At 36.1% G+C, this 115,343-nt stretch carries 140 protein-coding genes, 1 other RNA gene and 1 other annotated feature (1 of these 142 running past the window's edge); of the genes, 12 read left to right on the top strand and 129 right to left on the bottom strand.

Annotated features, from left to right (window positions below; translation table 11 throughout):
• Positions 1–106: 106 nt before the first annotated feature.
• The 16 genes from H3U49_RS08410 to H3U49_RS08485 form a co-directional block, all read right to left on the bottom strand.
• On the bottom strand, positions 107–625 hold the full coding sequence (locus H3U49_RS08410) for a TetR-like C-terminal domain-containing protein (RefSeq protein ID WP_198180973.1): 519 nt from the start codon (positions 623–625) through the stop codon (positions 107–109).
• 213 nt (positions 626–838) lie between these two features.
• Positions 839–2,200 (bottom strand): DEAD/DEAH box helicase, encoded by a 1,362-nt coding sequence (locus tag H3U49_RS08415; protein WP_198180974.1) that lies wholly within the window; start codon positions 2,198–2,200, stop codon positions 839–841.
• Positions 2,193–3,149 (bottom strand): bifunctional oligoribonuclease/PAP phosphatase NrnA, encoded by a 957-nt coding sequence (locus H3U49_RS08420; protein ID WP_198180975.1) that lies wholly within the window; start codon positions 3,147–3,149, stop codon positions 2,193–2,195. The genes H3U49_RS08415 and H3U49_RS08420 overlap by 8 nt, the downstream gene beginning before the upstream one ends.
• A 49-nt stretch (positions 3,150–3,198) precedes the next feature.
• Complete coding sequence (gene dinB / locus H3U49_RS08425; protein WP_198180976.1) at positions 3,199–4,335, bottom strand: DNA polymerase IV; 1,137 nt, start codon at positions 4,333–4,335, stop codon at positions 3,199–3,201.
• Complete coding sequence (gene zwf / locus H3U49_RS08430) at positions 4,328–5,776, bottom strand: glucose-6-phosphate dehydrogenase (RefSeq protein ID WP_198180977.1); 1,449 nt, start codon at positions 5,774–5,776, stop codon at positions 4,328–4,330. The genes dinB and zwf overlap by 8 nt, the downstream gene beginning before the upstream one ends.
• Positions 5,777–5,920: 144 nt before the next feature.
• A complete protein-coding gene (gene yajC, locus H3U49_RS08435) occupies positions 5,921–6,385 on the bottom strand; it encodes a preprotein translocase subunit YajC (RefSeq protein ID WP_198180978.1) in 465 nt (154 codons plus the stop codon).
• Between the two features lie 71 nt (positions 6,386–6,456).
• Entirely contained in the window at positions 6,457–7,470 is a 1,014-nt protein-coding gene (gene ruvB, locus H3U49_RS08440) for a Holliday junction branch migration DNA helicase RuvB (RefSeq protein WP_198180979.1), read from the bottom strand.
• 45 nt (positions 7,471–7,515) lie between these two features.
• Positions 7,516–8,100: a Holliday junction branch migration protein RuvA gene (gene ruvA, locus H3U49_RS08445; RefSeq protein WP_198180980.1), complete on the bottom strand. Its 585-nt coding sequence runs from the start codon at positions 8,098–8,100 to the stop codon at positions 7,516–7,518.
• Positions 8,101–8,106: 6 nt separating this feature from the next.
• Positions 8,107–9,987 (bottom strand): DNA mismatch repair endonuclease MutL, encoded by a 1,881-nt coding sequence (gene mutL / locus H3U49_RS08450; protein WP_198180981.1) that lies wholly within the window; start codon positions 9,985–9,987, stop codon positions 8,107–8,109.
• Positions 9,988–9,989: 2 nt separating this feature from the next.
• Positions 9,990–12,569, bottom strand: a complete 2,580-nt coding sequence (gene mutS, locus H3U49_RS08455) for a DNA mismatch repair protein MutS (RefSeq protein ID WP_198181075.1) — start codon at positions 12,567–12,569, stop codon at positions 9,990–9,992.
• Positions 12,570–12,729: 160 nt separating this feature from the next.
• The gene (pcp, locus tag H3U49_RS08460; RefSeq protein ID WP_198180982.1) at positions 12,730–13,377 is read right to left on the bottom strand and encodes a pyroglutamyl-peptidase I; all 648 of its coding nucleotides are present in this window, start codon (positions 13,375–13,377) and stop codon (positions 12,730–12,732) included.
• Between the two features lie 20 nt (positions 13,378–13,397).
• Positions 13,398–14,321 (bottom strand): DUF979 domain-containing protein, encoded by a 924-nt coding sequence (locus H3U49_RS08465; protein ID WP_198180983.1) that lies wholly within the window; start codon positions 14,319–14,321, stop codon positions 13,398–13,400.
• 8 nt (positions 14,322–14,329) lie between these two features.
• On the bottom strand, positions 14,330–14,998 hold the full coding sequence (locus tag H3U49_RS08470) for a DUF969 domain-containing protein (RefSeq protein ID WP_198180984.1): 669 nt from the start codon (positions 14,996–14,998) through the stop codon (positions 14,330–14,332).
• 127 nt (positions 14,999–15,125) lie between these two features.
• A complete protein-coding gene (groL, locus tag H3U49_RS08475) occupies positions 15,126–16,757 on the bottom strand; it encodes a chaperonin GroEL (RefSeq protein ID WP_198180985.1) in 1,632 nt (543 codons plus the stop codon).
• Between the two features lie 19 nt (positions 16,758–16,776).
• Positions 16,777–17,061 (bottom strand): co-chaperone GroES, encoded by a 285-nt coding sequence (groES, locus tag H3U49_RS08480; RefSeq protein ID WP_034980276.1) that lies wholly within the window; start codon positions 17,059–17,061, stop codon positions 16,777–16,779.
• A 161-nt stretch (positions 17,062–17,222) separates the two neighbouring features.
• Positions 17,223–17,858: a redox-sensing transcriptional repressor Rex gene (locus H3U49_RS08485; protein ID WP_046332386.1), complete on the bottom strand. Its 636-nt coding sequence runs from the start codon at positions 17,856–17,858 to the stop codon at positions 17,223–17,225.
• Positions 17,859–18,137: 279 nt separating this feature from the next.
• Between H3U49_RS08485 and H3U49_RS08490 the strand changes: the two genes are divergently transcribed.
• Both H3U49_RS08490 and H3U49_RS08495 read left to right on the top strand, forming a co-directional pair.
• Positions 18,138–20,060 (top strand): ABC-F family ATP-binding cassette domain-containing protein, encoded by a 1,923-nt coding sequence (locus tag H3U49_RS08490; RefSeq protein WP_198180986.1) that lies wholly within the window; start codon positions 18,138–18,140, stop codon positions 20,058–20,060.
• A 300-nt stretch (positions 20,061–20,360) separates the two neighbouring features.
• Positions 20,361–20,765 carry a GNAT family N-acetyltransferase gene (locus H3U49_RS08495; protein WP_198180987.1) on the top strand — a complete coding sequence of 135 codons (405 nt, stop codon included), beginning with the start codon at positions 20,361–20,363 and terminating at the stop codon, positions 20,763–20,765.
• A gap of 405 nt (positions 20,766–21,170) precedes the next feature.
• On the opposite strand, the gene H3U49_RS08500 is transcribed toward H3U49_RS08495, so the two are convergent.
• The 28 genes from H3U49_RS08500 to H3U49_RS08635 form a co-directional block, all read right to left on the bottom strand.
• Complete coding sequence (locus H3U49_RS08500) at positions 21,171–22,340, bottom strand: hypothetical protein (protein WP_198180988.1); 1,170 nt, start codon at positions 22,338–22,340, stop codon at positions 21,171–21,173.
• Positions 22,340–23,509 (bottom strand): hypothetical protein, encoded by a 1,170-nt coding sequence (locus tag H3U49_RS08505; protein ID WP_198180989.1) that lies wholly within the window; start codon positions 23,507–23,509, stop codon positions 22,340–22,342. The genes H3U49_RS08500 and H3U49_RS08505 overlap by 1 nt, the downstream gene beginning before the upstream one ends.
• The gene (locus tag H3U49_RS08510) at positions 23,509–24,126 is read right to left on the bottom strand and encodes an ABC transporter ATP-binding protein (RefSeq protein ID WP_198180990.1); all 618 of its coding nucleotides are present in this window, start codon (positions 24,124–24,126) and stop codon (positions 23,509–23,511) included. The genes H3U49_RS08505 and H3U49_RS08510 overlap by 1 nt, the downstream gene beginning before the upstream one ends.
• Before the next feature lie 625 nt (positions 24,127–24,751).
• Positions 24,752–25,801 carry a tRNA (adenosine(37)-N6)-threonylcarbamoyltransferase complex transferase subunit TsaD gene (gene tsaD, locus H3U49_RS08515; RefSeq protein WP_305067092.1) on the bottom strand — a complete coding sequence of 350 codons (1,050 nt, stop codon included), beginning with the start codon at positions 25,799–25,801 and terminating at the stop codon, positions 24,752–24,754.
• 16 nt (positions 25,802–25,817) lie between these two features.
• Complete coding sequence (gene rimI / locus H3U49_RS08520; protein WP_198180992.1) at positions 25,818–26,369, bottom strand: ribosomal protein S18-alanine N-acetyltransferase; 552 nt, start codon at positions 26,367–26,369, stop codon at positions 25,818–25,820.
• Positions 26,353–27,099 (bottom strand): tRNA (adenosine(37)-N6)-threonylcarbamoyltransferase complex dimerization subunit type 1 TsaB, encoded by a 747-nt coding sequence (gene tsaB, locus H3U49_RS08525; protein WP_198180993.1) that lies wholly within the window; start codon positions 27,097–27,099, stop codon positions 26,353–26,355. Before tsaB ends, rimI begins: the two co-directional genes overlap by 17 nt.
• Positions 27,100–27,126: 27 nt before the next feature.
• Positions 27,127–27,645 carry a folate family ECF transporter S component gene (locus H3U49_RS08530; protein ID WP_034980295.1) on the bottom strand — a complete coding sequence of 173 codons (519 nt, stop codon included), beginning with the start codon at positions 27,643–27,645 and terminating at the stop codon, positions 27,127–27,129.
• A gap of 55 nt (positions 27,646–27,700) precedes the next feature.
• Complete coding sequence (locus H3U49_RS08535) at positions 27,701–28,438, bottom strand: acyl-[acyl-carrier-protein] thioesterase (protein ID WP_198180994.1); 738 nt, start codon at positions 28,436–28,438, stop codon at positions 27,701–27,703.
• Between the two features lie 8 nt (positions 28,439–28,446).
• Positions 28,447–29,301 carry a 16S rRNA (cytidine(1402)-2'-O)-methyltransferase gene (gene rsmI, locus H3U49_RS08540; RefSeq protein WP_198180995.1) on the bottom strand — a complete coding sequence of 285 codons (855 nt, stop codon included), beginning with the start codon at positions 29,299–29,301 and terminating at the stop codon, positions 28,447–28,449.
• 12 nt (positions 29,302–29,313) lie between these two features.
• Positions 29,314–29,649: a DNA replication initiation control protein YabA gene (yabA, locus tag H3U49_RS08545; protein ID WP_034980509.1), complete on the bottom strand. Its 336-nt coding sequence runs from the start codon at positions 29,647–29,649 to the stop codon at positions 29,314–29,316.
• Between the two features lie 9 nt (positions 29,650–29,658).
• A complete protein-coding gene (locus tag H3U49_RS08550; RefSeq protein WP_198180996.1) occupies positions 29,659–30,519 on the bottom strand; it encodes a DNA polymerase III subunit in 861 nt (286 codons plus the stop codon).
• A complete protein-coding gene (locus H3U49_RS08555) occupies positions 30,519–30,842 on the bottom strand; it encodes a cyclic-di-AMP receptor (protein ID WP_198180997.1) in 324 nt (107 codons plus the stop codon). The genes H3U49_RS08550 and H3U49_RS08555 overlap by 1 nt, the downstream gene beginning before the upstream one ends.
• A 5-nt stretch (positions 30,843–30,847) precedes the next feature.
• Positions 30,848–31,495, bottom strand: coding sequence for a dTMP kinase (tmk, locus tag H3U49_RS08560; RefSeq protein WP_198180998.1), 648 nt, complete (start codon positions 31,493–31,495; stop codon positions 30,848–30,850).
• Positions 31,496–31,597: 102 nt separating this feature from the next.
• Positions 31,598–31,828 carry a YaaL family protein gene (locus H3U49_RS08565; protein ID WP_034980307.1) on the bottom strand — a complete coding sequence of 77 codons (231 nt, stop codon included), beginning with the start codon at positions 31,826–31,828 and terminating at the stop codon, positions 31,598–31,600.
• The gene (gene recR / locus H3U49_RS08570; RefSeq protein ID WP_198180999.1) at positions 31,828–32,427 is read right to left on the bottom strand and encodes a recombination mediator RecR; all 600 of its coding nucleotides are present in this window, start codon (positions 32,425–32,427) and stop codon (positions 31,828–31,830) included. Before recR ends, H3U49_RS08565 begins: the two co-directional genes overlap by 1 nt.
• On the bottom strand, positions 32,428–32,757 hold the full coding sequence (locus tag H3U49_RS08575; RefSeq protein WP_198181000.1) for a YbaB/EbfC family nucleoid-associated protein: 330 nt from the start codon (positions 32,755–32,757) through the stop codon (positions 32,428–32,430). It lies immediately after the preceding gene.
• Between the two features lie 20 nt (positions 32,758–32,777).
• Entirely contained in the window at positions 32,778–34,583 is a 1,806-nt protein-coding gene (dnaX, locus tag H3U49_RS08580) for a DNA polymerase III subunit gamma/tau (protein ID WP_198181001.1), read from the bottom strand.
• Between the two features lie 57 nt (positions 34,584–34,640).
• Positions 34,641–34,734, bottom strand: an RNA gene (ffs, locus tag H3U49_RS08585) — signal recognition particle sRNA small type.
• A 28-nt stretch (positions 34,735–34,762) separates the two neighbouring features.
• Complete coding sequence (gene tadA, locus H3U49_RS08590) at positions 34,763–35,272, bottom strand: tRNA adenosine(34) deaminase TadA (protein WP_232347684.1); 510 nt, start codon at positions 35,270–35,272, stop codon at positions 34,763–34,765.
• A complete protein-coding gene (locus H3U49_RS08595) occupies positions 35,272–35,892 on the bottom strand; it encodes a class I SAM-dependent methyltransferase (RefSeq protein ID WP_198181002.1) in 621 nt (206 codons plus the stop codon). The genes tadA and H3U49_RS08595 overlap by 1 nt, the downstream gene beginning before the upstream one ends.
• A gap of 120 nt (positions 35,893–36,012) precedes the next feature.
• Positions 36,013–36,783 (bottom strand): hypothetical protein, encoded by a 771-nt coding sequence (locus H3U49_RS08600; RefSeq protein ID WP_198181003.1) that lies wholly within the window; start codon positions 36,781–36,783, stop codon positions 36,013–36,015.
• Positions 36,784–36,785: 2 nt separating this feature from the next.
• Positions 36,786–37,424: a hypothetical protein gene (locus H3U49_RS08605; RefSeq protein WP_198181004.1), complete on the bottom strand. Its 639-nt coding sequence runs from the start codon at positions 37,422–37,424 to the stop codon at positions 36,786–36,788.
• Positions 37,425–37,454: 30 nt separating this feature from the next.
• Positions 37,455–38,414 carry an SLAP domain-containing protein gene (locus H3U49_RS08610; protein WP_198181005.1) on the bottom strand — a complete coding sequence of 320 codons (960 nt, stop codon included), beginning with the start codon at positions 38,412–38,414 and terminating at the stop codon, positions 37,455–37,457.
• A gap of 282 nt (positions 38,415–38,696) precedes the next feature.
• Positions 38,697–39,794 carry a C40 family peptidase gene (locus H3U49_RS08615; protein WP_198181006.1) on the bottom strand — a complete coding sequence of 366 codons (1,098 nt, stop codon included), beginning with the start codon at positions 39,792–39,794 and terminating at the stop codon, positions 38,697–38,699.
• 75 nt (positions 39,795–39,869) lie between these two features.
• A complete protein-coding gene (locus H3U49_RS08620; RefSeq protein ID WP_198181007.1) occupies positions 39,870–40,889 on the bottom strand; it encodes a C39 family peptidase in 1,020 nt (339 codons plus the stop codon).
• Between the two features lie 132 nt (positions 40,890–41,021).
• Positions 41,022–41,969 carry an SLAP domain-containing protein gene (locus H3U49_RS08625; RefSeq protein ID WP_198181008.1) on the bottom strand — a complete coding sequence of 316 codons (948 nt, stop codon included), beginning with the start codon at positions 41,967–41,969 and terminating at the stop codon, positions 41,022–41,024.
• 11 nt (positions 41,970–41,980) lie between these two features.
• Positions 41,981–42,550, bottom strand: a complete 570-nt coding sequence (locus tag H3U49_RS08630; protein WP_198181009.1) for a L,D-transpeptidase — start codon at positions 42,548–42,550, stop codon at positions 41,981–41,983.
• A gap of 31 nt (positions 42,551–42,581) precedes the next feature.
• Positions 42,582–43,604, bottom strand: coding sequence for a serine hydrolase (locus H3U49_RS08635; RefSeq protein ID WP_198181010.1), 1,023 nt, complete (start codon positions 43,602–43,604; stop codon positions 42,582–42,584).
• A 127-nt stretch (positions 43,605–43,731) separates the two neighbouring features.
• On the opposite strand from H3U49_RS08635, the gene H3U49_RS08640 reads away from it, so the two are divergent.
• Positions 43,732–44,871, top strand: a complete 1,140-nt coding sequence (locus H3U49_RS08640; RefSeq protein WP_198181011.1) for a C40 family peptidase — start codon at positions 43,732–43,734, stop codon at positions 44,869–44,871.
• Between the two features lie 117 nt (positions 44,872–44,988).
• Here H3U49_RS08640 and rplL read toward each other — a convergent pair whose 3' ends face one another.
• The 21 genes from rplL to H3U49_RS08745 form a co-directional block, all read right to left on the bottom strand.
• The gene (gene rplL, locus H3U49_RS08645; RefSeq protein WP_045928398.1) at positions 44,989–45,354 is read right to left on the bottom strand and encodes a 50S ribosomal protein L7/L12; all 366 of its coding nucleotides are present in this window, start codon (positions 45,352–45,354) and stop codon (positions 44,989–44,991) included.
• 42 nt (positions 45,355–45,396) lie between these two features.
• On the bottom strand, positions 45,397–45,906 hold the full coding sequence (rplJ, locus tag H3U49_RS08650; RefSeq protein WP_198181012.1) for a 50S ribosomal protein L10: 510 nt from the start codon (positions 45,904–45,906) through the stop codon (positions 45,397–45,399).
• A gap of 37 nt (positions 45,907–45,943) precedes the next feature.
• Positions 45,944–46,068: a sequence feature (ribosomal protein L10 leader region), on the bottom strand.
• 33 nt (positions 46,069–46,101) lie between these two features.
• Positions 46,102–46,770: a phosphate signaling complex protein PhoU gene (phoU, locus tag H3U49_RS08655; RefSeq protein ID WP_198181013.1), complete on the bottom strand. Its 669-nt coding sequence runs from the start codon at positions 46,768–46,770 to the stop codon at positions 46,102–46,104.
• Positions 46,771–46,784: 14 nt separating this feature from the next.
• Positions 46,785–47,540 carry a phosphate ABC transporter ATP-binding protein PstB gene (gene pstB / locus H3U49_RS08660; protein WP_198181014.1) on the bottom strand — a complete coding sequence of 252 codons (756 nt, stop codon included), beginning with the start codon at positions 47,538–47,540 and terminating at the stop codon, positions 46,785–46,787.
• A gap of 15 nt (positions 47,541–47,555) precedes the next feature.
• Positions 47,556–48,356, bottom strand: coding sequence for a phosphate ABC transporter ATP-binding protein PstB (gene pstB, locus H3U49_RS08665; protein WP_198181015.1), 801 nt, complete (start codon positions 48,354–48,356; stop codon positions 47,556–47,558).
• Between the two features lie 11 nt (positions 48,357–48,367).
• A complete protein-coding gene (pstA, locus tag H3U49_RS08670) occupies positions 48,368–49,261 on the bottom strand; it encodes a phosphate ABC transporter permease PstA (protein WP_198181016.1) in 894 nt (297 codons plus the stop codon).
• A 7-nt stretch (positions 49,262–49,268) separates the two neighbouring features.
• A complete protein-coding gene (pstC, locus tag H3U49_RS08675) occupies positions 49,269–50,261 on the bottom strand; it encodes a phosphate ABC transporter permease subunit PstC (protein WP_198181017.1) in 993 nt (330 codons plus the stop codon).
• Position 50,262: 1 nt separating this feature from the next.
• Positions 50,263–51,129, bottom strand: coding sequence for a phosphate ABC transporter substrate-binding protein (locus H3U49_RS08680; RefSeq protein ID WP_198181018.1), 867 nt, complete (start codon positions 51,127–51,129; stop codon positions 50,263–50,265).
• A gap of 139 nt (positions 51,130–51,268) precedes the next feature.
• Positions 51,269–51,961 (bottom strand): 50S ribosomal protein L1, encoded by a 693-nt coding sequence (gene rplA, locus H3U49_RS08685; RefSeq protein WP_198181019.1) that lies wholly within the window; start codon positions 51,959–51,961, stop codon positions 51,269–51,271.
• Positions 51,962–52,031: 70 nt separating this feature from the next.
• On the bottom strand, positions 52,032–52,457 hold the full coding sequence (gene rplK, locus H3U49_RS08690; protein WP_034980336.1) for a 50S ribosomal protein L11: 426 nt from the start codon (positions 52,455–52,457) through the stop codon (positions 52,032–52,034).
• Positions 52,458–52,583: 126 nt separating this feature from the next.
• Complete coding sequence (gene nusG, locus H3U49_RS08695; protein ID WP_109586561.1) at positions 52,584–53,132, bottom strand: transcription termination/antitermination protein NusG; 549 nt, start codon at positions 53,130–53,132, stop codon at positions 52,584–52,586.
• Between the two features lie 102 nt (positions 53,133–53,234).
• Positions 53,235–53,405, bottom strand: coding sequence for a preprotein translocase subunit SecE (secE, locus tag H3U49_RS08700; RefSeq protein WP_198181020.1), 171 nt, complete (start codon positions 53,403–53,405; stop codon positions 53,235–53,237).
• A 3-nt stretch (positions 53,406–53,408) separates the two neighbouring features.
• Positions 53,409–53,558, bottom strand: a complete 150-nt coding sequence (gene rpmG, locus H3U49_RS08705; protein ID WP_081945356.1) for a 50S ribosomal protein L33 — start codon at positions 53,556–53,558, stop codon at positions 53,409–53,411.
• 178 nt (positions 53,559–53,736) lie between these two features.
• On the bottom strand, positions 53,737–53,955 hold the full coding sequence (locus H3U49_RS08710; RefSeq protein ID WP_034980340.1) for a hypothetical protein: 219 nt from the start codon (positions 53,953–53,955) through the stop codon (positions 53,737–53,739).
• A gap of 71 nt (positions 53,956–54,026) precedes the next feature.
• Positions 54,027–54,602: a sigma-70 family RNA polymerase sigma factor gene (locus H3U49_RS08715; RefSeq protein ID WP_198181021.1), complete on the bottom strand. Its 576-nt coding sequence runs from the start codon at positions 54,600–54,602 to the stop codon at positions 54,027–54,029.
• Between the two features lie 210 nt (positions 54,603–54,812).
• Positions 54,813–55,568 (bottom strand): 23S rRNA (guanosine(2251)-2'-O)-methyltransferase RlmB, encoded by a 756-nt coding sequence (gene rlmB, locus H3U49_RS08720; protein WP_198181022.1) that lies wholly within the window; start codon positions 55,566–55,568, stop codon positions 54,813–54,815.
• The gene (locus tag H3U49_RS08725; RefSeq protein WP_232347689.1) at positions 55,555–55,980 is read right to left on the bottom strand and encodes a Mini-ribonuclease 3; all 426 of its coding nucleotides are present in this window, start codon (positions 55,978–55,980) and stop codon (positions 55,555–55,557) included. The genes rlmB and H3U49_RS08725 overlap by 14 nt, the downstream gene beginning before the upstream one ends.
• A gap of 10 nt (positions 55,981–55,990) precedes the next feature.
• A complete protein-coding gene (cysS, locus tag H3U49_RS08730; protein WP_198181024.1) occupies positions 55,991–57,415 on the bottom strand; it encodes a cysteine--tRNA ligase in 1,425 nt (474 codons plus the stop codon).
• A gap of 176 nt (positions 57,416–57,591) precedes the next feature.
• Positions 57,592–59,091 (bottom strand): glutamate--tRNA ligase, encoded by a 1,500-nt coding sequence (gltX, locus tag H3U49_RS08735; protein ID WP_198181025.1) that lies wholly within the window; start codon positions 59,089–59,091, stop codon positions 57,592–57,594.
• A 73-nt stretch (positions 59,092–59,164) separates the two neighbouring features.
• A complete protein-coding gene (gene radA / locus H3U49_RS08740) occupies positions 59,165–60,541 on the bottom strand; it encodes a DNA repair protein RadA (protein ID WP_198181026.1) in 1,377 nt (458 codons plus the stop codon).
• Complete coding sequence (locus H3U49_RS08745) at positions 60,542–61,093, bottom strand: dUTP diphosphatase (RefSeq protein ID WP_109586566.1); 552 nt, start codon at positions 61,091–61,093, stop codon at positions 60,542–60,544.
• 108 nt (positions 61,094–61,201) lie between these two features.
• Between H3U49_RS08745 and H3U49_RS08750 the strand changes: the two genes are divergently transcribed.
• Both H3U49_RS08750 and pepC read left to right on the top strand, forming a co-directional pair.
• On the top strand, positions 61,202–61,516 hold the full coding sequence (locus H3U49_RS08750; protein WP_198181027.1) for a hypothetical protein: 315 nt from the start codon (positions 61,202–61,204) through the stop codon (positions 61,514–61,516).
• Between the two features lie 128 nt (positions 61,517–61,644).
• Complete coding sequence (gene pepC / locus H3U49_RS08755; RefSeq protein WP_198181028.1) at positions 61,645–62,991, top strand: aminopeptidase C; 1,347 nt, start codon at positions 61,645–61,647, stop codon at positions 62,989–62,991.
• 98 nt (positions 62,992–63,089) lie between these two features.
• On the opposite strand, the gene H3U49_RS08760 is transcribed toward pepC, so the two are convergent.
• From H3U49_RS08760 to H3U49_RS08825, 14 genes are all read right to left on the bottom strand, one after another.
• The gene (locus H3U49_RS08760; protein WP_198181029.1) at positions 63,090–63,689 is read right to left on the bottom strand and encodes an ATP-binding cassette domain-containing protein; all 600 of its coding nucleotides are present in this window, start codon (positions 63,687–63,689) and stop codon (positions 63,090–63,092) included.
• Positions 63,690–63,698: 9 nt separating this feature from the next.
• Positions 63,699–64,283, bottom strand: a complete 585-nt coding sequence (locus H3U49_RS08765) for a hypothetical protein (protein ID WP_198181030.1) — start codon at positions 64,281–64,283, stop codon at positions 63,699–63,701.
• Between the two features lie 2 nt (positions 64,284–64,285).
• Complete coding sequence (locus tag H3U49_RS08770) at positions 64,286–65,113, bottom strand: hypothetical protein (RefSeq protein ID WP_198181031.1); 828 nt, start codon at positions 65,111–65,113, stop codon at positions 64,286–64,288.
• Between the two features lie 168 nt (positions 65,114–65,281).
• The gene (locus H3U49_RS08775) at positions 65,282–66,760 is read right to left on the bottom strand and encodes a UDP-glucose--hexose-1-phosphate uridylyltransferase (RefSeq protein ID WP_198181032.1); all 1,479 of its coding nucleotides are present in this window, start codon (positions 66,758–66,760) and stop codon (positions 65,282–65,284) included.
• Between the two features lie 15 nt (positions 66,761–66,775).
• Entirely contained in the window at positions 66,776–67,939 is a 1,164-nt protein-coding gene (locus H3U49_RS08780) for a galactokinase (RefSeq protein WP_198181033.1), read from the bottom strand.
• Positions 67,940–68,080: 141 nt separating this feature from the next.
• Positions 68,081–69,016: an AAA family ATPase gene (locus tag H3U49_RS08785; protein ID WP_198181034.1), complete on the bottom strand. Its 936-nt coding sequence runs from the start codon at positions 69,014–69,016 to the stop codon at positions 68,081–68,083.
• An 84-nt stretch (positions 69,017–69,100) separates the two neighbouring features.
• A complete protein-coding gene (locus H3U49_RS08790) occupies positions 69,101–69,781 on the bottom strand; it encodes a 2,3-diphosphoglycerate-dependent phosphoglycerate mutase (protein ID WP_198181035.1) in 681 nt (226 codons plus the stop codon).
• A 1-nt stretch (position 69,782) separates the two neighbouring features.
• Positions 69,783–69,959, bottom strand: a complete 177-nt coding sequence (locus H3U49_RS08795; protein ID WP_198181036.1) for a hypothetical protein — start codon at positions 69,957–69,959, stop codon at positions 69,783–69,785.
• A gap of 17 nt (positions 69,960–69,976) precedes the next feature.
• The gene (locus H3U49_RS08800) at positions 69,977–70,864 is read right to left on the bottom strand and encodes a cation diffusion facilitator family transporter (RefSeq protein WP_198181037.1); all 888 of its coding nucleotides are present in this window, start codon (positions 70,862–70,864) and stop codon (positions 69,977–69,979) included.
• A gap of 54 nt (positions 70,865–70,918) precedes the next feature.
• Positions 70,919–71,599 carry a histidine phosphatase family protein gene (locus tag H3U49_RS08805; RefSeq protein WP_198181038.1) on the bottom strand — a complete coding sequence of 227 codons (681 nt, stop codon included), beginning with the start codon at positions 71,597–71,599 and terminating at the stop codon, positions 70,919–70,921.
• A gap of 33 nt (positions 71,600–71,632) precedes the next feature.
• Positions 71,633–72,394: a sulfite exporter TauE/SafE family protein gene (locus H3U49_RS08810; RefSeq protein ID WP_198181039.1), complete on the bottom strand. Its 762-nt coding sequence runs from the start codon at positions 72,392–72,394 to the stop codon at positions 71,633–71,635.
• Positions 72,395–72,647: 253 nt separating this feature from the next.
• Positions 72,648–72,929 (bottom strand): SdpI family protein, encoded by a 282-nt coding sequence (locus H3U49_RS08815; protein ID WP_198181040.1) that lies wholly within the window; start codon positions 72,927–72,929, stop codon positions 72,648–72,650.
• A gap of 95 nt (positions 72,930–73,024) precedes the next feature.
• Positions 73,025–73,282 carry a DUF1648 domain-containing protein gene (locus H3U49_RS08820; protein WP_198181041.1) on the bottom strand — a complete coding sequence of 86 codons (258 nt, stop codon included), beginning with the start codon at positions 73,280–73,282 and terminating at the stop codon, positions 73,025–73,027.
• Positions 73,269–73,547 (bottom strand): autorepressor SdpR family transcription factor, encoded by a 279-nt coding sequence (locus H3U49_RS08825; protein ID WP_198181042.1) that lies wholly within the window; start codon positions 73,545–73,547, stop codon positions 73,269–73,271. Before H3U49_RS08825 ends, H3U49_RS08820 begins: the two co-directional genes overlap by 14 nt.
• A 263-nt stretch (positions 73,548–73,810) precedes the next feature.
• On the opposite strand from H3U49_RS08825, the gene H3U49_RS08830 reads away from it, so the two are divergent.
• From H3U49_RS08830 to H3U49_RS08840, 3 genes are all read left to right on the top strand, one after another.
• Positions 73,811–74,467 carry an HAD family hydrolase gene (locus H3U49_RS08830; RefSeq protein WP_198181077.1) on the top strand — a complete coding sequence of 219 codons (657 nt, stop codon included), beginning with the start codon at positions 73,811–73,813 and terminating at the stop codon, positions 74,465–74,467.
• A gap of 36 nt (positions 74,468–74,503) precedes the next feature.
• A complete protein-coding gene (locus H3U49_RS08835; RefSeq protein WP_198181043.1) occupies positions 74,504–75,088 on the top strand; it encodes a DJ-1 family glyoxalase III in 585 nt (194 codons plus the stop codon).
• Between the two features lie 441 nt (positions 75,089–75,529).
• Complete coding sequence (locus H3U49_RS08840; RefSeq protein WP_198181044.1) at positions 75,530–76,564, top strand: linear amide C-N hydrolase; 1,035 nt, start codon at positions 75,530–75,532, stop codon at positions 76,562–76,564.
• A gap of 105 nt (positions 76,565–76,669) precedes the next feature.
• Here H3U49_RS08840 and H3U49_RS08845 read toward each other — a convergent pair whose 3' ends face one another.
• The 5 genes from H3U49_RS08845 to H3U49_RS08865 all read right to left on the bottom strand — a co-directional run bounded on the left by H3U49_RS08845 (position 76,670) and on the right by H3U49_RS08865 (position 82,794).
• Entirely contained in the window at positions 76,670–77,317 is a 648-nt protein-coding gene (locus tag H3U49_RS08845; protein ID WP_198181045.1) for a hypothetical protein, read from the bottom strand.
• Between the two features lie 176 nt (positions 77,318–77,493).
• Positions 77,494–80,097: a cation-translocating P-type ATPase gene (locus H3U49_RS08850; RefSeq protein WP_198181046.1), complete on the bottom strand. Its 2,604-nt coding sequence runs from the start codon at positions 80,095–80,097 to the stop codon at positions 77,494–77,496.
• A 504-nt stretch (positions 80,098–80,601) separates the two neighbouring features.
• Positions 80,602–81,951: a hypothetical protein gene (locus H3U49_RS08855; RefSeq protein ID WP_198181047.1), complete on the bottom strand. Its 1,350-nt coding sequence runs from the start codon at positions 81,949–81,951 to the stop codon at positions 80,602–80,604.
• Positions 81,952–81,978: 27 nt separating this feature from the next.
• Positions 81,979–82,239 (bottom strand): SemiSWEET family transporter, encoded by a 261-nt coding sequence (locus tag H3U49_RS08860; RefSeq protein WP_198181048.1) that lies wholly within the window; start codon positions 82,237–82,239, stop codon positions 81,979–81,981.
• A gap of 237 nt (positions 82,240–82,476) precedes the next feature.
• Entirely contained in the window at positions 82,477–82,794 is a 318-nt protein-coding gene (locus H3U49_RS08865; RefSeq protein WP_198181049.1) for a hypothetical protein, read from the bottom strand.
• Positions 82,795–83,020: 226 nt separating this feature from the next.
• Between H3U49_RS08865 and H3U49_RS08870 the strand changes: the two genes are divergently transcribed.
• The 3 genes from H3U49_RS08870 to H3U49_RS08880 all read left to right on the top strand — a co-directional run bounded on the left by H3U49_RS08870 (position 83,021) and on the right by H3U49_RS08880 (position 86,129).
• A complete protein-coding gene (locus tag H3U49_RS08870; RefSeq protein ID WP_198181050.1) occupies positions 83,021–84,094 on the top strand; it encodes a S66 peptidase family protein in 1,074 nt (357 codons plus the stop codon).
• Positions 84,095–84,183: 89 nt separating this feature from the next.
• A complete protein-coding gene (locus H3U49_RS08875) occupies positions 84,184–84,867 on the top strand; it encodes an ABC transporter ATP-binding protein (protein ID WP_198181051.1) in 684 nt (227 codons plus the stop codon).
• Positions 84,864–86,129: an ABC transporter permease gene (locus tag H3U49_RS08880; RefSeq protein WP_198181052.1), complete on the top strand. Its 1,266-nt coding sequence runs from the start codon at positions 84,864–84,866 to the stop codon at positions 86,127–86,129. The genes H3U49_RS08875 and H3U49_RS08880 overlap by 4 nt, the downstream gene beginning before the upstream one ends.
• 88 nt (positions 86,130–86,217) lie before the next feature.
• Here H3U49_RS08880 and H3U49_RS08885 read toward each other — a convergent pair whose 3' ends face one another.
• The 43 genes from H3U49_RS08885 to rpsL form a co-directional block, all read right to left on the bottom strand.
• The gene (locus H3U49_RS08885) at positions 86,218–86,574 is read right to left on the bottom strand and encodes a DUF6176 family protein (protein ID WP_198181053.1); all 357 of its coding nucleotides are present in this window, start codon (positions 86,572–86,574) and stop codon (positions 86,218–86,220) included.
• A gap of 385 nt (positions 86,575–86,959) precedes the next feature.
• The gene (locus H3U49_RS08890; RefSeq protein ID WP_198181054.1) at positions 86,960–87,124 is read right to left on the bottom strand and encodes a hypothetical protein; all 165 of its coding nucleotides are present in this window, start codon (positions 87,122–87,124) and stop codon (positions 86,960–86,962) included.
• Between the two features lie 18 nt (positions 87,125–87,142).
• Complete coding sequence (locus H3U49_RS08895) at positions 87,143–87,793, bottom strand: ABC-2 transporter permease (RefSeq protein WP_198181055.1); 651 nt, start codon at positions 87,791–87,793, stop codon at positions 87,143–87,145.
• Positions 87,774–88,073: a hypothetical protein gene (locus tag H3U49_RS09905; protein ID WP_232347683.1), complete on the bottom strand. Its 300-nt coding sequence runs from the start codon at positions 88,071–88,073 to the stop codon at positions 87,774–87,776. The genes H3U49_RS08895 and H3U49_RS09905 overlap by 20 nt, the downstream gene beginning before the upstream one ends.
• Positions 88,055–88,630: an ATP-binding cassette domain-containing protein gene (locus tag H3U49_RS08900; RefSeq protein ID WP_232347682.1), complete on the bottom strand. Its 576-nt coding sequence runs from the start codon at positions 88,628–88,630 to the stop codon at positions 88,055–88,057. The genes H3U49_RS09905 and H3U49_RS08900 overlap by 19 nt, the downstream gene beginning before the upstream one ends.
• Positions 88,631–88,832: 202 nt before the next feature.
• Positions 88,833–89,228: a 30S ribosomal protein S9 gene (gene rpsI / locus H3U49_RS08905; RefSeq protein WP_034980394.1), complete on the bottom strand. Its 396-nt coding sequence runs from the start codon at positions 89,226–89,228 to the stop codon at positions 88,833–88,835.
• 11 nt (positions 89,229–89,239) lie between these two features.
• On the bottom strand, positions 89,240–89,683 hold the full coding sequence (gene rplM, locus H3U49_RS08910; protein WP_034980395.1) for a 50S ribosomal protein L13: 444 nt from the start codon (positions 89,681–89,683) through the stop codon (positions 89,240–89,242).
• Between the two features lie 106 nt (positions 89,684–89,789).
• Positions 89,790–90,575: a tRNA pseudouridine(38-40) synthase TruA gene (gene truA / locus H3U49_RS08915; protein WP_198181056.1), complete on the bottom strand. Its 786-nt coding sequence runs from the start codon at positions 90,573–90,575 to the stop codon at positions 89,790–89,792.
• A complete protein-coding gene (locus H3U49_RS08920; RefSeq protein WP_198181057.1) occupies positions 90,575–91,372 on the bottom strand; it encodes an energy-coupling factor transporter transmembrane protein EcfT in 798 nt (265 codons plus the stop codon). Before H3U49_RS08920 ends, truA begins: the two co-directional genes overlap by 1 nt.
• A 4-nt stretch (positions 91,373–91,376) precedes the next feature.
• A complete protein-coding gene (locus H3U49_RS08925; protein WP_198181058.1) occupies positions 91,377–92,222 on the bottom strand; it encodes an energy-coupling factor transporter ATPase in 846 nt (281 codons plus the stop codon).
• Positions 92,198–93,049 (bottom strand): energy-coupling factor ABC transporter ATP-binding protein, encoded by an 852-nt coding sequence (locus H3U49_RS08930; RefSeq protein WP_198181059.1) that lies wholly within the window; start codon positions 93,047–93,049, stop codon positions 92,198–92,200. Before H3U49_RS08930 ends, H3U49_RS08925 begins: the two co-directional genes overlap by 25 nt.
• Before the next feature lie 306 nt (positions 93,050–93,355).
• A complete protein-coding gene (rplQ, locus tag H3U49_RS08935) occupies positions 93,356–93,739 on the bottom strand; it encodes a 50S ribosomal protein L17 (RefSeq protein ID WP_034980401.1) in 384 nt (127 codons plus the stop codon).
• Between the two features lie 25 nt (positions 93,740–93,764).
• Entirely contained in the window at positions 93,765–94,703 is a 939-nt protein-coding gene (locus H3U49_RS08940; protein ID WP_034980402.1) for a DNA-directed RNA polymerase subunit alpha, read from the bottom strand.
• Positions 94,704–94,748: 45 nt separating this feature from the next.
• A complete protein-coding gene (gene rpsK / locus H3U49_RS08945) occupies positions 94,749–95,132 on the bottom strand; it encodes a 30S ribosomal protein S11 (RefSeq protein ID WP_034980403.1) in 384 nt (127 codons plus the stop codon).
• Positions 95,133–95,153: 21 nt separating this feature from the next.
• Positions 95,154–95,504 carry a 30S ribosomal protein S13 gene (gene rpsM, locus H3U49_RS08950; protein ID WP_034980405.1) on the bottom strand — a complete coding sequence of 117 codons (351 nt, stop codon included), beginning with the start codon at positions 95,502–95,504 and terminating at the stop codon, positions 95,154–95,156.
• A 20-nt stretch (positions 95,505–95,524) separates the two neighbouring features.
• The gene (rpmJ, locus tag H3U49_RS08955) at positions 95,525–95,641 is read right to left on the bottom strand and encodes a 50S ribosomal protein L36 (protein WP_006729432.1); all 117 of its coding nucleotides are present in this window, start codon (positions 95,639–95,641) and stop codon (positions 95,525–95,527) included.
• Between the two features lie 14 nt (positions 95,642–95,655).
• A complete protein-coding gene (gene infA, locus H3U49_RS08960; RefSeq protein ID WP_034980408.1) occupies positions 95,656–95,877 on the bottom strand; it encodes a translation initiation factor IF-1 in 222 nt (73 codons plus the stop codon).
• A gap of 65 nt (positions 95,878–95,942) precedes the next feature.
• Positions 95,943–96,599 (bottom strand): adenylate kinase, encoded by a 657-nt coding sequence (locus H3U49_RS08965; RefSeq protein WP_198181060.1) that lies wholly within the window; start codon positions 96,597–96,599, stop codon positions 95,943–95,945.
• Between the two features lie 10 nt (positions 96,600–96,609).
• A complete protein-coding gene (gene secY, locus H3U49_RS08970) occupies positions 96,610–97,905 on the bottom strand; it encodes a preprotein translocase subunit SecY (RefSeq protein ID WP_198181061.1) in 1,296 nt (431 codons plus the stop codon).
• Positions 97,905–98,345: a 50S ribosomal protein L15 gene (gene rplO / locus H3U49_RS08975; protein WP_198181062.1), complete on the bottom strand. Its 441-nt coding sequence runs from the start codon at positions 98,343–98,345 to the stop codon at positions 97,905–97,907. Before rplO ends, secY begins: the two co-directional genes overlap by 1 nt.
• A gap of 22 nt (positions 98,346–98,367) precedes the next feature.
• Positions 98,368–98,553 carry a 50S ribosomal protein L30 gene (rpmD, locus tag H3U49_RS08980; RefSeq protein ID WP_046332451.1) on the bottom strand — a complete coding sequence of 62 codons (186 nt, stop codon included), beginning with the start codon at positions 98,551–98,553 and terminating at the stop codon, positions 98,368–98,370.
• Positions 98,554–98,566: 13 nt separating this feature from the next.
• Positions 98,567–99,073, bottom strand: coding sequence for a 30S ribosomal protein S5 (rpsE, locus tag H3U49_RS08985; RefSeq protein ID WP_034980420.1), 507 nt, complete (start codon positions 99,071–99,073; stop codon positions 98,567–98,569).
• A 16-nt stretch (positions 99,074–99,089) separates the two neighbouring features.
• Complete coding sequence (gene rplR, locus H3U49_RS08990; protein ID WP_198181063.1) at positions 99,090–99,449, bottom strand: 50S ribosomal protein L18; 360 nt, start codon at positions 99,447–99,449, stop codon at positions 99,090–99,092.
• Between the two features lie 22 nt (positions 99,450–99,471).
• Positions 99,472–100,002, bottom strand: a complete 531-nt coding sequence (rplF, locus tag H3U49_RS08995) for a 50S ribosomal protein L6 (protein WP_198181064.1) — start codon at positions 100,000–100,002, stop codon at positions 99,472–99,474.
• Between the two features lie 24 nt (positions 100,003–100,026).
• Positions 100,027–100,425 carry a 30S ribosomal protein S8 gene (gene rpsH, locus H3U49_RS09000; RefSeq protein ID WP_038523731.1) on the bottom strand — a complete coding sequence of 133 codons (399 nt, stop codon included), beginning with the start codon at positions 100,423–100,425 and terminating at the stop codon, positions 100,027–100,029.
• Between the two features lie 22 nt (positions 100,426–100,447).
• Positions 100,448–100,633, bottom strand: a complete 186-nt coding sequence (locus H3U49_RS09005) for a type Z 30S ribosomal protein S14 (RefSeq protein ID WP_034980430.1) — start codon at positions 100,631–100,633, stop codon at positions 100,448–100,450.
• 12 nt (positions 100,634–100,645) lie between these two features.
• Positions 100,646–101,188: a 50S ribosomal protein L5 gene (gene rplE / locus H3U49_RS09010; RefSeq protein WP_046325350.1), complete on the bottom strand. Its 543-nt coding sequence runs from the start codon at positions 101,186–101,188 to the stop codon at positions 100,646–100,648.
• Positions 101,189–101,202: 14 nt separating this feature from the next.
• Complete coding sequence (rplX, locus tag H3U49_RS09015) at positions 101,203–101,466, bottom strand: 50S ribosomal protein L24 (RefSeq protein ID WP_198181065.1); 264 nt, start codon at positions 101,464–101,466, stop codon at positions 101,203–101,205.
• Between the two features lie 16 nt (positions 101,467–101,482).
• Complete coding sequence (rplN, locus tag H3U49_RS09020; RefSeq protein WP_034980437.1) at positions 101,483–101,851, bottom strand: 50S ribosomal protein L14; 369 nt, start codon at positions 101,849–101,851, stop codon at positions 101,483–101,485.
• A gap of 32 nt (positions 101,852–101,883) precedes the next feature.
• Positions 101,884–102,150 (bottom strand): 30S ribosomal protein S17, encoded by a 267-nt coding sequence (gene rpsQ / locus H3U49_RS09025; protein ID WP_198181066.1) that lies wholly within the window; start codon positions 102,148–102,150, stop codon positions 101,884–101,886.
• Positions 102,151–102,168: 18 nt separating this feature from the next.
• A complete protein-coding gene (rpmC, locus tag H3U49_RS09030; RefSeq protein ID WP_198181067.1) occupies positions 102,169–102,366 on the bottom strand; it encodes a 50S ribosomal protein L29 in 198 nt (65 codons plus the stop codon).
• Positions 102,356–102,796, bottom strand: coding sequence for a 50S ribosomal protein L16 (gene rplP / locus H3U49_RS09035; protein ID WP_198181068.1), 441 nt, complete (start codon positions 102,794–102,796; stop codon positions 102,356–102,358). Before rplP ends, rpmC begins: the two co-directional genes overlap by 11 nt.
• Complete coding sequence (gene rpsC / locus H3U49_RS09040) at positions 102,796–103,467, bottom strand: 30S ribosomal protein S3 (protein ID WP_046332454.1); 672 nt, start codon at positions 103,465–103,467, stop codon at positions 102,796–102,798. The genes rplP and rpsC overlap by 1 nt, the downstream gene beginning before the upstream one ends.
• A 13-nt stretch (positions 103,468–103,480) precedes the next feature.
• The gene (gene rplV, locus H3U49_RS09045; protein ID WP_034980453.1) at positions 103,481–103,834 is read right to left on the bottom strand and encodes a 50S ribosomal protein L22; all 354 of its coding nucleotides are present in this window, start codon (positions 103,832–103,834) and stop codon (positions 103,481–103,483) included.
• 19 nt (positions 103,835–103,853) lie between these two features.
• Positions 103,854–104,135, bottom strand: a complete 282-nt coding sequence (rpsS, locus tag H3U49_RS09050; RefSeq protein WP_034980456.1) for a 30S ribosomal protein S19 — start codon at positions 104,133–104,135, stop codon at positions 103,854–103,856.
• A gap of 18 nt (positions 104,136–104,153) precedes the next feature.
• Positions 104,154–104,990, bottom strand: coding sequence for a 50S ribosomal protein L2 (gene rplB, locus H3U49_RS09055; RefSeq protein ID WP_045928454.1), 837 nt, complete (start codon positions 104,988–104,990; stop codon positions 104,154–104,156).
• 15 nt (positions 104,991–105,005) lie between these two features.
• The gene (rplW, locus tag H3U49_RS09060) at positions 105,006–105,317 is read right to left on the bottom strand and encodes a 50S ribosomal protein L23 (RefSeq protein ID WP_034980462.1); all 312 of its coding nucleotides are present in this window, start codon (positions 105,315–105,317) and stop codon (positions 105,006–105,008) included.
• Positions 105,314–105,946, bottom strand: a complete 633-nt coding sequence (gene rplD / locus H3U49_RS09065) for a 50S ribosomal protein L4 (RefSeq protein WP_198181069.1) — start codon at positions 105,944–105,946, stop codon at positions 105,314–105,316. Before rplD ends, rplW begins: the two co-directional genes overlap by 4 nt.
• A gap of 14 nt (positions 105,947–105,960) precedes the next feature.
• Positions 105,961–106,590 carry a 50S ribosomal protein L3 gene (gene rplC, locus H3U49_RS09070; protein ID WP_198181070.1) on the bottom strand — a complete coding sequence of 210 codons (630 nt, stop codon included), beginning with the start codon at positions 106,588–106,590 and terminating at the stop codon, positions 105,961–105,963.
• A 24-nt stretch (positions 106,591–106,614) separates the two neighbouring features.
• On the bottom strand, positions 106,615–106,923 hold the full coding sequence (rpsJ, locus tag H3U49_RS09075; RefSeq protein ID WP_045928455.1) for a 30S ribosomal protein S10: 309 nt from the start codon (positions 106,921–106,923) through the stop codon (positions 106,615–106,617).
• Positions 106,924–107,438: 515 nt separating this feature from the next.
• Positions 107,439–109,532 (bottom strand): elongation factor G, encoded by a 2,094-nt coding sequence (gene fusA / locus H3U49_RS09080; protein WP_046332458.1) that lies wholly within the window; start codon positions 109,530–109,532, stop codon positions 107,439–107,441.
• Between the two features lie 24 nt (positions 109,533–109,556).
• Entirely contained in the window at positions 109,557–110,027 is a 471-nt protein-coding gene (gene rpsG / locus H3U49_RS09085) for a 30S ribosomal protein S7 (protein ID WP_046332459.1), read from the bottom strand.
• A 14-nt stretch (positions 110,028–110,041) separates the two neighbouring features.
• Positions 110,042–110,449, bottom strand: coding sequence for a 30S ribosomal protein S12 (rpsL, locus tag H3U49_RS09090; protein WP_034980479.1), 408 nt, complete (start codon positions 110,447–110,449; stop codon positions 110,042–110,044).
• Positions 110,450–110,644: 195 nt separating this feature from the next.
• Here rpsL and H3U49_RS09095 point away from each other — a divergent pair, with 195 nt between their 5' ends.
• Positions 110,645–111,334, top strand: coding sequence for an A24 family peptidase (locus H3U49_RS09095; protein ID WP_198181071.1), 690 nt, complete (start codon positions 110,645–110,647; stop codon positions 111,332–111,334).
• Positions 111,335–111,404: 70 nt separating this feature from the next.
• Here H3U49_RS09095 and H3U49_RS09100 read toward each other — a convergent pair whose 3' ends face one another.
• Together H3U49_RS09100 and rpoC are read right to left on the bottom strand one after the other, a co-directional pair.
• A complete protein-coding gene (locus H3U49_RS09100; RefSeq protein WP_232347793.1) occupies positions 111,405–111,917 on the bottom strand; it encodes an ECF transporter S component in 513 nt (170 codons plus the stop codon).
• Positions 111,918–112,487: 570 nt separating this feature from the next.
• Positions 112,488–115,343 carry the 3' portion of a DNA-directed RNA polymerase subunit beta' gene (gene rpoC / locus H3U49_RS09105; RefSeq protein ID WP_109586597.1) on the bottom strand. It continues 804 nt past the right edge of the window, so the window shows 2,856 of its 3,660 coding nt (coding positions 805–3,660); its start codon lies off the right edge, out of view; its stop codon occupies positions 112,488–112,490.

The following is a 115,343-nucleotide window of genomic DNA, read 5'->3' on the forward strand; positions in this document are numbered from 1 at the left end:
GCCGCCCTTAGGGGCCTCTTGCCTTGCGGCTCATTGCCCGACGACAGTTATTAATACTAGCAATTATTTTTCCCTTTTGCAAGTACTTTTACCAAAAAATTTAAGTTCAGTCAGCTTTTTTTAGAGATTGTTCAATATGAACCAATAATAAATGGATACTCTGGTATACATCCCTGATATCATGGCGACATTCGTCTACCACCCAGTTAAAAACAATAGCATAAATTCCGTTCGCTACTAATTCAATTTTGCGAACTGAAAACGGACCTCTAGGTCGCATATAATTCTCTATTGCTAAAGCATATTCTTTTCGCAAAACGCGATAAAATTCTGGTGGATCTTGTGCAATTCTATTGACATTAATATAGAACATCTTATTTTCTTTTATTTTCAGCAACATGCGGTAAAACATCCGATCCATCGTTTCGCCATCTACACTTCGTAATGTCCGCCTAGTCTGCAGAGTTAAAACTGAGGTAAATAAATCACAAATATTACGGTATTTTGTGTAAAAAACACCACGATTTATATTTAACTTCTTGCAAAACCTAGTTACAGTGTACTTATAAACTCTATATTTTGACAGCTCTAACAGGAGAACTTGTTCAGTCTTTGTTAAGCTCATATTGATCGCTCCTACTTATAGTATCATAAGTATATCAATAATAATTATAAGTAGCAATACTATCTTGGAAAAAAATGATGTTATTTTTAAAAAGCTAAAAAAGTAGTTAAAGGGGCAGCATTCTTTAGTTTATCAGCTAAATAAAAAACCAACAACTATTAAAATCAGAGGTTGGTTTTCAGATAATAAGGTAAATATGATTTTTATTTTAAATTAGGCTTGATTATCACGCCTATTTTTTCTTTGTCGTTTAGCTTTACGAATTTTACTGCGCTGTTCAATTTTATTTTTTTGCGCTCTATCTTGTTGAATAGCTCTTTTAATCTTTTTCTTATAGCCTGGTTTACGTTTTTTTTGTGCTTTTTTTACCATACCCCTTACCTTATTATCAAGGCCTTGGGAAGTTGATTTTCTTGATGTGCGGCTATGATAATGTGTCCGTGGCACTAAAGAATTATCTTTAATTTCGACAAAATCAAAATGAATTCCCATTTTTTCCAGCTTAAGAATTTGATTCATTTCTTCTTCACGAATTAAGGTAATGGCGTGTCCCTTCATCCCATTTCGTCCAGTTCTACCGATACGATGAATTACAAATTCTAATTCGCGAGGAATTTCATAATTAATAACCAGACTGACACCTTCAATATCTATGCCACGTGCGGCTAAATCAGTTGCCACTACATACTGGTATTGTCCGGCCTCTACATCACGCATAGTTCTTTTCCGTTCGCGTTCAGTTATCCCACCATGAATATTAGCTACTTTTAAACCCTGATTATTGAGAAATTCTGCTAATTCATCAACGGTTTGCTTTGTGTTAGCAAAAATAAGTGCCAAATAAGGCTGCCCCATTGTTAATAATTGATAGAGTATTTTTTTGCGACTTTTTGAGCCAATATCAAGCAAATCGTTTTTGACCGTTGGCGAGATAACCGTGGGATTATCTATGACAATAGTTTCTGGCTTTGCCATGTATTTACGTAAAAAGTTAGCCAACTTAACCGGAATTGTAGCCGAAAAAGCAGTTAAAACACAATTTTGGGGCAATCTTTGGGCAATAAAATCAATTTCACTCAAAAAGCCCATGTCCAGTGTCATATCAGCCTCATCAATGACAAAGTTTTTGACATAATCTAAGGGCAAAATCTTTTTTTCAACAAAATCATGGAGTCTGCCGGGAGTGGCAACCACAATCTGAGGTTTATGACCAGAGATCTTATCTACTTGTCGTTCACGGTCGGTACCGCCAGCCAGATGTGCAATGGTAATGTTTAAACCGGAGGCATCCCTTAATTGGCGCGCAACTTGATATAATTGCTGGGCAAGTTCACGACTGGGCGTAGTCAAAATTGCTTGTGGATACAGAACGTTTTCATCAATTTCATTCATAACTGGGATCAAAAAAGCATGAGTTTTGCCTGATCCGGTAACTGCTTGCACTACAGCATTTTTGTGTGCCATTAAAACAGGGATTACTTTTTCCTGCACTTCAGTGGGTTTAACAAAATTAATATTTTTTAACCCCTGTCTAATTGCTGGTTTTATTTGGTCATTTTCAAAAATATTATTCATGTTCCTCTTGATATTCCTTGGTTACCTGAACTAGTTCTGCGAAAATTTGTTTCACTTCGGCCATATCTTTTGCGTTAGCACCGCTTGCTAAAGCGTGACCACCGCCATCATGTTGTGCTGCCAAGTCATTGATTACCGGGCCCTTTGAACGATAATGAACCCGGTAGGTGCCGTCTGGCTTTTCCACAAAAACATTCCAGGCAATGATGTTCTTAATTCGGCCGGGAGTAGAAACAGTACACGAAGCTTGGTCCGAATCCACACCCAATTTATGCAGAGTATCTTGGGATAAAACAGCATAGGCTGCACCACTCGGGTCAACTTTCATATACTCCAAAACTACGGCCTGCAACTTTGCTTGTTCAAAGGTAACGTCACTAATATTGCGGGCAATTTCATTAATATTAATTCCGGTCGCTGCCAATTTAGCCGCAATTTTAAAAGTATGATCTGTTGTTTCAGGATACATAAATCTACCGGTATCACCCACTATTCCAGCATAAAGGGGATAAGCAACTTCTGCAGTAAGTGGCATTTTTTCAGTAATAATAAAATCAGCTACAATTTGTGAAGCAGCAGGGGCCTGATCATCAACAAAACTCATATCAGCGTATGGTTCAACATCGGGATGATGATCAATTTTAATTAAGAAATCACCTTTGCTATATAATTTATTAGCAATACGGGCTGTATTTCCAGTGTCTGTGGTAATTACAAGAGCACCCACATAATCTTTTTCCGTTACTTGGTCCATCTTATTTATCCAAGTTAAGTCTCCTTCATCATTTTCACCCGCGCATAAGATACGCTTATTGGGAAACTGCAGCTTTAAAGAACGTGCAAGTCCTGCCTGAGAACCTAAAGCGTCTGGGTCTGGACTAGTGTGTCTATGTAAAATAATGGTGTCATATTGTGTAATTTTTTGATATATTTCGGTAAAAGTATTCATATCTAAACTCCTTTGTTACTTATATAAATTCCAGCCTAATAACAACTTTTTATTGAGTAAACAAATCTAAATCCATATTTTCATAGTCTGCTTCTGTAAAATCTGTAGCAGTCACACCCAAAAGTCTTATTCCATCATTTAAAAATGAACTGGAAATAGGATCAAAAAGTTCTTTAGCAACATTGTATAACTCTAATGGATTATTAGTAGCATGATCAAGTTTACGCCTTTTAGTAACAGTCTTAAAATCACTGTTGCGAATTTTTAAAACAACCGTATTGGCATAAAAATTACGTTCAATTAGCTTATCAGCAAGATCATTAACGTAATTACGCAAATTTGTCAGTGCAGTTTGCTCACTGTAAACACTAGGTTCATAGGATCGTTCAATACCAATAGATTTGCGATTACGTTCGTCATCAGGAATTACTCGGGATAAATCAATACCGTTTGCATGTTCTGCCATTAAATATCCCATACGGTTGAAATGGTTTATTAAATCACGAACATGCATTTTTTGCAAGCCACGTCCTGTAAAAACACCCATTTCTGCTAATTTTGCCTGTGTTTTGGGACCAATGCCATGAAACTGGGCTATTTTTTGTTTTGCTAAAAATTCTTTGGCTTCATCTGGCAAAATAATAGTGCGCCCAAATGGTTTCGAATACTCAGAACCCATTTTGGCTAAAAATTTGTTATAGGTGACACCAAAAGAACAATTTAAGCCAACTTCTTTTTTTATTTTCTTCTGAAGATTAATTGCAATCTGCAACGCAGAAGTTATCCCCAATTTGTTTTCAGTTACATCCAAATATGCTTCATCAAGCGCGATAGATTGAACGTTATCAGTAATTTCATGCATCAACTGATGTATTTCAGCAGAAACGCTATGATATTTCTTAAAATCAGGACTCATAAATACCAATTTATTTTTCGGTATCAGTCTTAAGGCCTTAATCGATGGCATAGCCGAATGAACGCCATACTGACGGGCGATATAATTGGCTGTCGCAACTACTCCATGACCATGATAATTTCTAGGATCCTGACCAATTACCAGTGCCTTATTTTTTAATTCAGGATGATCACGTGTTTCTACAGAAGCATAGAAAGCATCCATATCAAGGTGAATAATTTTTCTATGCGTATCATTTTTGGGCAAAAGACCATCGTCAAAGCTATTCATAGATCCAGCGCTCTGTCGGCGACTCAAAAATTTTAGCAGCTGACTTAGGACCCATTCTGTATGGTAAATATTGTTCAGGCTCTTGACCCTGTTCATTTTCTTTTTGCCATGCTTCTTCAACATTGTCAATAAATTTCCAATAGTTTTTTAATTCGCTCCAATGAGTAAAATTGGTTGAATCATTAACAAAAACGTCATGTAGTAGACGTTCATAACCATCTGGTACCTGTTTTTGCTCATCACTTGAAAATCCGTAACTTAAATCCTCTCGCCTGATGCCAGATTCATTGATTTTTTTACCATTAATAGTAATAAAAATCTGCATCTGCGGATCGATAATGATTGAAATGTTATTTGAATGAGCCATGCCATACTGATTTGACATATGTTTTAAAACAATGTCAATCCTATTTTTCTTTTCTCTCATTTCTTTACCAGTTCTGAAATAAATTGGTAAATCTGCTAGTGGCCCCTTTTTGAACTTAACCTCACCGGCTACAAAGGTTTCGGTATTAGAGTCTTCTGCTACATTCGGCTCTTGACGATAACCAAATGTAACATCACTACCGAGATATTGTCCCCTTACAAAATGCCGCGCAATTTCTTTTTCATTAGGAATCACCATGCTGTCTAAAAGTTCTTGCTTTGCCTGGTGGATACTCTGTGAAGTAAGATCCTTAGGTTCCGGCATTGCGAGCAACGTAATAATCTGAAAAATGTGGTTTTGCACCATATCGCGCAAAGCTCCTGATGTTTCATAATAGCCACCACGAGCCTCAACTCCAAGTTGTTCCGCCAAAGTAACCTGAACATTTTTAATATTATGATTATTCCAAATATTTTTAATCAAAGGATTGGTCAGCCTCATTGGCAAAATGTTCTGAATCATTTCTTTACCTAAGTAATGATCAATTCGAAAAATGTCATCTTCAGCAAAAGATGCAGTTATTTGCTTGTTTAACTCTTCTGCTGTAGCAAGATCGCGCCCAAAAGGCTTTTCCACAACAATGCGGTTAAAACCTGAACTGGTTAAATGTTGATCATTAATGTGTTCAGCAATAGTCCCAAAGAATTTAGGAGCCATGGCCATGTAAAAAATACGATTTCCCTGTGCACTATAACGATCGTCAAGATCCTGCGCCAAATTTTTCAAGGTTTCATAATGTTCGATATTTGTCACATCATGAGACTGATAGTAAAAATGGCTGGCAAACGCAGCTAAATCATTTTCATCCACTTCATTATGTGTTTCATGTACAGCGTCACTCACTTGGTCGCGCAAATATTCATGTGACCAGGGACGACGAGCTGTAGCAATTACAGCAAAATTATCGTGAATTAAACCTTGTTCAAATAAATTAAACAGTGCAGGATATAGCTTCCTGTGCGCTAAATCTCCACTACCGCCAAAGATAATCATAATTACCGGAATATTATTCATGAAAAAATCCTTTCTGTTACCTTTTTACACTAGCTTTATTTTATACTATTTTGCCGGTAAACTCGCGCTTTGAGCAATATTTGCTGTTTTTGTAGGCTAATTTTAGGTAACAAAAAAGTGCCTTAAAGGCACTTAATAGCCACTTTATTTTGACTTGTCTGGTGTTTCCTCAGATGAACTAGCTGGTTTTTCTGCAGTTGGTTTTTCTGCAGGCTTGTCCGGTTTTGGATCTGTAGTCGGTTCACCTTGCTCTGCTTCTTCAGCTTTATCAGCACTTTCAGAAGAGGCAGCTGGTTCCGCATTAGTTGCATTGTTTGGCAAAATTTGCTGTACCGCCATTCTACTAAAGGTTAAATAAATGCCATCTGCATCTAGCACGACAGTTTTGTCTTTGGTATTAACGGAATCAATTTTACCGTGCAGACCGTCAATCATGATGACGCTGTCACCTTTCTTCAATTGATTCATCATTTCCATTTTCTTTTGCTGTTGCTTTTTTTGGGGTTTGATCATAGTAAAATACATCAAAGCAATCAAAACAACAAAGATAATGATTGTCCACAAACTTCCGCTTCCATTATTAGCATTAGCTAAAAATAAATTATTCAATGTTACACTCCTCAAATTAAAATTACTCATTGTCTAAATATTAATTATACAAAAAATAACGATCAATTGCATTATTTGTTTGGCAAAGGCAAACCTAAATGAATGTATGCTTTCTCAGTGACCATTCTTCCTCTGGGAGTCATTAATAAAAAGCCATTTTGCATTAAATATGGTTCGTACAGTGACTGGATAGTTTCAACATCTTCACCTGAATTAGCGGCTAAAGTCCTGATTCCTACCGGACCACCGCGATAATTTTCAATAATCACACGCAAAATTTTGCGATCAGTCTGATTAAGGCCTTCATCGTCAACTTGCAATTGTTGCAGTGAGCTTTTGGTAGTCGCAAAAGAAATGACATCTTCTCCTTTGACCTGAGCAAAATCACGTACTCTTCGTAATAACCTGTTAGCCACACGCGGCGTACCCCTAGATCTGCGTGCTAATTCATGTGCTGCTTGAGGTTCAATATCAATATTAAAAACTTTGCTGGAACGACAGATAATTTTTTCCAGTTCATCAACCGTATAGTACTGCAAGTGTTCCACGATACCAAATCGTCCGCGCAATGGTGCAGACAATTGCCCAGCTAAAGTAGTTGCGCCAACTAAAGTAAAGGGTGGCAAAGGGACATGAACCGCGTGAGTTGTCTGCCCTTCACCAATCACGATATCAACATAATAATCTTCCATTGCGGAATAAAGTACTTCTTCAATTGGCTTGGCCAAGCGATGGATTTCATCAATAAATAAAATATCACCAGGATTAAGATCAGTTAGCAAGGCAACTAAATCACCTGCTTTTTCAATGGCTGGACCACTAGTGCTCTTTAGGTGAACACCAAGCTCATTAGCAATTACAAAGGCTAAGGTAGTTTTACCTAATCCTGGAGGGCCATAAAGCAGAACATGATCAAGAGCCTCGTCTCTTTTTTTAGCAGCTTTAATATAAACTGCCATTTCTTTTTTTACCCGTTTTTGTCCCAAATATTCATCTAGTGTTTGGGGACGCAGTGAAAATTCGGCCTGTTCTTCTTCTGAGCCTTGGGCTTCACCAGAAACGATCTCATTTTTATTTTCTGCCAACTGTCTCACTTCCTTTTTAAATCATTATTTTCATTATAACAAGATTTACTTCTTTAAGAGAAGAGACAATCCCTTTTTGATGTACTGATCTGCCGTCGTCTTCTCTTCTTTAATTAAAGCCGGTGTAATTCTGTCTACTTCTTTTTTAGTATAACCTAGTGCAAGTAAAGCTAATAAAGCATCATTTAATTCCGGCGTTACTTCTGCTAAAGCTTCTTTATTTGCCTTCTTGACATAGTCTCCTAATTTACCTTTTAAATCAAGGACAATTTGTGAAGCTGTTTTTTTGCCTACACCAGGAAAACGAGTTAGGTATTTCACCTCACCCTGTTCAATTGCTTCAGCTAGAGAATTACTGTCTTCAGCGGCCATAATTGCTAAAGCAGATTTTGGTCCGATACCACTGACACTTAAAAGTTTTAAAAACAATCCTTTATCATCTTCAGTCTGGAACCCATATAAGGTAACTCCAGTATCTCGCACAATTTGTTCGATAAAAACTCGCACTTTTTGCCCCTCTTGGTATGCATACGGTGAGGGACTAAAGACCTTGTAGCCAACACCATTTACGTCAACTACTATAAAATCTGGCTTGATTAGTGTAATAGTACCATTTAAATATTCATACATTTGCTATTAGTCTTTCTTAAACATTTTGCGTAAATCACTTTTTCTTAGGCGCACAATTACCAAATTACCCTTTGCGTCATGATATGGATCAGAAACTTGTCTTAATTTTGTCAAAATTTCGCCACAATCCGCAGATGTCAGTTTTTTGCGTCCCGAAACTTCCCTTTGTGCCTGATCTGCTGCTATTCTTTTAATTAAATTTTGAGAATTGCTGTCATCTACGTTTAAAAACGCGTCTAAAATTGTACGCACAGAATGTTCGACATCTGTACCGAGCCAGGTAGGATAGGATCTCAAGATAAAGGTATCTTGTCCAAAATCTTCTAAAAAAATACCAATTTTTTGAATATCTGCCAACTTATCTTTTATTTGTAGAAAATCTAAATTGCCAAATTCTAAAATTAAAGGACTCAATAAACCTTGCTGGCTGATTTTAGAACTAGACAATTCGAGCATAATCTTTTTAAAAGAAAGCAGTCTTCTGGCGGCAACTTGATCAATTAAGTATAAATCATTATTATTTGTAGCAATAATATATACTTTAGTCTGACCTACAAAACTTAGCTCGGGTAAACTACTTGCCAGTAATTCATCCCCCGTAGAAATTATCCCGCTATTAGATTGCTTACTGGTAAAAGGCGTCAACTGACATTGTTTTCTAACGTTCTCAGTCCAAGTGGCGGTAATCAGATAACGATCATCATCACGCGGAACATCTAAATTCACGTACTGTGTGTGTTGGATATGCTGAATTTCTTCAGGACGAGTTTCATTAATCTGGTCAGTTTGAGTTTCAGGTCTATTAGTTTCAACCACATTTTTATTTAAATTAAATTTTAGCTGATCAATTAAAGTATCCTGTGTAGCATTATTCAAATTGCTGATGGCATCAGATTTTGTTTCATTTTTCAAAAGCACAGTGCTGATGGCATTTGTTATCAAACGACTTAATTCAGTTTCTTTAGATAAACGTACCTCTCTTTTTGTGGGGTGCACGTTAACATCTACCAAAAGCGGATCAGTTTTTATCTTAACAACAGCTATCGGATAATGTTTAGCAGCAAGATTATTACCATAACCATCCATCACTGCACTCGCTAAATTGAAGTTTCTAATGTAACGACCATTGAGTAAAATGGAAATGAAATTACGCGTAGATCTGGTAAGTTCAGGATTAGAAATCAAGCCACTTATCTCAAAGTCATTATCACTGCCTTTAAATGACAACATTTTTTCTGCAATATTTCTGCCATAAACACTAGAAACCGTTTGCCGTAAATTATTGTTGCCAGCTGTTCTTAGTAATATGCGACCTTCGTTCATCAATGTAAATGCAATTTCAGGATAGCCTAACGCAATCCGATTAATAATATCCACAATTTTCATAATTTCAGTTCTCGGACTACGTAAATATTTCAATCGCGCCGGCGTGTTATAAAATAAGTCTTTAACAGTAATCTGTGTACCTTTTCTGGCAGCCGCATCCTCCTGTGCTTTTTTAACTCCACCCGCAAACTCGGCGCGCGTACCTATTTCATTAGAAGAATTAGTTAAAATTTCGACATGACTGACTGCAGCAATTGAAGCTAAGGCTTCCCCCCTAAAACCTAATGTATTGACATTAAATAAGTCATGCTCATTTGCAATCTTACTGGTCGCGTACCTGGTAAAAGCAAGATCAATCTGATCACTATCAATTCCGGAGCCGTTATCCTGAACTACAATTTGCTTTAAACCGGCATCAGTGAATTCAATTCTAATTCTGCTACTACCTGCGTCAATTGCATTTTCCACCAGCTCCTTTACCACACTGGCAGGTCTTTCAATTACTTCTCCAGCTGCTATCTGATTAGAGAGATTGACCGAAAGCTCATGTATTTTTGCCATGACTAGTTCTCATCCTTTAAATCTTCCTGCCAGTTTTCGACTAGCTGCATTACTTGCAAAGGCGTCTGATCAGCCAAATAAAGATTAGAAATTTCATCTAAGATATCTTTTTCTTTATCAGTTAATTCATCCTTAGAATCTGATGGTGTTTCAATAGGTACTGCTTCTGTTTCACTAACTGAACTAAACAAATCCAGCTGCGTGGAAGCTGGGCCCAAATTACTTCCTTGAGCTTCAAGCCTATTAAGCAACTTGGTAGCTTTTCGTAAAACTTTTCTCGGTAACCCGGCAAGTTGAGCAACGTGAATGCCATAACTTTGATCAGCAGGTCCAGGTAAAATTTTATGAAGAAAGATCAATTTACCGTTTTCTTCAGTTGCCCCCACATGAATATTCTTTAAATGAGGCAGTGTCTGTTCCATCGCCGTTAGCTCATGGAAGTGAGTCGCAAATAACACTTTAGCACCAACCTCATCATGTAGATACTGAACAATAGCACCAGCGAGTGCCATACCATCATAGGTTGCTGTTCCACGACCAATTTCATCAAATAACACCAGGCTCCTCTTAGTCGCATGCTGTAATGCATCGTTAGCTTCGGTCATTTCGACCATAAAGGTACTTTGTCCGGAAATTAAATCGTCTGCCGCACCAATACGAGTAAAAATTTGATCAAAAATAGGCAAATCTGCACTATCTGCTGGCACAAACGAACCAATTTGAGCCATCACGGCAATAAGTGCCATCTGCCTCATATAAGTGCTTTTTCCGGACATATTAGGACCAGTTATCAGAAAAATGTCTGTATTTTCTGTTAATTTTACATCGTTAGGAATAAAAGAGCCTGCCTTCATCACCTGTTCAACTACAGGGTGACGTCCCATGATAACTTTAACATCCTGATTATCAGTATGAAATTGTGGTCTGCAGTAATTATTATCTTCAGCTACTTGAGCAAAAGAACAGAAAACATCAAGCTCTGCCACTTGTCCAGCCAACTTTTGCAATGCTGGAATGTATTTCTTAACTTCTTCTCTTAATTTCACAAACAAATCATATTCTAAATCCGTCGATTTGGTCTGTGCTTCTAAAATCAGATTTTCATGTTCTTTAAGTTCTGGAGTAATATAGCGCTCAGCATTAGTCAGAGTTTGTTTACGGGTATACCGATCAAGAGGTACCTTGCCCTTATTAGAATTTGTAACTTGAATATAATAACCAAAAACCTTGTTGTAACCAACTTTTAAATTCTCAATACCAGTTTTGGTCCGTTCATCCTGCTCCATTTCAGTCAGCCATTTTTTACCATTATTCATGGCATCCCGGTAGCGATCAAGTTGACTATCAACACCATCTTTGATTAATCCACCTTCAGTGGTCAGAACTGGAGGCTGATCAACAATGGTATCTGTAATTAATTTAGCAATGCCTTTTAACGGATCAATTTGTCTTGCAAAATTTTGCAAATTTTTATTATCCGACTTTTGCATTGCTGTCAAAATTGTCGGCACGGCATTGAGAGAGTGAGCCAACTGTAATAACTCGCGGGCATTGACATTGCCAAAAGCAATGCGCCCAGTTAAACGTTCCAGGTCATAAACCCCTTTAAGAGCATCGTTAATATTTTCTCGCGTAAAATATTCATCAATTAAGGCCTGCACCATTTCTTGCCTTTTATTTAGCTGCTCAACTGACAAAAGTGGCCGAGCCAGCCATTGTTTTAACAGTCGTCCACCCATTGCAGTGTGAGTTTTATCCAGAACCCAAAAAAGGGAACCCATTTTTTTGCCGGTTTTCGCAGATGCCGTTAACTCTAAATTATCCCGTACGGTATGAGACATTTGTAAAAATTGATTGACTTCATAACTTTTTGCTACCTGTAAATGGGCTAAACTGCGACGCTGAGTCTGCAATAAATAACCTACAAGTTGTTTTACAGCAGCTTTTTCGGCAGAATTAGTCAAATCCTGTTCAGCAAAAGAAATCTCTGCATGCTTGCCAGTTAATTCTACGGGCTCTGACACTGTAATATTGGCTTTATGAAGAAAATCACTATCCTTATCACTTAGGTGACCATTAAAAACGACTTCGCGTGTACGCAGCGAAAGTAATTCATTTGAAACAGCAGCAAAGCTCTTTAAATGGGTAGCGTAAATTTCACCGGTAGATAAGTCACTGTATGCTAGTCCAAAGCAGCTTTTGGTAGTTACAACAGATGTAAGATAATTCGATTCTTTAGCTTCACTGGGCTTGTCATTCATTAAAGTTCCCGGAGTCACAAGTTGAATTATGCCCCGTTTAACCATTCCTTTAGCTTTTTTAGGATCTTCGAGTTGTTCACACAAGGCTACTTTGTAGCCTTTTTCAACTAAAGTATCTACATAAGATTGAACAGCTACATGCGGGACTCCCGCCATGGGAACAGGATTTTCAGTTTTATTTGACCTGTGAGTCAGCGTTAATTCCAAAATTTGCGCACCTTTGACTGCATCATCTTCAAATAATTCGTAAAAATCGCCCACCCGATAAAAAAGGAAAGCATCGGGATATTGCTTTTTAATTTCGTGATATTGCTCCATCATCGGAGTCAGGTTTGTTTGCGCCATTATTCCCCTTCTTTTCTGCATTACTGTTTATTATTATACGCTAAACTTCTTATTAAAAGAAAAAAGACCGCAAGTAAAACGATCTCTTTTCACAATATGCTTTTTAGTTGCAATAATTGCTTTCTGTTTAAAAAATTTAAGCAATATGCCCTTCAATACTCTGCAAATCTTTTTTGCCATCCATTTTCACAATAGCGGTAATTGCTGCGGTAATGCCTTTGACATCATCTGCTAGGCTAAGACATGGAGTTTCAGGTTTAGCAACAACTTGCTCAGGTAAATATGGAATATGCATAAAGCCAGCTTTTAAATCATGAAATTCCTTGTCAATCATATACTGCACTTGATACATTATATGATTGCAAACAAAAGTCCCTGCCGTTGTTGAAACAGAACTTGGCAGTCCAGCTTCCCGAATTGCACGTGCCATCGCCTTAACAGGAAGCTGCGTGAAATATGCGTTTTGACCATCTTCATGAATAGGACTGGCAATAGGTTGATAGCCTTTATTATCAGCAATACGGCCATCATCAAAATTGATAGCTACACGCTCTGGAGTCAGTGCAAACCGGCCACCAGCTTGTCCGATATTTAATACATAATCTGGTTTTTCCTTAAGAATAGCTTCATGAACTACATCCGCACAGTCACCAAAAACTGTTGGTATTTCAAGTTTAACTATTTTTGCACCTGCAATTTCATTGTCCAGTCTTTTAACTGCTTCAATTGCAGGATTAATTTTGTCATCACCAAAAGGATCAAAACCTGTTACAAGAATTTTCATTATCTTTTCTCCTTATTATCTTAAAATGCTAAAAAGTACATTAGAACTATTTGAATGAGCAACATGCTAATTGCAATCGGAAATTGTTGTTTGATCACACCTAATTGATCTTTCATTTCCATTAATGCAACTGGCAAAGTATTGAAATTGGCTGCCATTGGAGTAAGCAATGTGCCACAATACCCAGATGTCATTCCCAGTGCTGCAACTACAATCGGTGAGCCACCTTGGGCCACAACGAAGGGTATACCAATCCCTGCTGTAATAACCGCAAAAGCCGCAAATGCATTACCCATAATGGCAGTAAACAATGCCATGGCAATGCAATAAAGCGCAACTCCTAATAAGTGGTTTCCAATAGGAAAAAGACCAGAAATAGCCTTGGCAGTCACTTGTCCCACACCTGAAGCTGTAAATACCACACCCAAAGTAGCGAGTAATTGTGGCAAAATACCGGCAGAGCCGACAGAACGCACCATTCTTTGTGTATCTTCGTAAACTACTTTGGCATTTGATTTAGTCAAAATTTGGGCAACAACAAGTGAAACAATAGCTGCTACACCGATACCTACTTGACCACCTAAATTAGTAAATTGGGCTATGACCAAAGCTAAAACTGCTAGCAAAATACTGGGTAAGAAAATCCAGTTGCCAATGCGGTTAACCGTTTTTTGAGCTAATTTTTCATCCAATTCCTTAATATGGCCGACACGAACTTGCTTAAATAATGATAGCAAGGCAATAATGACGATAAGGCAACCGTTAATTGCATTTGGCAGCCACTGTCCAGCACAGAAAAGCACTGCAAACAAAAGCCAAAATAATCCAGTACCCCAACGAGCTGAATTAGACTGGTCGCGCCAAGATTCAATAGCAGCAGCCAAGAAAAATAGGCCAATTAAAATATAGAATGCAAGTAAAATATTATTAATTAAAGTATCCATTATTTCTCCTATTTTTCCTTATTTTTCATTAACTTTTGGTCAAACGCGTGATTGTAGAACAAGCATAAAATATAGCTGATAATAGCTACAGGAAAAGTGTATAAAACAATACCGGCAGGATCTACAGGATGGCCCAGCGATTTCATCGTACTTGCAATAAGTAAAACACTTGAGGAAGCCACAAACAGGTTTTGCGCAAAGAAATTACCAAAATTTTCTGTTGCAGCAGCTCTACCTTTAATTTGGTCTACTTCAAGAGGTGTCAATTCGCTATTAACTCTACCTGCTGCTTGTGCCATGGGATTAATTAATGGCGCAATAAACTGGACGTGACCCTGCAGCGAAATGCCAAAAGCACCAGCAATTTCACGAACGGCCTGGTAAATATCGAATATACGACCAGGTGTCAGTTTCTTCATTTTTTTAATCAAATTAACAGCGGCTTGTTTTAAACCATGTCTTTCTAAAATTCCAATAGTTGGTAAAGTGAGAAAGAAAAGAGAAACCATTCTGTTATCCATAAATCCTTTACCCAGAATTGTCAAAAATGAGGTAAAATCTATTCCTGAAACTAATGCTGTAACCATAGCAGCAATTACAACTACTGCTATCGTGTCAAGCCCTAAAGCGAATCCGACTACAATAACAACAATACCTAATAAACTTAAATATTCCACTAATGTTCCTTTCCAGTGAACGATCAAAACTGATATAATCTTAAAACTGCATTATAACAAAAAATCCTACCAGCAAGCCCCCACAGGGTTGCTAGTAGGATTTATTAAATAACTAATAAAAACTAGATTACATTACACCTGGATTGCCAGCACCTGCGCCTGCATTAGGGTCAGCAGCAGGTTTATCTTCTGGTATTTCGGCAACAACAGCTTCAGTAGTTAGAAGCAAAGCGGCAATAGAAGCAGCATTTTGTAAAGCAGTACGGGTTACTTTAGTTGGGTCAATAATTCCGGCTTCAACCATATTTTCCCATTTGCCGTTAGCTGCATTATAGCCAACTTCATTTTCTTGACCTTCGAGTTTGTTCAAAATAACTGAACCGTCTTCACCAGCATTGTCAGCGATTTGACGAACTGGAGCAGTTAAAGCTTCTAAAACAATGTTAATTCCAGTTTGTTCATCAGCATTGTCACCTTTAAGGTCTTTAACAGCATCCTTAACATCTACTAAAGCAGTACCACCACCAGCAACGTAGCCTTCATCAACGGCAGCACGAGTGGAGTTCAATGCATCCTCAATGCGGTATCTGCGTTCTTTCAATTCAGTTTCGGTAGCAGCACCGACATGAATAACGGCAACACCACCAGTTAATTTAGCTAAGCGCTCTTGTAATTTCTTCTTATCAAAGTCAGAAGTAGTTTCTGCAATTTGCTTTCTAATTGAATCTTCACGGTCTTTGATTGCTTCGTCTGAACCAGAACCATCAACAATAGTAGTTGAATCTTTAGTTACAGTTATGCGACGAGCTTGACCTAATTGATCAATCTTAGTGTCCTTTAACTCAAGGCCTAAGTCCTCAGTAATAACTGTACCACCAGTTAAAGCAGCAATATCTTGCAATTGTTCTTTACGACGGTCGCCAAAGCCAGGAGCCTTAACAGCAACAACATTAAAGGTACCACGAATCTTGTTCAAAACTAAAGTTGGCAATGCTTCACCAGAAACATCATCAGCAATAATCAGCAATGATTTACCTTGTTGCACAATTTCTTGTAGCAATGGCAAAATGTCTTGGATATTGGAGATCTTCTTATCAGTAATTAAAATGTATGGATTGTCAAGATCAGCTTCCATCTTGTCGTTGTCGGTTACCATGTATTGTGAAAGGTAACCACGGTCAAATTGCATACCTTCGACTACTGATAATTCGGTTTCAATACCACGTGAATCTTCAATAGTAATAACACCATCATTACCAACTTTTTCCATTGCGTCAGCGATCAGGTCACCAACTTCTTTTGAAGCTGAAGATACTGAAGCTACTTGAGCAATTTGGTCTTTTGAAGAAACAGTATGACTAATTTTATGTAATTCGTTAACTACAGCCTTAGTAGCTTTTTCAATACCACGACGAACGCCTACAGGGTTAGCACCAGCAGTAACATTCTTCATACCTTCACGAATGATTGCTTGAGTTAAAACAACGGCAGTGGTAGTACCGTCACCGGCAATATCATTAGTTTTTTGTGCTGCTTCGGCAACTAACTTAGCACCCATATTCTCATAATGATCTTTTAATTCGATAGCTTTGGCAATGGTCACACCATCGTTAGTAATGTCTGGATTGCCGTATGATTGCTCTAAAACAACATTTCTACCCTTAGGACCGATTGTAGCCTTAACAGTATCAGCTAATTTGTCAACGCCCTTTAATAGAGAACGTCTTGCTTTTTCTGAAAATTTAATTTCCTTTGCCATATTTTTCTGCGCTCCTTAATTACTTAACAATTGCTAAAATATCTTTTTCGTGAAGGACTAAGTACTTTTCGTCATCGTATTTGACGTCTGTGCCTGAATACTTGTCATATAAAACAACGTCACCCTTTTTGACAGTCATAGGAATTTTACTGCCATTTTCAGCATAACTACCTTCACCAACAGCAACAACTTCACCTTCTGTTGGCTTTTGTTTAGCATTAGAAGCCAGGACGATTCCGCCTACAGTTTTCTCTTCTTCTTCTTTAACTTTAACGATCACGCGATCACCAATTGGTTGTAACACGTTTGTCCCTCCTAAAATTAAATTATTAATCTATTTTACGTGTCATTAGCACTCCTATTAGTTAAGTGCTAACTTACATTTATGATAATAACCCCTTTTATAAAAAAATGCAAGAAAAAATTAGCACTTTGAGTAAAAAAGTGCTAATTTTATTTTTATACCTACTTTTTCTTGTCTGAGTCCAGAAAGTAAATTAGAGTTTGTAATTCCGTTGCCAAATCAACGTTCTGGATTCTAATACCACTTGGAGCAGACAAACGAATTGGCGTGAAATTCATGATTCCTTTAATGCCAGCTTCAACCATATCATCAGCGGTTTTTTGAGCTGTCGTAGAAGGAACAGTCAAAATGGCAATAGAAATCTGCTGATCACTGAGCTGTTTTTTTAGTTCACTCATATCATAAACAGGAACACCACTAAGAATCTTGCCCGTAATTTTATCATCAATATCAAAAGCACATGAAATACGGATATTGTTTGTACGCTTGAAATTATAGTTTAATAAAGCATGGCCTAAATTACCAACGCCAACCAGGGCAACATTTGTTAAAGTATCTTGATTTAAGATCTTTTTAAAAAAGGAAAGCAAGCTTTTTACATCATAGCCATAGCCCCGTTTTCCCAATGCACCAAAGTATGAAAAATCACGTCTGATTGAAGCACTATCTACTTGAACAGCCTCAGATAATTCAGTTGAGGATACCTTTTCTTTACCAGCCTCATTTAAAATTATCAGGTAGCGGTAATATAGCGGCAATCTTTTGGCCGTAGCCGTGGGTATTTTGATTTTTTCCATTTAAAAAGCCTCCAACTTGATTAAGTATATATTTTGTTTTGTGAATTTTTCAGCAATTACTACTATTTTATCTATAAATTTGCGCTATTTGCAAACATTTTTTTCACAATCTATCAAATTTTAGCATAATAGTAACAGGTTGATAATAGAAATTTGTATTTTTACTCTTTTAAATGTAAAAATGCTTCTTTTTTACATTTATTTCTTTTTACTTTAACAATCAAACTCTCCCACAAGAATTTTGTTACGTATGCTAAAATGGTTTCTAGGTGAAAAATTATGATAATTGCTCAAGGACACGATTTAGAAAAACAATTCGGTGCCAACACATTATTTAAAAACGTCAATTTTTCAATTGACTCAAATGCAAGAATAGGTCTCATTGGACCCAACGGTGTCGGTAAAACGACCTTGCTTAAGATTATGACCGGCGAAGAAGAAGCCACACATGGTGACTTCACCATCAATAAAAATATTGATGTCGGCTATATTGCTCAAGAAAATGATTTAAATGAAAATAAAACTATTTGGGATGAAATGCTGTCTGTTTTTACTCCCCTAATTAATATGGGTAAAAAGATAAGGGATTTACAAGAAGAAATGTCTGCAAATCCACAAAAAAAGGACCTGCTAAAACAATATGACCAGTTGCAATACAGCTTCGAACAACAAGGTGGATACACCTACCAGGCCGATATCAAAAGTATTTTGAACGGATTTAATTTTCCTGAAGCAACTTGGACTAAAAATGTTGGCAGCCTTTCTGGGGGAGAAAAAACGCGGCTTTCTTTTGTTAAGTTGTTATTGCGCAAACCCCCATTATTACTGCTTGATGAACCTACCAACTATCTGGATTTAGACACACTAGACTGGCTTGAAAATTACCTTAAAAACTATTCTGGTGCTATTTTGGTAATTTCCCATGATCAATATTTTTTGGATAATTTAGCAACACAGATTTTTGAATTACAATTTGGCAAATTAACTGTATTTAAAGGAAATTATTCTGCCTATGTCGCTGAACGTCAATTACGTGACCTTCAACAAGAAGAAGCATACGAAAAGCAACAAGAAAAAATCAAAAAAGACGAAGAATTTATTCAAAAAAATATTGTAAGAGCTAAAACTACTAAGAGAGCACAAAGTCGGCGCAAGCAACTGGAAAAAATGGAACGAATTAGTCCGCCCAAGCACAAAAACAAAGTCAGAATTAATTTTCAAAGCGAGCGACCATCTGGTAAAGAAGTGCTAATTTTACGTGATTTAACTATTGGCTATCCCACAAAAACAATGGTTCACGGTATTTCTCTGCAAATTAATAAAGGTGACCGTGTAGCCGTTATTGGTCAAAATGGTATTGGTAAATCAACTTTACTAAAAACCGTTATGAAGGAGTTAAAACCGAAAAAAGGCTCAATCAAATATGGAGCTTCGTTAGACATCGGCTACTATGATCAAGAACTGCAAGGGCTTGATCCAGGTAAAACTGTAATCGATACAGTTTGGGACCGTCATAAAACAATGCCTGAAAAAGATGTGAGGTCAATTTTAGCCAGTTTCTTATTCACAGCAAAAGATATTGATAAAACTGTAGGTCAGCTTTCCGGTGGTCAAAAAGCGAGATTAACTCTAACAGTTTTGTCGCTTGAGCATAATAATTTTTTATTGATGGATGAACCCACAAACCACTTGGATCTCGAAGCCAAGGAGGTTTTAGAACAGGCACTACAGAACTATGATGGTACTTTACTTTTCGTTTCTCACGACCGCTATTTCATCAATCAGTTAGCAAATAAGATTGTAGAAATTAAAAACGGTGTTGCTCAAGTATATGAAGGTGATTATAGTTATTATCTAGATGAAAAGAATAAGCAAGACCCAGCCTCCGAAAATGAATCATCTGAGAATAGTGAAATAGTAGAGCCTGAACAAAATAAAAATAGATTGTCCTATCAGGAGCAAAAGTTGCGCGATTCACAAAAGCGTAAATTGCAAAGAGAAGTTGAAAATACCGAAAATAAAATTGAAAAGTTAGAAAAAGAGCAAAAAGATATTCAATCTCAAATGGCTGATCCAGCAATTGCTACTAATTTTGACAAATTAGGTCCCTTGCAAGAACAGCTTAGCGCTGTACAAAAACAACTGGACGATGCAAATGATGCTTGGGAAAATGCATTGAATAAACTGGATAGCTTTGACTAAAATAATATATATTAAGTTAACACAACTCCAAAATAAGATTAACTAGCCTTTTATCTACCGTTTCTATTCTTAGCTAGTGCTAGATTTTTTTATTAACTATTAATAAAATTTTCTTTTTATTTATAAATACGTAATAATTATCAGACGCAAAAAAGATCTTTATACTATTGCTTTTAAAATTGTAGTTGTTTAAACTTAAAGATAATAATTTTACTGGCTCTATCAAAAATAAATTGGGAGGTGCACATGGGAAAATTACGTATTGCTCTTTAATTTTCAATTAGTTAAGGAGGAATAAAAATGAAATATATAGCTGACAAAAATATCGCTATGGAACAACTTATAAATTTATACACAAGCGTAGGTTGGAGTTCTTATACGCAAAACCCCCGGCAACTGCAAAAGGCAGTTGTAAATTCGCTTTTTGCTATTGGCGCTTATGATCAAAACCAGTTAGTAGGATTAATCAGAGTAGTTGGTGATGGTCTGACCATCATTTATATCCAAGATTTACTTGTTAATCCTGCTTATCAAAGACGAGGAATTGGTACGAAATTAATAAATAGCGTGCTAAAGAAATATAATTCTGTAAGACAGAAAGTTTTGTTGACAGAAAATACCGTTAAAACGCGCAGGTTTTATGAGAGTTGTAATTTTCATCCGTGTGACAAATACAACTTGATTGCTTTCTACAAAGATTTTTAAGAGATAATAAGGAGTCCGGGAAAAAACTATCTTTTCCCAGACTCCTTTGCTCAATATTTTATCTTTTAGTGCTAAGAAGAGCTCACACCAATCTAGTTGACTTTATCATGGTAGGTACCTTATAACCTAGTTAGAATAGATAATACTGTAGCACTAAAATTTACACAGCAAGTCAAGATATTATTGAATATTAAATCTGTATATATTTATTTAATCAAAATGGGAAACTCTGTTGAAATGAGTTTCCCACTTTGTAATAACGAGTATGTTATTACATGTTATATATTTTTACACTTAATTTTAAAAGACTTTTGAGTAAGCATAATTTAAATAAACAAATGAACGTTTAAAGTTATGATAACACTAGGTTAGAAGTAAAAATATTGATTTAAAAAATATAAAATTTTATTCTTTGTATTTTATATGACTGGACAGTAAAATCAAAATAGCAATTATTAAAATTGAACAGCACAGTGTTAAAAGCCCTGTCGTATAGTTCAACTGCATATTTTGATAATTCATTCCTAAATTGCCAGATACTATGTCAACTGCGTTCAGGTAAGTCATTGGCAACCAGGCGCAAATCTTACGCAACGGCTCAACGATCATAGTTGCAATGTTAAGCCCTGGGACAAATAAAATAGCGATAAGTAATGCTGGTAATTTATCACGAAAAATTCGGGCAAGGAACTGAACTAAGACAACCTCGAAGATCAAGGTAAGTGCCTGCAATACAATTACTTTAATAATAAAGCTGCCAGTAGTTACACATTTAATAAGGGGACCACTAACTGTATATTGAACTATGATATAAGGGAAGGATAAACTACCAGTACCAGAAATAAGGAAAGATGCAATAAATAATACTAAGTTAATCCCTAAAAAACTACCAAGAGTCAGGACTATTCCTGCTATGGTATTCGAAATCATTAAATTATTTTTTTCAAGCGGTAATAATTGCGCCGTATCTAACTTTTGATGGTAAGAATCAGTTAAAAGCAAAGTTAATAAAAACAGAGCAACAAGAGTAAATACGTAAGGCAAATATTGCTGATTTAGTTGCAGTAAGAACTGCCAGCCTGTTACTGGCATATCCTGACTTTCATAAGGCAAAGGCTCATGGCGTAAATAGTTAAAGAATTGCAGTTTTTTCTCTACATTTATTCTTGAATTTAGGCCTGCTAAATCTTGACCATTTGATGAAATAGTTTGTTCTTGCTTTTTTTGTTGCCACATAATCGTGTAGGCTTTGCGCCAGTTACCTTTATTTGCCGCATTTAGGACTTGTTTATCTTGCTTAACTACTTCTTGGTTTTGCTTAATAGCGGCTTTAGTATCATGGTAAACTTCAGTTTTTGATTTTTGTTTATCCTGTTTAAGTAATCTTTGCTGCCGGTTAATTTCTTTTTGGCGGTAAGCAATCTCTGATTTAGCCCCCGCCTGCAAGGAAAATTGGGGATTAGTACGAATATTCATGAATAAGACAGTACCCATTAATAAGAGTAAAATTGCTAAGCAAACTGGGGTTAGCTTATTCTTAAATACTTTTTTAAGCTGAAAAGCCAAATAGGACATTATGCCAGTCTCCCATTTCTATGTGCAATAGTTGTAATGCGATCAATTAAAAGTACCAACAAGAATAATAATATAGAACTTAGTATTAAGGTAAACACACCATTTGAAAAGTTAATCGCGGAATTATTCATTGTATAGGCTGTTTTGTTTGATACAATATTTAAAACTCCTAAATAAGTACCCGGAAGCCACTGCGCAATCTTCTCCAACGGAATAATAAAAATTGTAATAAAATGACCGCCTAATAAAAGCAACAGCGAAACTAACAGTGTCGGTAACTGGTTATGAAAGATTTTAGCAACCAGCTGCACAAACAAAACCAAAAATATGAAATTTAATAGCTGCAGTATAACTGCTTGGGGCAACAATTTGGCAGTCGGAACAATCCCTGGCATCAAGTGGTCGTTAACCAGATGGTGAATGATGTAAGGATAGTCACTGCGACCAGTACCAAAAATGCTCGCTGCTCCACCGAAAACTAATAAGTTTAGTAATAGAAAAATAAAGCTGACAACTAATAGCCCAACAATATTATTAGTCAGAGTACTTTGCAAGCGATTAATTGGCAAGACAGTCGAAATGTTAAGACCATTTTTATAAGAACCAGTAAATAAATAAGTCAAAACAAAAATCATTACTAAACTAAATAAGACGGGCAAATAGTTTTCATTCAAATCTAACAAAAACTGTATCCCGGTGACTGCGCTGTCGCTTTCATAAGGCATAGGGTGAGCTATGAGATATTTTAAGCGCAGTATTACACTTTTATGTCCATCTTTTTCATCCGAACTTAGATCAGTCAATTTGCCATTTTGTTCCCTTTTTAATTTGGTCTCATAAACTTGCTTCCAGTGATCGTGATTAATATTATCAACAAAGGCTTGATCTTTTTTTAATTCCTTTTCAGTTTGTTTGATATCTTTTTCAGTGGCCTTATATGATTTTCCTTGCGGTGAATATCGTTTGAGTGCTTGACGATCCGCTTGTAAGGCTTCCTTTTTCATGGCAATCTGTCCTTGAGCATCTCCTTTTAAAGAACCAGTACCACTGAGCTGAGTAGACTTCATGTATAGCAAGCCAAAAGAAATTAATAATAAAATAACCACTGAAATAATTGTTAGATTGTGTTTAGTAACTTTTTTTAGTTGCAATGAAAAATATGAGCTCATTAGTCTACCTCGTGCATCATTTGTTTTTGTAAAACGAGGCGGTGTAAGTTATTCACTTTAATCTCGCTGCTATAGTGAGAGGTTAGAATAATACATTTATTACGCTGAGTCACCTCATCATTTAGTCTTTCATAAAGAACTGTGCGACTTTCTTCATCAAGACCATTAGTGATCTCGTCCATCAAGTAATATTCAGCGTCACTAAATAAGTACATGGCCACAATCAATTTTTGTTTCATTCCGAGCGAATACTTTTTAATTGGGACTTTGACATACTCACGTACACCCAAGAAATCAAGTTCTTGATCAAGGTCGACATTAGAATGCCATTGTCTTTTCACGAATTTTAAGTAATCAAGGCTAGTTAAATTGACGTTGAACCATTCATTACTTTCAAAGAAAAAAAGCTTACGCTTATTTTTGGCATACGGTTTTCCATCTAGTAAGACTTTACCAGAAGAAGCTGGAATTAGATCCGTAACAGCACGCAAGAAACTTGTTTTACCAGAACCGTTTTCTGCAGCAATTTGATAAAATTGACCGGGTGCAAAATGATAGGAAAAATCGTGCAGGATTGGCTGCCTGGTTTTGAGCGATAGGTTTTGGACTGTTAACATCATTGTCTCCTTTTTGAATGGTGAATTAAGTTAAAAATGATAGAATACTATATCAGGATATCATTGAATTACATCAATTTCATTGATTTTTTGACTAGGAATTTAAACATTTCCTCTATTTATTTGTAAGAACTTGGTTATATTTGAGTTTTATTAATAGTTCATCTTTATAAAATTCATAATCAAAATGATTATCACATTTTTTATTTCTTGAACTTACTTTCTGATTTCCTACTCTACCTTTTTGACTTTATTATATTCAGGTAGGAAAACTAAATTAAAAAATGTCATATATGATTTTTTAAAAGCATATTTGACATTTTTCAATACAAAATACTAGCATATTGATGATTGTACTTGGTACTAACTTTTGAGTGTTAGTATCGTGATACCTAAGAATTGCTTTATTAATTTTTTAGAAATGACTAGATTATTGTCCAAACTATAAAAATTCATAAAGTTAATGTTTAAAATCTTTGACCTTAAAATGTACAATGATAAAAAAGGGTCTAGGAAAATGCTAGCCCCCTTAACTTAATAAAACTAAAGCCGGCAAACCACTTTTTTTAGTGGTTTGCCGGCTCTTTTAGTAAGATCACTGACCTTCTTTTTCCCCCAAACTCTTTTATTGCAACATTTCTGATGCGTAAGGTAATTCTAAAGATGGATCAGCATCCAAAGTAAGATCAGCGAATTTTCCTTCTTGGTACAAGTTATAGGCGGCAGCACCAATCATTGCAGCATTATCTCCGCACAACTTTAACTCTGGCAAAATTACTTTGGGTTGTAAATTCCGAGGCAGGTTTGCTATGTCATGGTTCATTCTTTCACGTAAACCATGGTTAGCGGCAACCCCTCCACCCATAATAAAAGTTTTTGGAGCATACTGTTTAATTGCCCTAATTGTTTTAGTTGCTAAAACATCAATTACTGCAGCTTGAAAACTGGCAGCCAAATCATATTTATTCAGGTCTTGATGAATTTGTTCAGCGTGATGATAGGTATTAATAAAAGCACTCTTTAAACCAGAAAAAGAAAAATCATAATCATCTTCTTTAATCATTGCTCGCGGAAAATCAAAGGTATCCTTTCCCTTCTGAGCCCATTCATCAATAGTTTTACCAGCTGGATAATTGACCCCCAAAACTCGGCCAATTTTATCATAAGCTTCTCCAGCCGCGTCATCCCTAGTATCGCCAACTATTTCAAAATGGGTTGAATCTTTTAACAATACAATTTCTGTATGACCGCCAGAAACTTGCAGAGCAAGAGCCGGATAAGAGATTTCTTCCTTTAACTGAGCTGCCATAATGTGACCCATGATGTGATCAACGCCAATTAAAGGAATACCTGTAGCCATTGAAGCAGCTTTTGCCGCGCTAACACCAATTAAAAGGGCACCTACCAAACCGGGTCCATAGGTTACCGCAATTGCATCAATATCTTTCCAAGCTGCGTGTGCTTCTTTCAGTGCTTCATTAGTAATTTGAGTAATAACTTCAATATGATGACGACTAGCAACCTCAGGAACAACACCCCCAAAACGTTGATGGCTTTTAATTTGAGTAGCTACTATCAAACTTTCCACTTCTCTGCCATTTTTGACAACAGATGTCGAAGTCTCATCACACGAACTTTCAAAAGCCAAAATACGGATGTCTTTTTTATTTACCAACTTAATTTCCTTTCTTTTAGTCACTTGCCAATTTAAGCACCATGTTAAAAGCATCTTGATGCGACCTCTGGTAATAATTAGGCCACACAAAACTCACTGTAAAACCTAACTTATAATATAAATTTTGAGCATTTAAATTATTATCTTTTACTTCCAAGCTAAGTTCTTTACAGTTTTTATTTTTAGCAATTTCAATCACTTTTTTGATTAAATAAGTACCTATACCCTTTTTTTGCCAGACTGAATCAACCATCAGATTAGTAATATGTGCATTACTACCGTCAAAGCGCACACCAATTAAGCCAATGACACACTGAGTTTGCAATACCACTAAGTAAAGTGAATCATTTCTACTTATTTCAGTATGAAAAGCCTTTGAATTCCATGGTTGTTTCCCCCGATAAAGACTTTGTTCCAACAACAATATTGCAGAAATGTCTTTAACTTGGGCTTGCCTGATACTCAGACTAGATTGATTCACAGTGATTTCTTCTGGGACAAACTTAATAAACTTTTCTTCTTTTGCTAAAAGCCAAAAAGACCGAAAATGTTTAAACTTCTTCCACATAATTGCTATCTGGTTTATAGGCTTCCCCTGTCTTATTATGCCAGTCAATTTCAGCTTGCGTGCGCCGCAAATAATTCGGCAATAATTGATCAGGGTCATCAGGTTGAGCATTCAAAGCCAGCTTACCTATTAAACCGGCATGAACAACATTCTGTTTTTCCGTGCCCAAACTGAAAGAAATATTTGTCTTTTTTATAGCTTCTTCCTGCTTTTCAAAGCCAGTCCCAACATAAGTCACTCTTTCCAAATTGTTAGCTGTACAATATTCGGATATTGCACTTAAAAGAGTATCAATGTGATAGTGACCATCGGGAATCACGCAGACAGGTACATTACCATTTTCCTTATTTATATAAGCACCGGCAAAATAATTATTATTGCGAGCATCTATACCTGCTACTATTAACGTTGCTTGTTCATTGCAACTAGAAGCTAAAGCCTGTAAAGTAGACACACCAATTACATCCTTATGTAATATGCTGGCAAACATCTTAGCAGTAGTTACACCTATTCGCAAACCTGTATATGAACCTGGTCCTATCGCAACGGCAAAGCGATCAATTTCAGCTAATTTCAGATTATGTTCTTTTAAAATTTGATCAATTAAGGGATCCAAATGAGCACTATGATTGCGGGCATCATACTCATTTTTTTCCGCAATAGTCTCACCATTATTATTTAAAGCTACGCTTAAATTATTTGTCGCAGTCGACATACTCAAAATTTTCATTCTAAAATTTTTATACTCTTTTCAAAATTACCTTTTGATTCTCACGCGTGAAATGGCGTTTAATACAAAGTAACTAATAATCATCTCTAACCACGGAGTAATCGCTTCTTTAGGTATTCGTTGAATAAGGACAACGCGAAAGTCCATCCCGTAAAGAAGGTGAACCCAAAGCGTATTTAAACCTATATTAACAACAACAGTTACTAACAATGTTGCTAAAATTATTCGCCATATTTTAACTGGCTTTTGATAAAAAACCAAGCCATAAATAAAGGGACCTATCATTGCACTCAATGTAAAGCCAAGGAAAAACCCTCCTTGATTGCCAAATAGAGCTGATGAAACCAAATCACTAATTCCACCACCAATGCTGCCCCATACTGGTCCAAACAAATATCCTAGCATTACACTGCCTATAAATCCGAGGCTAACATGCACAATAGTTGTTCCAACTGTAAAACGACTAAGAATAATTTTCATTGCCACGATAATTCCTAAAAGGACAAGATCACGCAATTCGACCTTAAGCATCTCTTTAATAGTCATTTTCAGCACTTTCTTTCTTTAATTAATTTGTGTAAGAACACAAAAAATAATTATATTATAATTTGCGCCAAGTTAGTTCACAAACAGCTTTATCATTTTTGTCATCATCCGCAATTGTATGATATGATTTAACACCGTTTTCATCTTTAATTATGCTTACACGTGAATATGGGGTTTCTCCATAGCGCACTTCAAGGTTAAATTTAATATCAATAGTCTTGACAACATGATTTTCCAAAAAATTACGGTCCAAAGTATCAATAAACCAGTTAAAATAGTGGCCATTGGTCATGTGATGGTTTGTATCTAAATCATCATAACGGACCCGATATTGTCTCTCATGTTGATATTCATCCTGAACTCGCAGCCTAGGGAAACGAGGTAATTTTTTTAGAAGTGGAACGCCAATTTCAGCCATCATTTCTTTATCTGTAGAAACGAGTTTACGAGTCTGTAAATCAAATAAAACCCATTCGCTCTTAACAGTTATCAGCTCGTTGCCATTTTGATCTGTAAAAACGTAACTTCTATATTCTAAAAAACGGTTATAGCCAAATGGTTCGGTTGTGAGCGTAATTTCTTCATTTGGTCTGGGCAGACGTGCCACTTCAATATGATATTGTGTTACAACCCAGCCTAATCCTCTTTTAGTTAACGCACTTGTACTGCCATTGCCTGAGTCCAATTGATGCTCTGAAACGCTCATCATTAAATCAATCATTGCAGGTAATTTCAAACTTTTATTTTCATCACACTCATAATAATTTACTATATGTTTTTCACTATACTTCATACTTTCACCTACTTTTGATGATAACGTTCATATAGCTCATTTTTTGAGACATTATTTTCTTGAGCTACTGTCTTAATCGCCGATTTTTTACTTTCTCCTTTGTCAACCAATCGGTTTACCGATTTAATCAATTCTGACCAAGACAATTGTTTTTCTTCAATAGTATTAGGAGAAACTAAAACAACGAATTCACCTCTAGGAGCATTTTGCTCAAAATAATCTGTAACCTCACTGATTGTACCACGAATAAATTCTTCATGAATTTTAGTAAGCTCCCTTGCAACAACAATTTTTCGTTCAGAATCCAGTACTTCGGACATATTATTGAGAGTCTTTATCAATCTGTGTGGTGCTTCATAAAAAATAGAGGTAGCTCGTGCTTTTTTCATTTGTACAAAAAAAAGCTGTTGTTCACTTTTTTTTCGGGGTAAAAAGCCATAGTATGTAAAAGGTTGGGCATCAAAGCCAGAGGCAATTAGGGCAGTAGTAAATGCGGAAGCACCGGGCAGAGGCACTACCGGAATATTATTTTTAATACATTCTTGCACTAAAATGTATCCCGGATCTGAAATGACAGGCATCCCAGCGTCACTAATTTCAGCAATAACCGCACCATCCTTCATTAACTTAATTAATTCCGGTGCCCTTTCTTTTGAATTATATTTGTGAAAGGAAAGCATATGATTATGAACCCCAATTTTTTCAAGCAGAATTCCACTTGTTCTAGTATCTTCAGCAGCAATATAATCAGCTTCCTGTAAAATTCTTTTTGCTCTAAGAGTAATGTCTTCAAGGTTACCAATAGGAGTTGGCACTAAAAAAAGTTTGCCTCTGTCTTGGTCATAACTACTTTGCCTTTGCATTTAATCAATCCTTTAATGTTTTTTCTTTTTCTCTCCAAAATTATCAAGAATATCCAAACAAAACATGCAGTCAGTATTAGGATCACGGTGAGAGCCATAGTACATATTGCAGATATGATAGCCTGAGCTGTATATTTGCCGCAAAGATTCAAGGCCACTCTGAGTTTTAACGGTGCTATTGTGGGCATTATTCATTTTGTCCATTTTTTCACGCAGCAACTGATTCTCTACTTTTAATTCCGTATTTTCTTTTAATGTTTCCAAAATACTATTTTCTAAACTCTCGATTGTTTTGGTCATGCTAACCATTGAATCATGAAGTTGCTCTAACTTTGAATAAGAATCCACCTTAAACACCTACCTTTTCCATTGTAAAGCAAGAAAATCCAGTAAATTGCGAAAACTGACATTGCTGTATTGCATTTTGTCAATTTCAAGCAAATACTTTAACATCCTTGCCCCGATTTCTTGATTATTGCCTTTTAATTCTGTTTGAGCCCATTTCTTTAGTAAAAAGAGAACGTAATTTTGTTCACTTTTGCTTCTTGCCAGTTCAGCCAACTGGTGCGCACTCACAAGGGATAATGAGTTACGCTCAATCATTTCTTGGTAAAAATATCTGGCATTTTTATCCAACTTAGCAGTATCTTCCAGTGAGTCAACTTCACTTGGACTAAAACCATTTGCCAGCAATTCTTCACTTTTACCATGTTCTTTTTGATTGAGCGTAAAATTAATAATCTGTGTACGTGAACGAATCGTTGGCAAAATTTGATCAGTATTATTTGTGATTAAAATAGTAACAACGGGTGCAATAGGTTCTTCCAGTAAGTTAAGTAAAGCATTAGCAGCAGGCAAAGTTAATTTCTGGGCTTCATTAATAATAAAGAAACGTACATTGCTTTGAACTGGACTTTTAGCTAATTCTTCCTTTAAAAGCCTCACCTGATCAATTCCCAAATTCTGCTTGCCCTCAGGTTCCACTAGTAACACATCAGGGTGGTTGCCGGAAATAATTTGCCTGCAATTTTGACAAGTACCATCCGGCTTTTCAGCACCGTTACAATTAAAAAGGCAAGCTAGCCAATAGGCCGTATTTAATGCCTGGATTTCGTTGGCATCAACAAATAAGTAGCTATGCGCCAATTTGTTTTGCTCAAAAGCTTGACGCAAAAGTTTAGACTGTTTCTTGCCTCTTTCTTTAATATTGACAAGCATCAGAATTGCTTGAATTCTTCAACAGGCAAAACAAAACATGTAGCTCCCCCAACTGTAATTTTAACTGGTTGGCTACTCATCTCAAAACCTGTCATTACCAAATTAGGGTTCATATATTCTTCACGGGATTTAGACTCTTCCTTAATGATGCGTAAAACTTGTTTGACATGCTTATCGTCTATACCGATTAAAAAGGTGGTGTTTCCTTCGCTAAGAAATCCACCAGTTGTAGCAAGCTTAGTCGCGCGAATGCTTTCCTTGACAAATGTATGTTGTAATCTATTAGCGTCTTCTTTTTGTACAATTGCAACTATTAACTTCATTTTAATCAGTCCTTTAACAAATCTGCTGGTAATCGGTTTGCAATTATTTTAACACAATCCTCTACTACTAAATTAAAGGGTTTATTTGCGTCAACAACCTTTATTCTTTCAGGATGAGCCTTAATTACTTCTTGATAACCCTGATAAACTTTTTGATGAAAATTTAATTTTTCCTGTTCTAAACGATCTTCTTGACCAGCTCGCTCTTTAGCAATTCTGTCTAATCCAACTTGCGGCTTAACGTCCAAAAAAATAGTTAGATCGGGTTCAATTTTACTGGTAGCAAAATCATTAATCTGTTTTACTGCAGCAATACCTAATTCTCGTCCTGCACCCTGATAGGCCAATGAACTATCAACAAAACGATCTGAAAAAACTATTTTGCCTGCTTTAAGAGCTGGCATCACAGTTTCAAACATATGCTGGCTGCGAGAAGCTGCATAAAGCAAAGCTTCAGTTTTGGCAGACATTTCTTCATTAACCGGGTCCAAAATTAATTGGCGAATTTTCTCAGCAATTTTTGAGCCTCCCGGTTCCCGGGTTACTAGATATTGTGTCTTAAGTCTAGGCCCAATTTCCGCCACAACTTGCTTTAAAACTGTGCTTTTTCCTGACCCATCCGGTCCTTCAAAACTGATAAAATAACTCTTCATAAAACTCTCCATGTTTCTATTTTACAAGAGTTCTCTTTATATGAACACCCCAACGTACTTTTAATTTTTAATCAAAATAAAAAGCCCTTTTGAAAAAGGACTTTAGTCAGAAATTGCATTGGTAAAACCACTAAATCTTGTATGACGGTGGCGCGCTTCATCATATAAAAAGGAATACTTGGCTCTTAAAATCTTACCTGTCACTACATTGTCTTCAGACATATCAAGCGTTGTCGGATCAAGATTTTTTTGAACAGCAATCTGTTCCTGTAAGTTTTCAATAGTAGTCATGAGCCACTCATCACCCATATTTTTTATTTTGTTACGTGCCATTAGATTGAAGTTCTCCCTTGTACTGCTCGTTTCAAAGTAATTGAATTAGCGTATTCAATATCACTGCCTACTGCCAATCCCGCAGCTAGCCTTGTTACTTTAATACCAGCTGGCTTGATTAGTTTACTAATATACATGGCTGTTGATTCTCCCTCTGGGGTCGAATTTAAAGCCAAAATTACTTCTTTTACGCGATCCTGCTTTTGCAGACGAACAATTAATGACTTAATATTAATTTCTTCTGGGCCAATACCATCCATTGGGGACAAAACTCCGTGCAAAACGTGATATAACCCGTTATATTCACCCATATCTTCAAAAGCCATCACGTCTTTTGGCTGCTCAACTACCATAATGGTCGACTGGTCACGTTCAGGATTACCACATATAGCACAAGGATCTTTTTCTGTTATGTTGCCACAAATAGAGCAACGATGAAGTTTTTCTTTCACCTCGGCCAACGCAGTACTAAAATTATGAACGTCGTCATCTGGCATATCTAAAGTATAAAATGCAAGCCTTGTAGCTGTTTTTTCACCAATACCAGGTAATTTCATGTAAGAATCAATTAAATGCGCAATTGGTGCTGGATACTGCAATTAAATCATGCCCTTCGTATACTTGCCTAAACTTTGCTGGGTAGCTTGGTCAATTTCTGCTAATCCTTTATTGACCGCATCAATAATCAAATCTTGCAACATATCAGGATCATCGGGGTCAATCGCATCTTTATCAATAGCAATATTTTTCAATTTGCGATCCCCGCTAAAAGTAGCTACAACCAAGTCATCTGCTGATTTGCCTACAAATTCCTGTGCAGTTATATTTTGTTGCTCTTGAGCCATCTGCTCCTGCAACTTCTTAGCCTGCTTCATCATTTGTTGCATATTCATGCCGCCCATAGCACCAAAATTAGGTCTTTTACTCATATTATTTTCTCCTTTAAATTTTAGTCTTTAACATTTACTGTGTCACCAAATAACTCTTTAGCTTTTTCTACAATCTGATTGCTTGACTCGTCTTGTTCAGGTCCTGAATCTGATTGTTTTTGCTTATTAAGCAGTTCTTTACCATGCTTTTGCAAAAATTCTGTCCGCACAGTGGACCAGTCTTCATCAGGTACCAGCACTATTTCATAGCTATGCTTAGTAAATTTAGCAATTTCATCTGTCAATACATCTAACAAATTGCCATCTTCGCTGGCTTTTTCAAACCAAAGAGTATATTTGCATTTCATTACTACCTGATCTGAACTGGCTGCAACAGGTTCTAGGACATCTAGCAGAGCTCGTTGTGATACGCCCAAAACTGACTGCAGATCTGGCCAAACATTTTTGATAGCCACAAGATCATCCTTCGTGGCATTTTCTAAGACATGATAAACTTGTTTTCGATTTTGTTCATTAGCCTTTTTTCTACTTCTAATTGTTTTTTTAGGTTTGGAAGCAGTTTTTGCTTTGGCATTTTTACTTTTATTAGTATCAATTCGATCAGAAACTGCACTATCAAGATGAAAAATCTTATCGCTATTTTGAGTTTGCTTTTTGCTTAAATTAGAAACTTTTTTAGTTAAGTTTGAAACCTGCTTTTTTAATGCCTCTAATTCACTAGTCAAATCAGTATTTGCATTCCTTTGACTTTCTGAACTAGCCAAAACATTTTCAGAACCTACTTTGCTATTTTGTTTGCCAGCACATTCAACTAAAAATACTTCTAGTGGAATCTGTTGCTGATTAGTATAGCGCAAATCATTTAATGCAGTATTCGCCGCAGCAATTACTTGGAAATAACGTTCAGAATTAACGTCATGAATTTTTTGTACAAAGTCAGCGTTCAAAAAGGTTTTCTGACTATTGTCTTTAGTTTTTACAGCCATTAACGCATCAGTCGCCATTTCAATGAGCTCATCTAAAATGTTTTTGGAACTGGCACCATTTTTAAGTTCTGTCTGCGCCAAAGACAATGCTTCAGTTGTATCATTATTTAAAATTGCTAATAAAATCTGTTCTATCTTTTCTTTATCAGCAAAACCTGTTATTTCAAGAGCCGCATCATATTCAACTTTGTTTTTGTCAAAACTTAAAAGTTGGTCTAAGATGCTTAAGGCATCCCTCATACCACCGTCAGCTACCTGAGCAATTACGGCTAAGGCTTTTTCATCATAACTGATTTTTTCTTGCCCAAGAATATACTTCATTCTTTTTTCAAGGTCAGCTTGAGTTATACGCTTAAAATTATAACGCTGAGTCCTTGATATGATAGTCGCTGGCACTTTTTGCAATTCCGTAGTGGCCAAGATGAAGACAACATGCTCCGGTGGTTCTTCAAGAGTTTTAAGCAAAGCATTAAACGCCCCCATTGACAGCATATGAACTTCATCAATAATGTAAACTTTGTATTTGCCTTGAGTTGGAGCGTATTTAACTTTATCTCTAATATCACGTATTTCATCAACGCCATTGTTGGAAGCCGCATCGATCTCCACAATGTCTGCCATTGCGCCCTTGTCGGCTGCAAGACAATTGGCGCACTTATTACAGGGCTCTCCATCTTGCAAATTGCTGCAATTCAATGCCTTAGCCAAAATTTTGGCACATGAAGTTTTCCCAGTTCCCCGTGGTCCAGCAAACAAAAAGGCATGGGAGATTGTACCGCGCTTAATTGCATTTTTCAAAGTTTCCGTAATATCATCTTGACCAATCACACTATCGAAAGTGCGGGGTCTCCATTTGCGGTATAACGCTTGATAAGCCATTGATCAGTCTTCCCTAGTAAAAAACTCTTAACTCTTTCGCAAGAGTTAAGAGTTTGTAATTGTCTAATAAAAGGCACATGCCCGAGCAACCTTAGTGCTGCTACCTTCCGGTCCTGACACGCTTTGGAGGTCAAACATTGCCCATAAGATATATTAACGTATTTTAAGGTATTTTTCCACTAATTTGCGAAATTTTTGCCGATGTCTTTTTCTGCTTTTTGTTTTCGCCTAATTTCTTTAAAAAAATCTTTTAACATCTGACTCGCTTCTTCACGGTATAGTCCCCGAATAACGTTGGGATGGTGGTTAAACTTTTCAATATCAAAAAGATTAACTACGCTGCCTGCCGCACCAGCTTTAGGGTCAAGTGCCCCAAAATATACGTTCTTAAGACGAGAATTGATAATTGCACCAGCACACATGGGACAGGGTTCTAGGGTGACAAACAAACTGCAGTCTATTAAACGCCAAGTACCAAGTTTATTGCAAGCATCCCTAATAGCAATCATTTCAGCATGTTGGGTAGAGTCTTGATCAAGCTCACGACGATTAAATCCAGTAGCTATAACTTTACCCGCAGAATCAACAATTACAGCTCCAATTGGAACTTCTCCCAAATTTTGGGCTTTTTTTGCTTGCTGAAAAGCTAATTGCATAAAGTCTTTTTTTTCTGCACTTGAAAATGGCATTAATTATTCACCGCCTGCAAAACGTAGTAGCCTTTATCTCTTTTTAAAATAGTACAGTTGCCAAAAGTTTTTGTTAATAATTTACGGGCACTCGGTTCACCCTGTTTTTTCTGAATTACTACTAGTAAAACCCCATCAGTTACCAAATGATTTTTTGCACCAGACAAAATATTTGAAACAACTTCTTTACCTGCTCGAATGGGTGGATTAGTCAGAATTAAGCCATATTTCTTTGCTGATGAAATATTGCTATAAGTATCAGAGGAAAAAATGGCAACATTATCTATATGGTTAAGCTCAGCATTCTTTTTCGCCAGGTCCAATCCACGTTCATTAACGTCTATCATTTCTACTGTTTGCTTTGGCCAAAATTTAGCTGCAAAAAGACCGATTGGTCCATATCCGGTGCCAACATCTAAAATATTACTTGGAGGAAATTCAACGTCAACCATTTTTTTAATCAAAACACCTGAGCCATAATCCACCCGTAATTTCGAAAAAACCCCGGCATCAGTGGTAAATTTGAGATCAATGCCATTGACTTGATAATCAATTATGTGAACATCATGCTGAGAAGTGGGATTCTCAGTAAAATACATTTGGTTTTCTTTTTCAGTCATAATTCGCTCATTTCTAAAACCTTATCCAGATAATTTTAGCGGACATGTAAATTTTTGCAAATATAAAAAAACTAATTATGTTTAAAAGATATTTTTCCAACATAATTAGTTTCTTGGATTTTAATAAATACCGTAAAGCATGCGAAACTTCACATAGTTTTTATATTTTTTAAATTTATCTATTTTAAAGAATATATAATGATAGCCGTAACTGGGATCATTTATCTCAACATCACCAAAACGAACTGTATCCATAAAATCAGCTACAGTATCTTTCATAGTATCAGAGGTATCAATCTTCCAATTGTGATAAAAGTGTTTTCGCTTTTTAGATGCAAGAAAATCTGTTTCGTTACCCTTTTTTAATTTAAAACCACCTTTTGGATCAATAAAGTCTTTATAAAAAGCTTTAAGTAAAATATTAGGAGTTAATTTAATTCTTTTGACCTTGATGTTCTGCTTTTTCTTAAAAGCTATGCCATGAATTATTGCATTATCTCTAGTTTTATAGTGCATAATGAAGTTACCTTTTGAAAAGTCGGCACTAACCGCGTGAGCCTTTAATTGTTTAAATCTCGGATAATATGAAGATTTAACTGGTTTCATATTTTTAGTGTATTTTGTATATCCACTATGATCGGTGACAACATAACCATTCATATGAATCCAAGGATTCTTAGCATAGGCTTTTTTAGAGGCCTTTTTTTGTAGTTTATAGCAGTAATCATACTTTTTAGGATGTTTTTTTGGAATTAGATGCTTAAGGCTATAATAATTGTATTCATTATAAGAGGCCTTTATTTCAGAGCTTTTTGCAGTAAACGGCAAGGCTAGACTGACTAATCCTATAGTTATGTAAGCCAAAATTTTGGCAGGTTTAAGATGTTTCATTTTTACCTCAAAGGACGTTTAATATTATTGAAATTATAGTTGCTAAATTTTTTGGCTAATTTTTTAGTTTCGAAGTAAACTTTTTCTGTATCTTCACCTGACCCTAGCAAGGCATAGTATTTTTTATCTTTTACTTTGAAAGAATGTAAAGATAGAAAACGATAGTCTGAAATTTCACCTAATTTTGTAAGAGGAGACGTTTCTACAATCCATTCTCTATTACTCCGCTTTATCCAATAGCCAGCATAATTATTTGTGTAGCCTTTATTATTTTTACCAACCCATTTCAATGGCATTTGCCAAGGATATTTATTTTTGCCCTTAATTTTGCCTATAACCCATAGCGGATTATAAACACCTTTACTGTGGACATAGTTATCATAAGTACTTTTAGCAACTAGCCCATGAGCATATAAACGCATCGTATAAAAATCATTTTTGTTATTATATTTATACCACTGTCCTCGCCATTTTTTTGGAACTTGAAATTTTTTTACAAATCCATATTTATTTCCAGTAGCCGCCTTAACAACATGAATAGAATTCGCTTCTACCAGATTACCGGCAAAAATTCCAATTAAGGTAAGACTTAGCAAAAATTTATTACTAAATTTAGCAAGTAATTTTAAAAAATTTTTCAATGTATACCCCCGATAAATTCATGACTTGCTTTAATTATGTTTAGGCGTCTTTTGAATTAAGCCTTTGATAGCTGCAGGATTAACACCATCAAACATGCCTTTAGCATCACTTACATTACTAATATCCCATCCAGTTAAGTTGAGCTCAGTTAACCCGCTGTCACCAAAGAACATATTTTTTGTAGTAACATCATCTTCATGTTCCAAAGCGTATAAATCCCAACTACTTAGATCTAATTTTTCTAATTTAGGATCATTAGCAAACATACTGTCAAAATCAGTACATTTACCAGCGTATACTTTTTCTAGTCCCGAAATATCTTGCAAATTAGCAAAGTTAGAAAAAAGGTAATATGAAGAATATTCATTCAAAGAAACATTTGTATCTATACTAATGTGTTCTACTTCACTAATTTTTAAGTTATTTCCCTTGTTTAGCTTAGCTCCATTTATCTTATCCGCAATACTCTCATCATAACCAAGAGTATTGTTTTCGCCATACGCAGAAATGTGTACGGTCCTAGTTGCTGGAGAATATGTTAAGTTACAATCACCAAATTCACCCACTTTATATAATTTATTTGATGAAGAATCGTCTTCTACGGGCTTACTAGTAGAACTATTGTTATCTTTAGAATTTGAAACATTGTTTGGTAATTTAGACTTTATAAATTTAGCATTTGCAGCGACAATGTATAAACCACTGCCTATTCTGTAATATTTACGATGTTTAATATATTTTGTGCCATAAACTTTTACTCGTTTACCCTTTTTGTAAGCTTTTAATTCTAAGCGGTGACCTTTTTTATTATAGATATATGCCTTCTTTGTCAACTTAGCTTTTTCTGCTGAAGCTGCTTGAACAGTCTGAATGCTTTGTGACTGCTTTGGCAAAATAGTTAAGGCAGTTCCCCCAAGTAGCCCTAAAATTGTCGCATTTATTATTAATTTTCTACTCAATTGATGCTTTTTATTATAATTAGAATTCATTTTTAAAGTTCTCCTTCATCTAAAATTATATTAACTAGTTGCACTTTAAATTCTATTTCTTAAGTATTAATTAATCAACATAAATTACATTATAATTTGATAATTTTTTAAGAACAATTTATTTTAGTATATACAAAAATAAATATATAAGTTAAACATATTTTTATCAAAAATTTTCGTACCATGCCTGTACTACATTAATCAAAAAAGCACTAAACTAATAAATAGTCTAGTACTAAAACTTCATTTTAAGCATTCTGAAAAAAATAGCTTAAATTTTTTCTATGACATTTGATGAACCTTTTGAGTTTTTGTTACTGGAAATACACGTTTAGCATAATAGTATGGGCGGAAATTGGCATTCCATACTGTTACGCCAGCATTAGGCCAAGAATGTAAGACTTTATTATTGCCTAAATAAATCCCTACGTGATAACAAGTTGGTTTTGGTCGACCATAAAAAATCAGATCTCCCCGCTTTAATTTATTAAGGCTAACCGTTTGCAAGGTCGGACTTTGAACAAATGAACGACAGCCCCATTCATGAGTAGCATGCCATTTCGGATTGGCAGGAGAAGGATCAATTCCTGTTGCGTACATACATTGCATTACTAAACCAGAACAATCTACAGAAGTGCCTGGTCTTCTAGTCGTAAAATCAACCCAAGCTGTACCAGCATTTTTATATTGGTAACCGCGCTTAATAAAAGCATTAACATAATCATTTCTGCTTGAAGCATAGCTTAAGCTTTTATCAAGTGGACTGGTATAGAAACCTTTGAGATGTAAACTCTTCATATGCAATTGACGATACCTTTTTGGAATTTGATAACGCCTGACAGTTTTTATAGTAATTTTATTACTCTTTGCGGCTGTGGCATCTTTTGTTTTAGGAGCATAAAATCTCCAAGTTGAATGTTTATGATGATACCAAGATGAAGGATAAGTTATTTTAAAGTTTCCCTCCTTATTTGTTGAGAGCTTTTTAACATTAACATATTTTTTGCCATTCCATTTTTGCAAACTGACTGGTCTTTTTTCATGGCTATTTAATGCTATCTGATCAGTGATTTTATCGCCGGCTGTCCATTTAAATTTCGTATGCAATTTGTTAAATTTGGTTTTAATTTTTGCAGGAGCTTTAGGCTCTTCTGTGGGTTTATTCGAATTTTCAGTATCACCTGTATTACCAGATTGGTTAGAATCGTCAGCGTTATTTGTTTCATTGGAGTTATTAGTTAACTGATTATTTTGATTATTTTGTAACTCACCAGTTTCTGGTGATGTACTAGTTTGAGCATTAACAACTGAAGTAGTTCCAATATTTGCAATTAGAGTAATAGCAGCAATGCCCAAAAATAATTGCTTTTTATATTTCATATTCCTTCCTCTTTTTCAAAAAATAAGATACAAAATAATAATATCATAAAACTATTATTAGAGCGTTAAAACATTTTAATAGCTCAGCGCTCTGTACCCATCACGACTCCAGTAGCTGGTAAAAGTTGCACTATTAATTTGAGCTTTGGCCCCTGTCCACGGATCATTGTAATAAAGCTGCTGATTATGATAGCCGATCAAAGTGAGTGCATGATTAGAAAAACCATCCATACCATTAACCCAGACAACTACTAAATGAGAGTGTAGCAATTTATTTTTAATTGCACTTAACCCACAACTAGTCATAATTTTAGCCTTGCCCAGATACTTTTTGACAACGCCCTTTAGCCCACCGGGTGCTACCCAATAACCTGCAGGATAAGCTTTGTAAGGAGAACCGATGAAACCTTTGTTGGGATTACTGCTACGAGGAGTTTCATTAGCAATTTTTAATTTTGACACTTTTTTACCAGCAAAATTAATCATCATTGTAGCTGCTGTCATTTCACACCCGGTTGGTAATTCTGGTCTTTGAGAAATACATTTAGCATAGTTTTTTATGCCCCTGACTACTCCTTTTTTAATCCAATAATAGGCTTTTCTGGTAGACACTGATTTTTCACTTCTTTTGCCGCTAGGCTGGTAGTAACTATAGGTAGATTTATGGGGCGTCTTTCTCAGCCCATTGAGCAAGACACCATGCTTATTAAACAAATAATGATATTTTTTTATTTTTACTAGTCCTTTGACTTTTCTATTATTTTTGTAAAAATATTTTTTCTTTCCCCTTTTGATCCAACCCTGTTTAATTTTGGGTTTTACCTGTGGAGTCGGTTTATTTTGCTCTTTTTTCGGCGTTTTATTATCAGTATTCTGCTTATTTTGGTCACTATTACTATCTACAGTTTCATTATCATTTGCACTAGTACTGTTATTGTTTTTATCAGTAGTTTCATTTTCAGCAGTAGTATTATTTTGAGCATTAATTGTTGTATCTTCAGAAAAATCGCTTGAGTCCGCTTTTACGGGATTGGCTATTTGTATTTCAAACAGAGAAACAATTAATATCAACCCCAAAATGTATCTTTTTTTCATTAGATTTACCTTTAATAACAAAGGTTACATTGCAAAAATATTCAGTTTGTGATGTATATTAAAATTATTAATTAAATCACTTGTCGTATTTCATTGTTATCAGGCAACCTTTGACGAGTCTACATTTTTTACTTAATATGTAACTCCAACCGATGAATAAATTTGATCGCTGTTGTTATCTACTACTGCACCAAGTCCAATTGTCTTGTCCTTAGGATTAAGCAGAATGTCACGGTGACCCCAATTGGATGCAGCGTCATCATAAATATACTCATAAACCATGTTATCGGCTACTAAAGCACTAGTGCCACCATGTGGGGCCTCAACAAGCTGGTTACTTGAATGATCCATTGTCCAACCCCAAGGAAACATCGCTAGACATTCAGAGGTACTGTTACGACTAATTCCGGCCTTATCAAAGAAGTCATTTAAGATAAATTTTCCATTCGCATCCACATGAGCAAAATTATTAGGCAGTAATTTGCTTCTTTCCTGTACAACTTCATCTAAACGAGAATCTTCTGTTACTGTATTTAACCCACGTTTTGTTCTTTCATTATTCAACTCTTTTAAGAATTCCTGTCTAAACTCACTGATTGAAAAATCAGCAATTGAGGAATTATTTTGAGCAGGTTGTGTTGTGCCTGTATTAGCTGAACTTGCTGGTGTATTAGTATCTACAGGATTGGTAGAATTGCCTGGATTAGATTGAGTAGGTTGATTTACAGGCTGTTTTTGTGGCTTTTTAACCTTTGACTTAATATTTGCAACATCTTTTACCAGGACAAATCTATTTTTAGTTACCAGATAAAACTTTTTTCCTTTTATTTTTTTGGCTTTTTTAACAACCGTTAGCTTCTTGCCCTTTTTCAAAATCTTTTTCTTTAACTTTTTGCCTTTTTTATTATAGTAATATGTTCTTTTTTTGACTTTTACCCTTTTAACAGCTGGGGCTTTCAAAACCACACTGCTAGAAACTTTCTTAGCTTCTGTAGTCGTTGAACTAAAAGACAGGCCACTTGCCATACTTGTAAATGTTAATAGTACTGCTACAGTTTTACGATAATTAAATTTTTTCATTGCTTTCTCCTTTATTTAATAATAACTTTTAGCCCAGTTGGTGCTTTTTGATAGAACCATTTTGCATCGCTTGTGCTTAAATGAATACAACCATGAGAGGTTGGCTTTTTACCTAATTTGTTAGCTACCTTTTTAATTAATTTGTGGTGAATATTCCGCGGATTTTCATGAAAAAGATATAAGCCGCCTTGCAGCCAGCCTACCGCAAATCTTGCACCCATTTTCTCACTGGCAGAATAAAACCACGGTGCCCGATAAGTATTAATACGAAAATGTCCCTTAGGTGTTGAGTTATGTGCTCCAGTTGAAACATAAAATTCGTATCTGGTTTTGCGACCACGGATCAAATACGCGCGTTGCTTTTTTAATGAAACTACTATCTTATCTTTTTTAGCGCTCATCCCTTGAGGATATGGCTTAATTTCAGAAGATTTAGTATAACTAATTGGTTTACGCATATATTCCTGTGGAATTTCACCAACGGATTTTGCCAAGATTTTCTTTTGCCCAAAATCTAATATGAATCCGCCAAGAATAATTAAAAAGCTAACTATTACAAATTTATTCTTTTTTATTTTCACTATCCATTACTCACCTTCTTTAATATGTCGACTAACTACGATGCTTATACGTAAATTTTACTAATTTATTCGCATCTGAAAACTCATCTTTGTCATGCAGTACCACTACAATCCGTCCGTTGCCCTTGTTACAACTACCAACAAAGCAATAGCCTGATCGCGGTGTCCAGCCTGTTTTCATGCCATCGGTTTTGAAGGATTTAACGTTATATTTACGACCAGGTAACGTATCATTATAGTTATGTAATTTCTGGCCTGCCACATACATCTCAGGTGTGGCAAAAAATTTCATCAAACTAGGATAATCATGAGCAACATGATAACCAATTATTGCTAAATCTCTTGCTGACAATAAGTTACCTGAACTCCAAGTACCTTTAACATAATATCCATAAGGTGCTAAATCACTGTTTTCAAGTCCCGAAGCTGACACGAAATCAGATGAAAGATGCCATAGCTTTGCCTGTTTATTCATCATTGTGATGAATTTCCTATTTGAGCCAGCAACCCATTGGCCTAATCTGATTGCAGAATTATTGTCGGAATCGATTATGGCTGAAGACATAATCTGTTTAATAGTATACTTTTTGCCTTTCTTTACATGAAAACAGTTAAGATTGGGATTCTTGGCCATTTTCACTAAAGAACTGGAAAACTTGAGCTTTTTTTGCCAATCATGCGGATTACGAGCAAGCTTGCGCCTGGCTAAATAAATCGTCATTAGTTTCCCAGTAGATGCAGTTAAATAGCGCTTCTTTGTATTTTTTCCCAAAAGTACTTCCCCAGTCTTACGATCCAAAACTATATATGCTTTTGCTTTAGTTTTGGGTCTTTTTGCATGAATATACTTTGCATACCGTCCAACAGTTTTATCCTGATGATAACTATAAACTGTAGTTTTGTGTTTTTTATTTTTAGTTTTTTGACCAACACTATTGTTTAAATTATTATTAACAATTTCACTAGTTTCATCAGCCTGAACTACAGAAGCGCTTACAAAAAAAGCTACTATTAACAAAAAAAAGCCATAAATACACTTATTTTTGACTTTCACCTATACCTCCTTATACGTTTAAAAATATAAAATTACACACGTTTTTTGAAATTGTTTAACTATAACTTTTATTATATTATAAAATAGTGAATGTAGTTAAGTTTTTCTAAAATTGATGGGAGCTAAAATGTTAAACAAATCCAAATTATTTTTAGTAGCTATCAGCTTATCGCTTACGAGCAAATTTATTTTCAATGAAAAAGTTTCTGCTGCAACTACTAATACACCAAGTATTGTTGATCAGCAGAACAATGAGCAAAAAGAGCAAACTCAATCTAAGTCTGACACTAGTGATGATTCTAATTCTGACAATAACCAGATAGAAGATTCTAATACGAACGATAATAACTCTGGTTCAAACGGAGCAATTAACACTAATAAAAAGCACAAAAAAGTGCCAAAGGTTGTCTATTCTAAGAAAAAAGGTAGTGGTAAAATTTACCAAACCCATTATCGCTTTAGTAAAACATTAACTAGTAAAAAGCGTTCAGCCAAAAATTGGTATAAAAGACAAATTAGTTACAGCAAATTAGCCAAAACTAACAAAGGGACTTTTGTTAAGACAAAGTACGGATGGTTAAATAAAAAAGCTTTCAATCAGTTTCTATTAACTAAAAATAAAATCAATTATAAAATGAAAATTGTTAGAAATGCCAAATTGTATAACTTACCTGCTCACACTAATGATGCCAGAAAAATAGGAACTAGCAAAAATTTGCATTTGAAAAATAAATGGGTTCATGTCAATATGATTGCCCATACCAACTTGCATGCAGTATATTATCGTTTTAAACATCGGGGCCAAAATTATTGGATTTTAGGCCAAAATATCGAATATAATTTAAAGGCTCTAGAAGGCAACAAAAAGTCGCTAGAACGCATTATCAAAATCGGTGAAAAAATGATTGGTCATTCCAAATATGACGAAAAATCACGACATTTTGACTGTTCTAGCTTTATGAATTATCTTTTTACTAGAGCTGGTCACCGCCTAGGATCTACCACATTTAGTCAATGTTATAATGGCAAGCCCATTAATTATAAAAACAAAAAGCGAGGAGATTTAATTTTCTTTGATGACAAAGATGATGGTCATTTAGCCCATGTCGGAATGTATTTGGGAAAAGGACTATTTTTACATGATAGTCCTTATACTGACAATGGCGGAGTTGGAGTTTCCAGTCTGCAAGACAATTTCTGGAACTCCCGCAATTCAAAGTATTTATCAGTTCACTATCCTGACGGTATTGTTAGAAGGATTATGTAAAAATATTTGGCTCAGTTGAGTTAAATTCCAGTTTTTGTTAAAAACTTGTGAGAAGCAAAAAAGCGCATTTGCAAATTGCAAATACGCCTTTTTTTAACTTGTCTGATTGGACTGCAATTATTTCAATGTAACTGTAGCACCAACATCTTCAAGCTTAGATTTAATGTCGTTAGCTTCATCCTCAGAAACGCCTTCCTTAACGTTCTTAGGAGCGCCATCAACAAGATCTTTTGAGTCCTTAAGACCAAGTCCGGTAATATCACGAACTGCCTTAATAACCTTAACTTTTTCTTGGCCAGCTTCTGTCAATTCAACATCAAATGTTGACTTAGCAGCAGCTTCGCCACCAGCAGCACCTGCAGCAGCAACTGGAGCAGCAGCAGAAACACCAAATTCATCTTCAATAGCCTTTACCAGGTCATTTAATTCAAGAATTGAAGCACCTTTTAAGTCTTCAATAATCTTATCAGTATCTAAAGCCATACTTATTTTATCCTCCAAAATTTTAGATATAAATTATTTTATTTACTCTGCAGATTCATCTTTTGAATCAGCAACAGCCTTAACAGCATATGCGAAATTGCGAACTGGGGCTTGTAATACAGAAACAAGCATTGACAGTAAGCCTTCGCGACCAGGAATGGCAGCAAGTTCCTTGATTTCTTCTTTAGAAGTCAATTTACCTTCTAACATACCACCCTTAATGTCGATAACATCATAATCATCTTCGTATTTTGAAACAATACGAGCTGGTTCTGTAATATCATCAGCGTTATCAGTATAGATTACAGCTGTTGGACCAACAAAAGTGTCATCAAGACCTTCAATGCCAGCCTTAGCAGCAGCGCGTCTTAAGTAAGTATTCTTAACTACCTTCATGTTAACATCGTTTTCACGAAGTTCCTTACGCATGTTAGTAACTTCTTCAACAGTTAAACCAAGGTAATCAATTATCAAAATTGCTTTTGCAGACTTTAGCTCTTCAGCAAGGGCGTCAACAAACTTTTCTTTTTCAGCAATAGCAGCTTTACTCAATCGATTTCACCTCCATTAAATTTATTAATAAATTCCATAAGGCCTTAAAAAAACTCCATGCCAAGAAAGACATGGAGTTATAAACTCTTCATTATCTTCTGGCCTCGGCGGGATATTAAGGCGTCATGCCACCCGAGTCTTAGGTAGAATTTACTTTATTAAATATAACAGGATTATATTTTAAATGCAAGTCAATTATTTCTTTTTAGGTTTAATTAACTCAAATAATTCACCAGAAGTTTTATAAATAACCCAACTAGCCAAATTTACAATGTGATCACTAATTCTCTCAAGCAGCCTGATAATAACAAAGTAACTAGCTGAGGCCACAGCAGCATCAGGTTCCTGCTCCACTCCATCAATAATCATTTGTCTGGCATTTTTATAGTCCTTAAAAACTTTAGCATGCCCAAGTACCATTTTTCTGGCATCTTTTTCATTTTCTTGAACATAAGCAGTGAGCACTTGAACCAACATTTCACGTACTTGATGAGTCATGTTGGAAATTACTTTTTCAACTTCTGGCAGACGTGGATTACCTTTGACTCTGACAGTCTCAACGGCAATACTATTGGCATTTTCGCCAATTCTTTCTAAGTCCGTTGTAGCTTTTAAGATACTAATAACAACGCGGAAATCTGTTGCAACCGGCTGTTGCAATGCCATTAATTCCAAAGCCTTTTTTTCAATTTTAACTGCTTCTTTTGCAACTTCCTTGTCCTCGGCAATCATTTGTTGAGCTGCCTTTTTATCATGTTCGACGAAAGAACGTGTACCTTTATCGATCAGGTCATTTACTAAAACTCCCATTTCCATAAACTGTGCGTTCAATTTTTTCAATTCGTCTAAAAATATTTCGTGCATAATCCACCTCCATATTAGCCAAAACGGCCGTTAAGATAATTATTTGTTATTTCTTTTTGCGGTGCTAAGAACATTTCCTGTGTCGAACCAGATTCAATCAATTCACCATTCATTAAAAATGCTACCTGATCAGAAACCCGACTCGCTTGTTGCAAGTTGTGTGTCACCATAATAAAAGTATATTTTTGCTTTAACGCCATTAAAGTCTCCTCAATTTCCGCACTGGAAATTGGATCAAGCGCAGATGTGGGCTCATCTAGCAAAACCACTTCTGGTCTGATAGCTAATGCACGTGCAATGCATATACGCTGCTGCTGACCACCTGAAAAAGCAAGGGCGCTACGCTGCAGACTGTCTTTAGTTTCACTCCAAATGGCAGCTTGCTTCAAGCTTTCTTCAACTCGCTGCTTAATTAATTCTTTATCTTTAACGCCAGCTATGCGCAAACCATAAGCTACGTTATCAAAGACTGAAAACGGAAAAGGTGTGGGCTGTTGAAATACCATCCCCACTTTTTTACGCAAACCTACTAAATCAATATGAGAATGATAAATATCTTTTCCTTCTAATAAAATTTCACCAGTAATGTTAATACCATCAATATCATCATTCATGCGATTTAGACAACGTAGAAAGGTGGATTTGCCGCAGCCAGAAGGTCCAATCAAAGCAGTCAACTTTTGAGCGGGAAATGCTAAACTGATTCCGTGTAAAGCTTCAAAATTACCGTATTTTAATTTAACGTTTTTGGCTTCCATCACATTTGTCATTATTACCGCCCCCTTTTATCCAAAACTACCTTGAATGTACTTTTCAGTAATCTCACCTTGTGGATTAGTGAAAATATTAGTAGTCGTATCATATTCTAACGCATGTCCCAGATGGAAAAACGCAGTATACTCACTAATTCTTGAAGCTTGCTGCATATTGTGAGTCACCATTACCATAGTATATTTCTTCCGCAGCTGCTTTAAAGTGTCTTCCAATTTTGCAGTAGAAACCGGATCAAGAGCACTTGCAGGCTCATCCAGAAGTAAAATTTCTGGCTTTAATGCGATCGCTCGAGCAATACAGAGTCTTTGTTGCTGACCACCAGAAAGTGCCAAAGCACTCTGGTCAAGTTTATCTTTAACCTCATCCCATAAGGCAGCAGCTTTAAGACTTTCTTCAACAATCTGATCAAGCTTTTTCTTATTGCGATGACCATTTGCTTTCAAAGCATAAGTAATGTTTTCCCTAATCGATTTTGGAAAGGGATTAGGTTTTTGAAAAACCATACCAATTGCCTTACGTAGTTCATAAACATTAATTTTACTTTGATTAACATCAAGACTATGAAACATAATGCTGCCATCAACTCGCGCTACCCGATCATTCATACGATTAAGCGATCGCAAGAAAGTTGACTTGCCTGAACCTGAAGCTCCTATCAAAGCAGTAATAGTATTTTTCTTAAAACCTAAACTAACATTGAAAAGCTTTTGTACAGTTCCACCATAAAATACACTTAGATCTTTGGTAGAAATTGCACATTCATCTTCAGTAAAAGTTTTAATATAGCTTTTTTGATCTTGCCAATTTTCCATAAAAAGCTTCCTTACTTTATTTTAGCGGCTGTCAGCCGTTTATATATCAAATTTCCTAGTGCTCTGGCACCAAAATTAAAGATGATGACAACAATTACCAATAAAGCTGATGTTCCAGCAGAAACCACATTAACGTCAGGAATAATACCTTCAGTATTAACTTTCCAAATGTGAACGGCAAGTGTCTCAGCGGGTCGCATAATATTTAAAAAACTAGTAGGACTGAATATATTCCAATTAGAATAATCAACCGTAGAACCACTTTGTCCTGCAGTGTAAATTAATGCAGCAGCTTCACCAAATACACGGCCAGCACTTAATATAACGCCAGTAATTATTCCGGGCAACGCTGCCGGTATAACAATACCCCTAATGGTTTTCCAGTTTGATAAGCCTAAAGCCCATCCTGCTTCACGCTGAGTTTGAGGTACACCCTTAATAGCCTCTTCTATGTTACTGGTTAAAGTAGGTAAATTAAAGAAAGTTAAGGCCAAAGCTCCTGCTAAAATCGAAAAGCCCAAGCCAAACTGTACCACAAACAGCAGATAACCAAAAAGTCCGACAACTATTGATGGTAAGGAGCTTAAAATTTCAATTGTAGTTCTAATTAGTTGAGTAAACCAATTATCTGGAGCATATTCTGCCAGATAAATAGCAGCACCTAGAGCGATTGGTAAGGAAATTATTAAAGTCAATAATAAAAGATATAACGAGTTAAATAGCTGATCCCGTATTCCACCTCCTGCTTTAAAAGAAGAAGATTCGGAACTCAGAAAATGCCATGACAAATGTGGCACACCCGTTATCAAGATATTACCAATTATTCCGATTAACAATAAGATAACTATGCCAACGAGAAAATAAATCACGCCAGCAGCAATTCGGTTAGTTTTTTTTGCATTCATAATACCACTAACCCTTCTTTCCGATCAGATGAACTAAGAAATTGAACACAAGAGACATTATCAAGAGTAAAAGCGCCAAAGACCACAATGCATTATTTGGTAAAGTTCCCATAACCGTATTGCCCATCTGACTGGTTAACTGACTAGTTAAAGTTGCTGCCGGACTAACAAGATTGTACGGCATTAAGACTGCATTTCCAATTGCCATTTGAACTGCCAGTGCTTCACCAAAAGCACGCGCCATACCAAAAATGATTGCTGTCATAATGCGGGAACGTGCAGCTCTTAAGACAACATGATAAATTGTCTGCCATTTTGTTGCGCCTAAAGCAGCTGAAGATTTGCGTAATTCTTTAGGAATTGCTTTAAAGGCATCTACTGTTAGTGATGTGATAGTAGGCAGCACCATTACAAATAAAATTAAAGTTGCAGTCAAAATACCAAATCCAGTTCCGCCAAAAATGGTTCTAACTGCGGGAACTACTACCATTAAGCCGATAAAGCCGTAAACTACTGATGGTATGCCTACTAAGAGTTCCATAAAGGATTGCAATATTTGTACTCTCTTGCCAGACACATATTCTGTCATAAATAAAGCCACTGCAATCGAAAATGGAGTTGCAATGATCGCTGCCAGCAATGTTACAGCAAAAGATGTAACTATCATCGCAGCTGCACCAACATGGTTTTTACCCGCTCCGGGATTCCAATCAGTTGAAAAGAGAAAATGAAATACATTAACTTTATTATCAATAAATGTAGCTAAACCATGCATTCCTACAAAACCAATGATAGCAACTATCAATACTCCAATTAGAATAATTGCCAAAAAAGTTAGCCCCTTGCCCCATCGTTCCTGTCTGGTTTCTTTTGAAGGCTTGGTCAGTCGGTCAACATCAATATTTCTTGGATCAATGCCCTTAAACTTAACATGTGGTACTTTTTGCTCAGCAAGTGCATCTTCAACCACTTGTTGTAAGTCTTGTTCTTTTTTTGCCATCTTAATTACCTATCTTCGTAACTTTGTTCTGACTATCACGCGTAACTTTCATTTCGTGGATACTTAAATAACCAATTTTAGGAACTAAATCTCTCTGCACTTTTTTACTTAATACGTATTTGATGAACGCAGCTGTTGCCCTATTGGGCTTGCCCTTCGTATACATGTGCTCATAAGACCAAAGAGGCCATTTATTCGTTGGAATATTTTTATTATCAGGTTGAATGTGGTTAATACTAATCTTTTGAATATTTTGGTCATTGGCATACGGGAAAGATATGTAAGAAATAGTACCCGGTGTTGAATTAACAATCTTTTTTACAGTACCATTTGAATCTTGTTCCTGAGAATTAACAGCCTCTTTTCCCTTTAAAATAAGATCTTCAAATGTGGATCTGGTACCACTGCCGCGAGAACGATTGATCACAATAATAGATTGATTTTTACCACCTACTTGGCGCCAATTTTTGATTTTACCAGTGAAAATGTCTGAAAGCTGTTTAATGGATAAATTTTTAACACCAGTCTCTTTATTAGCAATTGGTACAATTCCCACAACTGCAACTGGATAATCCTCCAACTTTTTAGCATCAATGCCTTTTTGCGTTTCAGCAAAAACATCAGAAGTACCAACTTCAACAGCCCCTGCTTGCACTTGGCTTAGTCCTGTACCGGAGCCACCACCTTGAACAACAATATTGCTGCTAAGATGTGCTAAATGGTAATCATTACCTGCTTGTTCTATTAAAGGCTGCAGAGCACTTGAGCCAACTATTGTTATTTTTTCCCGACTCTGGCTACATCCCATTAAAATAAATGGCAAACAAAGCATTAATATTAGCAGTTTGCCTAAATTATTTTTTTTCATAGTAATTCCCTCAATTAGACAAATAAATTCAGCTCTAGTTTATCAAAACTTTCATTATTGACCAATCATAAATACTTGCTAAGAGATAAAAAAACAACTTTGCCAAACAGACAAGTTGTTTTTCATCAGTTATTTAATTTTAATCCAAGTTTAACGGATCTAGCTTAATCCCAGGTCCAAATGTTGCAGCCACTGCTACACTCTTAATGTATTGCCCCTTAGCTGCAGACGGACGAGCACGCAAAATAACGTCACGTAATGCATCAAAGTTTTCAATTAATTGTTCATTAGTAAATGAAACTTTACCGATAGCAGCGTGAATAGCCGCTTGACGATCAACACGGTATTCAACTTGACCAGCCTTAACGTTCTTAACTGCTTTTTCAATATCCATTGTAACAGTACCAGTCTTAGGGTTGGGCATTAAACCTTTTGGTCCAAGTACACGACCTAAACGACCAACTTTTGCCATCATTGTTGGTGTAGCAACAACGACATCAAAGTCTAAGTAACCGTTTTGTACTTTTTCAACTAAGTCGTCAGAACCAACTTCATCAGCACCAGCAGCCTTAGCTTGTTCAGCTTGAGGACCTTCAGCAAATACAATCACTTTTTGTGTCTTACCAGTACCATTAGGTAAAACAAGTGAACCACGAATTTGTTGATCAGCTTGCTTAGGGTCAACGCTCAAGTTGTATGAAACTTCAACTGAAGCATCAAAGCCCGCGTATGAAGTTTCTTTAACTAACTTCATTGCTTCAGCAACTGAATATAATTTCTTTGAATCTACTTTTTTAGCAGCTTCTAAATATTTTTTACCATGCTTTGGCATGTGATTTCCTCCTTAATATGTGGTCAAGCGAGCTAAAGCTCTCCCACCTAAATTGTTATAAATAACAGGATTAGTCTTCGACTTCGATACCCATGCTTCTAGCAGTACCTTCGATCATCCGCATAGCAGCTTCGACATCAGCAGCGTTAAGGTCCTTCATCTTAGTTTCAGCAATTTCCTTAACTTGATCCTTGGTTACCTTACCAACTTTCTTAGTGTTTGGTTCACCGGATGCCTTGTCAATCTTAGCAGCTTGCTTCAAAAGCACTGGAGCTGGTGGAGTCTTAGTTACGAATTCGAATGAACGATCTTCGTATACTGTGATGACTACAGGAATAATCATGCCCTTTTGGTCAGCAGTTCTAGCATTGAAGTCCTTAGTAAAACCTACAATGTTAATACCAGCTTGACCTAAAGCTGGACCAACTGGAGGAGCGGGTGTTGCAGCACCAGCTGGTATTTGTAATTTAACAACATTTATAACTTTCTTTGCCACGGTCAAAACCTCCTTGATTCCGTGCGTGGTTAAAATGGAAAAGTTACCTACTTTCCCTCCCACAATAATAAAAGTACTTTAATATATTATCATCTATTTAGTAGTTTTGCAATAATTGACTTATTACTAGCTAATTTTCTTTACTTGATCATAATCAAGCTCAGTGGTTGTAGCACGGCCGAACATATCAACGGAAACAAATAATTTGTACTTATCTGGTTGAATTTCAGTAATTTTACCTTCAACGCCATTAAAAGCGCCATCAATGATCGTAACAGTCTCACCAACTTCAAAGTCAATTTGCGGTCTTTTAGCTGGTTCGCCTTGTTGACGTAAAAGCCTGTTGACTTCGTCTTCTAAAAGTGGAGAAGGCTTAGAACCACCACCATGTGAACCGACAAAGCCTGTTACATTTGGTGTGTTCCGCACAACAAACCAACTTTCATCCGTCATTACCATTTCAACTAAAACATAACCGGGGAAAATCTTCTCTTCGACTTCTTTTTTCTTATTATTAACTTTTTCAATTTTTTCTTGTTCAGGAACCATTACCCGAAAAATGTAGTCTTGCATCCCCATACTCTGTGCCCGCGACAACAAGTCAGATTTAACCTTGTCTTCATAACCGGAATAAGTATGAAGCACATACCATTGTTTTTTAGTAGTTTCTACCATTATTACGTATTCTCCTTATATTTTTGGCAAACAAAAAAGCCTCTTGCGTCAGAGGACTTTTCTAATTAAAGTAATTGTACCACAAATCAAAGAGCTGTGCTATTACATAACTATTTGTGTAATATTAGTAAATAGCAGATCGAGTAAACCTAAATACGCCGCAAACAAAATCGAGGAAACAATTACGATTGCAGTGTCGTGCCGGTTTTGTTTTGCCGTTGGCCAAGTAACCAACTTCATTTCCTCAACTACACTCTTAAAGAATTTAACCATAATTTACCTCGTTTCTTTATGTAAGGTCATTTTACCGCAATGCTTACAAAATTTTTTTAATTCAAGTCGCTGAGTGCGATTCTTACTTGCAGCGATTGAGTAATTACGAGAGCCGCAAATGCTGCAAGCTAATGATGCTTTTTTCACTGCCATAATCTCACTTCCAAACTATTGTATTTTAGCAAAAATGGCTAACTTAAGCAATTAATTTAATAATTACTTGTAAATTTTACTTATTACATAACAAAAGCAGTTGCTCTTTCAAGCAGCTGCTTAAGAGTGGCCAAACAAATGCGTGACCACAGTGCGTAGAACATTGTATTAGTCGGATTTACTTCTTAAGATTTTCATTAACGAAGGATTCGATTTTATCGTCAGAGTCTTTCAGGAATGGAAGCATAGCTTCTTCCGTCTTAATGGTATCTCTGCCATTCTTTTCCATAAAATAATCCCAAAGGGCATCTCTAACTGGAAGATCTGAGTCACTCCAGTCAAAAACTTCTTTCATGTGACGATCTAACAATGCAGTCTTCATAACTTCATCTGCCATCTTAACTACCTCCTAAAATTTATTCTACAATAACAATTATACCGCACTTTTTATAAGAGAACTATAAAAAACTAATCGAGCAATGTTTGTCGCATTTTTTGCGCCAGACGTGAGCGTGCTCTTGATAAAGTTATTTTACTAATTTTTAATTTCTCGATAACATCTTTTTGTTTTATTACACCCAGTCCTATTAACAATGCATTGGTCTCTAAACTAGACAACCTGCCAGTTAAAATAGCAATATTTTCACTTAAAGGAATTTCTGGTATTGAAACAAATGATTTATCTAATGGTAATAAATTATTTTTCTTGGCTGTTTCTAGCGAAACTGATTGTTTTAACGCCTGCCTGCGGTAGGCATTATCATATCTCACAAGTGAGCGCGCATGATTAATCAGTCGTGTTTTAAAATAGCTGCCAAATTTTCCTTTATTTAAGTCAAAACTTTGCGCCGAAGCATGACAAATAATCATTGCATCCTGTTCCCAATCTTGATTGTCATAATAGCGCACATGATACATGCCCTTCACTTTGTTAATCAACGGCTTATATCGAAAACATAAATTTAATAAAGCTTCATCCTCACCATTTTTTATTTGCCTAATAAGTTCCGCCTCACTTTTAATATTTATTTCAGTATTCTTCATTTGATTTCTCCTATTTAAATTTTTATTGAAGAATACAGTAACTAAATAAGCCCAAAAATCGAACCTAAGTTCAAACTCAGCAACTATTTTTTACTGTTAGCTCGGCTGCAACAAAAAACTAAATTTGTTAAAACTGCATTAAATTAAAAAGAGAATATTATTTTATTTGGCAACAAAAATACACTCTGATTAATCAGAGTGTAAGAAAAACTATTTAAGAGGATTGCGGCTGTTAAGCATCTGATAAAGCAAAACACCCGTCGCAACACTAGCGTTCAGTGATTGCACATGGCCCACCATAGGTAAAGTCAGCATTTGATCCATCTGCTCTTTAAGAAGGCGTGAAATTCCTTTACCTTCATTGCCGATTACCAAGACAGTTTTGCCATTACTGTTCCACTGCCGATAATCTGTACCTGTCATATCAGTACCAAAAAGCCAATAGCCACGTTTTTTCAATATCTTCGCAGTTTGCACCAGATTATTTACCCTTGCTACTGGCACATAATCAATTGCTCCAGTTGAAGTTTTAGCTACAACAGAAGTTAATCCGCTAGCTCTTCTTTTAGGAATGATAATGCCATCTACTCCCGTAGCATCTGCTGTTCTCAAAATAGAGCCCAAATTATGAGGATCTTCAATTGAATCAAGCATCAGTAAAAACGGTTCGTGATTGCTGTGGTCAAATTGATCTAGCAGTTGATCCAGATCGGCATATTCAAAACTAGCTACCGTTAAAACTAATCCTTGATGATTTCCACCTTGAACCAATTTGTCTAATTTGTTTTTGGGTACCGTTTGGACAATTAACCCCTTCTGCTTAGCTAAGGTAAATACCTGATTCGCAAAATTTTCTTTAATGCCCTGCTGTAAAAATATTTTGTTGATATGATCGGCATCTTGAGTTTTTAAATAATCCAGTCCCGCATGCCTGCCAAAAACAAAATCTTTGTCATTTGAAGTCATATTCCTCTATGCCCCCATTTTCAATAGTTTTAATACACCATTCGGTCAGCTGCTCTATACGATCTTTTTTGTTTAACAGTTCTAAGTAACCCCAAACAGCTTCAAAACCTGTAGATAACTGATAAGTAGCCAAACTGGTGTTTTTTGCTTTAGTATAGGTTTTCGAATTGCGACCGCGGTGAAAAGTTGCTACTTCATCTTCAGTAAGCAAATTTTCTTCCTGAAGCTTAGTGATTAATGCTGCCTGCGCTTTGGCCGACACATAATGAGTAGCTCTTCTTTGCAAGACTTGGGGTTTAACAATACCGCATTTAATTAAATGTCGCCTAATAAAAATTTCATAAACAGCATCACCTAGATAAGCTAATGTTTGCCCATTTAGAGTATCCGGATTAACATCACTTTCTGTCATTTTTAGAGTTTTATTCACGTAGCCACCTTGTTCCTTGTGGAGTATCTTCAACTGTAATGCCCATTTGCTTAAGTTCATCCCGCAACGCATCGCTTTGTGCCCAGTCCTTGTTTTGACGCGCTTGCTCGCGCTTTTTAATGAGCTCTTGGACCTTTTTGTCGTCGCTTTTATTATTAGCATTAACTAATTTTTGAACATCTATTCCAAAAATAGCTAACCATTTCGTCAATAATTCTGCAGAATGGTCAAGGGCATCTTTATCTGCATTTTTAGCATTAATATTAGCATTTATTTCTGGTAATAAATCGTAAATGGCAGTTAAAGCATTCTGAACATTAAAATCATCATCCATGGCATTAATAAATTTGTGCTGAGTGTCTTGAATTTTATTGACTAAAGTTTCTGACTTTTGGCTCGTTGATCCATCCTTAAGTCGATATTTAAGATTGTTAAGAGTATTTTTAAACCTCTGCAAAATAATTTGCGCTTGTTTTAAATTATCAGTCGAATAATTAATTTGCCTTCTGTACTGAACACTGGCCATAAAGAAGCGCAAGACTTGTGGATCAATTTTTTGCAACAAATCATGTACAGTTACAAAATTATGCAATGACTTGGACATTTTTTCTGCATCTGCTCCAACTGTAACAAAGCCATTATGCATCCAATAGTGAACAAACGGTTTGCCTGTTGCTGCTTCACTTTGAGCAATTTCATTTTCATGATGAGGAAATTCCAAATCTTGACCACCACCATGAATATCAATTGTTTCGCCTAAATATTTTGTAGCCATAACTGAACATTCAATATGCCAACCGGGACGGCCCTTGCCCCAAGGAGACGCCCAAGCTATTTCATCAGGTTCCTTTTGCTTTTTCCATAAGGCAAAATCTATTGGATCTTCTTTACGTTTTTGTTCTTCTTCATTAATATGCTCAGAAGCACCCTCTTCAAGTTCTGCAATATTTTGGCTACTAAGGGCGCCATAATGCTTAAATTTTCTGGTATGAAAATATACATCGCCATCTGACTCGTAAGCATAGCCCTTGGCAATCAATTTTTGGTTAAATTTAATAATCGCTGTGATTTCGTGAGTTGCCCGCGGATTAAGTGTTGCAGGTTCAACATTTAAAGCTGCAATATCTTCACGATATGCTTTAATGTAGCGCTCAGCTAATTCAGGCACAGTGACATTTTCAGCTTTAGCTTCAGCAATCATTTTATCGTCTACGTCAGTAAAATTAGACACAAAATTTACCCTAAAATCGCGAAATTCTAGATAGCGCCTAATGGTGTCAAAGGCAATAACGCTCCTGGCATTACCAATGTGAATATAATTATATACCGTTGGTCCACAAACATACATTGTTACCTGACCTGGGGTTATAGGCTTAAACTCCTCTTTAGTATTAGTTAAAGTGTTATAAATTTTCACTGTGGCTAACTGACCTTTCTAAATTCTATATCTTAATTTTACCAGAAACCTTAATCAATTTTTTCAACGAAAAGTTTGCTATCTTGTTTTTTTACTATAATCTGAGTTTGTTCAACCGCAAGTTAAAACAGCGTATTACTCCCATCCAATAATAGAATAATACGCTGTTTTGATAACTATAAGCCGTTTTCACTCATTTGCTTGAGAGTTAAATCTAAATGCTCTAACACACGCTTTTTGCCTAAAAGCTCCATAGCTTCACCGATTCCTGGTCCTACCATTGACCTGGTAGTAGCAATTCTAATCGGCATGAACAAGCGTCTACCTTTAATTCCTGTTGCCTTACGAGTTGCTTGCACAGCATTCATTATTTGGGGAGCAGTAAACCGTGGAATCAAATCAATTTGCTGTTTAAATTCCTCAATTACTGGTCTAGCCTCATCTTTGCGAATTTCTGCAATTTCTTTTTCACTCAAGTTTTTAGGAGCATTAAAGAAAATTTTTGCCAAGTCAACAATTTGCCTGGTATATGACATTTGAACAGAATAGATGTTAACTAATTGTCTGACCCACTCCATTTTTTCTGGATTAGGATCTTTTTCAACCAAGCCTGCTTCTTGCAAGTTGTTAAGTGCTAAATCTAAAAGCGTATCACGATCAGCCTTTTTAATATACTGGTTGTTAATCCACTCCAACTTTTTCTGATCAAAAGCAGCAGGAGAATTAGATAATCTTGCCGGATCAAATTGTTTAATTAACTCACGTTGGCTGAAAATTTCGCTTTCACCTACCGGAGACCAACCTAATAATGTAATGAAGTTAAACATTGCATCAGGCAGATAACCTAGGTCTCTGTATTGCTCAATGAATTGTAAAACAGATTCATCACGTTTTGAAAGTTTTTTACCGGTCTCCGCATTAATAATTAAAGTCATGTGACCAAATTTTGGTGGCTCCCAACCTAATGCTTCATAAACTGCAAGCTGTTTAGGCGTGTTTGAAACGTGATCATCTCCACGCAAAACGTGAGTAATTTTCATCAGGTGATCATCAATTACCACTGCAAAGTTGTAAGTAGGCATGCCATCGCGCTTTTGAATGACAAAATCACCACCGATGGTATCAGACTCAAAACTAAGATGCCCCTTGACAATATCATCCCAAGAATATGTTTCCATTTCAGGAATATGAATACGAACAACCGGTTTTAAGCCCTTGGCCTTTGCCTGCTCTTGCTTTTCAGCAATCTCATCTGCCGTCATTCCCTCATATTCATACGTGTAGTGAGGTGCAATGCCCATTGCCCGTTGTTCTTCACGCTGCTCTTCTAATTCTTCCTCAGTTTTATAAGAGTAATAAGCTTTACCCTCGTCAACCAGCTGCTTAATATATTTATTATAGATGTCTTTTCTTTCAGACTGGCGATATGGACCATAATCGCCACCCTTGTCAGGTCCTTCATCCCAATCAATACCAAGCCAGTGTAAGTTTTCCATTTGCGACTCTGAACCGCCTGCAACATTACGCTTCTGGTCAGTATCCTCAATTCTTAAGACAAAAGTTCCTTTATTATGACGCGCAAATAAATAATTAAATAGCGCAGTTCGTGCATTTCCAATGTGTAGGTGCCCTGTTGGACTTGGGGCATACCTTACCCGAATTTTTTGTTTAACCAAAATTTATGCCTCTTTCAAAAGTAAATATAAACAATTTAAGTTTACCCGTAATAGCAAAAAAGTTCAATGTTCATCAGCCTAAAACTAGTTTTAAGGCTTGCGGAATACTTGAAACGGGAATAACTTCAATGCCAGCGTTCTTTAGACTTGCACGCATATTGTGCTTCGGAATAAAAATACGCTTAAAACCGGTTTTAGCAGCTTCTTTAATCCGTGCATCTATTTGATTAACACGTCGAACCTCACCGGTTAAACCAACTTCACCAACAAAACAGTCAGTTGGAAAAATTTCCTGATTTTTATAACTGGATGCAATAGCCATGACGACAGCTAAGTCAACTGCCGGTTCGTTCAAGCGAATTCCCCCAGTGGCAGTTAGATAAACGTCTTGATTTTGCAACATCAAGTTGCCTCTTTTTTCCAAGACAGCTAGCAATAGTCCAGCTCTATTGTAGTCAATCCCCGAAGTGGTTCTTTTGGCATAACCAAAAGCAGTCGGTGTCACTAAAGCTTGAATTTCCGCCAAAATTGGCCTTGTTCCTTCAAGCGATACTACTATCGCCGAACCGGTAGATTTGGGCAACCGTTCATCTAAGAATACGGCTGAAGGATTAGTAACTTCTTTTAAACCTTTGTTAACCATTTCGAACATGCCGATTTCATTGGCAGCACCAAACCTGTTTTTCACTGAATGTAAAATACGGTAGGCATGATGTTCATAACCCTCAAAATAAAGAACAGTATCTACCATGTGCTCTAGTATTTTGGGACCGGCAATCGCGCCTTCTTTTGTAACATGGCCAATAACAAAAACGGTAATAGCATCCATTTTGGCAATCTTCATTAGTTCACTAGTAACTTCTCTTACCTGTGAAGCTGATCCCGTCATTGAGTCTAAGCTTGGTTCATTCATTGTCTGAATTGAGTCAATGACAACAAAATCGGGCTCTAGCTCGGAAATTTGCTGACGGATGTCTTCCATGTCTGTTTCAGGATAAAGCATCATATCATTAGCTGGCAGTCCTAAACGGTCAGCCCGGAGTTTAATCTGATTAGCTGATTCTTCCCCCGAAACATACAGCACTTTATATTGATTTGCAAGTTCGCTCATAATTTGCAACATTAAAGTTGACTTGCCAATGCCAGGATCGCCACCGATCAAGACTAAAGAACCGGGAACGATCCCTCCGCCTAAAACTCTGTTAAGTTCTTCCATACTGGTTTGTATACGTTCTTCTTTTTCTGCCTTAACATTTCCTAATTTGACCGGTTCACTAATTCCAGTTTTCTTAATTAGCCTGCTGGGACTGCCCTTAGTTGAACGGCTTTGCACTGCTTCAGTTTCTTTTTCAAATTGATTCCAAGCACCGCAATTGGGACAGCGCCCTAAATAACTAGCGGAAATATAACCACAAGAACGACATTTATATTTTGTTTTTAGTTTTGCCATTTAGCTTCCCTTCTTATTTGTGGAACCAAAGCCATTTATTCTTTGTCTGTCAATAGGCACATCATTATCAGTTTTTAAATAATGAACAAAAATTCCCTGACCGATTCGGTCACCTTGATGAATCTGGATAGGTCTTACGCCATAGTTAATTAATTGAACAAAGATTTCGCCTTCATTAGCATCATTATTATAATAATCGGAATCAATGACACCGACCCCATTTGGAAGTGCAAGGTTTCTTTTAAAAGTATTTGATGAACGATTTGCCAGCAATAATACCTCGTCCTCAGGCATATATGCTTTCACTCCTGTGGGAATCAAGAACGGTTTAAGTACATGTTCAGCCATTTCATAATCTTGTTCGTATAGTTGGTGACCATTACGGATCAACCTAAAAATACGGACAAAATTAAGCCGCCAAATACTGGGAATTAATACATCTTTTGCTGCAGCTAAGTCATAGCCTGCACTGGCAATCGTTTGTCTTCTTGGTAAAGTAACATTTTTATTTTTATATTTAGATACAATTTCAAAGCCCCGAATCTTTTCCATGTTATCTCCTTTAAAACTTTTAAACACTATTTTACATTAAATTGCAGATATTATCTGAAATCTTATATAATTAGGTACGTAAAATTTTTACTTTTGAAGGGAGAATAAATGTTTAATATAGATGATCCCCACCAATTTTTTCGCGAAGACGATGATAATGGGGAAATGGTTTATAGCTGGACAATGGATAAAATTGAGCGTAAAGATGCTACAGTTTGGATTATGAATCACTTCTTTATCAATCCCAAAATGGATAGCAAAAAGATTTTACATGATCAAATGAAAATAGTAATGTTTATTGCTCAAAAATCTCATCTGCGAGTTTGGCCGCTTGATCCTTTAGTTATTAATTACTTTAATGATCATCCAGATTTTGAATCAATTTGGTATCATCAACCAAGTCCAAAAAACGGCTCTATCTAGTATTGAAAGATTAAATAAGTAAAGTAAAAACAAATACTTTTTTAACAATAATTAAATTTTCAGAGATAGACTACTTTAACAAGATAAGCTAAAATAGTATTAATTTGTTTAAGGAGGATCAATTTTATATGACAAAAGAAATTACAAGTGCAGCCATTGATGATTTCACAAAAGATCTATCAAATCATGCTGGTATTAATATTGCCAGTCATGCTGCCCAAGAAAATGGCATCTATAAGGCTAGTCAAAACCTGCAATCTAAGATTGACTTAACACCAACCTTTTCAGTAGAAATCAATACTGGCAAGCCAGCTGATCAAAAGCAGTCAGGTCGTTGCTGGATGTTCTCTGCATTAAATACTATGCGTCACCCAATCCAAAAGGAATATAAGATTAAGGATTTTGAATTATCACAAAATTACACTAATTTCTGGGATAAATTTGAAAAATCAAACTTTTTCTTTGAAAATGTGATTGCTTCAGCCAAGAAACCACTCGGTGACCGTAAAGTTAGCTTCTTGTTTGCTACACCGCAACAAGACGGTGGTCAATGGGACATGCTTTGTGGACTAGTAGAGAAATACGGAATCGTACCTAAGTCAGTTTATCCAGAAACCGCTAATTCCAATAATTCAAGTGCTTTAAATGATACTTTAAATACCCTTTTGCGTAAAGATGGCTTAGAATTACGCAATTTAGTCAACGCTGGCAAGTCAGAAGATGAAGTTGAGCAACGCAAGAATGACTTTTTAAACGAAGTCTTCCGCATTTTGGCTATTTCATTAGGAATTCCGCCAAAGAAATTTGACTTTGAATATAAAGATGATGATGGTAACTATCACCGTGAAGCAGGAATTACGCCTAAAGAGTTCTTTGATAAATTCGTAGGCATGAATTTGGAAGATCACGTTTCAATCATTAATTCACCTACAGATGATAAGCCATACCATAAAGTATTTTCAGTTGAATATTTAGGTAACGTTGTTGGCGGTCGGCAAGTTCGCCATCTTAACGTCAAAATTTCTGAAATGAAAGACCTGATTATTAAACAACTTAAAGCTGGTGAAGTTGTTTGGTTTGGTTCAAATGTTGGTAAAGATTCAGAAAGACAACTTGGTTTGCTAGATACAGATATTTACAAGCGCGATGAGCTATTTGACGTTGACTTTTCAATGTCAAAAGCAGATATGCTTGATTCCAGTGAAAGTATGATGGATCACGCTATGGTTATCACTGGCGTTGATTTAGTTGATGACAAGCCTACTAAATGGAAGATTGAAAACTCTTGGGGAGAAAAGCCTGGCTTTAAAGGTTACTTTGTCATGAGCGATTCCTGGTTTGACAGTTTTGTTTACCAAGCAGTTATCAACAAGAAATTCTTGTCTGATGACTTAAAGAAAGCTTTTGATGAAGGTGCTAAAGACCCAATTCAATTATTACCATGGGATCCAATGGGTGCGTTAGCTTTTAAATAAGATTATTAGTTAATATAAAATTAGTTTAATTATAAAACAGCATTGGGAAATTTTCCCAATGCTGTTTTTATTAGTTTGAACAAATATTTAAAACTATTTTATTCGTCTTGCAGTATTCCATGATGCAATATGAATCGACGATCATAATGAAGCTCATTAATTTGATCATGGCTGGCAACTACCACGATTTTATTTTGCTGTTTTAATTTTTTCAACATGGCCACAAATAAGCTAATACTCTCCTGATCAATTCCACGAGTTGGTTCATCCAGCAAAATGATATTTTGGTTTTCCATCACAGCTTGAATAATACCAACCTTTTGTCTCATGCCAACAGAGTACTTAGCTATTGGTTCTGGATCATCTGGATCAAGCATAAAATATCTTAGTAATCCTCTGACTTCTTTTTCATTAAACCGTTTATTAAGATTAGCCAGAAAATGAAGATTGGACATTGCCGATTCATATTCTAAAAAATCAGGATTTTCAATTAATGCCCCTACAACATCATTTTCACCCAGCCTAATTTCACCACTGTCTGCCTCTAATAAACCGGTAATAATTTTAAAAATGGTGGACTTTCCAGAACCATTAATACCAGAGATATGAATCAGCTCACCTGGCTTAGCCAGCAAAGATACGTCTTTTAAAACCAGCTTCTGACCGAAAGATTTTTTTATTTGCTTAAGCTCTAACATTATTTCTCCTTAAAAGCCACCATAAATTTCATGAATAGACCTATATAATTCGTCATACAAAGGACTATAACTAATCAAAATATTTTTCTCTATATAGTAATGGTAAATTAAATCTATAATTATGACTATTAACAATAATAAATATGGCCTGTGCCAGTTGTAGCCTCCGACTAGCAACCAAAGTAGAAGTAAAAAAACAAGCACATGCAGTATTATGAGTTCAGTGCCCAAAATAGGGCTGCCAAATTTAAATAAAGGGTAACCAGTTAAAAAATAGGGTACAAATAATCCTAATACAAATAATAAGCAATAAATTGCAGCCAGTACTATTAAGTGAAACATCATCCACCTGCTCTTTTTTCTCACCGTTATAAACACATTGATGTTGCGAAAAGTAAGTATCTGTTTATAAAGTAACAAAAAGACCGCTGGTTGCAAATACAACGATACCAAGTGAAAATTAAGGTATTCATTTGGCAATTCCATAGTTTCTGGTGAACCTGTTTTTATCAGAATAATGCCCCCTGTTAGCCCTATAAAAAATATGAGAAAACCGGTTAAAACAAGTCTGCGCTGTATTCGTTTTAAACGCATAATCAGCCCAGCCTTCTTTTTTTCTTCTGCCAAAGTTGAATTAGGCAAGCAGCAAATAACAAATAAAGCAGTGCCACCGTCATAAAAAGCAAATATGAATTAATCGGTGGCAAACGCGAACCTAACGCAAACTGACCTGGTGCAAGTACAGCAAATGGAAACCAAGTATACGAGACGAAAAGCAAAATTTTATTGCCCATGGATATTAAAATTGACAATAAAGTCAACCCTAAGCCCACACACGGACCTAAAACTAAATAAATACCATTTTTTGAAACAAAAAGACCAATGCTGAAAATTAAAATAGCAAAAATACCCCAACCAACAGCAGCTAAAGTAACATACGAACATAAATCGGTTAGTTGGTTAGTAGAAAAATATCCTGGTCTGGCGCCAATATATAATTTCCTGGGTCTAATTTTAAAGAAAAATGGATAATAAAATATTCTAATCAATGCTAACTGGTAGAGATTTGTTATTAATGAAAATAAAAATCCAACAATAAAGGAGTTAATGACCCCGATTTTCAGAAATTTATGATAGCCGACTCTTTGTTGAACAGCGCCGAACATATTATTATTTTTAAAATAGATTATGAGACCAGCTCCAAAAGTGGGAACGAATGCTAACATCATAACTAAATTTATGATATTTTCATTCCAGCCATTCGGCTGAATGGAAAAGAAAAGCATAACAGAAATGTCCACTATTTTACCATTTGACGGTATTAATTCGGTCCCATCTTTAACAGCCAATACAATTTGCCAGGTAATTAAAAGAAGATAAATAATTGAAGTAATCAGAACAAACTTTTTGGTTCGGCTTAGCATTTGCACCATCCTCATAATAATATATCTTTGGATACTATATCAAGTATAACATTAATTATCAAATAAATGGTGTGCCAAAAAAAGTTACAAAAAATTCACCTATTTTTTATAGGAAATTGTCTTATTTTTGCTTTTGCACATATGGATCTTTTAAACAAAATCCAAAATTTAATTTAGCCCGACCTCCTTAACAAAACGCATAAAAGCTGCTTTCCCATCAGCGGTTTGCTTGAAAACCCCTGCGTCTTCTAAAACGCGAGCAAAAACATGACCTAATTCTTTTTGCAAAATTTGATCCACATTTGTATTTGTTATTTCATACTTACTGCTAATTTTCTTAGCCCAGTCAAGGTGGATTGGTGCAATTCTGTTAGGCAGGTCAAGCAAAAACTTTTTTACCTCAAGTAATTCAGGTTTCAATCGTGGTGGAAAAATTGCTAATCCCATTACTTCAATTAAACCGATATTTTCTTTTTTAATATGCTGCACATCAGAGTGAGGATGGAAAATACCATCAGGATACTTAGCCGATGTCTGATTGTCTCTGAGAACTAAATCAAGTTCATACGTATGACCATGTAAACGAGCAATTGGAGTAATTGTATGATGGGGCGTATTAGCAGTAAACGCCCTAACATCAACTTTTTCATCACTATAACTTTGCCAAACTGTAAAAATTTTATCTGCCAGTTTGACCAAACTTTTTTGATTTTTGCTTCTTAGCCGGATAACTGACATGGGCCATTTGACGATACCTGCTTCGACATCATCAAATCCCTTAAAATTAAGTTTTTTATCAATTGGTGCTTTTTCCATGGGAAAGCGATGCTTGCCACCCTGATAATGTTCGTGCGCTAAAATCGAGCCACCCACGATTGGCAAATCCGAATTGCTACCAGCAAAATAACCCGGAAATTTAGCCACAATCTGCAGTAAATTAGCAAAAGTCTGTTTATTGATTACCATCGGTTCATGCTTTGGCGCTAAGAAAATACAGTGTTCATTAAAATAGGCGTAAGGTGAATACTGAAAACCCCAAGTTTCATTTCCCAACTGAAAACGAATGATACGGTGGTTAGTGCGCGCAGGATAATTCACATGTCCCAGGTAGCCTTCATTTTCCATACATAACTGACACTTTGGGTATGAATTTGCTTTAGCATTCTTGGCTGCTGCAATTTCTTTAGGATCCTTTTCCGGCTTGGAAAGATTAATTGTAATTTCTAAGTCGCCGTATTTACTTGCAGCTGTAAAGTAAATATTTTTTGCAATAGCTCTAGTTTTAATATAATTACTATCTTTACCCAATTGGTAAAAATCAGCTATCGCTTTTTCTGGTGAACTCTCATAAGTTTGCCAAAATTTGTGATTAACAACGCTTGGTCTAGGGACAATCAAATTCATTAATTGTGCATCAAGTACATCCCTAGCAGAATTATTGACCGAGCACTTCCCTGAATTTTGGGCAGCCTGAATCAAATCGTCTTTAAGATCCAGTAGACCTTCCTTACTGGTAGCTACCTTTCTTGCCTCATCACCAACAAGAGCCAAAATTCTATTTCTCAAATAAATACGATCAAGTTCCGTAAAATCGCTGTGGGCAATAACTTGTGTAATGAATTTCTCAATTAGATTCGTTTTATCCATCTCAACTTTCCGTTATTATAAAACTTTTGTACCATCAGCCGTTTCTGCAATATAAAACGACGGCAAATAGCCTATTTTTTCTTGATAGGTATCTGCGACATTCTTTTTAAAGGCTTCAACTTCGTTTTTGGCAACCAAAGCTATTGCACAGCCACCGAAACCGGCACCAGTCATTCTTGCGCCTAAGACACCAGGTTGCTTCCAAGCAGCATGAACCAATGTATCAAGTTCTCTACCAGTAACTTCATAATCGTATTCCAAAGAAACATGTGAGGCATTCATTAGGTGACCAAACTCATTTAAATCACCCTTTTGCAGTGCTTTTTCAGCATTTAATGTCCGTTCATTTTCCCAGACTGCATGACGACAACGTTTAAGTAAGTTTTCACTTGGTAATAAATAGCTGTTTTCATCAAAAGTCAGATTATCTAATTCGCCTAAGGACTGGATTGAAAGCTTTTGTTGTAAAAATTGCAATCCTTTTTCACATTCTGCTCTGCGCTCATTGTATTTCGAGTCCGCTAAGGTCCGTTTCTTGTTAGTGTTCATAATAACAATAACATTATCTTTCAAATCAAGGGGTACTAGCTCAGACTCCACCTTCTCGGTATCAAGTAAAATGGCATGATCTTTTTTACTCATGGCAACTGCATATTGATCCATAATGCCTGAATTAACACCAATAAATTCATTTTCAGTCTTAACTCCCATTTTAACAATTTCCAATTTAGTAAAAGATAGGTGGAATTGATCCTGCAATAAAATACCAATTAGCATTTCTAGTGCAGCGGAAGAAGATAGGCCAGCACCGTCTGGAATATTGCCACTAATGTAAATGTTCAGTCCATGATCAATTTTTGCTCCATTTTTGAGCATAAAATGGAGCATTCCCTTAGCATAATTTGCCCATGAATCTTCTTTGGCAAACTGCAGCTGGCGCATATCAGTTTCAACTACTCCCAATTTTTCAAAATTAGCGGAATAAAAACAAAACTTTTCATCAGTTCGGGTACTAGCTGCACCATAGATTCCTACAGAAATTGCGCAAGGGAAAACATGACCACCATTATAGTCAGTATGTTCACCAATTAAGTTAATTCTCCCAGGCGAAAAATAACAACCTGTTGGTTCTTGGTGATAGATATTACTAAATTCTTGTTTAAGTTCTTTAATTTTCATTCTTATCTGTTCCTTTTTAAAAGCGCTATCAAAAGTCAATAAACTTATTATACTTCTTTTCTTATAACCAGCAATGCCAATCCAAAAAGCAAAAGCAAACTAAAAGAGTTTCACATCATTATGAAACTCTTCTTAAGTTTATTACCAAATATGTAGCAGCCTATCAGGATGCAACTTGCATAAATTAAACTGGTGCACATGCTGCGGACGGCTTTGCGGAAATTGCTCTAAGAAATCAGCCGGATTAGCCAGACCAGTAGAATAGGACCACACACTTTTAACTTTTTTAATCGGATCAAGCATTTCATTTCTAATAGGATATGCCGAAATTAAAAAATGCTTGTGATGAAATTTAAAAACAAAAAACGGTAACCGAAACTGATTAACAACTTCATCTTGAGTTTTACCAATTGTCACCACATTTCTGTAGGTACCATATTTTTCAGTAAACAAATCGTTAAACGAAAAATAAAAGTTAGAAATATGCACATGGGGAAAGTCTTCTTCAGCTACCCTGTCTGGCACTGCCACTACATGAGCAAAATGATCCAGATTGCTTTCTTTTTGCGAAAGTGCTCTTCCCAATTGATTAGGATTTATAACGTGAGCCCATTCGGGTACATCCAGATTATCCTGATAGGATAAAAACATTTCCCTAATCACATCAGGCTTTACCCAATCATATTGTCTGCGAACTTCGTTGCGATTTAACAAACTACGTAAGCTCTTATGATACATTAAATCGACAACAAACAACTCATAACGATAACGTTCGACCCAGGGTTGATAATGCTCAATATTCTCCGCAAAGATATGCGTACTATCTACAATAACCGTTTCGCCACGTTTCATTTTTTCTTCTACGAGGTAATCCACCACTTTTTCCGTTTGCTCATTTGCATAACGCGGAATTACTTGATGTAAGCAATCGGTATCTTCTTCATAATAATAGGTTAAATTAGCCAACAACAATCTAATTTGATCACGACTAATTGCATATGGCTGTAAGTGATGACGAGCAATAAATGAAGATTTACCGGAGCCGGGTGCGCCTCGTAATAAAAATATTTTACGCATGCCTCTACTCCAAACTAAGAATGTAAATTTTAAATGATATCGTAATAAATTTTAACATACATTTGTAGAAATCCTTACTATGAACTAAAAGCAACGTAAAATCTTTTTGTCAACAATATTCATTTGCTGATCAAATATATAAACTATTGGCTGTGCATTGGGAACTTCAAGATTAATAATCTCTTGATCATCAATATTTTCCAACTTTTTAATTAGTGCTCGTAAGCTCGACCCGTGAGCAACAATTAGTTGATCTTCGCCTTTTTTTAATCTGCTAGCTACATTGTCATAGTAATAAGGCATAACTCGCTGTTGTGTTTGGTACAAACTTTCAGCTTGCGGCAAAAAGTGCGAATCAAAATTAGCATAGCGTCTGGATGTTACTTTTTTACCTTCAGGTGGAACCGCATAAAAGCCTCGTCGCCATTCCAGTACCTGTTCTTTACCAAAAATTTTACGTGATTCATCTTTATTAATGCCCCGTAAATTGCCATAGTGCCTTTCATTCAAACGCCATGTTTTAGTAATGGGCAAATATAAAAAATTACAAATATCTGAAACTACATTTGCTGTAATGATTGCCCTCATTAACACTGACGTGTGAATATGAGTAGGGTGAAAATCAGTGATAGACTTAATCAAATTGCCGGCTATTTTAGCCTGCTTTCGACCCTTCTCAGTTAGAGCAACATCATCCCAACCCGTGTAGACATTGGCTTTATTAGCGGTACTTTCACCGTGTCTTACAAGCACTAATTTGACCATTTTATTTCACCCAGTGCATAATTATTAAAACTATGCCACTAATTGTAAAAATCACGCCCAATATCATAAAAGGAGTTACTCCGTGATTATGATTGCGGTATCGTCTGTTATAAGCATAAGCAATATCATATAAGCCTACTATTAAAACAATAACAGCAGTAAAAATACTAACTTTCAAATTTAATTTTCTCCTGGTTACTCTTGACTACGATCATTTACAATCATTTTATCATTTTTTCCTCGTTCACATTCTGCTTGAAAATTAATATGGTTAATTCCTAATTTTCGTAATTTTGCACTAATTTGTTGTGTTAAAAATTCAAATTTACCAGCTGTTAAATCGGCATCAACGTTGACATGCGCATCAAGCATGACATAACGGTCACTATAACGCCACACATGTACATGATGAATATTTTTTATTTCAGGAAAAGATAGAACTATCTTATTAACTTCATCCAGATCGATATCAGGATTAGATTCCATTAGCACATTTGCTGCCTTTTCAGTTATTTCACAAGCTTCGTGAAAGACAAAAACCGACACTAATAAAGTCATCACCGGATCAATCCAGCTAATGTGCCAGTAATAAATAAAAATGGCGCCAATTACCACCGCTACACTAGAAAGAGCATCACTTAACATATGCATAAAAGTAGACCGCACATTGAGATTTTGCTGTCCACCTTGGTGCATTACCAACATTGAAACTACATTTGATACCAGACCAATAATAGCAACAATCAGCATTATGCCACCACTGATTTTTGTTGGCGTCCAAAATCTTTCAATAGCTTCCACAAATAAGACAATACTAATTAAAATTAGAATAATTCCGTTGGTAAAGGCAGCCAAAGTTTCAGCCCTGTCATAGCCAAAAGTTTTTCGTTTATTACTGCGTCTATTACTGATGATGTGTGCTACAAACGAAATAATTATTGCGCCAACATCGCTAAGATTGTGCACCGCATCAGATAGTAAAGATAAAGAACCTGAAACAAACCCGCCAATAAACTCTGCAACTGTAATAACAACATTAAGTGCAGTTACATAGGCAAATTTTTTTGTAGTATGATCTTTCATATTTTTTCCTTTCAAGCACTAAAGGTAAAAAAAGCCCTACTTTTAAGCAGGACTTTACATATCTTCAGCATTTACATTATAATCTACAATTTCAAAATTACCGTTATCACGAAGAATTCCCCGAGTTACACTACCGTTATTAGGAAAAACAATATCATGGAGACCATCACTTTGGTTCCAATACTTAATGGCTAAGGTTTTGATGAAATCGCCATGAGAAACTATTAAAACTCTTTTTTCATTTTTAGTCAGCTCATGGAGAACGTTAATCGCCCTTACCATTCGTTCATCCAGCTCTTTTTTATTCTCTGCCAAATGACGCGGATCAGCCTTTTTTGTAGCCTCACGAAATTCATAAATTCCAACCTGATTGATAATTTTGGTTACATCAGTTTCAGGACCAACTCCAGCTGCCAGTGCAACTTCCTTCCAGGTTTCCTCTATATCATCACCTTCGAAAGAACCAAAAAATACTTCCCGGAACTCAGGCAATTTTTTAATCTTGCCAATTTCTGAGACCTGGTTAGCGTCCTTCATTAAGTGAACCGTATCAATCGCACGCTTCAAATCAGAAGAATACATGTTGTCAAAATGAACTTGACTCAAGGCATTTGCTGTTACCTTTAGGTCATTAATGCCCTTGACTGTCAGCGGAGAATCACACCATCCCTGAACTTTGTTTAATTGGTTAAACATTGTTTCACCATGACGGACAATATAAATTTCTGTTGCCATTTTGCATTCTCCCTTCATTTAACGTGCTTTAAACTATATCATATATGCCTTATAAAAGAAATACCCGGCTTGAATAAATGCTAGAGTTGCAATAAAGATACGCACATATTTGGCAGGAACTTTACGTAAAATATCCATGCCTAAATAGCCACCAATAAACATCCCGATAGCAAGTGGAATTGCCTGCAGCCAGTAAATGCGTGAAGTAAAAATGAAAACTATTAGAGCAACAAGATTCGCCAAACCGCAGATGACATTTTTAATTGCATTGACAACTATAAACTTTTCATCAGTAATATAAGTTAATAAAACTAACACAATTACACCACCGGCAGCTCCAAAATAGCCGGTGTAAACACCCATTCCCAGCAACGCCGCAATATAAAGTATTTCTTGCCAAAGTGGTCTTTTATGCGGTTCTAGACTATGATGCTTACCTGAAACAATTACCATAACACCTGAGCCAGCAATAAAAATTGGTACCACTTTTTCAAAAACACTAGACGGGAAAGCTAACAATAAACGACATCCAATTAAAGAACCTACAACAGTAAATATAGAGTAAAAGGCCACTTGATGCCAATGTCCCTTAAGCTCCTTTGTCGAAGAAATAGTTGAGCCCAAACTATTCCAAATCAAGGCGGCATCATTTGTGACATTGGCATAAACTGGTGGAATACCAACTGCCAGCAATACCGGATATGAAGCAAGTGAAGCCATTGAAGCCACTGACGACAACAAACCACTGGCTACGCCTCCTATTAAGATAAAAATCAGTGAAAAAATAGCTGCCATTCAAATTAACTCCCTTTTAAAAGTTAATTTCTATTATAATGCTCTTGCAAAATAATTTAAGCAGGTATTTTATTTCTGACCAATTGTCTATTTAATAATGAAGTTTGATTTAACAAATTAGTCTCTAACTAAGAATTACTGCTACATTACAGTTTTTGCACGTAAAAAGAATTAACTTTAGTCGCTAAGAATGTCAATTCTTCTCTAAAATAAATATTTTGCCTTAAAATCATGTCTCAGTTTCTTAAGTTACTTAATATCCTTTCTTACTCAACAGATATGAGTAACAAGTTGGAAGTAAAATAACTATAATAGTGACGGATATAACCGTCCAATACATTTCCCAATAAGAAGTTAGAAGCAGAACAATGCCGCTGATAAAAAAGATCCATCCGGCAAATCTGTGTGTTTTACGCCAATTTTCCGTATTATTCAAAGTCCATGGTAATTTAATGCCAACGACATGATTGGGACTAACTTTAGGCAGATAATTACCAAAAATAATAAAGAACAATCCCAAAAAAGCACTAAGCATAAAGGAGCCTTTTACTTTATGACCCAGTGCATAGGCATAAAGTGACAGATCTACGATATTAGTAATAACAGGAACAAGCCAAAGCGTAATATTAATTATCTTAAAATCAAGATTTTTGGTTTCTTTTTGATTGTGTAATATAAAAAAACGATTACTTGAAGCATAATTCCCAAAAAAGGCAGACCAATAACGACCCATAATTTATTGCTATAAGCATTTGGCAAATTAGTCATCCCAAAGTGTGTGGCCATTTTTTGCGGCAAACGATTATATAAAAATACTCCAGTCAAAACTGGAAATAAGATTAGCAAAAGCGAGATTAGTTCTGTTTGACGAATACTATTCTTTTTCATCATGATCTCCTTTCAGATCAACCAACCAACTCATAATTTCTTCTATAATAGAAGTGTTTAGCGAATAATAAATAAAGTTTTTTTCATGTTCTTCTTCAATTAAATCAGCCTTTTTCAGCATATTAAGATGGTATGAAATAGTAGCTTTAGTCATATTAAAATGATCAGCAATGTCTCCTGCCGACATTGGTCCATTTTTTAACAGCTGCAATATTTTGCGCCGCACTGGATCGGACAATGCTTTAAAACTAGACTCAAAACTCACACTAGTTTCTTTTCCTTTCTATTTAGATAAATATCTAATTAGATATTTGTCTAAATAGTATCACAATTTTTACAAAAAACAATAATTTTTAACATGTTAATCAAAAATCCTTGAACTATAGTAAAAATAATAAAACTATTCAGGTGGCTGTGTGAGAACTCAGAAAAATTATGAGTAAAACCTTGTTCATAAATATTTGTCTTTAATTTGGCTTAGCTAATCGTTATAATGCAGAGAGTTAGTTAATGAAAGGAAAGGTACACTTGGCAAAATATGAAACTTTAATTTTTATTCTTGAAGGAAGCTTATTAAACGAAAAAGTTGCAGAACAAAATGCACTCAGGCAGACTTTGAAGTTGGCGGGCAGAGAATACGGTCCAGCAGAACGCATACGATATAATTCATTACAAGAAAAGATTAAATTACTGGGATTTGATGAGCGGATTAAATTAACTTTGCAGGAATTCTTTAAAAATGACTGGATTTCTGCGAAAGGCGCTTTTTATAACCAGTTGCAAAAACAAGATCAGCTAAATAAAGATGTATTGCCTTTTTTAGATGAAGTGAAAAATAAAGTTAACTTGATTTTGCTGACAAAAGAGAAAAAAGATGTGGCTTCATCTCGCATGCAGAGCACAGAACTAGTAAATTATTTTTCCACAGTTTATTTTAAAGACGACATTGCAAGTAAATTCCCAGATAAAAAGGTTTTGACAACAATATTGCAGCAGCAAAATCTGTCGCCTACTACTTGTCTCGTAATTGGGACAAACTTAGTCGATGAAATTCAGGGTGCCGAAAATGCTAACCTGGATTCCCTTTGGCTAGCGCCCAAGAAAGTAAAAATGCCAATTAGCCCTCACCCAACCTTACATTTAACTAAATTAAGTGATTTATTATTTTACCTTGAATTGAGCTAGTTTATAATAAAGAAAAAGGATTGTGAGGTAAAACAAATGAATAAAGTAGCTGTAGTTTTTGCCGATGGTTGTGAAGAAGTAGAAGGCTTAAGCGTTATTGATGTGTTACGCCGCTTAGGCGTTCAAGCGGATATGATTGGGCTTACTAGTACAACTGTAAATGGTGCACACAATATCAAACTTACCTGTGATAAGACTGTTGCCGATAGTCTGTTGGATTATGACGTAGTAGCTCTTCCAGGTGGAACAACCGGAGCAGAAAATTTACGTGATAATAAAAAACTAGCAGATCTGATGATAAAACGGCATAACGCTGGCAAGTGGGATGCCGCAATGTGTGCTGCCCCCATTGCTCTTGCCCGTTATGGCGTTATAGCTGACGCTGACTACACATGTTATCCAGGTTTTGAAAAACAAACAGAAAAAGATGAACCAAGCGGTCACTTCAAGGAAGATATTACTGTAACTGATGACGAACATAAAGTCATTACTAGTCGCGGTCCGGCAACTGCTTGGGCATTTGCATATGCAATTGCGGAAGCGCTAGGAATTGACACTAAGGATCTGAAGGCGGGTATGTTATACAATTACCTAGCCGACAATATTCAAGATAGTTTGTAAATATTTTTGCTGACACAAAAAGGTGAAGTTTTAAACTTCACTTTTTTTATTGCGATAGATTGTTAACCTATTCATAACTTTAGATAACATCAAAAGTAAAATAATTCCTGAACCAGCTTTCAAAGGACCATTATCAAAAATGAGTTACGATAGTTGGTCCCGCAAAATTTGAGTTAAAAAATTGACTATAACAATTAAATAAGTAAATTTAACATTTGTCTTAGTCATTATATTCTTTCGAATATTTATTAAGTAACAGTATTAACATTAAAATAACAATTTTTTGTAGCAGGAAATTGGTATTAATTTATTTTTTACTGCTAAAAATTTATGAACTAGTACTTTTTATTTACAAAAAGATTTTTTTAAGAGGTATTTTAAAAATATGATAAAATTAGATTACCCTTAAAAGGGGAAAACAAAAAACGGGAGGTATTAAGCATGTGTACAACTATTGCAATTAAATCTGATAGTGGTGACGTATTTTGGGGACGGACTATGGACTTTACATTTGATCCCTTTAAACCTAGTGCAGATAGCAAAATGACTACTTTTCCTGCAAACTATGAATTAAAGGGTTTGCACCAAAGCTGGACGACTAAATATCCGTTTATGGGTATCAACGTCAATGATTCACTGTTCTTTAATGATGGCATTAATAGTGCAGGTATTGTAGGGGATGCACAATTCTTAGAAGAGGCTTCTTGGGATACAGTAGAAAGTCTTAAAAAGCGCGGATTAAAACCTATAATTGGCGAAGAAGTTGTTGCATATGTTTTAAGCAATTTTGGTAGTATCGCTGAGATAAAAGAAGCTTTTAAGCATCTTGGCCAAGAAAAAACCAATTATCCTGATTGGGAAAATGCAGACACTGGCATTCCTACTCCAATTCCAATGCATTACACTTTCTGTGATCCAAGTGGTAAAAGCGTTATTTTGGAACCAGTTAAGAATGGAGCCTTCAAAATATATGATGGTATTGGCGTTATGACCAACAGTCCAGAATATCCTTGGCACCTTGATAATTTGCGGAATTACTTGTATTTAACTAATCACAATTTGGGTCATCACCAAATAAGTGATCAATTAGACATTAAACAAATTGAAAGTGGTTCTGGATTATTAGGTTTACCTGGTGACTATACTGCTCCATCACGTTTTGTTCGTGGAACATTTATTTCTAAATTTTTAGCACCATTCCATTCAGATCAGGGAATTCCTCAACTATATAATGTATTCAAATCCGTCATGATTCCACGGGGATTAGAGCATCTTCATGAAGGTGAGGACAAGTGTGATTATTCAGGTTACTGGGCAGGATATGATGTTTCAAGCAGAAGTTTATATATTCAACCAGAGGATTGCCCAACAATGACAAAATTTGTTCTGGATCCTGCTACAACTACTAAAATTACCCAGCCTATTCAACATGACTTTAAAGTTTTGGAAACCAAAAGACAAAAAACTTTAGTTTAAAATTGATTATCAGTTGATTTTAATCATTAGTCTTTTAATTGTTCTATTTGAAACAAAATGCGTGTAAAAGTTTGATACTTTTACACGCATTTTTATGAATAATTACTATTTGCCAACTAATAGTGATGGATATTGTGTATACGATAAATCGCCTTTATAAGCAAACCAGTCTTTTATTTCCTTTATTGATTTATTGGCAATTTTTTTGTTCTGACCGTTTAGCTTTCGCGCCTCATTTTTAGTTTGAATTAGTGATGGCTTTTTACCTTCAAACTGTGAATTCATGACTTTTAACTCGGCTTTGATCAGTGGCTGTAAAGCTTTTCTCTTAGCATATATGTTATAAAGATCGCCGTTAAAGAAGGTAACCCAGCCTTGATTTTTGCCACTTTGATCAACTATGTGAGCGACTAATTCAACCCTACCGGTACCAAATTCAGTAATCTTAAATTTTATATTTTTATCTGCCATTTTCTTAACCCAACTTTTGTCAAACGGTTTAGAAGTATCATTGATGACATCATTAACTTCGTGATAAACAGTAGCATTCCTAGCTAATTTAAATACGTAGCCTTCTTTAGAAAACCGCTTAGCAGGCGTAACGGTCATACCTGGTTCGATTGTCTGACTAACTGCTGCTGGCTTAGCAGTATCAGTACTTTCTGCCTTGGCGACAGTTAAAGTGGCAGACGTTGTAAAAGAAAAAAGGACGACAGCAGAACATAAAACTGTTCTCAAATACTTGTGTTTCATTTTTTATCCTCTAAAAATAAACTATAATAATAATTTGTAACAAAATTGTAACTTTATTACATTTATATGTCAATGATAATTAATTATTTAACTATAAAAAGGAAAAGTTATCAATATTAATAAAAAAAAGTCTTGAAAGTTAAACACCTTTCAAGACTTATTTTGAAATCAATTCTTTAGCAACTATTTTTTTCTACTTCAATTTGAATGTTGTTAGTTAAACGTTTATTCATTTCTAAAACAAAAACAGGAATTAAACTACCAATCAAAACGACCAGCCAGCCCTGAACTGGTAACAAAGCCAAGTGCAAAAATTGTCGTAAACCTGGTAAGAGTGACAGTGATAAAACCAGTATTATACTTAGTAATAGTCCCCAATTAAGCATTTTATTGGATTTAAATGTTTGCAGTGTGATTGGTTGAGAATCCTTAATAGCGTAGATATCAATCATTGATCCCAGTGCTAATACTAGGAAGACCAGAGTCATCCCGACTTGTGGGTTATTAGTTGAAAGAATAAATCTGCCATAAGCATACATGCTCAAAGTTAAAATCGTGAAAGTAATCGCACGGATAATCATTCTTTGCATTAATCCACGGCCAAGAATGCTTTCATCATTACCTATTGGATTTTGGTCCATTATGTTTGGTTCACCAGGCTCTTTACTGATGAAGAATCCAGGTATTCCATCTGCAAGTACATTAATAATTAACAATTGTTCTGCTAAAAGTGGTGTACCCCAGCCTATAATTGTACTAATAACCATTAAGAAAATCTGCGCGAAATTGACACCAATTAAGAATTCAACAGCCTTAATAATATTTTGATAAACAGCTCTGCCTTCTGCCACAGCTTTAATAATCGTAGCAAAATTATCATCAGTCAAAATCATGTCTGCAGCTTCTTTTGCCACTTCTGTACCCGTTATGCCCATCGCAATGCCGACATCTGCTGCTTTAAGAGCCGGGGCATCATTAACACCATCGCCTGTCATGGCAACTGTTTTACCAAGATCTTGCCATGCTTGAACTATTCTGATTTTATCACTGGGAGAAACGCGAGCAAAAACTCTTATATCTTGAATACAGTCTTTCAATTCAGAATCTGTCATTTTTTGTAATTCCGACCCTGTAATTGCTTTTTGATCAGAATCTAAAATACCTATTTCTTTAGCTATTGCTTTGGCAGTTACAAGATGATCTCCAGTAATCATTACAGTCTTTATGCCAGCTTTTTTTGCTTTAGTAACAGCTCTGGATACCTCAGGGCGTGGCGGATCAATTAAGCCAATCATACCAGCGAGTTTTAAATTGGAATTGTTTTCAGTCCAGTCGGTCGGATCTGCGTTAGCAGCTATTACCTTATACCCAACTGCTAGTACTCTTAACGCATTTTTTGCAAAATCATCATGAGCCTTTTGACCAGATTTAGCTGGTTCTTTCTTATCTAAGTGTAGCCTGTCCCAAGCACCTTTAACGATTACTAATTGACGTCTATCAGTTAAGCGATGAACCGTCGTCATCATTTTTTTATTAGAATCAAAGGGGTCTTCTGCTATCCGAGGCGTTTCTTTTTCCAGTTCTTGCCTTGAACTGCCCTGCTCGTGTAACCAGTTTACAATCGCAACTTCAGTTGCATCGCCAACAACTTCTTCCGAGCCATCTTTTTCCATAATTTTGGCATTGTTAGCTAACCCTAGCATTTTCAATAAATTTTGGCCGGCTTTAGGTAAATCAGCCGCCTTCTTAATACCCGTTTCAGGTGTCCAATATTTAGTAATGGTCATTTTATTCTGAGTTAAAGTGCCAGTTTTGTCAGTGGCAATAACATCCACGTTGCCAATAGTCTCCACAGCACCGATTTGTCTGATAATCGCATTACGCTCAGCCATTTTTTTGACACCACGAGATAAACTAATTGTCACAATAATTGGCAAGGTTTCGGGAACAGCCGCAACAGCTAAAGAGAGTCCAATCATCAAGCTGTCCGCTAAAGTCTTATTCTGCATTCCCATGCTTAAAACAACTATTATCAGACCACCTAGACCAGCGAAAGCTGTCATCCATTTTGACAAATGATCCAGTTTGCCCTGCAGAGGAGTTGCTCTTTTTTGGGTTTTATTCAAAAGGTTGGCAATTTTACCAAGCTCTGTTGCCATCCCGATTGCTGAAACCTGAACTAAGGCTCTACCACCAACAACAGCTGTGCCAGAAAAAACGCGGTCATCGTCAGTTAAATCGCCTTTGAGACAATAACATCTTTTAGAAACGGGCAAACTTTCACCAGTTAAAATAGCTTCATCAACAGTTAGGTTAGTTTCTTCTAATACTACAGCATCTGCTGGCACCTGATCACCCGTATTTAGATAGATTAAATCACCAGGGACCAATTCAGAAGCAGCTAAAGTGATATCTCGACCATTCCGTCGGCCTTTAGCTGTTGGCAAACTCATTGCCTTCAAAGCCGCCAGTGATTTTTCGGCTGAAGCTTCCTGATACAAGCCAATTACAACATTAATTATCAAAATCAGACTAATTACAATTGTTTTGGTCCAACCACCATTTTGAAAAACAGCCATATAAGTTGCTAATATTACCGCCAGCATAAGTACTAAAGACGAAATATCTTTTAGATGATGCCATATTTTCTTATACAGTGGAACTGCTTGATTTTCCAGCAACTCATTGGGGCCAAATTCACTGCGCTTTTTTTCTATCTCAGCATCAGTTAAACCGGACTCGGGGGTTAATTTGAATAGTAGTTCTGATTTTTGGGACATGCTATCTCCTCCATTATTCGATTAAATTTACAGTTAAGCTGTTTGAATAGAAAAGCCATATTTATCGTAATTAAGCCGATTTTATAAAAGCTAAACTTGATTAATGCAATAAAGATAATTTTTAAAAAAGCAGAAAGCCTCTGATAGTTATCCGAAGTTTTCTGCTTACATGATTATTAAAAAGTAATTGTTATTTAACAATGTTTTTTAAAAAATTATCTTTAGTTTAAAAATCCTATTTCTAAACTAAACATCCTCTTTCCCATAAAAGCTTATTATTAGTATACAGAAACTGGCAATTTTTGGCTATTTTTATGCTTATAGTGATTGTACTATATGTTTTTAATAGCTTTTTTCTTTTGCAAAGTACTAATTAAAATTTAGATTTTGCCAAATATAATTTAAATATGTTTAGCACTAATTTAATTATGTAAAAAGTTAAAATATCTAGCTGAAAATAGTAAGATTTCTTGACCTTTGTGGTTCAAAAATTTTAAACCTGTTTTACTCTACTTCTGCTGTTACATCAGCTAAGGCTTCCAAACTATCTGCTACCTCACGCCAATTATTTTGGTAAGGTCCATATGCAGTATGAATCAAAGTACCAACTGGTAGTGAAGGACACTCATTTTCTGCATTAGTTCCCCAATTTTGCCAGCCTGATTGTGGTCTCTGAACAATTTGAAAAGCATTTGAGGCATGTTCAGTTTGCCAAACCATGGCCTGACCGGTTTGAGTATTAATTTCGGCACTCTTAGTTGCAGGCCCAGCAAAGACTGTCTGATCCTTAACTTCACTTACATTGACAGGATCAGCACTAAATAACCACGGACGATCATTCAACTCAGCTAATACAAAAGCTTTCTGACGCACATCATGTAAGTTAGTCTCTATCTCATCTTGAGACAAAGCATTTTCCCAAACAGAGAATAAGCGCCAATATAGGTCCCAATGAGCATTAGCCATATTGCTGGTAAGTTGTTTTCTAAAGTCTTCAAACCGATTACTCCGTTTTTGACCATCATGAACTAACTCTTGTACTTTATTTGCTAGTTGGCCAGAATATGGATCTCCTTCCCGATACCATACACCATCATAAGTGGCAAAGCGATCAAATACTAATTGTCCAATCCCGCTTTCAAATTCATCACCCACAGTGATTTTGTCGACAATTGATCGTTGATTAACTGTGGTTTGAAAATGATCTACATGGTAAACGCGCGAAAAGAATGGTACATCGTAGTAAAAAGACCAGTCCAAAGCAAAACGCTTTCCGTGTAATTCCGGTTTCAAACCATCTGGAATTCTGCCTGATAAACGATACTCTTTCATAACAGGACCATTTTCAATTGGTTTGATATCTACAATTAAATGTTCAGCTGGATTAATCAAACCATTATCAGGGGTAAAGAATGGGCCATAAAAGCCTCCCATAGCATTATTCCCTGATGGCAACAAATCCCGTTTTTCATCCACGGCCATGAAATGTCGTAACCCCCATTTAGATGAACCTTCACCTTGAGCGGTACCACGACAGAGTTCGAAATCAAATTTACCAGTATTTAAATGTACATAAGCATCATTTTCTTTAGCTTGGGGTATCTCTTTGATACCTTTAACTTTGTCCTCCTCAATTTCGTGATCAAAAGATAGTTCTTCTTCAGGGCCAGAGAAATTGACAATAGCAACAAAATTATGATCTGGATCATTATGTAACCTCTGTGCTACACAAGTTTTTCCAGAATTGTTTTTAACAACCCAATAATTCCCTGTTATATCATCAGGGACCGAAAACTTAACTGGAACAGGAATTTTAATCTTTTCTTGTGGATTAGTAATCTTAATTTTTACCATTTTCTTACCTCTCAAACTTTAACAAAATTATAGTGCAGTGAAAAATGTGATTAATCCAAAAACAACCCCTGCAGCGTTACAAGCAGCTAAAGGAATATCACGATCTTTTTTAAACAAGGCATAAATTACCCATAAAAATGTATTAATTGCCGTTGCTAATGGCTGAATAGGACTACCCTTAATGCCATGTAAATTGTTAATAATTTGCGGTATATAAGACACATACATTATGATAGCCGTTATAGAAGCAATCCATCCAAGAACTGTCATAGCTTTTTCTAATTTCATAATTTCATCTCCTGTTGATCATATTAACACCAGGTAATCGCTTTCTCTAGTATGCATGTACATGTTAATGACATTTTTTTACATTTAATTATTAAAAGAAGAACATTCTACCAATTTTGTAAATCTTTGTGTAAGCCTTGTCGCTTTTTATCTGAAAGTTATAGATACCAAAAATAGTCCAAAAACTATTTAGCTTTCAGGACTTAGTTTAATTATGACAGACGACTGTTATAGATCTTATTTAATAGTAATAGGTCCTTTTGTTGAATCAGCCAAAAGGAAATTTTTCTTGGAATTATTTTTGATAAAGTTTTCATAAGGCTTTGAACCTTTGTACTTAATTGCTTTACCATCTGCTGTCAGCTGGCAACTTAGATTAGAAGCTTTTTTAATTAGTTTTAATTGGTAAATTGTAAAATGAAGTTGAACACTTGCGCTGATTAGAAAATGAAAAAAGTCCATTTTAACTCGGTCAGTTATATTACGGCTATAGAGAGTATTTTTCTTGATAAAAGTTAGAACTACTCCATCTAGTAGGCGACTTGGAATTGCCATTACTATAATTATTTCGTCCTACCTCCAATATTATATTTTATATAAATTTGGAGAGCTTAATTGGAAAGCTTTCAAGCCATTACTAAAAGTTTTTATTTAGATTATGTTAATCAAGCTCGTTCTATTTCACTTTAATCTTTTGAACTCTTTAAAGTGTTTTTAAGAGTAAATTTTTATTGTATTATTAATAAAATTGAAGTTCATTAAGAAAGAAGATGAGCAATCTATGCTAATAAAACCCAAGCAATTACATGTATGTGATAAAGTAGCAATTGTTAGTTTATCAGCTGGTACTTTGGGAGAGAATTTTGCTTCTCACGAACTTAAACACGGAATTAAGCACATGAAACAACTTGGCTTAAATCCTGTATTTATGCCACATGCCCTTTCAGGTAGTACTTATGTTAAAAGTCATCCAGCTGAACGTGCCGCCGATTTAAAAGCAGCATTTCTAGATCCAGAAATTAAAGGTGTTTTTGCTGCAATTGGTGGAGACGACACCTACAGAACTTTGCCCTATTTAATGGCAGATCAGGAATTTAAAAAAACTGTCCGTGATCATCCCAAGTTATTTAGTGGCTTTTCTGATACTACAAATAATCATCTAATGTTTTACAAAATGGGCTTGCAAACATTCTATGGACCGAGCTTTTTAACTGATTTTGCAGAACTGGCTAACGAACTTTTGCCTTATACAAAAAGGACTTTAATACATTATTTTGAAAATTTACCTGTTACTCTGATTCCTGCAAGTGAAAACTGGTATGAAGAAAGAACTGATTTCTCAATTAAGCAAGTTGGTAAGGAAAGAATAAGCCATAAAGACACAGGTTATGAAGTTTTACGTGGCCATGGAAAAGTTCGAGGCAGACTATGGGGCGGCTGCATCGATAGCCTTTATGATGATTTAACAACAAATCGATATTTAGACGAGCCATCAGTTATTAACCAGTATCAGCTTATACTCACACCGGAAGAAGCCAAAGATAAAATACTTTTTATAGAAACATGTGAAGAAAAACCGGCGCCTGAACTCTTTCGTCAAGAAGTAGCTAAATTAGCAGAAGTTGGCATTTTAGCAAATGTTCGCGCAATTTTAGTAGGCAAACCTCAAGATAAAAAGTACTTTGGAGAATACAAACAAATCTTGTTGGAAGAGACTGCTAAGTTCAATACACCAATTTTATATAATGTAAATATTGGCCACGCTTATCCAAGGACCGCTCTACCTTATGGTGCACTTACACAAATTAACTTTGAAAAACCAGAGATAAAAATTATGGAATCATGGTTTGCTTAGTCTGAAAAATTTTAAAAAAAGATTTGCCTTTTTTAAATCATGGTGTATTATATATGTATTACAGTGATACAAAGAAAGAAGGAAAATCTATGAGTTTACTTGAAACTCGTGGTGTAACTCGCACCTATGGCAAAGGTGCAACTAAGTTTGATGCCTTACGTGGAATAAATCTACAGATTAATAAAGGTGATTCGGTTGCTATCATTGGCAAAAGTGGTTCAGGCAAGTCTACCTTAATGCACATTTTGGCGCTCCTCGACCATCCTACTACTGGTAGTGTATGGTTAAATAATGAACCCACAAGTAAAATTAAAAATAAAGCATTATATAAGCTGCGCAATCAGACATTTGGCTTTGTTTTCCAACAGTTTTTCTTAAACGCTCAAGACAGTGTATTAGAAAATGTGATGCTTCCTCTAAAAATAGCTGGCATCACAGGCAGAGAACGCCGTGCAAAAGCTCTGGCAGCCATCAAGGCAGTTGGATTAGAAAGCAAAATCAAAAATAAAGCCAGTGCTTTATCAGGAGGACAAAAACAACGGGTCTGTATTGCGCGTGCCTTAGTCAATGATCCCCAAATCATTTTTGCAGATGAGCCCACAGGAAACTTGGATTCAGCTACTAGCGAAAATATTGAAAATATTTTATTTAAACTACATCAAGAAAAAAATATCACTTTAATAATTGTTACTCACGATCCTGATTTAGCAAAAAAGTGTAAACGCCAGATTCAGATTAAAGATGGTCAAGTAGTAGGAGGAACACAGCAATGAGATTCCATGATATTCTTAACTCAGCGGCTACAAACTTATGGCACAATAAGGGGAGAACACTCCTAACCATTATTGCTGTTTTCATTGGCTCCTTAACTATTGCCATTACAATGGGAATTAATAATGGTGTTAATGATTATTTGAAAAAGCAGGTCGGCAATATTGGTAAAACTGAGCAAATGTCTATTTTGCCTGGGAGTTCCAGTCAAGATACGAATGAGCCTCAAAAATATAATACCAAGAAGAGCAGTCAAAACGCTGATGGTATGATGGACAAAAACGACATTAAAAAAATCAAATCAGTTAAAGGTTTAAAAGATTTTAAAGCGTTAAAGGACTGTGATGTTGACTATGTCCAAGGCCCTAATAAAACTAAATATCTTATAATTGCGCAAATAACGGAAGGAATCAATTATGATTTGGAAGTTGGTCACCAAGTTGCAACAAGTGGGAAAAAGTCCCAGATTTTAATCACTAAACCAATGGTTAAATCTTATGGCTTCAAAAATGCACAAGATGCTCTAGGTAAAAAAGTAACTTTAGTGACAAAATCACCCGTGACTAAGAAAAAAACAAAAATATCTGCTACTGTTGTCGGAGTTAGAAATGATAGTATAGTATCAAAAGGTTTTGCCATTTACAGCAATAACTTAGGACGAAAAATAGTTGCAGCCAACCAAAAAGGTCTTCCGCAAGCATTAAAAGATAAATATGTTAGTGTCATTGCTACCCCTATTAACAAGAGCGCCAGCAGCATTAAGCAAGTTGAGGACAATTTGACTAAAAAAGGATATTCCGGTATGACTCTTAAGGAAGCCGTGAATGAACTTTTCCTAACATTCAATGCTGTCACTGGAGTTTTAATAGTTTTTGGAGCCATCGCATTGGTAGCTGCCAGCTTTGGAGTAATCAATACTCTGTACATGTCAGTGAGAGATCGTACAAAAGAAATTGGTCTTATGAAGGCATTAGGACTCAGCAAGGGTAAAGTATTTTCCATCTTCAGCTGCGAAGCAATCTTAATTGGTTTGTTTGGTTCTTCATTGGGATTACTACTGGCAATGGGTTTAGGCAATGCCTTAAACAATTTTGCTGCTAAGTCATTCTTAAAAGGGCTGGATGGTTTTACCTTAATTCAGTTCAACTGGTCTAGCAGCTTACTAATTATTGGCATCATCTGTCTAATTACCTTTTTAGCAGGAACATTACCTGCCAAACGAGCAGCAAAACTAGATCCCATCACTGCTTTAAGATATGAATAAATAATTACAACTTTAAAAACGCCAGATAGTATCTGACGTTTTTTGCTTTTCTTTTATTCAAATAACTACACCTTATTAGATTTTTTACTTAATCAGCAACTATAATACTTTTGATTTTAGGTGCTACTAGTTTTTCCATCACTTTCATATCCACCGGCCTATAAGCAGTATCTATACACTCGTCCCAATATTCTAAATGCTTTTGATCAATATAACTTTCCGAATCTTCGACTGCATTTCCTCCTTCTCCTTGCATAGAATACCAATAAAAGTACGTGTAACCATCCGCACATTCCTCTTTAAATACAGTCTCAATATACATTCTTTCTCCAGCCATTGTTGCCACAGTATCTTGATGATGTTTATTTAAAAAATCCATCCATTCCTGTGCTCTTAATTCTTTACCCTTTTTAATACGAAAACGTGTTAATTCAATTTTTGTCATAATCCTACCTTTGATAATTATTATAATAAATAATGCAATACACTAAGAATAAGTAAATAGCGCTTACTAAATCGTGAAGCGTTACGAACCTTCTTAAGATCTGGTTTAACTATATTTCAAAAGACTTTAATATCAGGTGCCTTCTCGCTTTTCTGAAACTAGTGCTTCAATAAGTTTCAACTAACTTCATCTAAATGGTATGAGATTCACTTCTAAAATATATGAATTGAGCTGAAAAATACTAAAAGTTCACACTACTCAATAACTTACTTTGGTAAACTTTTGTAGAATACTCCCAGTTAATTATTTCAATAGAACATAAATTAGAATGTCACTTGCTTAGGCAGCCAGTGTCTTTCTAAAAAGTTAGGAATAAAAAGCTTAATTATTTTACTTTCTTTCCCTTACGTTCTATTAAATCAGCAATTAAGGCGGGGATAATTGCAATAAAAGCAGTCCCTCTTTCTCCCCAGATCAGTATCCCGACTGCGAGTACAATTGAAACTATTGCTAAAGCAACAGCTATTTGATGATATGATTTTTTACTCATAATAGTTCAAACTCCTAACTACTCAAATGTGTTGGAATATACTTTTGTTGAAATTATCATTGAAACGATTGATATTACTGCAATTAAGAAACAGCTTGTAACTATTAGCACGAAAGCATTAGTGTTACTTATCCAAGTGATGAACAACAGACCCAAAGTTGTTTTCTGCAAAATATAAACCCCTCCCATGATAAGGACTAAAACCAGTATATTTACAATCGTGCTTCCAAACGTACCTGAAGCATAAACTGCTGGGAGTAAGAGTACTACATACATGATACCAATCAATAAGCCAACTATCGATATTATTATATGAATTTGCAGGCTAAATTGTTGGAAAATTAGAGCAGTGGCAATGCTTAAAATTAAAGTTATAAAGCTAATAAATACAATTAAAGAAATACAAAAAATATATCTGGCTAAAACTATATTTCTTTTGGGAATAGGAAAAACACCTACAAATCTGTTCCATCCACTTTCTTGGTCAGCAACCAATAGACCAGTGGGGATTGATGCTAAACCAATCGGCCCCATTATTGAGAGAAAAATCGTTCCAGACTCTCTACCAAAAATTGTCACCAAAAGTAGTACTAATATGATTAGCAATCTACTTTTCACACTTAGCTTATTTAGTATAAGTTGAAAATCCTTATAAAGAAGTCCTCTCATCTATCTTTACTCCTTTTACTAAAAATAGGAATATTTCCTCTAATGAAGCATAATCTATATAATCAACACTTTCTTGTGATACTTCAACTAGATATTGAACCATGTTATCTTGGTATAGTTTATATTTGATGTTCCTCAATGGAAGGTCTGTTATCTCTGTTTTAATTGCATAATGATTAAGCAACTCACCTTGACTACCCTTTAATAAAATATTGCTATTTTCCATAAAAATAAAATAGTTAGCAACTTGTTCTAAATCACTTAAGATATGTGAAGACAATAATCCGTCATTTGATTATTATTTACATACTCTTTTAACATAGATAAGATTTCTCTCCTTACAATGGGATCAAGCCCACTAGTTGCTTCATCAGCAATTAAGAGTCTAGGATGATGAGAAAGAGTGGCAGCAAAACTTAATTTAACAAGCATCCCTCTTGAAAAATTACTAATAGGCTTATTGGTAGGCAAATCAAACTCATCAATCAAATTGTGATAGAGTTTTTTATCCCAACTTGGATAAACATTTTCTAGCATTTTTTCAATTTGTTGAACAGAAAATGAGTTTGGAAAATAATTTTGCTCCAAAATTACACCTAAGTTAAGTTTTATCTGGTATTCATCTTTAGCATAATCCAAACCAAAAATTTTTACATTGCCTATTTCACTTTTTATTTGATTTAATAGTAAATTCAAAAAAGTTGACTTACCTGACCCATTTTTACCAATTAAACCAACAATACTACCTTCATTTATTTTTAAATTATTAATTTGTAGCTGAAAATTTTCATATCGCTTACTTAAATTTAGCACATCTATTACTGGTTTTGTGTCCATTTTTATACCTCACTATGATTGCAACATCATATATACAACCATTAAACTACTTAAAATTAAGTTTATCAAAGTCAGTAGCGCATATTGCTTTTTAAAGTAATGATGTGAATTGGGTTGGTGTAAATTTTGCTAAAAAATTATAAAAAAAACACTTCATGGTGTAAACCATGAAGTGCTTTAAACATTGATATAATCGTATTGATTAACGTTTACTAAATTGTGAAGCTTTACGAGCTTTCTTAAGACCTGGTTTCTTACGTTCAACCATTCTTGGATCACGAGTCAAGAAACCTGCTTTCTTTAATGGACCACGAAAATCAGGGTCTACTTCAAGAAGAGCACGTGCAATTCCTAGACGAATAGCTCCAGCTTGTCCCGAGAAACCACCACCATTTACGTTAACCTTAACGTCGTATTGATTTTCAGTTTCAGTCAAAGTCAATGGTTGCTTCAAATCCTTAACTAAGTTAGGAAAAGGAATGTATTGATCAATATCTTTATTATTAGCGGTAATTTTACCACTACCTGGTACTAAACGAACACGCGCAACAGAATTCTTGCGCCGACCGGTACCTGCATATGCAACTTGTTGTGCCATTATTTAACCTCCTAGATTAATTTGTTAATGTCTAATTCTTCAGGCTTTTGTGCTTCATGCTTGTGATCAGCACCAGCATAAACATGCATCTTCATAAACTCTTGATGACCGAGAGTATTTTTAGGAAGCATACCCTTAACTGACAATTCAACTAATCTAACTGGATTATTAGCCAGCAAGTCTCCAGCTGGAGTGGCTTTTATACCACCTCGGTAATCAGAGTGATGGTAATAAATCTTGTCAGTAGCTTTTTTACCCGTTAACTTTAGTTTAGCAGCATTAATAACAATGACGTTATCACCAGTGTCAACGTTTGGTGTATATTGAGGCTTATTCTTACCTCTTAAAATAGTTGCTACTGCAGTTGACAGACGACCTAAAGATACATCTGTTGCGTCAATAACATACCACTTACGTTCAATTTCATTAGGTTTCGCTAATTGTGTAGTACGCAATTTAATTTCCTCCGTTTATACGTTGTTTGAAAACAATAAGATTCCGGGGCCTATCGTGGACAAACATACTTAAATATAATAAGTCTTTTTAATTAAAAAGTCAATATTAATCCCTATCAAGCCTGTACTTTTCCGGTATATTTTCATAAAAAACATGGTACAAAAATAGTCCACTTGCTGGAGCAGTTTCTCTCACCTGTTCTCGATCCTTAGCAGATATTACCCGGGGAATATCATTTACAGGACGTTTCCCTCTGCCAATCTCTAATAACATAGCCACTAAAATACGGACCATATTATACAGGAACCCTGAACAAATAAAATCAAAGATAATTTCATTATTTCTTTGATCTTTTTGTATATTTACGTAATACATCGTACGCACTTTGTTTTTTATTTGGCCACCACTAGCAGCAAAGCTAGTGAAATCATGGGTGCCCAGCAAATCAGTAGCTGCTTTTTTCATTTTTTCTATATTAACTGGATAAGGATAGTGTCCTGTATAGAAACGTTTAAAGGGGTCAACAAACCTATCCAAACTAACACAGTACCGATACCACTTACCTTTTGCACTATATCGAACATGAAATTTTTCATCAACTACTGCGCATTTTTTAAATATAATATCTAATGGCATCATTGAATTCATTGCACAAATCATTCTTTCAGGTGGAATTTGTTTACCTGGATAATCAAAATGAATCACCTGACCTAGTGCATGAACACCAGCATCTGTACGGCCCGAACCCTCGACAATCACTGTTTTGCCTTTTGTCATTTTATATAATGCAGTTTCAATTGTACCTTGCACAGTTCTTTGGTATGGCTGGTACTGAAAGCCGTGAAATAGATGACCGTCATAAGCGACCGTCATTTTATATCTTGTTGTCATCAATGTGTCCTAAATACTAATAGAAGTCCTAATAATAAAATAAAATATCCCAAATTTATAAGGTCTACATTAGACCATTTTAAAACTCTAAATTTTGTTCTTCCCTTGTCACCGCGATATCCGCGAGACTCCATCGCAGTTGACAAATCAATTGCTGTTTCCAAAGAGTTAATAAACAGCGGCACTAAAAGTGGTGTGATTGCCTTTGCTCTAGTAACTAATCCGCCGTTATTAAAATCTGCACCACGTGAGCGCTGAGCATTCATTATTTTATAAGTTTCATCAAATAGGGTAGGCACAAAGCGTAGTGCTATAGACATTACAAGTGCTATTTTATCCACGGGAACACGAATTATTTTTAACGGTTTTAATAGCCATTCGATCGCATCAGCAATTTCAAGTGGCTTAGTTGTAACCGTCATTACTGTGGAGATTAAAATAATTACAGTAAAACGAATAAATATAAAAATTGCATTAGTGATCCCGTAACTTGATAAGGCAAAGATTGTCCAGCGCCAGTATACAGTTCCTCCAACAGTAAAAAATAGTTGTAAAAAAGAAGTGAACAAAATCAGCCAAATTAATGGCTTTACTCCATCCCAAAAGATTTTAGGCTTTAGCTTTGTAGCAGCAACTGCGACCAAACTAAAGATAGTTACTATAACATATGAAATTGGATTATTAGCCAAAAAGACAAATAAAATAAAGAGAATAGTTGCGAGTAATTTCCCTCGAGGGTCCATTCTATAGACTATCGAATCACCAGCTACATAACGACCAATTAAGATTTTACTCACGCAATCACCCCTTTAAATTATCTTCTATTTCTTTTACTAAACTATTTATAGTTAATGGCATTTTTGTAAATTTATAATTAGTTAATTTAGCTGCAAACAAAGAAGCTTTAGGTTCTTCAAGATGATGCTCTTGCAACCACTTACGATTTTTAAAAATTTCTGTAGGTGTGTCTTGCCTAATAAGTTTACCCTGCTCCATAACTAAAACATTATCAGCATATTTAGCCACATCATCCATATTATGGGTAACTAAAATTACCATATGCCCGTCTTTTTGGTAATCCGAAAAAAGTGCCATCATTTGTTTACGCGCTTCTGGATCAAGACCAGCTGCTGGTTCATCCAAGCAAAGAATATCTGGTTCATATGCCATTACTCCAGCTATTGCCACTCTCCTCATTTGTCCACCAGAAAGTTCAAATGGTGACCTTTTGCCAATTTCTTCAGATAAACCCACCTTTTTTAGCCAATATTTAGCACTTTCAAGAGCTTTTTCATTGTCATAACCAAAATTTTTAGGACCAAAGGCAATATCATCCAAAACTGTATTTTCAAACAATTGCGTTTCAGGAAACTGAAAAACCAAACTTACATGTCTTCTTAAATCTTTTAAATTTTTATTTGTAGTTTCTGGTGTTATAGTTGTGCCAGCTATTTCTATTTTTCCTGTTGCAGGTTTAATAAGAGCATTAAAATGCTGCATAAGAGTCGATTTTCCACTCCCAGTATGTCCAATTATTGCATTAAAAGAACCATCTTTTAACTCAAATGAAACATTATCTAAACCCTTTTTTGCCATTGGAGTTTCGGGAGAATAAATGTAGCTTACATTTTTGAATTTAATTGACATAGATAATTAATCAACTCTTTTTCTGAATCTAAGTTATCAGGTAATTTTATTGCATCTTGCTGCAATTTTTCTTTAATTTGCTCAAAGAAAGGCACATCTAACCCTATGCTTTTAAGAAGACTAACCTGACTAAAAACTTTTTTAGTACTTCCTTGTGTAATTAATTTACCATCATTCATTACTAAAACTTGATCAGCCATATTAGCTTCATCAATATCATGAGTAATAGAAATTACAGTCAAGTCATACTTATCCTTCATATCTTGAACAATTGATAATATTTGATTTCTTCCTTCAGGATCAAGCATTGAAGTAGCTTCGTCTAACACAATTATTTTGGGTTTAATAGCTAATATACCAGCAATAGCCACTCTTTGCTTTTGACCACCGGATAAATTTGCAGGCTCAGAGTTGGCATATTCACTCATCCCCACAGCTTTAATTGCTTCTGGAACTATTTTAACCATTTCTGAATGAGGAATGCCGCGATTTTCTAAACCAAATGCAACATCATCAGCTACAGTTGCTCCAACAAATTGATTATCAGGATTCTGAAAGACAATACCTACTCTATCTCGAACTTCCCAAACTGTATCGTCGGTTAGTTTTATTCCATCCACTTCAATTGAAGGGCTACCACTTTCATCTGGTACTAGCAAACCATTAATTAAACGAATAATTGTTGATTTACCACTACCATTATGACCAATAATTGAAGTCCATGAACCCCGTTTTACATTGAAACTAATGTTATCTATAGCGGGAGCGTCTGACTCTGGATAGGAAAAACTTACATTTTTTATTTTAATGATATTATCGTTTGCCATACTCTCACCGTCCTAAAAGTCTGATTCAATTGTACCAAAAATATGGAGAATTCTGAATACTGATTAGTACCTTTGTAGATCAAAATTAATAGTTTAATTACCTGATTAAATTTAACTTGTTCTGAATTGATTTTTAAAAATTATCTTACTGTTTTAATGCTTAGGCAAAATTAAAAAAGCAAAAAAAATCACCCATGAGGAGGGATAACGTAATTATCTAAGCTAGACTAAACTTTCGTCATCATCTTAACGCTTATTCTCACTCTCACGGATAATTCTTAATAGCTATTAAGTTGGTTATTTGAATTAAACTAATTCTAAAATAACCATTGGAGCTGCATCACCCTTACGGGCTGTAGCAAGCTTCATAATTCTGGTGTATCCACCGTTTCTATCTTTGTAACGAGGTGCAATATCGCTAAAAAGCTTTTGCAAAGCTGATTTAACAACTACTGCATCCTTTTCTTCATGAATATCTGCAACTTCATCACGAACAAAAGCAGCTGCTCTTCTTCTTGCAGCCAAATCTCCACGTTTGCCTAAAGTAATCATCTTTTCGGCGGTTTTGCGAACTTCTTTGGCACGAGCTTCAGTAGTAGTAATGCGTTCCTTCATGATTAATTGAGTAGTCATTTCTCTCAGCATTGCTTTTCTATGTGCACTGTCGCGACCCAATTTACGGTATGCCATCAGTTTACCTCCTTTATTTCTTTAATTAATCTTCTTGACGTAATGATAGTCCCAAGTCAGCTAATTTATTTTTAACTTCTTCCAACGATTTACGTCCTAAATTACGTACACGCATCATATCTGCTTCTGTTTTATCAGTCAATTCTTGCAGCGTATTAATACCGGCACGTTTAAGACAATTGTATGAACGAACAGAAAGATCAAGCTCTTCAATTGTCATTTCAAGCTTCTTCTCAGCTGTATCGTCTTCTTTTTCAACCATTACATCATTGAATTTAGTATTTGCATCAGCAGTTTCAAACACTTTAAAGTGTGCAACTAATATTTTGGCTGCGAAACTGAGGGCATCGTTAGGCTTGATTGAACCATCTGTCCAAATCTCTAAAGTGAGCTTGTCAAAATCGTCTCTTTTACCAACACGAGTTGATTCAACTTGATAGTTAACCTTCTTTATTGGAGAAAATAAAGAATCAACCGGAATAACTCCAATTGGCATATCTTCACTCTTATTGTCACTTGCTGCAACGTAGCCACGGCCATTTTTGACAGCAATCTGCATATGCAGATGACCACCATCAGCAATAGTACAAATATATTGATCAGGATTTAGGATTTGAATATCTGCGTCAGCTTTAAGATCATCGGCGGTTACAGTAGCCGGACCCTCTACGTCAATTTCAATAATTTTTTGTTCATCTGAAAAAGACTTTAATTCAAGTTTCTTAAGGTTCAGGATTATCTTAGCGACATCTTCTCTTACGCCTGGAACGGTTGAGAATTCGTGTAAGACATCATCTATTTGAACGTAAACAAGTCCTGTACCTGGGATAGATGTCAGTAAAACTCTACGTAATGAGTTACCTAAAGTAGTACCAAAGCCTCGTTCAAGTGGTTCAATAACAAATTTACCATAAGACTTCTCTTGGTCTACTACGGTAATATTTGGTTTTTCAAATTCAATCATTACTAGGCCCCTTTCAAAACGCAATGTCCTTCATTAAGAACAAAATTAAACACGACGACGTTTTGGTGGTCTAGAACCATTATGAGGAACTGGTGTAACATCGCGAATAGCGGTGATTTCAAGTCCAGTCGCTTGTAGTGATCTAATAGCAGATTCACGACCAGCACCAGGACCTTTAACAGAAACTTCTACATGTTTCATGCCTTGATCCATTGCGCTCTTAGCTGCTGCTTCGGCTGCCATTTGTGCAGCAAATGGTGTAGACTTACGGCTACCTTTAAAGCCTAATGCACCAGCTGAAGACCAGGCAATTGCATTGCCTTGAACGTCAGTAATCATGACTAAAGTATTGTTAAACGTAGAATGAATATGAGCAACGCCTTTTTCAACGTGCTTCTTCACACGACGTTTACGTGCTGTTTTAGGCATCAATAAACCTCCTTAAAATTTTTATTTATTTTTCTTGCTACCCTTACGTGTACGGGCATTATTCTTAGTATTTTGACCGCGAACCGGAAGTCCTCTACGGTGGCGAATACCACGATAAGAACCAATATCAATTAACCGCTTGATGTTCATACTTACTTCTCTACGTAAGTCACCTTCAACGCGGTATTTATCAACTTCTGCACGAAGCTTTTCTTGGTCATCTGGAGTCAAATCTTTTGAACGTATGTCTTCAGAAACACCAGCATCCGCACAAATCTTTTGTGCTGTTGGTTCACCAATTCCGTAAATATATGTTAATGCAACAACTATTCTTTTATCTCTTGGTAAGTCAACACCAGCAATACGTGCCATAAATTGCACCTCCTATTATTTTAACCTTGACGTTGCTTGTGCTTTGGATTTGCAGAGCAAATAACCATTACACGACCATTTCTCTTAATTATCTTACAATGTTCACACATTGGTTTAACAGATGGTCTAACCTTCATGTTTCCCTCCGTTATTACTTTATAAATCGATAAGTTATTCTACCTTTAGTCAAATCATAAGGAGAAAGTTCCACAGTAACACGGTCTCCAGGTAAAATCCGGATATAGTGCATCCTAATCTTACCGGAAACATGTGCTAAAATCACAGCTCCATTTTCCAATTCAACTTTAAACATAGCATTAGGCAGGGTATCAACAACCTTACCTTTTACTTCTATGACATCATCTTTTGCCAAAGCCGTTCCTCCGCATTTAAACAGTCATACTTTGAAATTATAACACGGAAAAGTAAATATACAAATTATTGCTTTTTACTTAAAACCGCATCAACATTCTTAAATACTTCTTCAGGTGTCTGTTCACCATCTACAACAGTTAACAAACCTTTTTTCTGGTAAAAGTCTTTCAGCGGTGCATTCATCTTTTCATTTACTTCCAAACGATTTTGTACTACTTCAGGTTTGTCATCTTCACGTTGGTAAAAGTCATGGCTACCACAACGATCACAAGTATCCTTAACTTTAGGCATTTTTGTAATCTTGTTATATGTTGCACCGCACTTTTTACACATAAAGCGTGCTGATAAACGTCTTATCAAAGTTTCTTCTTTAACTTCAAGTGAAATTACATTTGTTAATTGCTTGTTCATGCGCATAGCAATATCTTCAAAAAGCTCTGCTTGAACAATTGTTCTCGGAAAGCCATCTAAAATATAACCTTCATTAATATCTGACTGACCTAAGCGCTCTTCAACTAATTTAGCAGTAACTTCATCTGGTACCAAATCACCTTTATCAATGTAACTTTTAGCTTCAAGACCAACTTTAGTCTCATTAGCCATTGCTTCTCTAAACATATCCCCAGTTGAAATATGAGTTAGATGATATTTATCGACAATTTGTTCTGATACCGTACCTTTGCCAGCACCAGGCAAACCTAAAAGAAATATATTAATCATTTATCCATTCCTATCTGATGAATCCAACGTATTCTCTCTTCATTAACAATCCGTTAATTTGACGAGATAGTTCTAAGACGACACCAATAACAATTAAAAGGCTAGTACCGCCTAATCCAATTGAACTTGGTAAATCCCAAAAATTAGTAGCAAGCTGTGGCAATAATGCTACTAGACCTAAAAATACAGATCCTACAGTTGATAACCTAATTAGTACCTTTGATACATAATCTTGTGTATCTTTACCGGGCCAAACACTCGGAATGTACGCACCTTGTTTCTGCAAGTTCTTAGCCAGCTTTTCAGGATTAACCTGAACAAAAGCGTAAAAGAATGTAAACAAGATAATTAAAACAGTATAGATTATGACCCCAGGGGTAGTTTGCATACTAAATATGTTGGTCATTATTTTATACCATTGCTGGTCGCCTTGAGATTTCTGAAAGGCCATCAAAATTGTTGCTGGTGTAATAATGAATGAACTAGCAAATATGACTGGAATAACTCCAGAGACATTAACCTTTAATGGCAAAAAACTTTCAGAGCCACTAATAGTTGCTCGTCTTGTGTATTGTATTGGAATTCGACGATCTGCCTGTTCTACCCATGTAACTAATTGGGTTACAATAAGTATTGCAATGATAATCGCGATGAAGAACAAAATCCCTTGCCAACGATCACTAGCATTATTATTGATAACTCCATCTTTATAAAGTTGCCAAAGGCCACGAGGTAGCCGAGCTATAATACCAGCAAAAATTATTACTGAAACTCCATTACCTAAACCTTTATCAGTAATTTCATCACCAAGCCAAGTTAAAAGCATCGTTCCAGCCGTCATTATTATTGCAATTTCGCCATAAGACTGCCAATTTTGTGACTTAACTAGGCCCATTTGTGTTAATGCATTGAAACCAAGCGTAATTCCTAAACTCTGAATAAATGCCACAAACAAAGCAAGCCAACGAGTTACATTATTAGTCTTACGTCGTCCAACTTCACCTTGTTTGCCCCACTCTACTAATGTAGGAACAATATCCATCTGCAATAACTGAATAACAATTTGTGCAGTTATATAAGGTGAAACACCTAGTGAGAAAATTGAATAATTATCTAGTCCCCCACCAGAAACTGTATCCAGCATAGGAACTAAACCAGTTTGTGCAACTTGAGTAATCGCTTTTGCGTTGACACCTGGAACAGTAATATTCGCTCCAATTCGGTATATCAAAAGAATAAAGAGTGTAAAATAAATTTTATTTCTTATTTCTTTATCCTTAAAGGCGTTCTTCAAGGTCGAAAACATTAGATCACCTCAACAGATCCGCCTGCTTCTTCAACTGCTTTTTTAGCAGTGGCGGAAACTTTGTTAACCTTTACGTTTAACTTGACTTTTAACTCACCATTTGCAAGCAATTTAACGCCTGATAATTCCTTCTTTACCAAACCTTTTTCTTTAAGACCAGCAACTGTAACTTCGCTGCCATCCTCAAACTTGTTTAAGTCATCTAAGTTAATGATTGCATACTCTTTACGATTAACGTTCTTAAATCCGCGTTTTGGCATGGTTCTAAATAATGGCATTTGACCACCTTCAAAACCTAGACGAGTATGACCACCTTGGCGAGACAACTGTCCCTTTTGGCCACGGCCAGAAGTTTTTCCAAAACCACTTGAAGTACCACGACCAACACGTTTTCTTGTATTGCGTGAACCTTCAGCAGCATGTAATTCATGAAGCTTCATTAATTGGCACCTCCTCAATTAGTTATTTATTAATCTCTTCAACTGAAATCAGGTGGGCGATTTTCATTAATGCACCACGAGTTGCAGCATTGTCTGGTAAAGTAGCTGTACTATTAATTCTACCTAAGCCAAGAGCTTTCACAACTTTTCGTTGGTTAGGCAGACGGTGCGCAGCACTTCTAATTAAAGTAACTTTTAATTCAGTCATTTATTCAGTCTCCCTAATCTAATTCAGCGTGACGTAGCTTTTCAACATCTTCACTTGTTCTAAGTTTCTTTAATCCATCTATTGTTGCACGAACAACGTTGATAGGAGTATTAGAACCAAGTGATTTAGAAGTAACATCAGCAATACCAGCCATATCCATAACGATACGAACGGCACCACCGGCAGCAACACCTGAACCTGCTGGAGCAGGCTTAATCATGATACTTCCTGAGCCATAATGACCAATTACTTCATGAGGAATAGTAGTACCAACCTTAGGAACCTTGATCATATTCTTTTTACCAGCTTCAACGGCCTTACGGATTGCTTCTGGAACTTCTTGAGCTTTACCAGTACCAAAGCCTACACGACCTTTTTTGTCGCCAACGATTACCAGGGCAGCAAATCTCATTCGTTGACCACCTTTGACAACCTTGGTGACACGATTAATTGCTACTAACTGATCTTCGATGTCGTCTTTATTTCTACGATTATTGCGAGAATCGTTGCGGTTTGCCATGTATTTATCTCCTTTCCTAGAACTCTAATCCGTTTTCACGAGCGGCATCTGCCAATGCTGAAATACGGCCGTGGTATAAATAACCACTTCTATCGAACACTACACTAGTAATGTTTTTTGCTTTGGCTGCTTCGGCAATACCTTTACCAACAGCTTGAGCTTGTTCTACTTTAGTTTGATCCTTTGATACAGCATCATCTAAAGTTGAGGCACTTGCTAGCGTTACACCCGCTACGTCATCAATTAATTGAGCGTAGATGTTTTTGTTTGAACGGAAAACGCTTAAGCGTGGGCGCTCAGCAGTACCAGAAATCTTGCTACGAATACGTTTATGACGCTTTAAGCGCAATTTATTCTTATCTGGTTTTGAAATCACAATTTCACCTCAAAATTTTTTACTATTTACCTGTCTTACCTTCCTTACGACGTACGTATTCGTCAGTATAACGAATACCTTTACCCTTATAAGGCTCTGGCGGACGTACATCGCGAATTTCAGCAGCAAATTGACCAACATTTTGCTTAGAAATTCCTTCTACTTCAATATCAGTTGCTGAAGTAGCTTTTACTGAAACACCTTCTGGTGCAGTCATTACAACTGGGTGAGAATAACCAACATTTAAAGTTAATTTGTTGCCTTGTGCAGTGGCACGATAACCAACACCAATTAATTTTAAAGTTTTCTTGTAACCATCAACTACACCTTCAACCATAGAAGCTAGATTAGCTCTTTCAGTTCCATGAAGTGCTTTATCATTTTCATTTGAACGTGAAAAGTTGATTTTGCCATCTTCTTGTTTAAAGGTGATTTTTGGATCAAAATATCTAGTTAATTCACCCTTAGGTCCCTTAACAGTGATATTGTCACCATTTTTGGTAACAGTGACACTATCTGGGACTTCAATTGTTTTTAAACCGATACGGCTCATTGATTGCTCTCCTTTCTGTCAGAATTACCAAACGTAAGCGATAACTTCGCCACCAACATCTTTTTGTCTTGCTTCTTTGTCAGTAATTACACCTGCAGAAGTAGAAACGATGGCTATACCCAAACCATTAAGTACTTTAGGTAGGTTTTCGGCACTAACATAATTTCTAAGACCTGGCTTAGAAATTCTCTTTAAGCCTGAAATGACACGTTCGCCGTCAGGACCATATTTCAAGAAAATCTTAATCATACCCTGTTTATTATCATCGGTAACTTCGTAATCACGGATGAAGCCTTCGCGTTTCAAGATTTCTGAAATAGATTTTTTAATGTTTGATGCAGGAATTTCAACAGAATTATGTTTCGCCATATTGGCATTTCTAATTCTAGTCAAGTAGTCTGCGATCGGATCTGTCATGACCATTTATGCTATCCTCCAATCCGTATTACCAACTAGCCTTTTTAAGGCCTGGGATTTGACCCTTGTGAGCTAAATCTTTCAAGCAAATACGGCATAAGCCAAACTTACGATAAACGGAGCGTGGACGACCACATCTCTCGCAACGAGTATATTCACGTGAAGAAAATTTAGCAGGACGATGATTTCTAATTTTTTGTGATGTCTTAGCCATTAATGTCCTCCATTATTTTGCAAACGGCATACCAAACTGACTTAAAAGCTCACGAGCTTCTTCATCTGTATTGGCAGTAGTAACGATAACAACATCTAAACCCCTAGTTCTATTAACTTTATCAAAGTCAATTTCTGGGAAAATCAGTTGTTCCTTAATACCTAAAGTGTAGTTACCACGACCATCAAACGAACGGCTTGATACACCGCGGAAGTCACGAACACGAGGAAGTGAAACACTGATTAACTTATATAAGAAATCGTACATTCTATCGCCTCTAAGAGTTACCTTAGCACCAATAGACATACCCTCACGCAAGCGGAAGTTAGCGATTGACTTTTTGGCTTTAGTAACCAATGGCTTTTGACCTGAGATTAAAGTCAATTCTTCTACAGCTTCATCTAAGTTTTTAGCATTAGAAACAGCGTCTCCAACACCCATGTTCAAAACTATTTTTTCAATTTTTGGTACTTGCATAACTGAGCTGTAATCAAACTTTTCTTGCAATGCAGGAACAATTTTTTCTTTATATTCTTGAGCTAAATAATTTGCCATTTGTGTCCTCCCTTCTACTTCTTAGTTTCTTCTTTATTATCATTTGCTTTGCCTTCAGACTTTGCAATGACCTTAACATTTGATGCGTGAATTGAACCTTCTGATTCAACTACACCACCGTTAGCATTAGTCTGTGAAGGCTTTTGGTGTTTCTTAATCTTATTAACGCCTTTAACAACTACACGATTCTTTTTAACGTTAACAGATAAAACAATACCTTCTTTACCTTTGTCTTTTCCGGTAATAACTTTTACTTTGTCACCAGTTTTAACAAACATCAGTGCACCTCACTTATTATAAGACTTCAGGAGCAAGAGAGACGATTTTCATAAAGTCGTGCTCACGCAGCTCACGTGCAACAGGCCCAAAGATACGAGTACCACGTGGACTCTTATCTGCATTGATAACTACACCAGCATTTTCATCAAACTTGATGTATGATCCATCTTCACGGCGTGCGCCTGATTTTGTTCTAACAATAACGGCCTTGACAACGTCACCTTTTTTGACAACGCCACCTGGTGTTGCTTGTTTAACAGTTGCAACCACAATATCACCAATGTTACCAGTCTTACGTCTTGATCCACCTAAGACTCTAATAACTAAAAGTTCTCTGGCACCTGAGTTATCAGCAACCTTCAAACGGGATTCATTTTGAATCACTATATAATCCTCCCCTCACTAAATCCGCAAAATTAAACAGATTTTTTAACAATTTTAACTAAACGAAAGCGCTTTGTACGAGATAATGGACGAGTTTCCATGATACGAACAGTATCGCCAACTTTAGCTTCATTTTTATCATCTTGTGCGTAATATTTCTTTGAATATCTAATACGCTTCTTGTAAACAGGGTGATTCTTATAAGTATCAACAACAACAGTGATAGTTTTGTCATTCTTATCAGAAATTACTTCGCCTTGATATACGTGACGATGATTTCTTTCGATTGATTCGCTCAAGTTAATAACTCCCTTCCACTAATCTTTTTCCAATGCTTTTTCGCTAAGAATTGTTTTAATTCTAGCAATGTTTTTACGGACTTTACCTAGGCGAGCGGTATTTTCTAATTGACCCGTTGCTTGTTGAAAACGCAAATTAAAGAGTTCTTCTTTGTATTGCTTTTCCTTGTCTAACATTTGATCAGTGGTTAATGCTCTGATTTCTTTAGTCTTCATTAGAATTGCCACCTACTTCCGAACTTTTAGTCACAAATTTACATTTAATTGGTAGCTTTGTTGCAGCAAGTCTTAAAGCTTCACGAGCAGTAGCTTCGTCAACGCCACCAATTTCAAACATAATCTTTTCTCTCTTGACTACAGCTACCCAACCTGCAGGTGCACCTTTACCGGAACCCATCCGGACACCAACACCCTTTGCAGTGTATGATTTTTGAGGGAAAATTCTAATCCAAACCTTACCACCACGTTTCATGTAACGAGTCATCGCAACACGGGCAGCTTCAATTTGTTGTGTAGTAATCCAGTGGGACTCAAGGGCTTGTAATCCATATTCACCAAAGGCAATGGTCTTTCCACCCTTAGCAGCGCCACGCATCTTACCACGAAACTCACGACGGTGTTTCACCCTTTTTGGTACTAGAGGCATTATTTGCTTCCTCCCTTCGCAGCTTTTTCGGGCTTCTTACTTTTAGAAGGTAAGATTTCACCCCGGTTAATCCATACTTGAACACCAATTTCACCATATGTGGTGTAGGCATTTACCCAAGCATAATCAATATCAGCTCTTAAAGTTTGTAATGGAACACGACCTTCTGTATGCCATTCTCTTCTTGCCATGTCGGCGCCGTTCAAACGACCAGACGTTTGTACTCTGATTCCCTTAGCACCAGCACGCATTGTTCTTTGAGTAGCCTGACGAGTAGCACGTCTAAAAGCAATACGAGCTTCAAGTTGACTAGCAATGCTTTCAGCCACTAATTTAGCATCAAGATCTGGCTTTTTAATTTCAACAATATTAACGTGTACCTGTTTCTTAGTCAAAGCATTTAGTTCTCTTCTTAAAGCTTCAACTTCAGAACCACCTTTACCAATTACCATACCAGGTTTAGAAGTATTGATTGATACGTTGATTCTGTTGGCTGCACGTTCAATTTCAACAGTAGAAACAGAGGCATTCTTTAACTTTTTATCAATGAATTTTCTGATACGCAGATCTTCATTTAAAGTTTCTTTGTATCCTCTGTCAGCATACCATTTAGATTCCCAGTCACGAATTACGCCGAGACGAAAACCATTTGGGTTAATCTTCTGACCCATTAATATACCTCCCTTAATCGTTCTTTTCTGACACTACTACAACTACATGACTAGTTCTCTTATTAATAGGAGAAGCCATACCTTTGGCACGTGGTCTAAATCTCTTTAAAGTAGCTCCTTCATTTACGTATGCTTCAGATACATAAAGATTGGCACTTTCAAGATCATAATTGTGTTCTGCATTTGCAATTGCTGAGCGTAAAACTTTTTCAACGATTGGGGAAGCAGCTCTAGGCGTAAATTGCAAGATTGCCAATGCTTCAGCAACGTCTTTGCCACGAATCAAATCAACGACTAAACGTGCTTTTCTTGGAGCAATACGAACTGTTCTTGCTTCTGCCCTAGCTGAACTAACTTGTTCTGCCATTTAAGTGTTTCTCCTTTCTTTATTTTGCAGTAGCCTTGTCGTCAGATGTCTTATGTCCACGGAAAGTTCTTGTCGGAACAAATTCACCTAACTTATGACCAACCATATCCTCAGTAATATATACCGGAACATGCTTTCTACCATCGTAAACAGCTATAGTCAAACCAACAAAAGAAGGAAAAATAGTTGAACGACGTGACCAAGTTTTAATAACCTGTTTTTTATCTGTATCTGCTTGTGCATCAACTTTCTTTAATAAGGATGCATCAGCAAAAGGCCCTTTTTTAATACTACGGCTCATTAAATTACCCTCCTTCTATTATTTGCTACCTTTACGGTGACGTACAATTAACTTCTCGCTGGCTCTCTTACTATTTCTAGTCTTGATACCGCGAGCTTTCTTGCCCCATGGTGTCATCGGTTGTGGACGACCTACAGGAGCTTTACCTTCACCACCACCATGTGGGTGATCGTTAGGGTTCATTACGGAACCACGAGATTGTGGGCGTCTACCTAACCAGCGACTACGACCAGCTTTACCTAATTGGATTAATGAATGTTGTTCATTACCTACAACACCAATAGTTGCGCGACAAACTGATAAAATCTTACGAACTTCACCACTCTGTAATTTAACTAAGGTGTACTTACCATCATTACCCAAAACTTGAGCACTGGCTCCAGCACTTCTAACCAGCTGACCACCTTTACCAGGACTTAATTCAATATTGTGAATTGATGTACCAGTTGGAATATTCTTTAATGGCAAAGCGTTTCCTGGCTTAATATCTGCATTAGCGCCAGACTCTACCACATCACCAACTGTTAAACCCTTTGGTGCTAGGATATAAGCTTTTATACCGTCGGTATAGTGAAGAAGCGCAATATTAGCAGTTCTGTTTGGATCGTATTCGATTGCCTTAACTACAGCTTTTGCATTGTCTTTGTTACGCTTAAAATCGATAATACGGTATTTTTGCTTATGACCACCACCACGGTGTCTGCTAGTAATATGACCATAAGAGTTACGACCTGCAGTATGTGATTGTGACTCAAGTAAAGTACGCTCTGGCTTGCTCTTAGTAATTTCAGCAAAGTCAGAAGTAGTCATATTACGGCGACCATTTGTGGTTGGCTTATAAATTTTAATAGCCAATTGACTGACCTCCTATTACTTGTTTTCTTCTTTATTATCGTTATCGTCTTTGAAAATTTTGATGTCGTTTGAATCCTCTGTTAAGGTAACTATTGCCTTACGGGTACGAGCGGTTTTGCCGGAATAACGGCCAACACGCTTATCCTTACCACGAACATTCATGATATTAACTTTTTTGACCTTAACATCAAAAATTTCTTCAACAGCATCACGAACTTGAGTCTTGGTTGCAGTTAAAAGCACGTTGAAAGTGTATTTCTTATCATCCATTAAGTTCGTTGACTTTTCAGTAATGACAGGTCTTAAAATGATATCGTGTGCACTCATTTCGTCGAAGCCCCCTCAACATTCTTTTCAATCATTTCAACGGCTTCTTTGGTCAAGATTAATTTGTCATAGTTGACAACATCTTCAACATTCAAACCATTTGCAGTGATTACCTTAACATTTGGCAAGTTTTTAGCTGAGTATTGAATATTCTTATCTTCAGAAACAACTAAAACTTTGCCTTCAACTTTTAAGCCGTCTAAGATTGACTTGAATTCTTTTGTTTTAGGAGCTGACATTGTCAATTGATCCAAAACAATTAAATCCTTATCAATCAACTTTTGAGAAAGAACAGACTTAATAGCCAAGCGTCTTTGCTTTCTTGGCATTGAGTACGCATAGGAACGTGGAGTTGGTCCGAAAACTACACCACCACCACGCCATTGTGGTGAACGGATAGAACCTTGACGAGCACGTCCTGTACCTTTTTGTTTCCAAGGCTTCTTTCCACCACCACGAACAGCGGATCTATTTTTAACCTTCGAGGTACCTTGACGTCTGCCAGCTCTTTGTCTGATAATTGCGTCAAAAACTACGCTCTCATTTGGCTTAATGCCAAATACTTCATCATTTAAAGTAACTTCACCAGCATCTTTGCCTTTTTGATCAATAACCTTTAAATTAGCCATTCTAGTCCTCCTTCCTATTTATTACTTTTAACAGCAGATCTAACAGTAAGCAATGAATTCTTAGCACCAGGAACATTGCCCTTGATTAACAATACATTCTTGTCTGCTACAACTTTTTCAATTACTAAGTTTTCAATGGTAACTTTCTTCATTCCCATGTGGCCTGGCAGACGTTTGCCTTTAGGCACACGGTTAATGATAGAACCCATTGAACCAGGAATTCTGTGGTATCTTGAACCGTGAGTTTCTGGTCCACGTGATTGGCCCCAACGTTTAATGTTACCTTGGTATCCATGACCTCTTGTAGTACCAGTGACGTCAACTACGTCACCTTCCTTAAATGTGTCCACAGTAACTTCTGAGCCGACTTCGTAGTCCTTAAGCTCAACTCCGCGGATTTCACGTATGAAGCGCTTAGGCGAAGTCTTTGCTTTTGCAGCATGACCTTTTTCTGGTTTGTTGCTCAAAACTTCACGTTTATCCTGATATCCTAATTGAATTGCTTCGTAGCCGTCTGATTCAACTGTCTTAACTTGCATAACTACGTTAGGAGTTGCTTCAACAACAGTAACGGGCACAAGGATACCATCTTTAGTGAAGATTTGGGTCATACCAACTTTTCTTCCTAAGATTCCTTTGGTCATGATTACACCTCTTTCTTTTTAAAATTAAAGTTTAATTTCGATGTCAACACCGCTTGGTAAATCAAGCTTCATTAAAGAGTCAACAGTTTTAGGTGTTGGATTTAAAATATCGATTAAACGCTTATGCGTACGAATTTCAAATTGTTCACGTGAGTCCTTGTTCTTGTGTGGTGAACGCAAAACAGTGAACAATACCCTTTCTGTTGGCAATGGAACTGGGCCTGAAATTTCAGCTCCAGTTCTCTTTGCAGTAGCTACAATTTTAGCAGCTGATTCATCGAGAATACCATGTTCGTATGACTTAAGTCTGATACGAATTGATTGACTTGCCATTAAATTACCTCCTCAACGTCTTCTTTAAAAGATGACTAGCTTCCACAAAAATTACCGGCACCACCTCTGTGGCAATGCAGCCTGGCGTGCCGCAACCTTTTGTATCAATGCTTTACAACAAAATGCGCTTTAAGGCAGAATATGCCCTAGACACACAAAAAATAGTATACCCGTTTTGTGCTTGAATATCAAGGCTCAAAGGACACTTTTCTTGATATTAACGCTAAAATACTATAACTTTAACAAATTTTATAAAATCAAAAAATATAATTCCCAGCAGAAAACAAAAATACTCTCAAACTAGGATAATTTCAACAAACTAGTCTGAATTTCTAATAATAAATTTAATAAGTGTAAGATTAATGTGACTTCAAAAATTCTATTTATAAATCTTTTTAACTTTTAAATTTTTGTTTCTTAATAACTTAATGAAAAAGTTTTAAGCAAAATAAAAAGAGCCATTGGCAAAACCAACAGCTCAATTATTGTATTTAATTTTGTTTAACTATTAAAAATTATTCTGCGTTGCCGCCACGCTTTTTAATAATTTCTTCTTGAATGGACTTAGGAGTTGGTGAATAGTGATCAAAGACCATTGTAAACGTACCACGACCCTGTGTTGAAGAACGCAAAGTAGTTGCGTAGCCAAACATTTCGGCAAGTGGAACCATTGAATTTAGAACTTTGGCACCAGCACGATCTTGCATATTGTCCATCGTACCACGACGAGCAGTAATCGAACCCATTACGTCACCTAAGTAATCTTCAGGTGTGATAACTTGAACCTTCATAATAGGCTCTAGGATAACTGCACCAGCTTTAGGAGCAGCATTTCTCAATGCCAATGATGCAGCAACTTTGAAGGCAGCTTCAGAAGAGTCAACTTCGTGGTAACTACCATCATAAAGCTTAGCCTTGACGTCGATTAACGGATAACCAGCAAGAATACCGTTCTTCATTGATTCTTGCAAACCTGCGTCAACAGCTGGAATAAATTCACGAGGAACAACACCACCGACAATGGCATCTTCAAACTCGTAGCCTTTTCCTCTTTCATTTGGAGTAAATTCAATCCAGACATCACCGTATTGTCCCTTACCACCAGACTGACGGACAAATTTACCTTGTGCCTTAGCAGGTTTAGTGAAGGTTTCACGATAAGCAACTTGTGGCTCACCAATCTTAGCTTCAACATGAAATTCACGCTTCATGCGCTCAACCATGATTTGCAGATGCAGCTCACCCATTCCGGAAATCAAAGTTTGACCAGTTTCAGCATTTGTTTCAGCCCTAAAAGTTGGGTCTTCTTCAGTCAGCTTTTGCAAAGCGATGTCAAGTTTATCACGATCAGCTTTAGATTCGGGCTCAATAGAAACCTGAATAACTGGATCTGGAACTTCCAAACTTTCCAAAATTAATGGGTGATCAGGGTCAGTTAATGAATCACCAGTTGTAGTGTTCTTTAAACCTATAGCACCGGCAATATCTCCGGAAAATACTTCAGGAATTTCACTTCTGGAGTTGGCATGCATTTGCAACAAACGACCAACACGTTCACGGCTATTTTTAGAAGCATTCAAAACGTAGGAACCTGATTCAAGTGAGCCGGTGTAAACACGAATATAAGTCAAACGACCAACAAAGGGGTCAGTAGCAATCTTAAATGCTAAAGCGGAGAATGGCTTTTCATCTCCAGCAACTAATTCAACTTCTTCACCAGTTTTTGGATCATGAGCAACATAAGGTTTAACATCTAATGGAGATGGCAAGTAGTCAACCACACCATCAAGCATCATTTGTACACCTTTGTTTTTGAAGGCTGAACCTGCAAATACAGGGAAGATCTTCAAATCCAATGTAGCTTTACGAATAGCAGCCTTTAATTCATCAACAGAAATTTCATCACCGTTAAGGTATTTCTCCATGATGTCATCATCAACATCTGCTACCTGTTCAATCAGTTCACCCCGACGCTTTTCCGCTTCTTCTTTGTATTCATCAGGAACAGGAATAGTATCCCATTTGGAACCAAGTTTATCTTCATCATAAACATCAGCTACCATGTTAAGTAAATCAATAACACCTTCGAAGCTTTCAGCAGAACCGATTGGCATTTGCACAGCTAAAGCATTGGCATTTAAACGTTCGTGTAAAGACTTAACAGACTTGTCAAAATCTGCCCCAATCTTGTCCATCTTGTTGACAAAAACAATTCGAGGAACACCGTAAGTTTCAGCTTGACGCCAAACATTTTCAGTCTGAGGCTCTACACCAGCTTGAGCATCAAGAACAGTTACAGCACCATCAAGAACTCGCAAGGAACGCTCAACCTCAATAGTAAAATCAACGTGTCCTGGGGTATCAATGATGTTAATTCTGTAATCCTTCCATTGCGCAGTAGTAGCTGCGGAAGTAATAGTAATACCACGTTCTTTTTCTTCATCCATCCAGTCCATTTGGGAATCACCCTCGTGGGTTTCACCAATTTTATGGATTTTACCAGTGTAGTAAAGAATACGCTCTGTTGTAGTAGTCTTACCCGCATCAATGTGGGCCATAATACCAATGTTACGTGTTTTTTCTAATGGAAATTCACGCTTATTAGCCATAGATTTTTTCCTTTCTCTAAAAAATTAGAAACGATAGTGTGCAAATGCACGGTTGGCTTCAGCCATACGGTGAACATCTTCACGCCTTTTAACAGCTGAGCCAGTATTGTTGGAAGCATCAATAATTTCGTTAGCCAAGCGTTCATCCATAGTATGTTCATTACGTAAACGAGCGTATGAAACTAACCATCTTAAACCTAAAGTTGTTCTTCTTTCTGGACGAACTTCAACTGGAATCTGGTAGTTTGAACCACCGATACGGCGTGCTCTAACTTCCAGAACTGGCATAATGTTATTCATAGCTTCTTCAAAAACATCAAGTGGCTCTTTGCCAGTCTTTTCTTTAACGATGTCAAAAGCATCATAAAGGATTGAAGAAGCCTTAGCTCTTTTACCATCAATCATTAAATGGTTGATCAACTTAGTTACGAGCTTTGAATTATATACTGGATCCGCTAAAATATCTCTTTTAGCTACATGTCCTTTTCTAGGCATTATTTAACTCCTCCTTAATCTTTCTTGGCACCGTATTTGGAACGGCCTTGCTTTCTGCCTTCAACACCAGCAGTATCAAGGGCACCACGAATAATATGGTAACGAACACCAGGAAGGTCCTTTACACGACCACCACGAATTAAAACAACAGAGTGTTCCTGTAAATTATGACCTTCACCCGGAATATAAGCAGTTACTTCAATTAAGTTTGAAAGACGCACACGAGCATACTTACGTAAAGCTGAGTTTGGCTTCTTTGGAGTCATGGTACCGACACGAGTTGCAACTCCACGCATTTGAGGTGCTGGGTTAGCTACTAGCTCTTTCTTCATACTGTTGTAGCCATAGCTTAAAGCTGGTGACTTTGATTTAGTCGTCTTAGTATGACGGCCTTTTCTTACCAATTGGTTAATGGTTGGCATTAAATTTTCCTCCTAAAAAATTTATTATTTTGTTCACACATCCAGGAGTTTCTTTTTTTAGTCCCAGATAAATCATCAAAATACACAATGACTATTGTACTCGCTTGCTGTAAAAATGCAAATTATTTTTATTAATTAAAAAGCAAGGTAAATTTTTTGCGTATCTAATTATGCGATTATGCGAGGTAAATAATTATGGAATGGATTTTTGAAATTAGCAATTTTTTAATCGGCACATGCCTAGCTTCTCATGCATGTGTGATTGTCGAAAGAGCCGGCAAAGAAGACTTTATCTTCAGTCGCTCAAAATGCACTAATTGTAATCAGCAGCTGTGTTTACTTGACGAAATACCTTTAATTTCCTATTTGGTACTCCAAGGCCGTTGTCGTTATTGTAAAGTTCATATACCATGTGAATATTTTTTTACAGAATTTTTAGGCGGCTTTGCTTTTTGTAAAATAAATTTCAGCAACATCCATGGGATATATACAGCAATAGTTTTATTTAGCTTACTATTAACTGCAATCAGCGATTATCAAGTTCAGGAATTCGATATTATCTTAGTACTGCCGGCACTTATTATTTCGGTTCTGCATATAATGAATAATTTAAATAGTATTAGTATTATTAGTTTTATTCAGTTTTTACCTATCTTTTTGCTTTTGTTTTTTGAAACAATTAGAAAAAAATGCGGTAGCGGAGACTTAATAATCTACCTAATCTTATCTTTTTACTTTAATTCGAAATTTGCCAATTTAACTTTTTTAACTGCTTCAATAACTCTGCTTATCGTTTTTTTCAGCAGCGAAATGAATAGGAAACAGCCTATAGGATTTATTCCCTTTATTTACATTGGATTAATTATTCAACTTTTATGCAAATAAAAAGCTGCATCCCAGCTAGAATGAGATGACAGCTCCTATAAATCATTAAAATTATTTTTTCAAGTATGTATTAACTGTATCTTGCCATCAAGTTCTGAAAACTTGGCAAAAGTACTATTGCTAATACAACCCCAACTACTCCTTGAATTGTGTTTGTAAAGAGGCTGGCAAAACCTGCGGCCCATGTATAAAGAACTGTATTAGTGATAAAATAGCCGGCTACCATAAAAAATACTCCTACTACTCCAGCAATTGCCCCTCTGACTATTTGATTTCTTAAATTCCAGTACTTAAAGACTAATCCTACAAAGAAGCCTTCTAAACCGTGGACAACAAGAGAAAAAAGCATAAACTGGCCATATCCACCCAGAAGATCAAGTAAAAACCCGGAAAGGCCACCAACTATGCCTCCAGCTACAGGACCAAACAAAAGTGCTACTAAATAAATAATTGCATCACATAAATTAATATTTCCATGAGTCAAGGGCATTGGAATAATGAAAATTCGACTAACAACGACGTTGATCGCAGTTAATAATGCCAATAATACAAGTCTTTTTAAAGAAAAATCATTTTCCCTCAACTTCAACATCCCTCTCATTATTTTTTCTGATTATATCATTTTTTAATCATAATATCACTAATTATTCATAAAATTCCAAATTATAGTATTAATTTTGTTACATTTGTCCTTAGACATAATCTGTAGAAATTTAATATATTCTATCCGCAGCAATACCTAGTGGCATACTTCTTATTATTATGAGTAAATTTTTCAAAGTTAGGAAATTACAACATATTGATGATTACAGCGTTTAACCAACATTTATAACCGGATTTATAATAACTCCAGTTGCGGCAACTTCTATTATTTATTATTTATGATGTCAACAGTTAGTCATTAACAAGACTGTCTGTTATTCATTTTATGATCATTCCACGTGCTTACCGTATATCCAAGTTTAATATTCAGCCATTGGTATCCAAGCAATACTGAAGTTAATGAAAATACTTCGAATTTTTCTGATAGTTGGCATTATTTTATGGACAATATCACATATTTTATAGTCAGATTTTAAAGTAAAAATTTTGGGTAAACAAAAACTGTTCCGTTAGTATTTTCTAACGGAACAGTTTTTTTAATTAATTTAGATTATGATTCCTTAGCTTGGTCTGCTTCCTTCATCTTTTTCTCAATATCAGCAATTGAATAAACAGATTTAGGTTTCTTTACATCTGACTCAGGTTCCATATCACGATAAATCGGAAGACCAGTACCAGCTGGAATTATCTTACCAATAATAACATTTTCTTTTAATCCAAGTAGCGGATCATTCTTTCCTCTGATAGAAGCATCAGTTAGAACACGAGTTGTTTCCTGGAAGGAAGCAGCTGACAAGAAACTGTTGGTTTCAAGAGCGGCTTTAGTAATACCTAAAATTACACTTTGTGCAGTTGCAGGAATACCACCAGAAATAATCACAGCTTTGTTACGTTCCTTAAACTGATTGATATCCATTACCTCACCAGGTAAAAGATCAGTTTCTCCAGGATCGAGCACACGAACTTTTTGCAACATTTGTCTAGTTAATACTTCAACGTGCTTATCTGAAATATCAACACCTTGCATCCTGTATGCTTTTTGGACTTCGACCAAAATATACTCTTCAGTAGTTAATGTATCAGTAACCTGAATTAATTCTTTCGGATCAATAGATCCAAGAGTCAACTTGTCACCGCGATGAACTTCGTCACCCTCAGCAACAGCTACCGAAGCAGTATAAGGCACGCTGTAACTTCTAGTATCGATCCTACCCTTAACAGTAATTTCACGAGTATGTTCAGCAGGATTTTCCTGAATTGAATCAATTACTCCATCTACTTCAGAAATTATCGCACGACCCTTAGGATTACGAGCTTCAAACAATTCCTGCACACGAGGAAGACCTTGCGTAATATCTTCAGCACCTGCAACACCACCATTGTGGAAAGTACGTAAAGTAAGCTGAGTACCAGGTTCACCGATAGATTGAGCAGCAACTGTACCAACTGCTTCACCAACTTCGACTTCTTCTCCAGTGGCAAGGTTCATACCGTAACACTTGCGACAAACACCATGTGGTGTATCACAAGTTAGGATCGAACGGATCTTCACGTTAGTTACACCAGCATCACAAATCTGATGTGCTAAGTTTTCATCCATCATGACATTGCGACCAACAATTGTAGCTCCAGTCTTTGGATCCTTCACTGTTTCGGCAGTAAAGCGGCCAAGTAAACGATCATAGAGCGGTTCAATTAATTCGTCACCCTCCATAATTGCATGAACATTAATGCCACGGTCAGTCCCACAGTCATCATCACGAATAATAACATCCTGTGCAACATCTACTAGACGACGAGTCAAGTAGCCAGACTGAGCAGTCTTCAAGGCGGTATCGGTCATTCCCTTACGAGCACCATGAGTAGACATGAATAATTCTAGAACTGACAAACCTTCCTTAAAGTTAGAAGTAACTGGAATTTCGAACAACCCACCGTTTGGTGTAGCCATCAAGCCACGCATACCAGCAAGCTGTGTAAAGTTGGAAATGTTACCACGAGCTCCTGAATCGGCCATGATAGTAATAGGATTACGTGGGTCATAAATCTGGGCAATTTCATCTTGAACTTGATCTTTACAATCATTCCAAATGCTAATTACCCTGTCGTGTCTCTCATCTTCAGTGATTAAACCACGTCTAAACTGTTTAGACACAATATCTACTTGTTTATGGGCTTTAGCAACCTTTTCATCTTTATCTTGGATTTCAGGAACATCGGTCATCCCGATTGTAATACCAGAAGTAGTTGAACTGGTATAACCTAAAGTCTTTAAGTCATCAAGATATTCAGATGTTCTTTGAACCTTATAATATTTATAAATTGTAGCAATTGAATCAGACAGGAATGATTTCTTAAACGGTGTAGAAATCAAATCACTTGCAACACTATCAATTTTTTCATGGATATCTTCGCCCGGTTCCAAGAAATACTTGGAAGCAAGTGGGTTATTTAAATTTTCTTCAGTTGGCTCATTAACATAGAAATAGTCATCTGGGAAAATCTGATTGAAAATGATTCGACCATAAGTAGTGACAAAAATACCATGTTCATATCCTTTTGGCCATGCCTTTTCTGGCATCGAATCAGCTGACATCCCAATAATGGTGTGATAATGAATGTCACCATTATTATATGCAACGGTTGCTTCATCAGGTGAGTTGAAAATCATTCCTTCACCTTCACGGCCCTTTTCAGCTTGAGTTAACCAATAATTACCCAAAACTATATCTTGAGATGGAGTAACAATTGGCTTACCGTCCTTAGGAGCCAAAATATGGTGAGCAGCCAGCATTAGCATCCGTGATTCAGCAACAGCTTCGTCAGATAGTGGCACGTGGATAGCCATCTGATCACCATCAAAGTCGGCATTGTAAGCCTCACAGGCAAGAGGGTGCAGACGAATTGATTTGCCCGGCACTAAAACAGGTTCAAAAGCTTGGATACTCAAACGGTGTAAAGTAGGAGCCCGGTTTAATAATACCGTTCTTTCCTTAATCACGTCTTCAAGTACATCCCAGACATCATCATCTTCACGATCAATTTTACGCTTAGCACTCTTAATATTTGTAGCAATCTTGCGTTTAACTAATTCGTGCATTACAAATGGTTTGAACAATTCTAGAGCCATCGGGCGAGGAACACCACATTGATAGAACTTAAGCTTTGGTGAAACATCAATAACTGAACGACCTGAATAGTCAACACGCTTACCTAATAAGTTTTGACGGAAACGTCCCTGCTTACCCTTAAGCATGTGTGATAAAGATTTAAGTGGACGATTACCTGGTCCAACCACAGAACGACCACGACGACCATTATCAATCAATGCATCAACGGCTTCTTGCAACATCCGTTTTTCATTTTGCACAATAATATTAGGAGCATTTAAGTCAAGTAATCTCTT

This window comes from Lactobacillus sp. W8174 (assembly GCF_016100975.1).
Lineage (GTDB): Bacteria > Bacillota > Bacilli > Lactobacillales > Lactobacillaceae > Lactobacillus > Lactobacillus juensis.

Coding starts and splice junctions, on each gene's coding strand:
- H3U49_RS08410 (WP_198180973.1), bottom strand. CDS start 625: ATGAGCTTAACAAAGACTGAACAAGTTCTCCTGTTAGAGCTGTCAAAA.
- H3U49_RS08415 (WP_198180974.1), bottom strand. CDS start 2,200: ATGAATAATATTTTTGAAAATGACCAAATAAAACCAGCAATTAGACAG.
- H3U49_RS08420 (WP_198180975.1), bottom strand. CDS start 3,149: ATGAATACTTTTACCGAAATATATCAAAAAATTACACAATATGACACC.
- dinB (WP_198180976.1), bottom strand. CDS start 4,335: ATGAATAGCTTTGACGATGGTCTTTTGCCCAAAAATGATACGCATAGA.
- zwf (WP_198180977.1), bottom strand. CDS start 5,776: ATGAATAATATTCCGGTAATTATGATTATCTTTGGCGGTAGTGGAGAT.
- ruvA (WP_198180980.1), bottom strand. CDS start 8,100: ATGTATGAATATTTAAATGGTACTATTACACTAATCAAGCCAGATTTT.
- mutL (WP_198180981.1), bottom strand. CDS start 9,987: ATGGCAAAAATACATGAGCTTTCGGTCAATCTCTCTAATCAGATAGCA.
- mutS (WP_198181075.1), bottom strand. CDS start 12,569: ATGATGGAGCAATATCACGAAATTAAAAAGCAATATCCCGATGCTTTC.
- pcp (WP_198180982.1), bottom strand. CDS start 13,377: ATGAAAATTCTTGTAACAGGTTTTGATCCTTTTGGTGATGACAAAATT.
- H3U49_RS08465 (WP_198180983.1), bottom strand. CDS start 14,321: ATGGATACTTTAATTAATAATATTTTACTTGCATTCTATATTTTAATT.
- groL (WP_198180985.1), bottom strand. CDS start 16,757: ATGGCAAAGGAAATTAAATTTTCAGAAAAAGCAAGACGTTCTCTATTA.
- H3U49_RS08485 (WP_046332386.1), bottom strand. CDS start 17,858: ATGGAAAAAATCAAAATACCCACGGCTACGGCCAAAAGATTGCCGCTA.
- H3U49_RS08490 (WP_198180986.1), top strand. CDS start 18,138: ATGATAATTGCTCAAGGACACGATTTAGAAAAACAATTCGGTGCCAAC.
- H3U49_RS08495 (WP_198180987.1), top strand. CDS start 20,361: ATGAAATATATAGCTGACAAAAATATCGCTATGGAACAACTTATAAAT.
- H3U49_RS08500 (WP_198180988.1), bottom strand. CDS start 22,340: ATGTCCTATTTGGCTTTTCAGCTTAAAAAAGTATTTAAGAATAAGCTA.
- H3U49_RS08505 (WP_198180989.1), bottom strand. CDS start 23,509: ATGAGCTCATATTTTTCATTGCAACTAAAAAAAGTTACTAAACACAAT.
- H3U49_RS08510 (WP_198180990.1), bottom strand. CDS start 24,126: ATGTTAACAGTCCAAAACCTATCGCTCAAAACCAGGCAGCCAATCCTG.
- rimI (WP_198180992.1), bottom strand. CDS start 26,369: ATGTGGAAGAAGTTTAAACATTTTCGGTCTTTTTGGCTTTTAGCAAAA.
- tsaB (WP_198180993.1), bottom strand. CDS start 27,099: ATGAAAATTTTGAGTATGTCGACTGCGACAAATAATTTAAGCGTAGCT.
- H3U49_RS08530 (WP_034980295.1), bottom strand. CDS start 27,645: ATGACTATTAAAGAGATGCTTAAGGTCGAATTGCGTGATCTTGTCCTT.
- H3U49_RS08535 (WP_198180994.1), bottom strand. CDS start 28,438: ATGAAGTATAGTGAAAAACATATAGTAAATTATTATGAGTGTGATGAA.
- rsmI (WP_198180995.1), bottom strand. CDS start 29,301: ATGCAAAGGCAAAGTAGTTATGACCAAGACAGAGGCAAACTTTTTTTA.
- H3U49_RS08550 (WP_198180996.1), bottom strand. CDS start 30,519: ATGCTTGTCAATATTAAAGAAAGAGGCAAGAAACAGTCTAAACTTTTG.
- H3U49_RS08555 (WP_198180997.1), bottom strand. CDS start 30,842: ATGAAGTTAATAGTTGCAATTGTACAAAAAGAAGACGCTAATAGATTA.
- tmk (WP_198180998.1), bottom strand. CDS start 31,495: ATGAAGAGTTATTTTATCAGTTTTGAAGGACCGGATGGGTCAGGAAAA.
- H3U49_RS08565 (WP_034980307.1), bottom strand. CDS start 31,828: ATGGCACGTAACAAAATAAAAAATATGGGTGATGAGTGGCTCATGACT.
- H3U49_RS08575 (WP_198181000.1), bottom strand. CDS start 32,757: ATGAGTAAAAGACCTAATTTTGGTGCTATGGGCGGCATGAATATGCAA.
- dnaX (WP_198181001.1), bottom strand. CDS start 34,583: ATGGCTTATCAAGCGTTATACCGCAAATGGAGACCCCGCACTTTCGAT.
- tadA (WP_232347684.1), bottom strand. CDS start 35,272: ATGCCATTTTCAAGTGCAGAAAAAAAAGACTTTATGCAATTAGCTTTT.
- H3U49_RS08595 (WP_198181002.1), bottom strand. CDS start 35,892: ATGACTGAAAAAGAAAACCAAATGTATTTTACTGAGAATCCCACTTCT.
- H3U49_RS08600 (WP_198181003.1), bottom strand. CDS start 36,783: ATGAAACATCTTAAACCTGCCAAAATTTTGGCTTACATAACTATAGGA.
- H3U49_RS08610 (WP_198181005.1), bottom strand. CDS start 38,414: ATGAATTCTAATTATAATAAAAAGCATCAATTGAGTAGAAAATTAATA.
- H3U49_RS08615 (WP_198181006.1), bottom strand. CDS start 39,794: ATGAAATATAAAAAGCAATTATTTTTGGGCATTGCTGCTATTACTCTA.
- H3U49_RS08620 (WP_198181007.1), bottom strand. CDS start 40,889: ATGAAAAAAAGATACATTTTGGGGTTGATATTAATTGTTTCTCTGTTT.
- H3U49_RS08625 (WP_198181008.1), bottom strand. CDS start 41,969: ATGAAAAAATTTAATTATCGTAAAACTGTAGCAGTACTATTAACATTT.
- H3U49_RS08640 (WP_198181011.1), top strand. CDS start 43,732: ATGTTAAACAAATCCAAATTATTTTTAGTAGCTATCAGCTTATCGCTT.
- rplL (WP_045928398.1), bottom strand. CDS start 45,354: ATGGCTTTAGATACTGATAAGATTATTGAAGACTTAAAAGGTGCTTCA.
- phoU (WP_198181013.1), bottom strand. CDS start 46,770: ATGCACGAAATATTTTTAGACGAATTGAAAAAATTGAACGCACAGTTT.
- pstB (WP_198181014.1), bottom strand. CDS start 47,540: ATGACAAATGTGATGGAAGCCAAAAACGTTAAATTAAAATACGGTAAT.
- pstB (WP_198181015.1), bottom strand. CDS start 48,356: ATGGAAAATTGGCAAGATCAAAAAAGCTATATTAAAACTTTTACTGAA.
- pstA (WP_198181016.1), bottom strand. CDS start 49,261: ATGAATGCAAAAAAAACTAACCGAATTGCTGCTGGCGTGATTTATTTT.
- pstC (WP_198181017.1), bottom strand. CDS start 50,261: ATGGCAAAAAAAGAACAAGACTTACAACAAGTGGTTGAAGATGCACTT.
- H3U49_RS08680 (WP_198181018.1), bottom strand. CDS start 51,129: ATGAAAAAAAATAATTTAGGCAAACTGCTAATATTAATGCTTTGTTTG.
- rplA (WP_198181019.1), bottom strand. CDS start 51,961: ATGCCAAAGCATGGTAAAAAATATTTAGAAGCTGCTAAAAAAGTAGAT.
- nusG (WP_109586561.1), bottom strand. CDS start 53,132: ATGGTAGAAACTACTAAAAAACAATGGTATGTGCTTCATACTTATTCC.
- secE (WP_198181020.1), bottom strand. CDS start 53,405: ATGGTTAAATTCTTTAAGAGTGTAGTTGAGGAAATGAAGTTGGTTACT.
- rpmG (WP_081945356.1), bottom strand. CDS start 53,558: ATGGCAGTGAAAAAAGCATCATTAGCTTGCAGCATTTGCGGCTCTCGT.
- H3U49_RS08710 (WP_034980340.1), bottom strand. CDS start 53,955: ATGGCAGATGAAGTTATGAAGACTGCATTGTTAGATCGTCACATGAAA.
- H3U49_RS08715 (WP_198181021.1), bottom strand. CDS start 54,602: ATGAAGAATACTGAAATAAATATTAAAAGTGAGGCGGAACTTATTAGG.
- rlmB (WP_198181022.1), bottom strand. CDS start 55,568: ATGACTTCAAATGACAAAGATTTTGTTTTTGGCAGGCATGCGGGACTG.
- H3U49_RS08725 (WP_232347689.1), bottom strand. CDS start 55,980: ATGACAGAAAGTGATGTTAATCCGGATACTCTAAATGGGCAAACATTA.
- radA (WP_198181026.1), bottom strand. CDS start 60,541: ATGGCAAAACTAAAAACAAAATATAAATGTCGTTCTTGTGGTTATATT.
- H3U49_RS08745 (WP_109586566.1), bottom strand. CDS start 61,093: ATGGAAAAGATTCGGGGCTTTGAAATTGTATCTAAATATAAAAATAAA.
- H3U49_RS08750 (WP_198181027.1), top strand. CDS start 61,202: ATGTTTAATATAGATGATCCCCACCAATTTTTTCGCGAAGACGATGAT.
- pepC (WP_198181028.1), top strand. CDS start 61,645: ATGACAAAAGAAATTACAAGTGCAGCCATTGATGATTTCACAAAAGAT.
- H3U49_RS08760 (WP_198181029.1), bottom strand. CDS start 63,689: ATGTTAGAGCTTAAGCAAATAAAAAAATCTTTCGGTCAGAAGCTGGTT.
- H3U49_RS08765 (WP_198181030.1), bottom strand. CDS start 64,283: ATGCGTTTAAAACGAATACAGCGCAGACTTGTTTTAACCGGTTTTCTC.
- H3U49_RS08770 (WP_198181031.1), bottom strand. CDS start 65,113: ATGCTAAGCCGAACCAAAAAGTTTGTTCTGATTACTTCAATTATTTAT.
- H3U49_RS08775 (WP_198181032.1), bottom strand. CDS start 66,760: ATGGATAAAACGAATCTAATTGAGAAATTCATTACACAAGTTATTGCC.
- H3U49_RS08780 (WP_198181033.1), bottom strand. CDS start 67,939: ATGAAAATTAAAGAACTTAAACAAGAATTTAGTAATATCTATCACCAA.
- H3U49_RS08785 (WP_198181034.1), bottom strand. CDS start 69,016: ATGCGTAAAATATTTTTATTACGAGGCGCACCCGGCTCCGGTAAATCT.
- H3U49_RS08790 (WP_198181035.1), bottom strand. CDS start 69,781: ATGGTCAAATTAGTGCTTGTAAGACACGGTGAAAGTACCGCTAATAAA.
- H3U49_RS08800 (WP_198181037.1), bottom strand. CDS start 70,864: ATGAAAGATCATACTACAAAAAAATTTGCCTATGTAACTGCACTTAAT.
- H3U49_RS08805 (WP_198181038.1), bottom strand. CDS start 71,599: ATGGCAACAGAAATTTATATTGTCCGTCATGGTGAAACAATGTTTAAC.
- H3U49_RS08810 (WP_198181039.1), bottom strand. CDS start 72,394: ATGGCAGCTATTTTTTCACTGATTTTTATCTTAATAGGAGGCGTAGCC.
- H3U49_RS08815 (WP_198181040.1), bottom strand. CDS start 72,929: ATGCTTAGTGCTTTTTTGGGATTGTTCTTTATTATTTTTGGTAATTAT.
- H3U49_RS08820 (WP_198181041.1), bottom strand. CDS start 73,282: ATGAAAAAGAATAGTATTCGTCAAACAGAACTAATCTCGCTTTTGCTA.
- H3U49_RS08835 (WP_198181043.1), top strand. CDS start 74,504: ATGAATAAAGTAGCTGTAGTTTTTGCCGATGGTTGTGAAGAAGTAGAA.
- H3U49_RS08840 (WP_198181044.1), top strand. CDS start 75,530: ATGTGTACAACTATTGCAATTAAATCTGATAGTGGTGACGTATTTTGG.
- H3U49_RS08845 (WP_198181045.1), bottom strand. CDS start 77,317: ATGAAACACAAGTATTTGAGAACAGTTTTATGTTCTGCTGTCGTCCTT.
- H3U49_RS08850 (WP_198181046.1), bottom strand. CDS start 80,097: ATGTCCCAAAAATCAGAACTACTATTCAAATTAACCCCCGAGTCCGGT.
- H3U49_RS08855 (WP_198181047.1), bottom strand. CDS start 81,951: ATGGTAAAAATTAAGATTACTAATCCACAAGAAAAGATTAAAATTCCT.
- H3U49_RS08860 (WP_198181048.1), bottom strand. CDS start 82,239: ATGAAATTAGAAAAAGCTATGACAGTTCTTGGATGGATTGCTTCTATA.
- H3U49_RS08865 (WP_198181049.1), bottom strand. CDS start 82,794: ATGGCAATTCCAAGTCGCCTACTAGATGGAGTAGTTCTAACTTTTATC.
- H3U49_RS08870 (WP_198181050.1), top strand. CDS start 83,021: ATGCTAATAAAACCCAAGCAATTACATGTATGTGATAAAGTAGCAATT.
- H3U49_RS08875 (WP_198181051.1), top strand. CDS start 84,184: ATGAGTTTACTTGAAACTCGTGGTGTAACTCGCACCTATGGCAAAGGT.
- H3U49_RS08880 (WP_198181052.1), top strand. CDS start 84,864: ATGAGATTCCATGATATTCTTAACTCAGCGGCTACAAACTTATGGCAC.
- H3U49_RS08885 (WP_198181053.1), bottom strand. CDS start 86,574: ATGACAAAAATTGAATTAACACGTTTTCGTATTAAAAAGGGTAAAGAA.
- H3U49_RS08890 (WP_198181054.1), bottom strand. CDS start 87,124: ATGAGTAAAAAATCATATCATCAAATAGCTGTTGCTTTAGCAATAGTT.
- H3U49_RS08895 (WP_198181055.1), bottom strand. CDS start 87,793: ATGAGAGGACTTCTTTATAAGGATTTTCAACTTATACTAAATAAGCTA.
- H3U49_RS08900 (WP_232347682.1), bottom strand. CDS start 88,630: ATGGACACAAAACCAGTAATAGATGTGCTAAATTTAAGTAAGCGATAT.
- rpsI (WP_034980394.1), bottom strand. CDS start 89,228: ATGGCACAACAAGTTGCATATGCAGGTACCGGTCGGCGCAAGAATTCT.
- truA (WP_198181056.1), bottom strand. CDS start 90,575: ATGACAACAAGATATAAAATGACGGTCGCTTATGACGGTCATCTATTT.
- H3U49_RS08925 (WP_198181058.1), bottom strand. CDS start 92,222: ATGTCAATTAAATTCAAAAATGTAAGCTACATTTATTCTCCCGAAACT.
- H3U49_RS08930 (WP_198181059.1), bottom strand. CDS start 93,049: ATGGCAAACGATAATATCATTAAAATAAAAAATGTAAGTTTTTCCTAT.
- rplQ (WP_034980401.1), bottom strand. CDS start 93,739: ATGGCATACCGTAAATTGGGTCGCGACAGTGCACATAGAAAAGCAATG.
- H3U49_RS08940 (WP_034980402.1), bottom strand. CDS start 94,703: ATGATTGAATTTGAAAAACCAAATATTACCGTAGTAGACCAAGAGAAG.
- rpsK (WP_034980403.1), bottom strand. CDS start 95,132: ATGCCTAAAACAGCACGTAAACGTCGTGTGAAGAAGCACGTTGAAAAA.
- rpsM (WP_034980405.1), bottom strand. CDS start 95,504: ATGGCACGTATTGCTGGTGTTGACTTACCAAGAGATAAAAGAATAGTT.
- rpmJ (WP_006729432.1), bottom strand. CDS start 95,641: ATGAAGGTTAGACCATCTGTTAAACCAATGTGTGAACATTGTAAGATA.
- H3U49_RS08965 (WP_198181060.1), bottom strand. CDS start 96,599: ATGATTAATATATTTCTTTTAGGTTTGCCTGGTGCTGGCAAAGGTACG.
- secY (WP_198181061.1), bottom strand. CDS start 97,905: ATGTTTTCGACCTTGAAGAACGCCTTTAAGGATAAAGAAATAAGAAAT.
- rplO (WP_198181062.1), bottom strand. CDS start 98,345: ATGAAGCTTCATGAATTACATGCTGCTGAAGGTTCACGCAATACAAGA.
- rpmD (WP_046332451.1), bottom strand. CDS start 98,553: ATGACTGAATTAAAAGTTACTTTAATTAGAAGTGCTGCGCACCGTCTG.
- rpsE (WP_034980420.1), bottom strand. CDS start 99,073: ATGGCAAACCGCAACGATTCTCGCAATAATCGTAGAAATAAAGACGAC.
- rplF (WP_198181064.1), bottom strand. CDS start 100,002: ATGAGCCGTATCGGTTTAAAAACAATTGAAGTCCCAGATAGTGTCACT.
- rpsH (WP_038523731.1), bottom strand. CDS start 100,425: ATGGTCATGACAGATCCGATCGCAGACTACTTGACTAGAATTAGAAAT.
- H3U49_RS09005 (WP_034980430.1), bottom strand. CDS start 100,633: ATGGCTAAGACATCACAAAAAATTAGAAATCATCGTCCTGCTAAATTT.
- rplE (WP_046325350.1), bottom strand. CDS start 101,188: ATGGCAAATTATTTAGCTCAAGAATATAAAGAAAAAATTGTTCCTGCA.
- rplX (WP_198181065.1), bottom strand. CDS start 101,466: ATGTTTGTTAAAACTGGTGACAAAGTAAAAGTTATTACCGGAAAAGAC.
- rpmC (WP_198181067.1), bottom strand. CDS start 102,366: ATGAAGACTAAAGAAATCAGAGCATTAACCACTGATCAAATGTTAGAC.
- rplP (WP_198181068.1), bottom strand. CDS start 102,796: ATGCCTCTAGTACCAAAAAGGGTGAAACACCGTCGTGAGTTTCGTGGT.
- rpsC (WP_046332454.1), bottom strand. CDS start 103,467: ATGGGTCAGAAGATTAACCCAAATGGTTTTCGTCTCGGCGTAATTCGT.
- rplV (WP_034980453.1), bottom strand. CDS start 103,834: ATGGCAGAACAAGTTAGTTCAGCTAGGGCAGAAGCAAGAACAGTTCGT.
- rpsS (WP_034980456.1), bottom strand. CDS start 104,135: ATGAGCCGTAGTATTAAAAAAGGGCCTTTTGCTGATGCATCCTTATTA.
- rplW (WP_034980462.1), bottom strand. CDS start 105,317: ATGAGTGCACACGATATCATTTTAAGACCTGTCATTACTGAAAAGTCA.
- rplD (WP_198181069.1), bottom strand. CDS start 105,946: ATGGCTAATTTAAAGGTTATTGATCAAAAAGGCAAAGATGCTGGTGAA.
- rplC (WP_198181070.1), bottom strand. CDS start 106,590: ATGACCAAAGGAATCTTAGGAAGAAAAGTTGGTATGACCCAAATCTTC.
- rpsJ (WP_045928455.1), bottom strand. CDS start 106,923: ATGGCAAGTCAATCAATTCGTATCAGACTTAAGTCATACGAACATGGT.
- fusA (WP_046332458.1), bottom strand. CDS start 109,532: ATGGCTAATAAGCGTGAATTTCCATTAGAAAAAACACGTAACATTGGT.
- rpsG (WP_046332459.1), bottom strand. CDS start 110,027: ATGCCTAGAAAAGGACATGTAGCTAAAAGAGATATTTTAGCGGATCCA.
- rpsL (WP_034980479.1), bottom strand. CDS start 110,449: ATGCCAACCATTAACCAATTGGTAAGAAAAGGCCGTCATACTAAGACG.
- H3U49_RS09095 (WP_198181071.1), top strand. CDS start 110,645: ATGGAATGGATTTTTGAAATTAGCAATTTTTTAATCGGCACATGCCTA.